The organism is Paludisphaera mucosa, assembly GCF_029589435.1.
GTDB lineage: Bacteria > Planctomycetota > Planctomycetia > Isosphaerales > Isosphaeraceae > Paludisphaera > Paludisphaera mucosa.
The window spans coordinates 4,827,428-4,942,770 of sequence record NZ_JARRAG010000002.1 but is presented as its reverse complement, the minus strand read 5'-3'; the positions used below and the strand labels follow the sequence as shown (position 1 = coordinate 4,942,770).

Sequence of the window (115,343 nt, the reverse complement as noted above, 5' to 3'; positions counted from 1 at the left end):
TCCAGGACGCCCGCCGAACGAGGCCAGGACGGAAATCCGAATTATTTCGCGGGACGGGTGACGCGCCGGGCGGATCGGCCCGTACCGTCCTCGGCGAAAATTCTCGGCCGACGGCTTCCGGATGCGTGACCTAATGTTGCGTAGGGTCGACGGACGTGGCGTCCGGGAAGCGCGACGACGCGGATTGCACGACGTCCGGATTCGGGGTAAAGAACGATCGCTCGGATGGGACGCGCCGCGACGCCTAGATGAAGGATCGGTGTTCAAGAGATACAGGCCGCGCGACAACGAGCCTCGCCGCGCGGCCTGGGGACGATTTCGGGGGAATTCCAGCCTTGCTCTAGGGACCTTGCCAACAGACGGAACGGGAGGGCAGCCAGCATGCGTCAGCTCGGTGATCTGCTGATCTGGGTGGGCATGATCGTGCTCACGGTGGGCGTCGTCTACTTCACGCCGGTCGTGGCCGAATACGTGACGGCCGAGCCCAAGCCCGCAAGCGTCTCGGTCCCGCAAAGCGGGCCCAGGATCCATCAGACGATGTTGCAGCGGCACCGCGATTTCGGCGAGGGCCGCCCGAGCCACTGAAGGCCGGGCTCCCGGACCTTCTCGAAATCTTCACGGCGTCCTCGCCGCCCCATCTTGGAGATTTGATGTGATGATGCTCGCGTCACGGGAATCGCCCTTTCCACCCGCCCGAGCATCGTCATCTTATGAACGTCCTCGATCGTCCCCGAGGCCCCCGGGCCGCCTTCACCCTGATCGAGCTGCTGGTGGTGATCGCGATCATCGCCGTCCTGATCGCCCTGCTGCTGCCGGCCGTGCAGTCGGCGCGCGAGGCCGCCCGCCGGATCCAGTGCACCAACAACATGAAGCAGCTCGGCCTGGCGTTCCACAACTATGAGAGCACCGTGGGCTCGTTCCCGCCGACGACGATCCTGACCCCGGCCCCCACCGGCAAGGCCGGGACGTGGCAGTTCGAGTCCTCGTGGAGCGCCTTCGCCCGCTCGGCCCCGTTCCTCGAGCAGGGGGCCTTCTACAACGCGATCAACTTCAGCCTGACCTACAGCGACAAGCCGAACACGACCGTCTCGAACACGCCCCTGACCGCGCTCGCCTGCCCGAGCGACCCCGGCGCTCACATCGACGACGCCTCGATGGGGAGCACCTTCTACGCCACCACCAGCTACGGCACCTGCGACGGCGACTGGTACGTCTTCTCGGTGAACTGGGGCGCGACCAACACCCTCGGCCCCAAGAACAGTTCGCTGTTCGGCCCCAACACCTCCCGCTCGATCGCCTCGGTGACCGACGGCCTGAGCAACACCCTGATGGCCTCCGAGGGGCTCGTCGGCCACGCCCAGATGCGGAGCTGCATCCCGTCGCCCACCGCCCCTTCGGACGCGACCACCGGGGCCTGGACGCCGACCAACGTCCCCGCGCCCGGCGCGGCCTCGGCCCAGGCGCTGGCCGAGGTGATCGGGTCGTGCGGGACGGCGACGGGCAAGGTCAAGGCGGGGGGCCCGATCGGCCACACCCGCTGGTGCAACGGCGGCGTGTACTACTCGGGCTTCACGACGGCCATGACGCCGAACCCGAACGTCAAGGCGGTCAGCCGGGCGACCGGCTTCTCCAACGCCGGCCAGAACGTCCAGATGGACTGGGATTCGACCGACGAGAACGACGGCGGGCCGACGTACATGTCGCTGGCCGCCACCAGCCGGCACTCGGGCGGCGTCAACGCGCTGATGGCCGACGGTTCCGTCCGGTTCGTCAAGGACTCCATCTCCGGGGTCACGTGGCGGGCCCTCGGCAGCATCGCCGGCGGCGAGGTGATCTCGTCCGACTCGTACTGATCGACGGAGCCCGAACGTCATGCGTCCACGCCCGTCCGCCGCGGCGGCCCTCGCATCCGGGCTCGCCGCGGCCCTGCTCGCCGCCGGCTGCGGGGGCTCGTCGTCCCAACCCCCGGCGGGGATCACCGTCCCCGCCAAGGGGGTGGTCACCTACAAGGGGAAGCCGCTCGCGCAGGGGACCGTCGTCTTCGAGCCCGACGCCGGCCGCGAGGCCCACGGCGCGATCCAGGCCGACGGCTCCTTCGTCCTGACGACCTTCGCCAAGGACGACGGCGCCGTCCCGGGCCTGCACCGGGTCGCCGTGACCGGCGTGCCGAAGAACATCCTCCCGCTGAAGTTCCAGAGCGCGGCCGCCTCCAAGGTCGAGATCGAGGTCGCCGACGGCAAGGCGGACTATCCCATCGACCTGAAGTGACCCCTCGGGCACTCGCCGAGATCGACCCGCCTTTCACCAGGGAATCGCCCCGATGATCCTGCCCCGAACCCGCTCGCTGCGACGACGGATCCTGGCGACGGCGCTCGCGTTCCTGGCCGCCGCCGCCACGGCCGACGAGTTCACGGCGACCCCGTCCGGCGCGCCGACGCCCTTCCTGGAGCCCGTCGAGGGCTCTACGGGGGCCTTCCAGGTCGACCGGACGATCGAGGCTTCGGCCCTGGCGACGGCCGGCGACGGCCGATACCTCGTGGTCGCCCACGACAAGCAGGCCCCCCTGCGGCTGGTGGAGACGGCGACGGCCCGCCGGGTCGGGACCCTGTCCAGCCCCCGGTTCCCCGGCGAGACCCCGAACTCGACCAAGTGGGAGGCGATGGCCGAGGACGCCGACGGCGCCTTTTACGTCGTCGGCTCGCACTCGGGCAAGACCGAGGACGAGCGGATCCAGCATCGAAAGCTGATCCGCTTCCGCCTGGCCCCCGCGAGCGGGCCCGGAGGCCTCCCCGCGATCGACGACGCGTCGGTCGTCTCCTGGGGGCTCGACGCCGGCCTCGAGCGGGCGCTCCGGGGCCTGGGGCTGCCGGACGAGGCCGTGGGCCGGCGCAAGGTCGAGGGCCTGGCGATCCGCGAGACGGCGACGGCCCCGACGCGAAGGGAGCTGGTGATCGGCCTCCGCGAGCCCGACGACCTCGTCCGCACGTTCGTGGTCGACGTGACCGCCCGCCCCGCCGACGGGGCCGAGCTGGCCCCGACGCCCTTCTTCGCCTTCGCCCCGGGCGCGATCGAAGGGGTTCGCAGCCAGCTCACGTCGCTGGAGTACGTGCCGGCGTGGAAGGGCTTCGCGATCGTCACGGCGACCGAGGACGACCGCAACGGCTTCCACGGCAACACGCTCTGGTTCGCCGCCGACGACCGGATCGCCCGCGCCGGCGGGACGCCGATCGAGCCCGAGAAGGCCTGGGCGTTCGAACCGACCATGAAGGCCGAGGGGCTCTGCATCCTCCCCGGCGCGGCCTCGTCCGGCCCCGGGTCGGTGCGGTTCGCGATCGCCTTCGACAACGACGCCCGCGTCACCGGCGCCCCCGGCCGCCTCTGGATCATCGACCTCGCCCGCCGTGCGAAGGCGGAGTGAGGAATCCGCTCCCGGCCTCGGCCCCGGCGGAAGACCTGCTGCCGTCGAAGCTCCGGGACCAGGCCGCCCCCCCGGGCCGACTATCTTCTCGACCCGGGGGCGACGGCCGTCGCGGCGACGAAGCGGCGGACGGCGTCGGCGAACCGGGCGTGGTATTCGAAGAGGCCCGCGTGCTTGGCCCCCTCGAGCTCGAGGAGCGTCGCGCCCGGGATCGCCTCGGCCATCTTCGCGCTCGCCGACGGCAGCAGCACCGGGTCGCGGCCCCCGGGCACGATCAGGGCGGGGACGGGGATCGAGGCCAGGGTGTCCGTCGCGTCGTAGCGGAGCATCCCGAACATGCCCCGCGCCAGCACGGCGGGCGGGCCCTTCGGCATGTAGCGGGCCATGAAGTCGAGCTGGCCGCGGGTCTCATTGCCTGAGAACGAGTCCTTGTGCGTCGACCGGTGCGCCGAGCCGTTCAGGTAGCTCAGCACGTTCATCGCCCGGACCAGCGGCGCCAGGGCGATCGTCAGGTGCAGGAGCGGCTCGATCAGCGGCTTCTGGACCGCTGTGTAGAAGGCCGCGTGCGACGTCGTCTTGACGGGGTTGGTGTAGGTCGTCTGGGCGAGGACCAGGCCCGAGACCCGCGTCCCGAGCGCCTCGGGGAAGAGGCGGCAGTACGTCAGGATGATCATGCCGCCGATGCTGTGCCCCAGGAGGGTGACGGGCGCGTCGCCGGCCAGGCCGACGACGGCGTCGAGGTCGCGGGCCATCTTCTCCAGGCTGTAGTCGCGGCCCGTCGGCTGCGACGAGCGGCCGAGGCCGGGGAGGTCCCAGAGGATGAGCCGGTGAGCGTCCCCCAGCTCCCGCTTGGCGTAGCACCACTCGGCGGCGTCGGCGCCCCAGCCGTGCGTCAGGACGATCGGCGGGCCGTCCTCGGGGCCGTACAGCTCGACGTAGAGGTCGGTCCCGTCCGGCCGGCGGAGGCGGCGCATCTGGCCGCGCAGCGAGTCGTCCGGCTCGTCCTCTCGCCTCCCCCTCTTCAGCAGGAGAGGATAGGCGAACGAGCCGCCGCCGATCGACAGGCCGATCAACGCCAGGCCGCCCAGGAGGGCCGCCGTCTCCCGATTGAGCCCGAAACGCCAGTCCTCGCGCCGCACGACGACCGGGGCCTCCACGTCGCGATCGAGCCGCCGCGTCTCGTCGTCGACGGGGGCGAGGACCTGCGTCCTGACCTCGACGTGGCGATGGTCATACCAGTATTTGAGGAGCAGCGGACCGGCGACGAGCATCGCCGCGGCGAGCAGCCCCCTGAGCCAGAAGCCCAGGATCTGGAAGGGCATGAACGGCATTTCCCGCTTCCTCCGCGGCGCAGCGCGCGCCGATCCTTGATGGCTCGGCGTCTCCCTCCGTATCCGTCGGGAACGACGCCGGGCCCCGGCGTCCCCGAAGGGCTCGCCGGCGGGCTAGGCAACATCGCAAGTGGCGAGCCAATCCCGCCCTTCGGGCCGGGATCCTCGCGGGAGCGGTCGCCCGGAGCGGCGACGGCGCGGCCTCACCGCAGGGCGAGGCGGCCGCAGACGAAGATCCCGGCGGAGGCCAGCATCGAGCAGGGGAAGGTCAGCAGCCAGGCGAGCGCGATGTTGCGCGCGGTGGCGAGCTGCACGCCCGAGCGGTTGGCCCACATGGTCCCGGCGACGCCCGAGGAGAGCACCTGGGTGGTGCTGACCGGCAGGCCGACCAGGTCAGCCGCGCCGATGGTGGCCATCGCGACGACCTCGGCGCTGGCGCCCTGGGCGTAGGTCAGGTGCGTCTTGCCGATCTTCTCGGCGATCGTGTGGACGATCCGCTTGTAGCCGACCGTCGTGCCGACGCCCAGGCAGAGGGCCACGCCGACGATGACCCAGCCCGGGACGTACTCGATCGCCCCGCGGAGTTGCCGCCGGGGGGCGGCGATCGCGGCGAAGCGGCCCTCGGGGACGACGTCGCGGTCGCGCTCCAGGCCGCGGTCGACCTGGTAGATCAGGTTGCGCAGGGCGATCCGGTCGTCGTGCGGGACCTCGCGGAGCGACGTCTTGGAGCCCAACCTGTCCAGGACCTCGTCGATCCGGGCGATCTCGGCCCGGTGGATCGGCGAAGGGTCGGCGAGCAGGGCGGCGCGCAGCTCGGTCGCGGCGTCGCGGGCGTGGACCGCCCCCGAGGCGCCGTCGAGGTTGAGCGCGAAGCCCGTGGGCAGCAGGCCGATCAGGACGAGCATGATCAGGCCCATGCCCTTCTGGCCGTCGTTCGAGCCGTGCGCCAGGCTCACGCCGCCGCAGGTCGCCAGCAGGGTGGCGCGGATCCAGCGCGGGGGGCGGACCGAGGGGTCCTCGGGGGGCGGCACGTAGAGTTCCGGGTCGGGGACGGCCCGCTTGGCCGCCAGCAGCAGCGCGGCCGCCGCGAGGAAGCCGATCGCCGGCGAGATCAGGAGCGCCAGGCCGACCTCGCCGGCCTTCTCCCAGTTGACCCCCGCGCCCAGGCCCCGGCCGCTCATGACGCCGTTGGCCAGGCCCACCCCGAGGATCGCGCCGATCAGCGTGTGCGAGCTGGAGACCGGGATCCCGAACCACCAGGTCAGGAGGTTCCACGAGATCCCGGCGACCAGGAGGGCCAGGACCATCACGACGGCCGACCGCGAGGCGGCGTCGATCAGGAGGTCGACGGGGAGCAGGTGGACGATGCTGAACGCGATCGTCGTCCCGCCGAGGAGCACGCCCAGGAAGTTGCAGACGCCCGAGAAGAGCACGGCGGGCGTCGCCTTGAGGGTCCGGGTGTAGATGACGGTGGTCACGGCGTTCGCCGTGTCATGGAAGCCGTTGACCACCTCGAAGCCGAACGCGATCGCCAGGGCGAAGGCGAGGACCACGGCGGACTGCGCGTCGAGGCGTCCGAAAGCGTCGAGAAAATCGGTCATGATCACCCTTCAACGCGAACTCCGGTCGCCTTGAGGGCCTCCAGTTGTGGGGAGCGGGCCGCCTCCGGCAGCGGATTGCCGTCGAGGCGGAGCCGCAGGTAGGGGGCGAACAGCTTGGCGCCGGCGGCGTCGGCCTTCGCCGCGTCGATCAGGGGCGTCAGGTCCTTGATCTGGTTGCGTTCGATCAGCAGGAGCTTGAGGTCCGGCTGCTTGGTCAGGGGCCGGACGTCCTCGATCTGGTTGTCGCGCAGGTCGAGCGTCGACAGCTTCGTCAGCTTCTCCAGCACGCCCACGTCCTTGACCTTGTTGCCGCCCAGGGCCAGCGACGCCAGCTTGATCAGCGGGGCCAGCGGGTTGACGTCCTCGACCTTGTTGCCCCCCAGGTAGAGGGCGCTCAGCTCGACCAGGCCGGCCAGGGGGGCGACGTCGCCGACCTGGTTCTTCGACAGCTCGAGATACTGCAAGCCCTTCAACCCGGCCAGCGGGGCGAGGTCGGCCACCTGGTTCTCGGCCAGGTCCAGGGACTGCAGGTTCTTGAGGTCCTTGAGCGGCTTGAGGTCCGCGACCTGGTTCTTCGAGAGCCGCAGGAGGGCCAGGTTCTTGCACTTCTCCAGGCCCGTCAGGTCCTTGATCTCCTTGCCGACCGCCTCCAGGATGTAGACGTTCTGCAACTTCTCGTCGGTCAGCTCGACGTTCGGCTCGTGCTTCAACACCGCCCGGACCGCCGTCTCCAGGTTCTTGTCCGGGAACGGCCCGTCCGCCCGCGCCGGCGTCGTCGCCAGCAATCCGACCGCGAGAATCACGCCGCGCCGCAAGATCCCCTTCGTCGTCATCGTCGATCATCCTCCGTCGGGTGGTTGGGGGGTGGGAAGGCCGTCCGCGAATCTCCAACGTAGCGGCCCGTGCGAGGATACGCGACGGATCGGGCCGGCGACAGCCCTGCGAGTCCGGCGCGGCGCGAAATTCGCACCCCGACCCGGGGCCGCGCGGGGCGGTCGCCGGGCGACGACCGCCGTTGACAAGGGGAGGTCTGCGACCGATCATGCAGGGGTCGCGACGGGGCGCGTCGGCGGGGATCGCCGAAAAGGACGGCCCGGCGAAATCTTCCAACGCGCCCCCCGTGCGGGGCGTACCATGGTTTGTGGGGAGATGACGCGATGCGGAAACGGGTCGAGATCGTCCTCCCCCCATCGCCCGACGACCCCCCGGGCGGACGAGGCGCGAGCCCGCCCGCCGGGAAGGAAACGTCGGACGCCATGAACCCCTCGCAGGCCCCCACGCCGGTCGCGGCGACGCCGGCCGACGACGAGGGGAAGCTCAACGACGCCTGGCTGGTCGAGCGGACGCGGCGCGGCGACCAGGCGGCCTTCGGCGTCCTCGTGCGGCGTTACGAGCGGAAGCTGATCCGGGTGCTGGCGCGATTGGTGCGCGATCCCGAGATCGCCCGCGACCTGGCGCAAGAGACGTTCTGGCGGGTCTTCAACCGGCTCGACCGTTTCGACACGGGGAGGCGGTTCGGACCCTGGCTGTTCCGGGTGGGCGTGAACCTGGGGCTCGACCACCTCCGTCGCGGGCGGGGCGAGCCGCCGCCGAGCTCGCTCGACCGCGGCCACGGCGACGACGGGGCCCCTTACGACCCGCCCGACCCCGACCCCCGGGTCCAGGCCGAGCTGTCGCAGGAGGTCCATTTCATCCTGGCCCAGCTCCCGGTCTCGTACCGGACGATCCTGGTCCTGCGGGACCTGGAAGGGTTCTCCTCGTCGGAGGTGGCCGCGATCGTGGGGCGACGCGAGGCGACGATCCGTTGGCGCCTTTCCAAGGCGCGCGAGAAATTCCGCCAAATCTGGGAGCGCCGTCAGGATGCGGCGCGGGAGGCAGCCACGGAAGGCTGACGACCGATCATGAAAAGAACGCCCGACGAGACAGCCTGCGCCTGGGTCCGCGACCGACTCCCGCTCTTCGCGGCGGACGAGGACGACCCCGCGCCGACCGCGGACGCGGGCCCGGCCCGCGACGAGCGGATCGCCGTCGAGGCCCACCTGGAGCGGTGCGCGGCCTGCCGCGGCCGTCGCGACGGCCTGGCCCTGGCCTTCGACGCCCTCGCGGCCGCGGCCGCCGAGTCCCCCGCCGAGCCCCACGCCCCTTCCCTCTGGCCCGCCCTGCAGGCGCGGATCGAGGCCCAGGCCGGCAGGCCGCGGACGCGTCGGGCCGGCGAGGCCGCTCCCGGAGCTCGATCGCGAGGCCCCCTGGAGCGGGCGGCGTCCCGGCTGGCGGGCGTCCGCGACGACCTGCCCCTGCAACGGGCCCGGATCGGCGACTCGGCCCGCGAGCAATCCCCCGCCCGGCTCCGCGCCTGGCTCGCCCCCGACCGCCTGCTCCGCCCCCTGGCGGGCCCCGTCGGGGCCCTCGCCGCGGCCGCCCTCGCGGCGATCGCCGTCGGCCTCCCCCTGGCCCAGCGTCTCCGGGACGATTCGCAGGGCCGGATCGACGCCGCCGCGACCCCGCTCCCGGCCCTCGAACGGGCGATCCCGCTCGTCGTGACCCCGCCCCGGGCCGACGTGATCGAGGCCCCCGTCGCCGAGCCGGGCGACCTGGCCCTCGTCAACGAGCGGAGCCTGGCGCAGAACACCGAGCCGCCGCTCCGCGACCCCGACAACCGGGGCCTCGACGTCGCCAGGCCGGCGCCCCCTCCCCCCGCGACCGCGCCCGCCGTCCGCTTCGACCTGGAACGCGGGACCCCCATGCCTCCCGACACGCTGGCCGGGAAGCCGGCCTACTGATTTTCGATCCGACGCCGCCGTCGGGAGGCCGAGGGACGACGAGGTCCCGGGTGCGTGCGGACGCAGGTGGATGAAGGCTCCCTTGAGGCGTCGAACGCCTCGATCCTCCTTCTCGGAGATCCCCCTTCTCGGCCCGGAGGAGGAAGGGGTCGGCCCCCGATTCGCCCGGAAGCTCCATCAAGGAAATCGTCGCCCGGGACGGCGCCCCGCTCCACCGCAGAGACGACAACTTCATGGACACTCGGGACGCCTCGGTCCGGAACCGCCTGATCCTCTGGTTCGCCAGCGGGCTGTTCTTCACCGCGCTCGCCCTGGCCGTGACCTCGCGACGCCCGCCCGCGCCGGCGACGACGGGGGAGTCGAAGGAGCACGCGCTGTTCGCCCGCTGGCTGAAGTCGTCGGGCGCGCTGGCGGACGGCCCCAAGATCGCCCCGGCGACCGGGGGGAAGTCGACCTCGACGGACGCGAGCGGCCCGCCCGCGTCCTCCTCGCCGCCGACCGATCCCGCCGCGGCGTCGGGATCGTCGACGCGCTCGCTCTCGTCGGCGGAGGCCTCGGCCAAGAGCGGCGTCGCGTTCGCGGGCGGCCGTCGCGAGCGCGAGGAGGAGGACGACGAGGCCCTGTTCGCGGCCATGGAGCGGCTCGAGCGGCGGATGGCCGCCGGCATGAGCCGGGCCCGGGAATCGGTGCTGGCCCTGGAGTACACGGCGGCCGGCGGCCCCGCCGACGCGCGCCGGGCGGCGGTGGGGGTCGTGGTCGACGGCCGCCGCGGCGACGTGCTCTCGGTGCGGATCGACCGCCCCCCCACGCCCCCGGGCGAGCCCGGCGGCGGCCCGTCGCCGATCGTGGCCCGCGACGCCTTCGGCCGCCGCCACCTCGCCCGCTGGGTCGCCGCCGACCCCGAGACCGGCCTGACGCTGCTGGAGATCCCCGCGGGCGTCCTGCGGTCGATCCGCACCGCCGTCGAGGGGCCCGCCCTGGGGGGCCAGGTCTTCGTCGTCGGCAACCCGTTCGGCCTGGGGCACTCGGTCAGCCGGGGCCAGGTCTCGGGCCTCAACCGCTCGCTGAAGCTTCAAGACCTCCAGCTCAACGGCCTGATCCAGGTGCAGACCCCGCTCTTCCCCGGCGACAGCGGCGCGGCGGTCGTGAACTACCGCGGCCAGTGGCTGGGCCTGATCCGCAGCGGCCTCGCCCCCCCCTCGCAGTCCGAAGACAAGGCCCCCGAGCGCGGCAACGACCTGGGCTTCGCGATCCCCGCCGACGACGCCCTCTGGATCGCCTCGCAGCTCCGCGAGCAGGGCCGGGTCGACCGCGCCTACATGGGCGTCCGCCTCGAGCCCGATCCGGGCGACGCCGCCGGGCCCGAGGGCGCCGCCCTCAGCGACGTCCTCCCCGACACGCCCGCCGCCCGGGGGGGCCTCCAGGCCGGCGAGCGCATCGTCTCGTTCGACGGCCGCCCGACCCGCTCCGCCCTCGACTTCACCGAACGCCTCAACCGCACCCCGGCCGAGAAGTTCGTCCGCCTCGAAGTCGTCCGCGGCGACGGCCCCCAGCGCCAGCAGCGCAGCGTCTGGATCCAGACCTCCCGCCGGCCCGAGGTCCCCCGCCCCGCGACGCCCCCCGCCCTGGCGACGAAGGCCGAGAAGCCGGCGACGTCCCCGTCCCCCGTCGTGATCCCGACGTCCGCCGTGGTCGCCGTGCCGACGCCGCCGGCCGCGCAGCCGGCGCCCGCCGGCCGACCCGAGCCCAAGCCCGTGGGCGACGTCGTCCCGCCCCCCCGCGCCGAGGAGCTGCAGATCACGCTCCCCCGCGCGGTCTTCGATCGCATCGACCAGCTCGAACGCCGCCTCGAACGCCTGGAACACGCCCCGGCCTCCGCCTCCCCTCCGCAACCCCCCGCGGAGCCGACGCCGGACGCCCCCTGAACGGAGCCTCTCCGGGTTCATCCGGGTCGGGCCCGGCCTCGACCGAGCCCCCGCCTCGGCGAACTACGCGTCCCCGACGGCCTCGGGGCGAGGCCTAATCGACCTCCCCTTTCGCCTCCGGCCTGAACGTCTTGCCGAGCGACTTCCAGGGCAGGTCGACGTTGAAATAGTACTTCACGGGCCCGCCCCCGCCCTTCGCCTCGATCTCGAAGACGTCGAACCGGCGGCCCTCGTGCACCGCCAGCCCCTGGCGCTCCGCCTTCAGCTCCAGCGAGCCCAGGAACAGGTATTCCTCCTCGATGAAGAGCACCTCGATCGGCTTCTCGAAACTCTTCCCGGTCCCCGGGACGAAGAGCGTGCCCGCGATGCCTTCGACGCAACGGGTGTGGAAGGCGTTCTTCTCCTCCTGGCCGGTCTTCGCGTAGTGGGAGGCCGCCAGGGCGTGGGCGTCGATCCGCATGCACCCCTCGCGCTCCATCAGCTTGTCGAGGGCCGCCTCGGCCGCCTTCGGGTCCTCGCCGTCGAGGGCGACGCCGATCTTGACGAGTTCCTCCTTCCACTCGCGGTGGTAGGGTCGGTAGCGCTTCGTCTCGGCGAAGGAGCGTCGCAGTCGCACCCAGTCCGCCTTCTCGGGATCCCGCTTCGCCGCCGCGAGCAACCCGTCGAACCGTTGTTCCACGTCCTCGTCCGGGGGGGCCTGGGCGGCGGCCGGCCAGGGGGCGAGGCCGCCGAGCAGGAGGACGTACGCGACCGAGACGAGACTTCGCGGAATCATGGCGGGAGTCCCTCATGAAGGTGCGGGATCGGCCGGAAGGTGGATTCTGAGCCATCGGTCGCCGTGATACCACCGGAATCCCGGGCCCGCGGCGGGGAAGTCTCGGGGCCGGGGGTCGACGGAATTGGGGTTCCGACCTCCGGAGGGGGCGGCTAAGATACGGCCCTCTCGTCACCCCATGCGGAGCGCGACCGGATTGTCTTCGCCGCCGCCCAGGAAGGACCCCGTGAGCACGGCATCCACGATCCCCGCGCCGGCCCAGCGCGCCCTGCCCCCCGTCCTGGGCCGCCTCTTCAACGGCACGCTCTGGCTCGCGCTGCGGGTGCCGCTCCAGATCGTCTTCTCGCTCTGGACGACCCGGCTGATCCTGGAGACCATCGGCAAGGACCAGCTCGGGGCCTACAGCTTCGCCTGGAACTTCGGCTTCCTCCAGATGCTCTTCGAGTTCGGCGTCAGCTCGGCCCTCCAGCGCCAGATCTCGCAATACTGGACGAAGGGGGACAAGGCGGGCGTCGACCGGACCGTCGCCTGCGGCCTGACCTTCTACACGGCGACGGCCTTCGTGCAGATCGTCGCCCTGCTGGCGATCGCCTACCTGGCCCTGCCGTTCTCGGAATACCGCGGCCACCCGTCGTACGACCTCATCGTCAAGCTGCTCTGGATCCAGGTCGTCACCTCGCCGTGCTACGGGTTCTCGGTCGTGGTGTCGAGCGTCCTGCAGGCCGCGAGGCGGTACGAGTTCATCCCCCGCATCGAGTTCGCGATCACGATCCTCCGCTTCCTGGCGCTGCTGATCGGGCTCAAGAGCGGCGTGCCGTTCTTCTGGGTCGTCGTGATGCAGACCGCGATCCAGGTCGGGCTCTCGCTGGGGCCGGCCGTCTGGGTGATGACCCGCGAGCTGGGCCAGTCGCTGAGCTTCCGCGGCGCGCGCTGGGAGGACTACAAGGCGCTCGGCCACGTCAGCTTCTACATGGCGCTCATGCAGGTGAGCGTGATCCTGGCCGACAAGATCGACGCCACGATCCTCGGCTTCGTGATCCCCGACCCCGGCCAGGCGAACGCGGTGTATGACGTGGTGAGCAAGCCGTTCCTGCAGCTCCGCCAGACGGGCTGGATGCTGGCCTACATGGTGATGCCCGCCGTCGCCAGCCTGGTCGCCGCCCGCGACGAGCGCAGCCTGGAGCGGGTGAAGTACGACGGCACCCGCATGCACGCCGCGTCGATCCTGCCCATCGGCCTGCTGGGCTTCCTCTACGCCTCGCCCTTCCTGACGCTCTGGGTCGGCGACCGCCTGGGCCGCCCCGCGGCCGAGGTCGCGCCCCTGATGCGGCTCTTCCTGACCGCCGCGATCCCGCTGATCCTGTCGGTGCCGGTGCAGATGGCGATCGGCTTCAACAAGATCCCGGTCATCGCCCTGGCGGCGCTCGGCGGCGCGATCGTGAACCTGCCGATCAGCTATTACCTCACGAAGCAGATCGGCGTGGCGGGCGTGATCTGGGGGACGGTCGTGACGACCTTCTTCTCGAACCTGATCATCCCCGGCGTCTACGTCTCGCGGGTCCTGGCGATCGACCCCCGCGTGTTCCTCCGCCGCACCCTGGGCCCGCCCCTCGCCGGCGCCGCGGCCCTGATCGCCGCCGTCGGCCTGCTGAACCTGGCCTTCCCCGTCACCTTCCCGGGGACGTCCCTCGCCACCCGCGCCGCCCCCCTGCTCCTGCACCTCTCCGTCGGCGCGCTCGCCTACCTCGTCGGCTACGCCCTCACCCCCACCGGCCGCGACGACCTCGCCCAGCTCCGGGCGAAGCTGAGCAGGCGGTGAGAGCCCGAAAGCCCTTCCGCTGCTGTAATCCTGGTCGAGGGGAGGTGAGGCATGGCGACCGAACGCTTCAACGACCTGAAGGCCTTCAAGGGATTCATCGACGAGAAGCTATCGTCCGAATCGGACGAGCTAACTCTCGCCGAGGCCCTCACGCACTGGGAGATCGAGAACCAGGGCGCGGAGGAGCGGAAAGAGACCCTCGAAGCGATCCAGGAAGGCTTCGCCGATATCGAAGCCGGCCGGCTCACGCCCGTGCGGGCGGCCCTGGACGAGCTTCGCAAGAAGTACGGCCTGCCGCCGCTGCCATGAACGATGAGATCGAATTGACGCGGAGGGCCGTGGCCGACCTCGATCGGCTCGCCGCATCGCTCGACGAACGACGGCCCGACGGCGTCGGCAGGCTCACGGAGCGATTTTTCGAGGCCCTCTCGCGCCTCGAATCGTTCCCGCTCTCCTGCGGCCTCGCCTACGAGGATCGCCATTTCCCCGGCGAGGTGCGACATCTCCTCTTCAGGGTCTTCAAAGGTCGCCCGTACCGCGCCCTGTTCACCATACAGGGCGACAAGGTGAGGGGCCTCGCCGTCCGCGCTCCGGGCGAAAGACCCGTCGGGCCGGAGGAACTCGAATCCTAGAAGGGGGGCCTTCCGTAGAGCCGGCTCGACGTCCCCTTGCCACTTGAAACGGCGGCGTCGCCCCGGCCTCCACGCCGACCTTCTCATCACGAAATCTTGGCCACCACCAACGTCTGGTCGTCGTGGGGGTCGAGGTGCTCGGTGAAGCCGTCGATGCCTTCCAAAATGGCGTCGACCATCTGCTTGGCGGAGAGCGAGCAGAGGCCGAGGATGGCGTCGAGGCGGTCGGGGGTGAACTGCTCGCTGCGGGCGTTCATGGCCTCGGTGATGCCGTCGGTGTAGAGGACGAGGAAGTCGCCGGGGACGAGCGTCACGGACGACTCGTCGTAGTCGAGGTCCTCGAACAGGCCCAGGGGCGGGCCCCCCACGTCTTCAAGCGAGATCACCGTCCCCTGCGAGCAGCGGCGGATGCGCGGGGGGTTGTGCCCGGCGCAGGCGTACGAGAACGTCCGGTTCGACGGGTCGTAGATGCCGTAGAAGGCGGTGACGAACACCTCGTTCTCGGCGGTGTAGGTCGAGGCCAGCCGCTGATTGACGTGCTTCAGCAGGGCCGAGGGCGGGTCGGGATGGCCCGGGTGGCCGTGCGAGAGGCTGTGGAGGATGGCCATCATGACCGCGGCAGGGGTGCCGTGGCCGCTGACGTCGGCGATCAGGAAGCCCCAGCGGCCGTCGGGCAGCTCGAAGAAGTCGTAGTAGTCGCCGCCGGCCCATTGCGAGGTCCGGTAGTACGTCGCCAGCTCGACGCCGGGGATCTCGGGAAGCTTCTTGGGCAGCAGCGAGCGCTGGATGTCGGCGACGACGCGCAGCTCGCGGTCGACCACCTCGTACGCCTGCTTGAGCCGCTCGGTCAGGACGAGGTTCTGGGTGGCGCGGCCGAAGAGGCTGCTGATCCAGTACCGCTCGGGGAACTGCTCGGGCTCCCACGCGGCGGGCTCGTCGCGGAGCGCGACGACCATGTTGAGGCCGACGCCGCGGTCGTAGTGCGGCATCGCCATGAGCGACCGCTGGCCGTCCAGGTGCTCGGCGGCCGGCTCGTCGGGCTTCACGAGGTCGCGGATGTCGTCGATGATCCGCGGCTGGTCGGCGTAGATCAGCTCGGCGAGCAGCCCCCCCTCGAAGACGGGGAGCTTCTCGGGCTGCTTCCAGGGGTTGATCTCCTCGCTCCAGAGGCTCGACCGGGTGATGCGGTACTTGGGGTACTCCAGGCCGCGGCGGCTGATGGAGATCCAGCGGTCCGAGGGCATGATCTGGCGGACCCGCCGGCCGTAGCTGCGCACCATCTCCTGGGGGTCGTCGTGCGTGCTCATCTCCCGCATCAGCTCGGCGACCTCGGCCAGCCGCGTCTGCCAGTCGCTCGACCCCCAGGGGGCGGGGGCCGGTTCGGCGGCCGGCGGGTCGATGGGGAGCGATCCCGCCGCGGAGGCCGGACTCTCGATGGAAGACATTGTGGGACCCTCGCTTCGTTCGGTCGATCCTCGAATTCGACACCATTCTACGGGGCCGGTCGAGGGGGGAAGGGCGCCGGAGCCGGCCCGCCCCGAGGCGGTCGACGCATCATCCGCCTCCCACGCGACTTCGGCGGTCCCCGGATCGGGGTGAACCGCGCCGGCGAGGTCGGATAGAATCCAGGGGAGCGGATGCGAGGTCCCGAAGACGAGGCGGGGGGTTCGGCGTGACTGCGACCATCGGCGGATCGATCCGGGCGGCGCTCCTCGCGATCCTCGCGGCCTGGCCCTGCAACGCCTGGGCCGAGGCCCCGCGGCGGCCCGAGGCGATGCTGCTCGTCGACGGCGGGGCGCGGCTGCTGGCGGCGAACCGGGGGACCGGCACGATCTCGGTGGTGGACGTCAAGGGGCGTCGCGTCGAGGGCGAATTCGCCGTCGGCCGCGGCCTCGCCGACCTCCGCGCGACGGCCGACCCGAACGCCTGGCTGGCCGTCGACCCGGAGGCGGGCGAGGTCGTGCTGGTGGAGCGTCGCGAAGGCGAGATCCGCCGCGCCGGCTCCGTCGCGGTCGCGGCCGACCCGGTCCGCGCGGCGGTCTTCGGCGATGGCCGCCGCGCCCTGGTCCTCTCGCGGTGGTCGCGGGCGGCGACGTTCGTGGCGTGGGACGGCCCCGAGGGCCTGCGCGTCGTCGCGACGCTCGACCTGCCGTTCAGCCCGCGCGAGGCGGCCGTGCTGCCGGGCGGCGGGCCGGTCTCGGCGGTCGTCGCCGACGCGTTCGGCGGCCGGCTCGCGCTCGTCGATCTGGATGCGAAAGCATGTCGACGCGTCTGGACGTTGCCCGACCACAACCTCCGCGGGCTGACGATCGCCCCCGACGGCCGCAGCCTGGCGATCCTGGCGCAGAACGCCTCGTCGACCGCCCGCACCTCGCGCCAGGACGTCGAGTGGGGACTCGTCGTGCGGAGCTGGATCCGGCTCGTCCGGATCGAGGACCTGAAATCGCCCGCGACGACCGACGAGGCGTTGTTGAAGAACGCGAAGACGGTCGGACTGAGCTTCGTCGGCCGGGGCTCGGCCGATCCCTCGGCGCTGGCGTTCGGCCCGCGGGGCGAGGCCGTCGTCGCGATGGCGGGGGCCGACGAGATCGTCTCGGCCCTGGCCCTGGGCGAGCCCTACGAGCGGTTCCACGTCGGCCGGGGGCCGTCGGCGATCGCGATCGACGCGGACGCGACGACGGCCTGGACGGCCGACGCGTTCGACGACGCGATCACGGTCGTCGACCTGGGCGCGGGGAAGGTCGCCGCGACGATCGCCCTCTCCGCCGACGCCGGGATCGACGGCCGCCGCAGGCCGGCCTCGCTCGTCGAGGAGGGCGCGGCCCTGTTTCGCGACGCGAGCCTCTCCGAGGACGGCTGGATGAGCTGCCAGACCTGCCACACCGACGGCCACGCCGCGGGCGTGACGGCCGACACCCAGGGCGACGGCTCCTACGGCGCGGCCAAGCGGACGCCCTCGCTGCTGGGGGCCGCCGAGACCGGCCCCTGGGGCTGGCTCGGGAACGTCCGCCGGCTCGAAGACCAGCTGCACAGGTCCCTGACGACCACCATGCGCGGGCCCGAGCCGACGCCCCGGCAGGTCGAGGCCCTCGTCGCCTACCTCCGCACCCTCGGTCCCCCCGCCCCCGACGAGCCGGCCGACGCCGCCGCCGTCGCGCGGGGCCGCGCGACCTTCGAGAGCCGGCGCTGCGACGCCTGCCACGCGCCCCCGCTCTACACGACCCCCATGAGCTATGACGTCGGCCTGGCCGACGCCGTCGGCAACCACGACTTCAACCCGCCCTCGCTGCGCGGCGTCGGCCGCCTCCCCGCCCTGCTCCACGACGGCTCCGTCCGCTCCCTCCCCGACCTCTTCCGTCGCGTCCGGCACCCCGACGACGCGGACCTCGACGACGACGAGATCGCCGACCTGACGGCGTTCCTGAAGTCGTTGTGACCCCGCCGCCGTGACCGGAAGCCGAATCGAGGGCTTGGCTCGTTCAGGCGTGGTGCAGCCACGCCCGGGCGGCCGAGATCCGCTCGGCCCGGCGCAGGCGGAGGGCGGCGAGCTGGGCGAGCCTCGCGGTGCGGAAGCGCAGGGCGGGCGAGTCGCCCGGGGTCGACGCGCGCCCGGCGTCGCTCGTGCGGAGCCTCGTCCCGAACCGCGTCGCGAGACCGAGGCCGACGTTTTGTGCAGGGGCCGGCGAGTCGGCCGCGGGGGCGGGGGCCGTCGGCTCCACGACGACCGGCGCGGCCGGCGGCGTCTCGACGATCGGCGCGGGGACGGCCGGCGGCGAGGCGGGCGGCGCGGGCTCGACGGCCACGGGCTCGGCGGGGGGCGGCTCGACCGTCGTCGACTCCGGCGGCGGGGCCACGACGACGGGCCGGGGATCCGCCGTGGTCTCGACGGCGAAAGCGGCCCCGGGGGGGGTCGCCGTCGTCGCCACCGCGTCGTTCGGGCTGGTGACGATCGTCAGCGACGCCAGGCCGAGGACGGGGTCGCCGGCCGCGTAGTCGACGAGGGTCGCGTGGTCGTCCTGCGTCCCGTTCGTGTCGACCGTGACGTTCGTCTTGTTCGCGACGGTCGTCGCGGCGAACGCCGGCGGCGTGGACCGCGAGGCGATCGTCAGCGTCCCGGGCGACGCCCCGGCCGAGATCGCCACGCCCGGGTCGGGCCCGCCCCGGTAGGCGAGGACGTAGTCGACCGCGGGGATCAGGTCGACGACGCCGCCCCCCGCGACGCCGCGGTAGGCGACCCGCTGAACGACCGTCGGCAGTTGGGTCCACGTCGGGGTGTATTCATAGGTCATCTCGCCGGCGTCCGGGCCCGCGGTCGCGTGGACCTCGCGGTCGTAGATGAGGGTCGAGGACGGGGCGCCGACGAGCGTGAGCCGGCTCGACGAGCCGGACCCCTCGTACGACCCGCCGTCATAGACCAGGGAGTTGGTCGCCAACCCGCCGCGTTCGCCGCCGACCGTCAGCGAATTGTCCAGGCCGCGGGGCGCCCGGTAGTCGATCCCCGCCCCGATCCAGAAAAAGAGGACGGCGCCCTCGCCGCCGAAACCTTCCAGGGCCAGGCTGTCGGCCCATAGGCCGTTCGTCGCGACGCGGAAGGTCGCATCCCGCGGGACGTCGCCCGCCGAGTCGTCCACGACGAGGTCCATGGTCCCGCCGCCGAGCTCGCGGAAGAGGATCGGGTGGCGGATCCCGGCCGTCGAGCCGTGGTCCGACAGGGTCACGGTCGAATGCCCGCCGCCGCTGGCGATGAGCATTCGCGACGGGGTGCGCCCGACCAGGATCTCGTCGGTCCCCTTGCTGCCGATGAGGCCGACTCCCCCGGTGTCCGACGAGGTCTCCGGGTCGACCGTGAAGACGCTGCGGCTGCCGGCCTGGCCGTGGGAGTGGACGTCGACCGTGCTCATCCCGGGGACGTAAGGGACGTAATAGTTCGACGTCCCCCCGGCCTCGGTGCTCGCCCCCTCGACGGTCAGCATGAAGACCCTGGAAAACGTCAGGCCGCCGAATCCGCCCGTCGCGGCGATCGAATCGCTCGCCACGACGTAGTCCGCGGCGCGGGTCGACCCGCTGTCGACGAGGCCGATGCGGCCGATGTCCGTGTCGGACGTGTAAGTGATGGGCGCGGTCAGCGCGGTGAGGCCCTCGGGGCTCGCCCCGTCCCCGAGCTGCACGTCCGTCATCGCCAGGAGGGCGTGGATCGACGTCGGGACGTTCGTGGACGCCAGCAGGACCCGGCCCGTGGAGTCGCGGGCGTCGATCGCCAGGCGGCTGATCCCCTTCACCGAGACCGTGAACGTCCCGTCGTCGACCTCCAGCCCCGCCGCGTTCTCGACCAGCTCGATGACCTGGTCGGACGCGAACGTGTAGACGTCGCCCGCGACCGAGATCCGGACCCGATCGTGGGCCCCATCTTCCTCCGTGCGATACGTGAGCCCGCCGTCGGCGTCGATGGCGATCGATGCGTTCAGGACCTCCCGGGCTTCCAGCCGTTCCAGCGTGAGGACGCGTCGCCGCCGGCGCGCGGACGCCCGGCCCCCCCCTCGCCCTTCGGTCACGGTCCGCAAACGCACCAGCGTCGTCATGATGCATGTCCTCGGCGTGTCGCGCGATCGAGGTGATCCGACAGGGAAGATCGGCCTGGGCTCGGTCGCTTCGTCGGGCGCACGACAACCATCATGATATCATCGTTGGGCCTTGCGGCAACGGTCGTGGACCCGGCCTTTCGCGGCCGACGGCGGCGGCGCGGCCCGGGGGGGGTAGAATGAAGGAGCCCGCGCTGGGGGCGCCGTCGTCCGGCGCCGTCGCGGTGGGTGCGGGGGGCGTCGATGGCCGCGTCGAACCTGCAGATTCTGCGATGCCCGGCGGGGGACCGCGGGCCGGCGCTCGAGGTGTTGTATCAGGGCCTGGAGCGGCGGGTCCGCTCGGCGCTGGTCGCCCAGGCGCTGGAGGACGACCGGACGGGGCGGGTGGACCTCTCGGGGCTCTGGATCGCCCGCAAGGCCGGCTGGGGGTCGTCGCCGCGGCTCGTGGGGGCCCTGCTGACCCAGGTCTTGCCGGGGCGGGCGGCGGCGGTCTGGGCGCCGCAGACGACGGCGGTCTGGAACCGGCCCGAGGTCGCCGCCGCCCTGGTCCGGGGCGCGCTCGACGCCCTGCGCGGGGACGGCGTCGCGATCGCCCAGGCCGTCCTCGACGAATCGGCCGACCCTCGAGGCGGGCCGGACCTGGCGCGGGGGGGCATGCCCCGGGTGACGGAGCTGGTCTACCTGCGGCGCGAGACGGCCACGCCCCTGGCGGCCCCCCGCCGGCCGGCGGCGGCCCGGCTCGCCTGGCGGGGGCTGGACGAGGTCGGCGAGCCCGCGCTGCGGGACGCGCTGGAGGCCACCTACGCCGGCAGCCTCGACATGCCCGAGATCGAGGGCGCGCGGTCGATCGACGAGGTGCTGGAGGGCCACCGCGGGGCGGCCGGCCACCACCCCGACCGCTGGCGGCTGGGGTTCGCGCCCGACGACCCCGAGGCCGTCGCCGTGCTGCTGCTGGCGGCCTCGCCCGACCGCGACGCCTGGGAGGTCGTGTACCTCGGCCTGAGGCCCCGGGCGCGGGGGCGCGGCTTCGGCGCCCAGGCGGTCGCGCACGCCCTGGAGGCGGCCCGGCCGCACGCCGAGGCGATCGAGCTGGCGGTCGACGCGCGGAACGATCCGGCCGTCCGGCTCTACCGCGCGACCGGCTTCGTCCCCTTCGACCGCCGCGCCGTACATCTCGCGGTGCTCTCGCGAGGCGGGCTCAGGGCCGACGGTCCGGGGCCGGGGCCGCCCCTTCCTTGAGGTAGAGGACGACCTCGGCGATCCGCGCGGCGTGGTCGGCGATCCGTTCGAGGTTCCGCGCCGTGCTGACGAACCGGAGCCAGGCGTCGGCGCGGGCCGGGTCGGCGACGATGTCGCGCTTCAGGCTGGCGACCACCGAGCGATAGGCGTGGTCGACGCCCCGGTCGGCGGCGATGACCTGCTGGGCGAGGACGACGTCGGCGCGGGTCAGGGCGTCGAGGCCGCGGCGGACCTGGCCGAGGGCCGCGGTCGCCAGGTTCTCCAGGGGCTGGGGGACCGGGAAGGCGCGGGGATCGGCGGCGAGCTTGCCCACCCGCTTGGCGATGTGGCGGGCGAGGTCGGCGAGGCGTTCCAGGTCGCCGTTGATCTTGAGCACGGCCGCCACCCGCCGCAGGTCGGAGGCCACCGGCTGGTGCAGCGCCAGGACGCGCACGCACTCGCGCTCCAGGGTCACCTCCCAGAGGTCGACGTCCGGCTTGTGGCTGCGGATCTCGGCGGCCAGGCCGACCGAGCCGTCGCAGAGCGCCCGGATGCTCCGCTCCAGGTCCTCCTCGACGACCGCCGCCAGCCGCAGCACGTCGGCCCACAGCCCTTCGAGGTCGCGCAGGAAGTGCCGCCCGACCGACGTCCGGGGCTCGTCCCAGGTCCACGGCGAGGGTGCGGCGGCCACCTTCGGATCGTCGTACATCCTCACCGTCCCCCCGCTGAAAGCCGCGCTGCGCATCGCCTCAATGGAAAGGGTACGGGATGACGCCACCGTCGACAACGGACGTTCCTGAAGCTTTATCAGGAATTCACAATCGAGATGATGAGCCCATGTTCCCACGGCCAAATGTGGGCCCTTTCCGGCCGCGGTTTCGAACGCGAAAGGCCCCCGAGAGCCTGGGGACTCTCGGGGGCCTGCGTTCCGTCTCCAGCCCGGGTCGACTCCCGGGGTCGGCTCAGTACCTCATGCCCTTGAGCGGCGGTCCGGTGCCGTGGAGCGGGAGGTAGTACATGTCGGTCGGGATCTTGTCGCCGGGCCGCCAGTAGCCCAGGTCGTACTGGGCCTCCCACGGGGGATCGACGATCAGGGCGTAGGGCAGCGTGAGGATCTGGAAGGCGAACATGCCGGCCGACGCGAACGGCTGGGCGATCTGGTTCCGCTGCGTGCTCTGCTTGTGGTTGTCGACCGGGTAGGCGAGGAACCGGCCGTGGGGGCCGAGGTAGTTCTCGACGCTGTGGCCGTAGCGTTCCAGCATGGGGTCCTGGAAGTACAGCGGCAGGTGGCAGGTCGCCGCGGCGGACCAGTACTTGCGCTGGGGGCTCCAGGTCCGGGCGCCGAGCGGGACCCAGTCCTCGGGGACGGGCACGGCGCTGATGGGCCGGGCCTCGGCCGGGCTGGGGGCGCGGCTGATGTCGATCTGGGTCTGGGTCCGGGTGTCGGACGACAGGTCGCGGGCGGCGTCGGGGTCGCGGTCGGGCCCGGCCGGCGACGCGGCCTGGCGGGCGATCCGGGCCTCGTCCTCCTGCTTGCGGGCGACCTCCTCGACCCGGCGTTCCAGCTCGGGGGAGAGGGTCGAGCGGGGGGCGCCGCGGCTGGGGACGAACCCCGAGCCCGACGACGAGGCCGCCGGGGCCGGCGCGAAGTCGGGGACGGGGGTCGGCGCGGCGGCCGGCTCGGGGGCGGCGGCCGGCTCGGACGCCGGGGCGGGCAGGCTCTCCTCGACCGCGGCGGCCGGGGTGGGCTCCTGGGTCGGGACGGGCTCGGCGGCCGGCGGCGGGGTCGGCGCGGCGGCCGGCGGGGCCTGGGCCTCGACGTCGGCGGGCCGCGTCGGCGCGGCGGCCGGCTCAGGCATGGCTTCGGGGACGGACGCGGCGCTGGGGGCGTCGCCGGGGAGCGGCGGCAGGTCGTCGGCGGCCTCGGCCGGCGGCGGCGCGATCGCCGCGGCGTCGTCGCGGTCGCGAAGGTCGGCCGGCAGCGCCGGGAGGTCCAGCGCCGGGTCGTCGAGCCGGCCCGCCGGGAGTTCAGGCTCGGCCGCGGGGGCGACCGGCTCGGCGGCCGGGGCGGCGGGCTGGGCCGCGGGCGTCGGCATGGCCGGCGCTTCGGTCTTCAGCGCCGGGGCCTCGGGCTCGGGCGTCGGGACCGGCACGGCGGCGGGAGCCGGCGCCGGCGCCGACGCGGGCTCGGGCTCCAGGGCGGGCAGGACCGTGGCGCTTCCGCGAGGCGCGGGGGCCATCGGGACGGCCTCGGGCGGCTTCTGGGCCGGCACGTCCTCGGGCCGTTCCAGTTGGATGGGCGCCGGGGCCGCGGCGGGCTCCTCGATCGGGGCCGGGGCGGACGCAGGGGCCGGAGCGGGCTCGTCGGCCGGGGCCGGGGCCGCGGCGGGTTCGGGCGTCGGTTCCGGGGCGGCGGGCCGGGCGTTGCGGGAGCGGGTGACGGCCGGGTCGACGCTCGGCGCGGCGTCGAGGGTCGGGAACGGCGAGGCGAGGTCGGCCTGGGCCTGGAGGGCGGCGGCCCGATCCTCGGGCGCGGGGGCCGGCGACTCGGAAACGGCCGGGGCGCTCGTCGTCGCGATCGGCTGAGGGCCGGGCGCGGCGGGCTCGATGCGGGTCACGGCCGGGGCCGCCGACGGCATCGCCGGCGGCGCGTCGTCCGCCTCCTCCGGCTTCGCCGCGGAGGCCAGGCGTGGGGCCTCGGGCCCCAGGGGGATCTCGGGCAGCGGCGCCGGGGCCGACGCGACGCGGGACCGCGTCCGTCCGCTCGGCGCCGGGACCTCGGCGCCGGCGAGCTGGATCGGCTCGGCCCGGTCGTCCCCCTCGCGGGAGGCGGCGGGGCGGCCCTTGGACCTGGACTTCGACTTCGAAGCCGACGCCATCACGGGCTCGGCGGCCTCGGCCGGGGCGAAGCCGCCGGAGCGGAGCGAGCGCCGGCTGAGCGCGTACGGCCGCTCCGAGCCGATCGCCTCGCGGGTGCCGCGCTGGGCCCGCTCGATGGCCTGCTTGAGCTTGACGCGCTCGGGCTCGTTGAGCTCGGCCTGGCGCTTCTCCGCCTCGCGGAGGTACTTCAGCGCCCGGTCGAACTCCTGGTAATCGATGTAGTCCAGGCCGTTGCGCAGGAGGTGCCGGGCGCCTCGCGCGGCGGCCATGCCGAAGCCGGAATCGGCGTCCGCGGCCGCGCCGGGGCCGGCCCCGGACGCGTTGCCCGCCGGCGGCGGGGACTGCTGAGCCGAGACCGCCGAGGCCGAGAGCACGGCCCCGAAGATCGTCGTGGTCAATGCCGAGGTTGTGCGACGCAAGCCACGCCTCCTTGCTTTCCTGGAACGCGCGGCGCACCCGAGACGGGGGGTCGCCCCCCGGCCCCGACGCGCCGGCTCGTCAACGGACCCCGGCCGACGGCGCGTCTGCCGCGCGCCGGCCCGGATCGGACACCGTCGATGCTGCTTCCCACGATTCCCTTCGGGGGAACCGGCGCCGCGGGCCGGATCGATTCCGGTCCCCGACGCCTCGCGATTCACTCGAGACCGGACCTGGACTGCGACGAACCTTGAGATCTCAAACGGACGACGTGGGCGGACGCCTTCCCGACGCCCGCGGCGGCTTTTCCGGAGGCTCGCGGCCTCAGGCCGAGACCCGGCCCCCTTCGGATTCGCCGCTGTAGCTCGAATAGTTGGGGGCTTCCTGGGTGATGGCGATGTCGTGCGGGTGGCCCTCCTGCACCGAGGCCGCGGTCACCTGGATGAACCGGCTCTTGGTGCGGAGGTCGTCGATCGTCTTCGTCCCGCAGTATCCCATCCCGGCCCGCAGGCCCCCCACCAGCTGGAACACGTAATCGGAGAGCGGCCCCTTGTACGGCACCCGGCCCTCGACCCCCTCGGGGACGAGCTTCTGGGGGGGGGCGGCCTTGGCCCCGTCGGCCGGCTTGGCCGCCTCCTGGCGGTAGCGCTCGTGCGAGCCCTTGGCCATGGCGCCCAGCGAGCCCATGCCGCGGTAGGTCTTGAAGCTCCGGCCGCGGTAGATGATGGTGTCGCCGGGGCTCTCGGCCAGGCCGGCGAACAGGCCGCCGATCATGACGCAGTGGGCGCCCGCGGCGATCGCCTTGGTGATGTCGCCCGAGTAGCGGATCCCGCCGTCGGCGATGATCGGCGTCGAGCCGCCCAGGGCCTTGGCCGCCGCGGCGATCGCCGTGAGCTGGGGGACCCCCACGCCCGAGACCACCCGCGTCGTGCAGATCGAGCCCGGGCCGATCCCCACCTTGACGGCGTCGGTCCCGGCGTCGGCCAGGGCCTTCGCCCCCTCGGCGGTGGCGACGTTCCCCGCCACGACCTGGATCTCGAACTCGCGCTTGATCCTCCGCACCGTCTCCACCACGTTCTTGCTGTGCCCGTGGGCCGAGTCCACGATCAGGACGTCGACGTCGGCCTCCAGGAGCGAGGCGATCCGCTCGTAGTCGTGGACCCCGACCGCCGCCCCGGCCCTCAGCCGCCCGCGGGCGTCCTTGCAGGCGTTGGGGTAGCGGTGCAGCTTGTCGATGTCCTTGATCGTGATGAGGCCCTTCAGTCGATACTCATCGTCAACCAGCAGCAGTTTCTCGACCTTATTCTTCGTTAAAATCCGATCGGCCTCCACCAGGCTGGTGTCGGCCGGGGCGGTGACGAGGTTCTCCTTGGTCATGACCTCTTCGATGCGGAGGTCGTTCGACTCCAGGAACCGCAGGTCGCGACGCGTCAAAATCCCCTTGAGCCGGCCGTTGACCGTGATCGGCACGCCCGAGATGTTGTGCCCGCCCATGATCTGGCGGGCCTCGCCGACCGTGGCGTCGGGCGGCAGCGTGATCGGGTCGACGATGATGCCGTTCTCCGACCGCTTCACCTTGTCGACCTCGCGCGTCTGCTGCTCGATCGACATGTTCTTGTGGATGACCCCCAGGCCCCCCTCCTGCGCCAGCGCGATCGCCAGCTCGGCCTCGGTCACCGTGTCCATGGGCGACGACAGGACCGGGATGTTGAGGGCGATCCGCGTCGTCAGGTTGGTGCGGACGTCGACCTCGCGGGGGAGGTATTCGGAGTATCCCGGCTCGAGCAGGACGTCGTCGAAGGTGATGCCTTGATAGGCGATGCGGTCGTGCATCGGGAAAAGCTCCGCTTCAAGCCCGACCCGCAGGCCGAACACGCCGCACGACGCGGCGCGCTCTTGAACGATCGACGAATGCGAACGGACGAGACGTGGATTCTGGTCGGGCCCGGGTCGTCGATCGAGGTCGGGAGGTTCTGGTGCCTTTCCTTCGACATTAAACCCGACCCGGCCCGGATCGACAAGGCCAACCGATCCGGTCGGCCCCCGCCGGCCGCCGTGGCCGGCCATCGGCGGCACCCCTTCGTTTCCATCCATAACCCTCATTTCGCCCAAACCTCTTGGACCTGGGAATCGCCAGGGTCGACGGGCGGCCAGGCGTCCCATCAAGGCGTCGGAGACGCCCCCGAACCATTCGGGCGAGATGATTTGATTTTATTTTTCTCCGTGACGCCTGTACCCTGTGATGAATCATGGTCTCATGAATTTCCGCGGAGTCGCCCGCCCGCATTTTCGGACGCGAGGCGTGTCGGGACGGTGCTCGCGAGGCCCCCGTCCCCGTGGCCGGTCCGATCGCGGAGAAGGTCGGCTTTTCCCATGAACGCACCCGCTCGACGGTGATCGATATGGAAGCGTGGACCTCGGCCCAGGGCGAGACTCAAGGACAGGGGACGCCCCGCGAGCGGCGGTCGTCCCGGGACGGGGAGCCGACGGTCGACGGCGGCCCCGCCGAGGCGCCGCTCGAAGGGACCCTCGGCCGCCCCCCCGAGGACGATCCGGCGGCGACCCTCGGCGACGACGCGACCCTGGATTCGTCCTGGTCGGCTCCGCCGTCGGGACCGACCCTGGACGCGCCCCAGGGCGGGGGGATCGGGACCTGGGTCGGCGGCGGGGGCGGAGAGGGCGACTTCACGCCCGTCGACCCGCCGGGGTATCGGATCGAGCGCGAGCTGGGGCGCGGGGGGATGGGGGTCGTCTACCTCGCACGCCAGACGCACGCCAACCGCATGGTCGCGCTCAAGATGGTCCTCGGCGGCCGGGGCCGGCCCGAGGACGTCCTGCGGTTCCGCAACGAGGGCGAGAGCCTGGCGCGGCTGCACCACCCCAACATCGTCCAGATCTACGAGGTCGGCGTCGTCGACGGCCGCCCGTTCTTCTCGATGGAGTACGTCGAGGGGGGCACCCTGGCCGAGTCGATCGCCGCGGCCCCGCGCAGCCCCGAGGACGCCGCCGACCTGGCCGAGACGCTGGCCCGGGCGGTCCACGCGGCTCACCAGTGCGGCGTGGTCCACCGCGACCTCAAGCCGGCCAACGTCCTGATCGCCGGCCCGGCGAGCGGAAGCTCCCGGCCGGCCGGGCCCAAGATCACCGACTTCGGCCTGGCCAAGCAGGTCGGGACCGACAGCGGCCTGACCCAGACCGGGCAGGTGCTGGGCACCCCCAGCTACATGGCCCCCGAGCAGGCCAAGGGGGGCGCCAGCGTCGGCGTCCCGGCCGACGTCCACGCGCTGGGGGCGATCCTCTACGAACTCCTGGCGGGCCGGCCCCCGTTCCGGGGCGCCACGGCGTGGGAGACGGTGCTCCAGGTGGTCCACGGCGAGGCCCCGCCGCCGTCGCGATGGCGGCGGGGCGTCCCCCGCGACCTGGAGGTGATCTGCCTGAAGTGCCTGGCCAAGGACCCCGCCGGCCGCTACGCCAGCGCCGACGCCCTGGCCGAGGACCTGCGGCGGTACCGGGCGGGCGAGTCGATCCTGGCCCGGCCCTCGAGCCCGGCGCGGCGGGCCTGGCTCTGGTGCCGCCGCCGGCCGGCGGTCGCGGCGCTGCTGCTGGCCCTGGCCGCGACGGCCGTCCTGGGCGGCGTCGGCGTCGTCGTCCAGTGGCGGCGGGCCGAGCGGCACCTGCTCGACGCCGACGCCCGGCTCGGGCTGGCGATGGAGGCGATCGAGCGCTACTACGTCGGGGCCGGCGGCGACGTGCTGCTCAAGCGGCCCGAGCTGGCCGAGCTGCGCAAGTCGCTCCTGCGGGCCCCGCTCGACTTCTACCGGCGGCTCGCCGACGACCTGCAGTCGGGCCGGGGCGACGACCCCGGGGCCCGCGCCGCGCTCGGCCGCTCGCTGCTGGCCCTGGCCGACGTCACCACCCAGGTCGGCACGACCGACGAGGCCGTCGCGGCCTACCGCCGCGCCTTCGACGTCGGCGACCGCCTGGCCGCCGAGCATCCCGACGACCCCGAGGGCCTGCGCATCGTCGTCGCCGGCCGGATCAAGCTCGCCCCGGTGCTCATCGAGGCCGGCCGGACCGCCGACGCCCGCGCGTCGCTCGCGGCGGCCCTCGACGCGGCGAACCGCCTGGCGCGCGACTTCCCCGCCGAGCCCCGCGACGTCGACGACCGCGCCAGCGTCTTGCACTTCCTCGGCGACATGGACTGCGACGCCGGCGACTTCGAGAAGTCCGAGGCCGACTACCGGCTCGCCATCGACGTGCGCGAGAAGGTCCTCGCCGACCACCCCGACAGCCCCGAGATCCTCGACAACCTGGCCGGCACCCGCAACAACCTGGGGTACATGTACGCCGCGTACGGCCGCCGCGACCGCGCCCTGGAGGCGTACCGGGCCTCGCTGGCCGACCGCCGCAGGCTCTGCTCGCAGCACCCCGAGGACGTCGGCTACCGCCGCAGGCTCACCTCCTCGCTCCACAACGTGGGCGGCTCGCTCTTCGACACCGGGCGGACCCGAGACGCCCTCCCCCGCTTCGAAGAGGCGTTGGCCATCCAGGAACGGCTCACCCGCGACCACGGCGCGGTCCCGCTCTACCAGCACGACCTGGCCGCGACGCTCATGAGCCTCGCCCGCTGCCGGGCCGCCCTGGGCGAGGACGCCCCGGCCGAGGCGGCGACCGCCCGGGCGATCGCGATCCTCGACCGGATCGTCGCCGAGCATCCCGAGGTCCTCTTCTATCGGGCCAGCCGCTACGACGCGGCCTCGCAGGCGGCGACGCAGGCGTACCAGGCCCGCCGCATGGGCCAGGCCCTGGCGCGCCAGGAGGAGGTCGTCGCCCTGGGGAGGGACCTGCTGGCCCGCGACGACGCCCCCTTGCGGCGGGTCCGCGTCGCGGCCGACGAGGGGCTCCTCGGCCGGATCCTCGCCGAGGCCGGCGCGACCGACCGCGCCCGCGTCTTGCTGAGGGCGGCCGTCGCGACGCTCGACCGGCTCGCCGCGGCCCAGCCCGACAACCTGGCCGCCGCCCTCGAACGCGCCAACGTGCGGCTGGCCCTCGGCGACGTCGAGGCCGAGGCCGGCCGCTGCGACGCCGCCGAGCCCCTGATCCGCGCCGCCGCCGCCGAGTTCGAGCGGCTCTCCGCCGCCCAGCCCGACGACCGCCAGGTCCCCCGAGGCGTCGCCGACGCCCGCCGACGGCTGGGCGACCTGCTCGTGCGACGGTCGTGGGCCGACCCCGAAGGCGACCGGGCGCGGGCCGGCCTCGCCGAGCTGGACCGGGCCCTGGCGACGGCCGGGCGCACGCTGGAGGCCCGCCGCGACGCGACGTCCGAGGAGGACGTGGCCGACGTCCTGGCCTCGCACGCCCGCGCCCTGGCGGCGCAGGAGCCCGCCGACCTCGCCGCCGCCCTGGCCGACTGGGATCGCGCGATCGGCCTCGCCCCCGCGCGTTCGCGCGAGGCCCTGGCGCTCGGCCGCGCCGAGGCCCTCGCCCGCGGCGGACGCGTCGCCGAGGCCCTCCAAATCGCCGACGCCGCGCGGCCGACGACCCCCGAGGACCTCGCCGCCCTGGCCCGCGTGTACGCCCGGTCCGACGCCGGCCGGGCCGACCGCGCGATCGCGGCGCTTCGCGAAGCCGCCGCCCGGCCCGAGTCCGCCGACGGCGTCCGCCTGGCGGCCGCCCTCGACGACCCCGCCTTCGCCCCCCTCCGCCATCGCCCCGATTTCCGCGCCCTCCGCGCCGAACTCGCGGCCCGCACCCTCCCGGACGACCTGTTCGCCGCGCCCTGAACCTGGGCGGATCCATCATCCTGGAATCGGCGAGGGTGCCTTGACGACGATTCCAGCATATTGGAAACTCGCCGACATGGAAGACGTCGCGTCCCACCTGAACCGGAGGATCGCCGACCGCGTGCGCGAGCTGCGCGCCGCGAGCGGCCTCTCGCTCGACGGGCTGGCCGCCAAGAGCGGCGTGAGCCGGTCGACGATCTCGCTCGTCGAGCGCGGCGAGACCAGCCCCACGGCGGTCGTGCTGGAGAAGCTGGCCGGGGGCCTGGGCGTGATGCTGGCCTCGTTGTTCGACGCACCGGCCGCCGCGGCCCGATCCTCGGGCGGGCCGCTGGCCCGGCGGGAGGACCAGCCGCAGTGGCGCGACCCGGCCTCGGGCTACCTCCGGCGCAACGTCTCGCCGCCGGGCGCGCCGCAGCCGATGCAGATCGTCGAGGTGCACTTCCCGCCCGGGGGCCGCGTGGCCTTCGAGAACGGCGGCCGCGACGCGATCGTGCACCAGCAGGTCTGGCTGCTCGAAGGCGCGATGGACGTCTCGGTCGGCGACGAGCGCTACCGCCTGCGCGAGGGCGACTGCCTGGCCATGCAGCTCGACCGCCCCACCATGTTCCACAACCCCACGCGAGAGCCCGCGCGCTACGCCGTGGTGATCGCGTCCCAGCCCCCGGCGAAGCCATGAGCACCACCGAGCCGCCCCCCCGACGCCTGCTCACGCTCGACGACGCGATGGTCGACGGGCTCGCCGACCTGCTGATCGACTGCGTCGAAGGCGACGCGTCGGTGAGCTTCATGCACCCGCTGACGCGCGACCGGGCCCTGGCGTTCTGGCGCCGCGTGGCGCGGGGCGTGGCCGCGGGCGAGCGGGCGCTGCTGGTGGCCCAGGACGAGCACGGCCCGTGCGGCACGGTGCAACTGGTGCTCGACCTGCCCGAGAACCAGCCCCACCGCGCCGACCTGGCGAAGATGCTGGTCCACCGCCGGGCGCGTCGCCGGGGCCTGGGGACGGCGCTGATGCGGGCCGCCGAGGCCGTCGCGCGCGACTGCGGCAGGACGCTCCTGGTGCTCGACGCCGTCACGGGCGGCGACGCGGCCCGGCTGTACGAACGCCTGGGCTGGGTGCGCGTGGGCGACGTCCCCGGCTACGCCCTGATGCCCCGGGGCGGGCCCTGCAGCACGACCTTCTACTACCGCGACCTCGGGGAAATTGTGGGGCCCGCGGCGCCGTGCTAGGATGCCGGTTCGTGCCGAGGCCGCGCCGGGGAGCGGCGGGCCTCCTCCCCGCCGCGTCCCGATCGGAGCCCTCGCCGTGCCCCTCTCCACGCTGGCCCTGGGTCTGTCGTTGCTGTCGGCCTGCGCCCAGCCGCCGGCCTCCGCCCCCGACGTCGTCATCGGCGAGTTCGAGGCCGCCGCGCACGCCCCGTGGGAGGCGTCGGGCACGGCCTTCGGGTCCGGCCCCGCGCTCGGGGCGAAGGCGGCGGACCTGGAGATCGCGGGCGTCCGCGGCGACGGCGTCGCCAGCAGCGAGTTCGCGGGCGACGGCCCCGTCGGGACGCTCACGTCGCCGCCCTTCCAGGTCGAGCGCCGCTTCATCGCGTTCGTGATCGGCGGCGGCTCGTTCGAGAGGGACACCTGCCTGGACCTCGTCGTCGACGGCAAGGTCGTCCGCAGCGCCACCGGCGCGAACAGCGACCTGCTCCGCCCCTGCAGCTGGGACGTGACCCCGTTCCTCGGGCGAGAGGCGAGGGTGCGGGTCGTGGACCGGGCGAGCGGGGACTGGGGCCACGTCAACGTCGACCACGTCGTCCAGACGGACCGGCCCGAGCGGCCGCCGGTCGTCGCGCAGCCCCTGTACCGCGAGAACCACCGGCCCCGATTCCACTTCACCGCGCGGCAGTGGACCGTCGATCGGCTCAACCCCGGGATGCGCGAGGAAGGCTGGCTCAACGACCTCAACGGCCTCGTCTATTACGACGGCGAATACCACCTCTTCGCCCAGCGCTGGAACAAGTGCTGGATCCACGCGGTCAGCCGCGACCTCGTCCGCTGGACCGAGCTGGAGCCGGCCTTCTGGGAGGAGGCGCTCGACGTCGGCGTGCAGTCCGGCACCTGCGTCGTCGACTACGCGAACAGCTCGGGCCTGTCGCCCGACCCGGCGACGCCGCCGATGGTGGCGTTCTGGACCCGCAACGACAACCGCAGCCACGGGATCGCGTTCAGCCTCGACCACGGCCGCACCTGGAAGTACGGCCCGCGCAACCCGGTCCTCGTGAAGCCCGAGCGCGACCCCATGGTCTTCCGCCACAAGCCCACTCAGAAATGGGTCATGATCATGTATGGCGAGGACAAGTACCACGTCCTCACGTCCGACAACCTGCTGGACTGGAAGGACGAGAAGCGGCCGATCGCGAACAGCTTCGAATGCCCCGACTTCTTCGAGCTGGCCGTCGCCGGCGACCCCGCGACGAGGAAATGGGCCCTGATCCGCGGCGACGGCCGTTACTCGCTGGGGAGCTTCGACGGCTCGGAGTTCCGCGAGGAGACGGCGCAGTTCGAGTCCGACGGCGGCCCGAACTTCTACGCGACGCAGACCTGGGGGAACGTCGAGACGGGCGACGGCCGCCGCATCCAGGCCGCCTGGATGCGGGGCGGGGCCTATCCCGACATGCCGTTCAACCAGCAGGTGACGTTCCCCCGCGAGCTGACGCTGCGGCCCACGCCGGCCGGCCTCCGCCTGTTCCGCGAGCCGGTGCGCGAGATCGCCACGCTCCATCGCGACGAGCGCAAGTTCGAGGCCCGTATCCTCCAGGCCGGCGAGCGGCTCGCGCTCGACGAGCCGGGCGACGCGCTGCATATCAAGATGGACGTCGCCGTCCCCGAGGGGGCGACCCTCACGCTGCGGATCCGCGGCGTCCCCCTGGTCCTCGGCCGTCGCTCGATCGCCTGCAAGTCCGGCCCCCAGGCCGTCGCGGGCGACCTGGAGGCCGTCGAGGTCCTGATCGACCGCACCTCGATCGAGGCCTTCGCGAACCACGGCGAGGCGTCGACGTCGACGTGCTTCCTCCCCGCCGGCGACGAGGTCGCCTTCGAGGCCGCCGGCGGCCCCGCGACGATCCGCGCCCTCTCGGTGTTCCGGCTCGAGGGCATCTGGGACGGCCGGGCTGCGAAGTAGCCCGGGTGCCGCTCACCCGATCGGGGGGCGGGGAGGCTCCGGCCTGCGGGAAATCCATGCGGCGTCGGATTCCCGGGACGCCGCCGGGATGATCGCGAGGCCGGCCAGGATCCAGGTCATGACGACCGTGCGGCCGATCCACCCGCCGCGCGGGGCGCCGAAGTCCTGCATCAGGCTCAGCACGAAGAATCCCGCCAAGACCAGCGTCGCCCCGGCGAGCGCCCGCGCCAGCATCCGCAGGGCGTCGCCGAACGACCGCGGGAGACGGAATCGCGGTCGGGGCGCCAGGTCGAAGTGGGGCGCGAGCCGCGCCTCGACCCGCGCATGCAGTTCGCGCCGCCGGGGATGCTCGATCATCGCGGGGATCGCGATACGGCCGCCACGTCCGCGCAACACGATCGCGGGGCCCCGCAGTCGGACCTGCTCCACGTCCTCCCAGCCGAGGAAGATCGGCTCTCCCTTCGGCGGCGTGTGGCCGACGCCTGCCGCTTCGATCCGCCAGGTCCCGCTCCCCCAGGAGACCGTCCGGGCCATCCAGACCAGCAACCCCGCGATGGGGAGCAGGCTCGAGAGATAGGCGGGGCCTTTCCACGGAGGCACGCCCGAGCCCCCCGGCGCGGGGAACGCCCGATCGAGCAAGCCCAGGCCGTCGACGACCGCGATCAGGGCCGTCGGCGCGAACGCCAGGCCGAGCGCCCGCCAGCTCGGGACGAACGCCCCCCAGAAGCCGGGGAACGGCCCGATCACCATCGTCTCGGGCTCGGGGACGCCCCCGGTCGTCGCCATGCCTTCGGGTCGCCCCGTCATTCCGCCTTGCCGACGAGCGGGGCCCCGCGGGTCGCGCCGAAGGCGACGTTGACCTCGGGGTCGACGGTGACGCGGTCGCCCTCGAACTTGATCCGGTAGGTGACGTTGAACGGGGACTCGACGAGGACGACCTTGGCGGTCAGGACGTCGTCGGCCGTCCAGGCGGCCGCGGCGGCGGCGGGCTGCTCGGGGAAGCCGGCGACGGCGGCGCGCGACTTCGTCCACTCGCCCCGGCCGCAGGGGATGCGGCGCTCGGCGCCGTCGACCCGGAGGACCAGGGTGATCGAGCCCTCGTTCGCCCCCCCCTGCTCCACGCGCAGGGCTTCGAGCTTCCGGGGGTTGGGCTCGAACGCGAACGTCCGGCCGACCGCCTTCACCGACGACCCGGGCGCGGCGGCCCCTTCGGGGGGCTTCATCTTGAGGTTCCTGAGCGCCTGCGCCAGGGCCTCGCGGGCGGCCGGGTCGGGGGGCAGCGCGTCCTTCTTGAGGCCGGGCAAGAGGCGGTCCCAGGCGAGGTCGAGGACCGACTGCATGTCCTTCACGGCGCTGGTGACGGCCAGCACGGCGTCCTGCTCGGGCATGACGACGCAGTACTGGCCGAAGGCGCCGTCGCCCCGGTACGCGCCGTGGCGGGCCCGCCAGAACTGGTAGCCGTAGCCCTGCTCCCAGTCGCTCTTGGGGTTGCTGCCGTTGGAGGTCTGGAGCTTCGTCGCCGCGGCGACCCAGGCCTCGGGGACGAGCTGCTTGCCGTTCCATCGACCCTTCTGCAGATAAAGCTGCCCGAATTTGGCGATGTCCTCTGTCCGCACGCTCAGGCCGTAGCCGCCCAGCGAGACGCCCTGCGGGCTCGCGCCCCATTCGGGGTCGTCGATCCCCAGGGGGTCGAACAGGCGGGGGCGGAGGTAGTCGAGCACGGTCTGGCCGGTCGCCTTCTGGACGATGGCCGAGGCCATGTACGTGCCCGACGTGTTGTAAAGGAAGTGGGTGCCGGGCTTGTTGGGCACGGGGTGGCCGAGGAAGACCTTGGTCCAGACCTGGTCGTCGGGCCGCTTGGGCTCGTCCTGGTGGCCCGTCGACATCCGCAAGAGGTCGCTGACCCGCATCGCCTTGAGGTTGGCGCTCGGCTCGGCCGGGGCGTCCTCGGGGAAGAACTTGAGCACCGGGTCGTCGACGCTCAGCTTGCCCTCGGCGGCGGCCAGGCCGACGGCCGTGGAGGTGAAGCTCTTGCTCAGCGAGAAGAGCGCGTGCCGGGTCTCGGCGTCGAAGGGCGCCCACCAGCCCTCGGCCACGACCTTGCCGTGGCGGACGAGCATCACGCTGTGGAACGAGTCGATCGCGTCCGCCCCCAGGACGAACTCCCGGATCGCCGCCGACGACACCCCCTGCGCCTCGGGCTCGCCCCGCGACAGGGGCTCCGAAGCCGAGGCCGACGCCCCCACGAACGCGCACAGGACCGCCGCCCGCCATGACCGCTTCATCTCGCCAGCCCTCCTTCGACCTCGCCCGCCTCCGCCCGTCGACGCCGCGAACCATTGGACGCGTCGACGCGAGGCCGATCAAGGGGCGGCCCGGCCCCCGGTCGCGAATCGAGGTGCCCTCGCGGGACGAGGCGGCCGCTCAGGGCTTGGCGGTCGCGGCCAGGTCGGTGGTGGCCGGGACGCCGTCGAACGGCCGCGCCACCGGCTCGACGAAGCCGTTGTCGTGGGCGATCAGGCCGATCGACCCGACGCAGAAGTTGTCGCCGCCCGAGAGCAGCAGGTTGAACACCGGCTGGACCGGCTCCTTCTCCACCGAGACGACCTCGACCGTCCCGCCGACGGTCCGCAGCCGGTCGCCGGCCTTGACCTCGCGAGCCATGATCCAGCCGCGGCCGGCCTTCCAGAAGCGGTGGATGCCCGTGGGGTGGACCGTCTCCCTGCCCAGGTCGATCTTGTAGGTCGTGTTGGGCGGGTTGTGCATCACCTGGACGACCGGCTGATAGGCCAGCTTACCCGTGGTGGTGTCCTGGCTGAGCACCAGGTCGCCCGCCCGGATCGCCTCGATCGGCCGGTCGCCCCGCAGCGTGCGGACGGGCGTCCCCCCCGCGAAGCACGACGGGCCGGCCTTCGTGAAGCCCAGGATGGCCCCGGTTTCCACGGGGAAAAAGATGGTGGGGTTGTAAGCCAGGGGGACCTCCTCGATGAAGGTCGGGACTTCCGGCTCCGGGGACCGCCAAGGCACGCCGTAGCCGTTGACGTCGAAGACCCAGTCCCGCCATTTTCGAGGATCGTACCCGTAATCCTGGCCGCTGACCGTCTTCAAGATCGTCGTGGCCCGCTCGTTGAGCGTGCGCACCGGCTCGTTGGCCGCCTCGATCCAGGCGACGTCGTCGGCCATCTGCTGCCGGGAGACGTAGACGGAATTCCTGGCATGCTCGATCATCAAGTCCACGGGGATGGTGAGGCCCGAATCGAGGATGGGCCGGAAGTTCGGGCCGCCGAGCTTCTGGATGTTCGCCGGGCTCGGGTCCCGGGTCAGCTCCTTGGTCAGGTCCGCGATCGAGATCGTCTCGGCGAAGCCGACGGCCGTGGGGATCATCCGGCCGGACTCGACCAGGGCCTGGCCGGGGGTGAGGCCCGCGGGGGCGAGGGTCGGCGCGTCTTGCCCGTACACCGGCAAGGGGGACGACTGGGGCAGAAGAGCCACCCTCCCGGGCGAGAAGTTGGTCGAACCGGGCATGGCCGCCTCGGCGACCATCTGGCTCAGCTCGGTCGACAGGCCGGCGGCATGGAGGGTCCTGGACACGGGAGGCGTCCCATCCACCTTGGAGCGCTCCGCCTCGGCCAACTGCGCGGCGAGCGACGCGCCGTTGTAGGACGCGAGGGTCGTCGTCGGGCCCAAGGGCACGCGGATCGATCGGTAGCCGCCGTGGTCGAGCGAGACGGTGATGGGGGGCGGGGGGGCCTCGAGCGAAGAGTAGATGCGCCGGACGTTCGACTCCGGGCCCATGATGAGCAGCTCGCCCTGCGAGCCGGGGCCGTCGATGGTCTTGACCTTGTACTTGATCTCGTCGCTCACGAGGCTCGCCAGGAACCCGCCGAAGTCGCGCGGGTCGCGGCCGACGAGGCGTCGCGACGCCTCCTGCCGGATCCCGGCGTGGGGGCTGAACACGGCCAGCGTCGCCAGGCCCAGGGACGCCCCCGGCCCCTCGATCCGGGCGAACGCCTCGACGGCCGTCGCCTGGCCGCGCTCGTCGCCCGCCTCGGCGAAGGCGACCCAGAGCGTCCGGACGGCGCGGGGGTCGTCGATCGCCTGCAGGGCCGCCAGGGCCTCGGCCCGCTTCGCCCCGTCCCTGCTCGCGAGGCCGGCCTTGATCGCCGCGAGCCTCGCCCGCCAGGCCTGGTCGGCCCGGGCCTGGGTCTCGCGCTCGGCCTTCGCGGCCGCCTGGATCTCCGGCTTGATCCAGCGGCCCGAGACCTTCTTGTACCCCAGCCGCCGCCAGGCGCCCTCGCGGCCGGGGTCGAGCTGGACCACCCGGTGCAGGTGCGCGACCATCGCCTGCGTCAGGCCCCGGTCCTCGCACCAGAGGGCCAGGCGATACAGGTCGTCGGCTTTGTCCCGGGTCTTCGCCCGGCGGTCCAGGTACTCGCGCAGCAGCGCCTGCCGCTCGGGCGACTCCTCGACGGCCTTCGCCACGTCGGCGGGCCGCAGCCACCGTCCCTCATGCTTCACCTGGCCGAGCAGCCCGCGGGCGCGGGCGTTCTCGGGGTCGACCAGCACGGCGCGCATCAGGTGGGTGGTGCGCTCGGCGGCCATGCCGCGGGCCTCGCACCAGAGGGCCAGCCTCACCTGCGCCTCGGCGTCGCGGCCGGCCGAGGCCCTCGCCGATTCGTACGCCGCGAGGTCGGGCCCGGCCGACCCGTCGGCCGGGCCCCCGACCATCCCCAGGACCGCGCCCAGAGCCCACGTCGTGATCATGTGCGAATCCTCCTGGGACGTCGTGCCTGCGGGCGGTTCGGTCGGCGGTCTGGGCTCAGGGCTTGCTGGTCGCGATCAGCTCGGCGGTGGCGGGGACGCCGTCGAAGGGCCGCGTGACGGGGTCGACGTAGCTGTTGTCGTGGGCGACGACGCCCGGGCCGCCGACGCAGAAGTTGTCGCCGCCGGCGAGCTGCAGGTTGAACACCGGCTGCACCCGGTCCGGCTCGACGGCCGCCACCTCGACCACGCCGCCCACGGTCCGCAGCCGGTCGCCGGCCTTCAGCTCGCGGGCCATCACCCAGCCCTTCCCCGCCTTCCAGAAGCGGTGGATGCCCGTGGCGACGACCGACTCGCCCCGGCCCAGGTCGACCTTGAACGTCTCGTTGGGCGGGTTGTGGAACGCCCGGACCACGGCCCGATACCGGAAGGCTCCGGTCGTCGTGTCCTCGGCCAGCACCTGGTCTCCCGGACGGATCGTCTCGATGGCCCGCGGCCCCTGCAGGGTGCGCACCGGCGTCCCGGCCGCGAAGCAGGAGTGGCCGGCGACGATCCGCGTCCCCACCTGCTGGGTCACGACGGCCGGCCCGGCCTGGGGTGCGAAGGCCAGGGGGACGTCCTCGACGTAGGTCGGCGGCTCGGGCCGGGGCGACGCGGAGTAGGCGTAGCCCTCGAGGTCGATCGTCCACGCGGCCCACTTCTCGCCGTCGTCGCCGAAGTCGCGGCCGCTGATCGCCTTGAGGATGTTCCCGGACCGCTCGTTGACGTCGCGGACCGGGGCGTTGCGGGCCTCGATCGCGCGGACGTCGTCCAGGAGCTGCTGCTGGGCGACCTGGGCGGAATACCGCGTCTCGGCCACCATCCAGCCGATGGGGACCTGGAGGAAGTCCTCCATCACGGGGGCCTCCTGGAACGATCGCGAATCGGGATCGGCCTGCTTCGCGGTCTGGGACATCCCGGGGGCCGGCGAGGCCGCCGCGGCCGCCAGCTGGCCCTGCACCGCTTGCAGGACGGGGGCCGCCTTGACCAGCGTCGCCACCGTCTGGGCCTGCCGCTGGGCGCGGGCGGCTTCCAGCTCCGCCAGGGTGTAGCGGGGGCCGTCGACGCCGACCTCCGGGGCCTGCCCGCCCAGCGGGATCATGATCACCTCGTTCGGGTCGACGGCCGTGCCCGGCGGCACCATGGCGGCCAGCGGCGTGTAGAGCCGGCGGACGTTGGCGTCTTCGCCCGCGACGAGCAACTCGCCCTGCGAGCCCGGGCCCTCCACCGGCTTCACCCAGTACTTGACCTCCTTGCGGATGAGCCCCGCCAGGAACCCCGCGAACTCGCGCGGGTCGCGGCGCTGGAGCAACGCCGCGGCGTTCGCGCGGATCGCCGCGTGGGGGCCGAACACGGCCAGCGTCGCCAGGGCGGTCGACGCCGCCGGGCCGTCGGTCCGGCCGAACAGGGCCACCGCCACGCGCTGGTCGGCCTCGTTCCCGCCCTGGGCGAACACCTTCCACGCGGCCGGCACGGCGCGGGGGTCGTCGATCGCCGCGAGGGCCGCCCGCGCCTCGTCGCGTTTCGCCCGGTCCCGGCCCGCCAGCGCCGCCCTCAACTTCAGCAGCCGGGGCCGCCATTCCTTGTCGGCCGCCGCCTGGGCCTCGCGCGCCGCCTTGTCGGCCGCCTCGGCCTGCGGGTCGACCCAGCGGCCCTTGACCTTCTCGAAGCCGAGGCGGCGCCAGGCGCCCACGCGGCCGGGGTCGAGCTGGACGACCCGCCGCAGGTGCGCGACCATCGGCTGCGACAGCCCCTTCTCCTCGCACCACAGGGCCAGCCTGTACTGGCCGTCGGCCGTGTCGCGGGCCTTCGTCCGGCGGTCGAGATACTCCTGGAGCAGCGCCTGCTCCGCCGGCGAGTCCTCGACGGCCCGGGCCACGTCGTCGGCGCGCAGCCACCTGCCGTCGCGCTTCACCTGGCCGAGCAGGCCGCGGGCCGCGGCGTTCTCGGGGTCGATCAGGACGGCGCGCATCAGGTGGGTCGTGCGCTCGGCGGCCATGCCGCGGGATTCGCACCAGAGGGCGAGCCTCACCTGCGCCTCGGCGTCGCGGCCGGCCGAGGCCTTCGCGGCCTCGTACGCCGCCAGGTCGGGCTTCGCCGACTCGTCGGCCGCGGCGACCACGCCGATCGCCAGGATCCAGGACCATGCCGCCATGTCGCGTCACTCCTTCGAAGTTCGGTTGCAGGCTCGAGGCCGGGACGCCCTCAGGGCTTGCTGGTCGCGACCAGCTCGGCCGTGGCCGGCACGCCGTCGAAGGGGGCCGCCACCGGGTCGACGAAGCCGTTGTCGTGCGCGATCACGCCCAGCGTCCCGACGCAGTAGTTGTCGCCGCCGGAGAGGAGCAGGTTGAACACCGGCTGGACCTCCTCCCCCTTGATGGTCGAAACGACCTCCACCGTGCCACCGATCGTCCGCAGCCGGTCGCCGGCCTTGACGTCGCGGGCCATCACCCAGCCGTGCCCCGCCTTCCAGAAGCGATGGATGCCCGTGGGGTGCACCGTCTCCTTGCCCAGGTCGATCGCGTACGTCCAGTTCGGCGGGTTGTGCATCACCTCGACCACGGGCCTGTAGGCGAGCCGGCCGGTGGTCGTGTCCTGGGTCAGCACCTGGTCGCCGGGCCGGACCTGCTCGATCGGCCGGTCGCCCTGCAGGGTGCGGACGGGCGTCCCCCCGGCGAAGCACGACGGGCCGATGCGGTAGCCGACGACGGCCGCCGAGGGGACCGGGAACGCCTGGGGCTGGAAGCCCAGCGGAACCTGCTCGACGATCTCGGCCGGGGGCGAAGTCCGCGCCTTCAACGGCTGGCCGTAGCCCTGCAGGTCGAGCACCCAGCCCATCCACTTCTCGCGGTCGTCCCCCCGGTCCTCGCCGCTGACGGCCTTGAGGATCGTCACGGCCCGCTCGTTCACCTGGCGGATGGGGGCGTTGTAGGCCTCGATGGTCGCCACGTCCCGCGCCAGCCGCTCGCGGGCGATGACGGCGGACTCCCGGGCCTCGGCCGCCATCCGCTCGACGGGCATCTGCACGGACTGCCGGAAGATCGGCCGCAGCGTGTCGCCTTGCAGGGAGTCGAGGGCGACGCCGCCCCCGTACAGGGCCAGCGCCGCCTGCCCCGCCGCGAAGGCCCGGGGATCCGAGGCCTGGCCGGCCACCGTCCGGCTCAGCCCGGACGGGACTCCCGCCTTCTCGAGGGTGGCCGCGACCGCGCCTCGGTCGATCGGGGCGTACGTCGGCACGTACACGTCGGCGTCGATCGCGCCGCCCCACCCATACGGCATCAGCAGGCCGGTCGCGGGGTCGACGGTCTCCTCGGAGCCGGCCGCGTCCGGGTCGGGCCTGCGGACCTCCACGGGGAGTCCCAGCATCCTCGCCGCGATCGCCCGGGGCGTCACGACGGGGGCCAACATGGCCGGCCCGAAGGGGCGATTCGCGACGAGCTTGCCGTCCTCATCCCTCCAGACCTCGTCGCCGGGCTGGACGGCCGCCCGATCCAGCGGCGTGTAGAGCCGGCGGACGTTCGCGGCCTCGCCCTCGACGAGCAGCTCGCCGCGCGAGCCGGGGCCCTCGACCGGCTTGACCTTGTACTTCACCTCGTCGCGGATCGAGGCGGCGAGCATCGCGGCGAACTCCCGCGGGTCGCGGCGCTGGAGCAGGACCGCGGCGTCCGAGCGGATCGCCGCGTGCGGGCTGGACAGGGCGAGCATCGCCAGCGCCGTCGCCGCTCCGGGCCCCTCGATCCGTCCGAACGCCTCCACGACGGCGGACTGACGGCGTTCGTCGCCGCCCCGGGCGAAGACCCGCCAGAGCATCGGCACGGCGCGGGGGTCGGCGACCGCCGCCACGGCCGCCCGGACCTCGTCCCGCTTCTCCCGGTTCTTGCCCCCCAGGGCGGTCCGAAGCGTCTCCAGCCTCGGCTTCCAGGCGCGGTCGGCCTTCGCCTGCACCTCGCGCTCGGCCTTGAGGGCGGCCTCGGCCTCCGGGTCGACCCAGCGGTCGCCGGCCTTCCTGAACCCCAGCCGCCGCCAGGCGCCCTCGCGGCCCGGGTCGAGCTGAACCACCCGCCGCAGGTGGGCGACCATCGGCTGGGTCAGCCCCTTCTCCTCGCACCAGAGGGCCAGCTTGTACTGGGTGTCGGCGTCGTCGCCGGCCGTCGCCCGGCGGTCCAGGTACTCGCGGAGCAAGGCCTGCTGCGCCGGCGACTCCTCGATCGCCCGGGCCACGTCGGCCGGCCGCAGCCACCTGCCGTCGTGCTTGACCTGGCCGAGCAGGCCGCGGGCGCGGGCGTTCTCGGGGTCGATCAGGACGGCGCGCATCAGGTGGGTGGTGCGCTCGGCGGCCATGCCGCGGGACTCGCACCAGAGGGCGAGCCTCACCTGCGCCTCGGCGTCGCGGCCGGCCGAGGCCTTCGCCGATTCGTACGCCGCCAGGTCGGGCTTCGCCGACTCGTCGGCCGCCCCCGCCAGACCGACCACCACGCTCAAGGCCCACGCGGACATCATGGACGGATTCTCCCGGGGACGCGTCGGAACTCGGTCGGTCGGTCGATCGTTCTCAGGGCCTGGAGGCCGTCGCCAGCTCGGCGGTGGTCGGGACGCCGTCGAACGGCTTCGACACGGGCTCGACCAGGCCGTGGTCGTGGGCGATCACGCCGACCGTCCCCACGCAGTAGTTGTCGCCGCCGGCCAGCAAGAGGTTGAAGACGGGCTGGAGCTTCTCGCGCCCGGCCGAGACCACCTCCACCACGCCGCCCGCCGTCCGCAGCCGGTCGCCCGGCTGGACGTCGCGGGCCATCACCCAGCCTTTCCCGGCCTTCCAGAAGCGGTGGATGCCGGTGGGGTGGACCGTCTCCTTGCCCAGGTCGATCGCGTACGTCCAGTCGGGCGGGTTGTGGACGGCCTCGAGGACCGGCTTGAAGGCGAGCCGGCCGCTGGTCGTGTCCTGGCTGAGGACCTGGTCGCCGGGCTGGACCTCCTCGATCGGCCGCTCCCCCTGCAGGGTGCGGACGCGCGTCCCCGCGGCGAAGCACGAGGTGAAGAAGCGGAAGCCCACCACGTCCGACGTCGGGATCGGGGCCGCCTGGGGCTGGAAGCCGATCGGCACGTCCTCGACGACCAGGTCCGTGGGCGCGGTCCGGCCCTTGAAGGGCTGGCCGTAGCCCTGCAGGTCGAGCACCCAGTTCATCCACTTGCGACGGTCGTCGCCACGGTCCTCGCCGCTCACCGCCTTGAGGATCGCCACGGCCCGCTCGTTGACCTCGCGGATCGGCGCGTTGTACGCCTCGATGCCGGCCACGTCGCTCGCCAGCTGCTGGCGCGCCACCAGCGCCGACGCCTGGGCCTCGGCCCTCATCTGCTGGATCGGGATCTGCATCGACTCCTGGATGATCGGACGGACGAAGGGCGTGGGGCGGCCGCCCATGATCGCCCCGGCCGCCGCCCATTGCGCCGACGACCAGAGGGCGTTCGACTCCGCGATCCGGCCCACGGCCGTCCGGCTCAGCGACGCGGGCACGCCCGCACGCTCCAGGGTCGCGGCCGCCGCCCCGAGGTCGTCCGGGGGGTTCCAGAGGAATCCGGGCCCCCCGAGCGAATTCACCATGGGGAGCCCGGTCAGGCCGTCCATGCCGGCCATGCCGTCCGTCGGCGGCAGGTAGCCCACCACGGGCCTGCCGGACCACAGGGCCGCCGCGGACGCGGCCGTCAACAACGGCCCCTCATACGTCGCGATCGGGCGGTTGGCGACGACGTTGCCGTTCGCGTCCGTCCCGAGCTGGTCGCCGGGCTGGATGGTCGGGCTCTGCAGCGGCCGATAGATCCGCCGCACGTTGGCGTCCTCGCCCTCGACGAGCAGCTCGCCCTGCGAGCCGGGGCCGTCGATCGGCTTGACCTTGTACTTCACCTCGTCGCGGATCGCGGCCGCCAGCATCGCGGCGAACTCCCGCGGGTCGCGACGCTGCAGCAACGCCGCCGCATCGCTCCGCACCGCCGCGTGCGGGCTGAACAGGGCCAGCGACGCCAGCGCCGTCGAGGCCGCGGGCGCGTCGAGCCGGCTGAGGACGTCGGCGGCCGCCCATTGCCGCTCCTCGACGCCCCCCTTGACGAAGACCTGCCACAGCATCGGCACTGCGCGAGGGTCCTCGATCGCCGCCAGGGCCTTCAACGCCTCGGCCCGCTTCGCCCGGTTCTTGCCCCCCAGGGCGGTCCGAAAGGTCTCCAGCTTCGGCTTCCAGGCGCGGTCGGCCTTCGCCTGCGCCTCGCGCTCCGCCTTGAAGGCGGCCTCGATCTCGGGGTTCACCCAGCGGCCCTTGACCCTGGTGAAGCCCAGCCGCCGCCAGGCCCCCTCGCGGCCGGGGTCGAGCTGGAGCGTCCGGTGCAGGTGGGCCACCATCGGCTGGGTCAGCCCCTTCTCCTCGCACCACAAGGCGAGCTTGTACTGGTCGTCGGCGTCGTCGCCGGCCTTCGCCCGGCGGTCCAGGTACTCGCGCTGCAGCGCCTGCCGCTCGGGCGACTGCTCGACCGCCTTCGCCACGTCCTCGGCGCGCAGCCACTTGCCGTCGTGCTTCACCTGGCCGAGCAGTCCGCGGGCCCGCGCGTTCTCGGGGTCGATCAGGACGGCTCGCATCAAATGCGTGGTGCGCTCGGCGGCCATGCCCCGGGCCTCGCACCAGAGCGCCAGCCTCACCTGCGCCTCGGCGTCGCGGCCGGCCGAGGCCTTCGCCGATTCGTACGCCGCGCGGTCGGGTTCGGGGGGCTTCGAACCGTCTTCCCAGGCCCCGACGGCGCACAAGGCCCCAGCCAACAGCCACGCGGCGATCATGTTCGGCGTCTCCCGGAAGCGGAGGGGGAGCCGGAACCGGCGGAGGACCCCCCAAGCCTATTTAGATCCTATACGAACCGGACCGCCGCGTCGTCAATGGATTCGACCAATTCTTTCAGAGTATTCAACCTTTCTGAGATCCAGCGGTGTCGATCGGAATTCATGATCCCGCGCCGGCGGCCGCGCCCTTCGCCGGCGGGCGGATCGGCATGGTGCGGAGGCGGACGCCCAGGGCGGCGGCGACCGCGTTGGCGACGGCCGGCGCGACGGCGATGATCGGGGTCTCGCCCGCGCCCGACGACGGCAGGTCGGGGCGGTCGAGCAGGTGGACGTCGAGCTTCGGCAGGTCGGCGAAGCGGGGGACGCGGTAGTCGCGGAACGACCCGTTCGTCACCATGCCGTCCGAGAACGCGATCGCCTCCCGGAGCGCGGGGCCGAGGCCCATCACGATCGCCCCTTCGACCTGGGTGCGGAGGTTCTCGGGGTTGAGGATCTTGCCGCACTCGTACGCCTGGCAGACGTGGTCGACCGTGACGGAGCCGTCCTCGCGGTCGACCGAGACCGCGACGCAGGCGGCGACGAAGCCCCCCTTGTCCTGCCCGCAGGCGAGGCCCACGCCCTTGCCGGGCTCCCCGGCCTTGGAGCGCGCCTCCCAGCCGAACCGCGCGGCGGCCTCGGCCAGCACGTCGCGGAGGCGGGGCTCCTGGATGTGGGCCAGGCGGAACTCCAGCGGGCCCCGGCCGGCGAGGGCGGCCAGTTCGTCCATGAAAGCCTCGCGGGCGAAGGTGTTGGCCGTGCTGGCGAGCGCGCGGTACGACCCGTGCCGCAGGGGGGCGTCGGACGGGAGGAACCGGCAGTCGGACTGGCCCACGCGGTAGGGCGTCTGCACCGAGCCGCCGCCCGAGTTCACGTTGATCTGCCGCCAGGTCGCGATCGCGCCGTCGGCGTCGAGCGAGGCCTCGACCTCGATCGCGGCGGCCGGCCGGAACTGCGCCCAGGCGAACTCCTCGGCGCGGGTCCAGACGACCCGCACGGGCTTGCCCGCCGCCTTCGAAAGCCGCGCGGCCTCGACCGCGTACTCGCCCGAGTGCTTGCCGCCGAAGCCGCCGCCGAAGTCGGGGACGATCACCCGCGCGCGGTCCTCGGGCAGTCCGAAGGCCCGCGCCAGCTCGCCGCGGACGTTGAACGGCACCTGGGTGCCGACCCAGGCCGTCACCTTGCCGTCCTCCCATTCGGCGACCGCCGCGCGGGGCTCCATCGGGCAATGCTGGATGTACGCCACGTCGTACGACGCCTTGAGCGCCTTCGCCCCCTCCTCGTACAGCGGCCGGGTCGGCAGGCCTCCTTGCGCGTGCTCGCGCAGGTGCTTCGGCAGGTCCGCGCTCGACGAGTGGGGGGGCGGCGAGGCCCACTCGACCGTCTTCGCGAGGGCGTCGAGCGCCGCCTGCGCGCGGGCCGTCGTGGGCGCGGCGACGCCCACGAACTCGCCGTCGCGCACCGCGACCACGCCCGGCAGGGCCTGCGCCGGCGCCAGGTCGACCTTCTGGATCGTCGCCCCGTAGCGCGGGCCGCGGAGCACCTTGCCGTGGAGCATGCCGGGGCGGACGACGTCGGACGGGTATTCATGCGATCCCGCGACGATCCCTCGGCCCGACGGCTTGGGGATCGACGTCCCCAGCGTCTTCCACTCGGCGACCGGCGTGAGGGCGACGTCGGGCGGCAGGGCCCCGGCCATGGCGCGGGCGGCCTCGGGGTCGCGCGCCAGGTCGGCGTAGCCCAGCGACTCGCCGGCCTTCGCCGCGCAACGCGCCGCGCCGTCGGCGAGGGCGACCGTCGCGGCGTCGACGCCCCAGCGGCGGGCGGCGGTGGCGATCAACAGCGTGCGGGCCGAGGCGCAGGCGATCCGGATCGCCGGGACGGTCGCGGGTGTCGACAGGCTGCCGTAGGTGCCGCCGTCGTCCGGGACGGCCCCGGTGTCGCCCATGACGAGGCGGACGCGGTCGAACGGCACGCGCAGCTCCTCGGCCGCGGCCTGGGCCAGCTCGGCCCGCGCGCCCTGGCCGCACTCGACCTTGCCGGTCATCACGGTGATCGCGCCGTCCTCGCCGATGTGCAGCCGCGCCGCCATCGTCGCGGCCCCGCGGCCCATGGGCCCGCCCCGGCCGCCCCCCGCCCCGCGGCGTCGCGGCGGCGGCTCCTCGCCTTTCGCCGGGGCCGCGTCGGCCGCCACGGCGATCAGGAGCCCCGCGCCCAGGGCCTTCAGCACGTCGCGGCGGCCGGGTTCGACGGCCGCGACGTCGTCGAAGCGATAGGCGACCAGGTCGACCGGCTCGTCGTAGTCGGCGGCGACGCCGGCGGCCTTCAGCGCCTCGGCCTTCCAGTCCTCGCGGGCCTTCATCGCGCGCCTCCCCCCGTCAGCTCGACGGCCCGCCGCACGGCCCGGACGATCTTGGGATAGCTGCAGCAGCGGCAGAGGTTCCGGTCCATCCCGGCGACGATCTCGACGTCGCTGGGAGCCGGGTTGGCGTCCAGCAGCGCGACGGCCGCGACGATCATGCCGGCCGTGCAGAACCCGCACTGATAGGCGCCGACTTCCAGGAAGGCCTGCTGCACCGGGTGCAGCGCCTCGCCCTTCGCGAGGCCCTCGATCGTGACGACCGAGCGCCCCGAGACCTTCGAGACGGCCGTCCGGCAGGCGTTCATCCGCCGGCCGTCGACCAGCACCGAGCACGCGCCGCACTGGCCCTCGCCGCAGCCGTACTTGGTCCCGAGCAGCCCCAGGTCCTCGCGCAGGAACTCCAGCAAGGTCCGGTCGGGGTCCGTCTCGACCGACTTCTCACGGCCGTTCACCGTGAACCGAATCGCCGCCTCCGCGCCCATCGGCCGCCCTCCCCTGGTCCCCTCGATCCGATCCCGGACCCGTCCACTCTGCACCCGCGGCGCGCGGCGGTCAAGGCGACGGCCGACCGCCCGCCCGCCCGTGGATCGATGCATTGCCCGGGCCCGCGTCTTGCGATAGAGTGCCGGGACGGCCTCGACATCGCGAGCGCGGCCGGAGCGGATCGGGAATCCTCCTCGCCGATCCTCGTGTCGTTTTCTCCCGGGTCGTCGCCCTTCGTGGACGAATGGGCGTGGGGATCCGGCTTTTCCTGGACGAGTTCCGATGGCCATCACGTTCTCGTGCGCCAGTTGCGGCAAGCGGTATTCGGTGGACGACGCCCTGGCGGGCCGGCGGGTGCGCTGCAAGGCCTGTGCTCAGACGACGACCGTCCCCCAGGCGCCGCTCGCGACGGCCCGCGACGCGGACGCGCCGCCGCCCGCGGGGTGGTATGACGACGACGACATCTCGTCTCGCCTGAAGTCGCGGCCGCACGCCGGGCCTCCGGCCCCCAGCGAGGTGGATGACGCGCCGCGGGCGCCCCGCCGGGCGGGCGTTCGGCCCACGCGGAGCCGGCCCGCGGGGCCCTCGACGAGCGAACTGCCGATCCTGGTGAAGGTCGGGCTGGGCCTGATCGGGGTCCTGGTGGCCTTCTCCTGTCTGTCGGTCATGTACTACGGGCTGAAGCAGGGCCATCCGGAGATCGTGCCGCTCGCCGGGGGCATGCTGCTGCTCGTCGCCTTCGCGGGCCTGGCCGTGGTGTGCAATTTGAAGCTGCTGTTCAGGGGATACCGCGAGGGATACGGCGGGATCCCCTGGTACATCCCGTTCCGCAGGCTCATCTGGATATCGAGGAACCTGAAGGAGACCGGCCCGCTGGTCGCGGGAAACCTCGCGGGGCTCGCGGGCGCGGCGGCGAGCGTCGTGTTCATCATCCCCGCCGGCGGGCCGAACCAGGCTCGGAGAGCGGGGCCCCCGGGCTTCGCGGCCGCGGTGGCTCCGGCCCCCGGCCCGGCCTTCGAAGCGGACTTTCCCGCCCCCGCGGCGACACCGGGCGACTTCGCCGTCGCGGATCCGGGGCCGGCACCCGCGCCCGGCGGCGACGAGGGTCCCAAGGACCCCACTTCGAAGGCCCTGGCCGGCCTGACCTCTTCCGACGCCGGGGCGCGGAAGCGGGCGGCGGGCGAGCTGGTTCGGCTGGCTCCGGAGGACGGCCGCCGCGACGAGGTCCAGCGGGCGCTCCGGCCCCTGCTCGACGACCCGGACGGATTCTTCGTGCTGGACGTGGCGCGGGCGATGGCCGCTTGGGCCACGCCCGAGACGGTCCCCGCGCTGATCGCCAAGACGAGGGACGAGCGATTCGGAGTGCGGTGGGAGGTGATCAAGATCCTGGGCGAACTCGGCGACCCGCGGGCGGCCGAGGCCGTCGCCGCACGCCTCAAGGAGGATGGGATCGCGGCCGCTCCCGCCTTGCGCAAACTGGGCGCGGGCGCCGAAGGCGCCCTGGTCGAGCTTCTGAAGAGCCCCGACCCGGACCTTCGCCGCGAGGCGTGCAATGTGCTGAAGGACGTCGGCGGATCGGACACGCTCGACTTCATGAAGACCGCCCGCCCGGACCCCGACCCGCTCGTCCGCATGACCGCTCAACAAGCGATGCAAGCCGTCGCCGCGCGCGTGGGGACGAGCGCGACCCCGTCCCGCGGGCCCGGCGCCGGCCCCCGCCCATGACGTGAGGCTCGGAAGGATCGCCCGATTACGACGCGAGGTCGTTCCGGGCGGCCGGGGCTTTCCCGCACCCTCCGGCCGAAGCCGACAAGAATGCGGGCTTCCCGACGAAAGGCTCTCGTCCGCACCGGACGGCCCTCGAAGGCGAGGGGCGCGGCGCGATCGGACCGGGAAGGGGAGCGAACCACGTGAAGAGCCTCATGACGTCGACGATGGTCGTGGCCGGCCTGCTCTGGCCGGTGCTCTGGGCGAAAGCGGCGGACGACCCGGCCGAGAAGAAGGCGACGCGCGTCGCGGTCGCCTTCTCGGGCGGGCATGAGACCGACCCCCGAGACCGCGGGCGGCCGGTGGTGCTGGTGGCGGCGGGCCTGGGGGTCTCGCCCGAGGTCTTCCGCGACGCCTTCAAGGACGTCCGCCCCGCCCCGGCGGGGGCCCGGCCGAGCCGCCGCCAGGAGCAGCGCAACAAGTCGGTGCTGCTCAAGGCGCTCGGCAAGCACGGCGTGACGAACGACCGGCTCGACGAGGTCTCCGACCGCTACCGCTACAACCCCGGTCGCGGCGAGCTTTGGCTCACGAGGCCGGCCGTCGCCTTCGCCCTGGTCCGCGAAGGCAAGGTCGTCGGCTACGAGGTCGTCGACGGCGGCTCGGGCTACAGCTCTCCGCCGACCGTGACCGTGCCGGACGTGAAAGACGCCCCCGCCCGGGTCGACCTGACGTTCGGCGAAGACCTGGAACGCAACGGCTCGATCGCCGCCATCGCGATCCCCGAGCCTCGCAAGGACTGACGCACCGCCCCGGTCCGGCACGCGATTCGCGACGGTTCTCGTCGACGCCCGCAGCGCAGTTTCGACCGTCGCGGTCGACGGCGGGTGCGACGAGGACCACGAAGGAGGAGCGTCCGAGATGAACATCATCCACGCGAAGGCCCTGGGGATCGGGGCGGCCGTGATGCTGGCCCTTGCGACGGCGGGGGCCTCGTCGGCCCAGGCGCAGGGGGTCCTTTCGAGGGGCGGCCTGTTCCGGGGCGGCGCCTATTCCAACGCCGGGGCGGCCTATCCCGGCTACGCGACGCCGCCCGGCACGTATTACACGCGCGGGTATTCGGGATACGCGGTCCAGCCGCAGGCGTACAACGGCTATGCGCCCGCCTACCCCGGGACCGTCGCGCAGCCCATGTACAACGGCTACGCCCAGCCCGGCACGACCTATTACCCGACGCAGTATCAGTATGCGCAGCCGACGGCCTCGCGGAACCCCGTCGTCAACGCGGTCCGGTCCGTCGTCCAGCCCCAGTACTCGTACGGCGTCGCGCCCGGCTACGCGCCGCAGGCCGCGCCGATGTACGTGATGCCGCGCTGACCGAGGGCGGGCGGTCCTCGCGCGGCCTCGGCCCGGCCGTCGCCGCGCGATCCGTCCCGCCGCGACGCCTTCGTCGCATCGAATCGCGAGAATCTTTTTCACGACGCCCCGAAACGGACGTAGGATGAAGGAGAGCACGCCGACGCCGCCCGATCGACCGTCGTGGTCGTCGGGTGATCTCGCGGTCGGCCCCCACGAAGGACCTACGATGCACGGGATACGAACGGCGACCCTGGGGACGGCGGCCTTCCTGCTGACGGCGATGGCCGCGACCACGCCCGCGGCCCACGCCCAGGCCGTGTTCTTCGACGGCGCCTTCGCCTCTTCCACCTTCCAGGGCTATGGCTACGGCGTGAACTCCGGGGCCTACGGCGTCACCTCCGGCGGCTACGGATACGGCCCGGGGTTCTATAATCCCGGCTACTACGCCCCCGGCGTCTACCAGCAGCAGTCGTATTACAACAACGGCTACTACCCGCAGAACGGCGGCTACTACGGCCAGTCGTATTACGGCGGGCAGGGGTATTACGGCGGACAGGCGTTTTCGCCGTACAACGGCCAGACGACGCGCGCCGGCGCCGTCGGGGGCGTGATCCCGTACATCCCCCGCCTCAACCCGGCCGTGCCGACCTTGCGCATGAGATGAGTCGGGGTCCGGGTCGGCCCCAAGCCTACCGTCGCCCGCGTCTTCAGGGCGCGGGCGGCGGAAACTTCTCGCGCACGGCGGCGAACGGACCGTCGCGGAGGAGCGGCCCGAGGTCCTCGTCGGCGTAGGCCCCGTCCGTGCTGCGGGTATCGGCGTATTCCGCCATCAAGAGGCCCAGCGCGGCCTCGTCGCCGGCCTTGGCCGCGACGATCATCCCCCACAGGGCCTGCTCCGGCCAGCGGCGGACGGCGGCCGGGGCCACCATCGCCCGGGCCTCGTCGAGCCGGCCGAGGTGGACCAGCGAGCGGAACTTGCGGTCCATCGCCGCCCTCGCGCGTTCCCGCGGCGGCTCGGCCCGGCGCAGATAATCGTCCAGCAGCGGGAGCGCCTCGGCGTATTCGCCGCGAGACCAGCGGACGGCGGCCTCCCAGAAGGCCAGCGCCGGGTCGTCCGGCGCGCGTCGCCGATGCCGGGCGGCCAGCTTCTCCACGTCATCGACGCGCCCGGCCTCTTCCAAGAGCTGGCAGAGCCGGTCGAAGGTGGCCTTCGTCGGCTCGCATTCGTCGTAGGCCTGCTCCCAGCGACCCAGCCGGAACAGGCAGTTTATGCGACGGTTCCGGATCCGGTCCCAATCCGCGTCGACGGCGGGGCCGGGGCCGCAGCCCGCGGCGACCAGGGCTCGCATCGCCTCCCCGTAGAGGCCCTGGGCGGCCTCGTCGCGGCCTTCGCCTTCGTCGGCCCGCCCGAGGTGATAGACGACCGACGGCGAGCGTCCGATCCGGGCCTCGTGCGCCGCGACCAGCGCGCGGAGCGTCGACGCCTCCTCCGGCTTGAGCCGCTCGGGCCCATAGCCCGCGCCCGGTTCGAGCCGGCCGGCGAGCAGCCGGAACACGTATTCGGCGTCGCGCGTCTCGACCGCGGCGTACGCCTCGGGAGCCCGGCCGGCGTCGGCCATCTGCCGGGTGAACTGGTCCAGCAGCCCGCGCCGGACAACCTCGTCGCTCACCTTCGCGGCGGCCTCGCGATGGATCTGCACGGCCTCGTCGACCCTCCCCTGCTTCAGCCGCGCCTCGATGGTCCAGGTGCTCAGGAAGGGCGAGTCCGGGAAGAGCCCGCGATACGCCTCCAGCATCGCGTCCGCGCCCGCCGGGTCGAGGTCGATCGTCGCGAGCAGCAGCTCCGTCGCCAGGCCCTCGCCCCCGTCCAGCTCGGCGAACCGGCGCAGCAGCTCCGGCCGCCCCGCGGGCGGGCCTTCCCGCACCAGCCGACGGATCACCGGGAGCCGCTGCTGGGGGTCGGCGTCGGCCACCTCGGCGACGCCGTCCGCCGCCCCGACCAGGCCGGCGACGCGCAACGCGAACCCTGCGGCGGCCAGCCCGACCGCCGTCAGGCCGACATTCCTCCAGCTCCGCGACCGATCCATGACGCCCCGCCTTCCTGATGCCCCCGGACCCGACTCAAGGTTCACCGCCGACGACATGCTGGTCGGCGGTCCGATCGACGTCGATCACACCACCCTGCAAGGCCCGAGCCGCTCGTTCGGACCCTTCGCGACCTCGCGAAAGTCCTGGGCCTCGCGACGACTCCCGCCGACGCCGAACGGGAGGGAGCCCGCACGGCTCGATGATCCAGATATCAACACTCATCGACCATCCTCGGTCATCCGCAAGCCGCTTGAGCATGGGCAGACATGATCGTCTGGTAGTCGGGGATCGCCACGGGTCGGCCTCGCCTCGCAGCCCAGGAGCGTTCCCCGAGGGCGAGAACGGCCGGCCCGGGATGCGTTTGGTCTGATTTTCGCTTGCGACGGCTTTACTTATATCATTTTCGATCATCCGGATCATGATCCGTGGGGATCGGCCATGAGGGGGAGCGCAAAAGGGACGGGATGAGACGTCCTGACTTGATGGTGCGTCCTCCCCCTCACCCGACCCCCCGCCATCTCCCCTCGCGAGGGGGGAAGGTCCTATTCGGCCGTCCCCAATGCGACATTCGATGGCATCTTATCCTTGGTGAGATGTGGTGGCAGATCCCTGGGCGAGGCGTGCGACGGACGTTTGAACGACTGGGAAAGGTCGAGAAAATCATCGTGCGAATCCAACGCCGCGACGACAAAATCGCTATCTAAACCAATCTATCAAAAAGACTTGCGTCCGATGGCTTCCTTGGTCGCGGCGACGAAGGAAGCCGAATCGAAGCCAGCGGCGTCGCCGGCGGGGAAGCCCCCTTGCCCGCCCGGCCGATCCGGGGTAGGTTTCATCGTCATGGTCAAATGAACAGGAGGACGTGATGATGGCGACGCGGATCTGCGGGGAGTTCGAGGTCAAGATGGCGCCCCAGCAACCGGGCGATCTCGCCCGGGAGGCGGGGGTGCACCGGATGGCGCTGGACAAGCGATATCGCGGCGACCTGGAGGCGGTCGGCAAGGGCGAGATGCTGGCGGCCCACGGCGCGGTCGAGGGCTCGGCCGGGTACGTGGCGATCGAGCGGGTGACGGGGACCTTGCAGGGGCGGTCGGGGAGCTTCGTGATCCAGCACCACGGGATCATGGACCGCGGCGCGCCCGGCCTGTCGATCACCGTCGTGCCCGACACCGGCACGGACGGGCTCGAAGGGCTGGCCGGCAAGATGGGGATCACCGTCGGCGAGGGGAAGCATTACTACGACTTCGAGTACACCCTGCCCGACGTCCCCTGACGCGGAGCGGGGGCCGGCGAACATCAAGGGACGTCGATGGATCCTGCCCGTTCGATCGATGAGCTGACCAGCAAGAACATCGCGACCGTCGCCAAGATGGAGGAGGACTCGCGGAGCGTCCGGACGACCGGCGAGCGCATGGCCGACTCGTTCGCCTCGGTGATGGGGAGCTGGACGTTCATCCTGCTGCAGACGACCCTGCTGGCGATCTGGGTGCTGCTGAACCTGATGGCCTGGGCCCGGCACTGGGATCCGTACCCGTTCATCCTGCTGAACCTGGCCCTGTCGTTCCAGTCGGCGTACGCGGCCCCGATCCTGATGATGAGCCAGAACCGCCAGTCCCGGCTCAGCGAGCGCCGGCACCACCTGGACCTGCAGATCAACATGCTCGCCGAGCAGGAGACCACCGAGATCCTCCGCCTGCTGCGGACCCTCTGCGAGCAGAACGGCGTCTCCCTCCCCGACGACCGCGAGCCCCTGTTCGAGGAGGAGACCCGCCACGAGGAGATCATCCGCCGGATCGAGGACGAGCTGGAGACCCGGATCGACCCCGACAGCAACCCCGCCGCCTCCACCGGGGCCCCGGCCTCCTGACGTCCGCCCGCCCGATCCACCCGCGATCCCGCGACGCCCCCCGCGCGCCTCGTCATGCGAAGACGATGCGCGCGGGGGGCGTGGCATGTTTGACGATGGTTCACTTGAACGTAAGTTCAAGACCGCGAATCAGGCCGCCGCCATGCGGAACGCGGTCTTCCCGGACCGACGCTCCCCAGCCCAGTGCCTGGGGGTCGATCCGCGACCCTTCGCGGACCGGCCCGGGCCTGCCGGCTTGCGCTAAAATGTGCGAATTCCACTTGACCTGGGTCTCCGGCCGCGACACACTCGCGAGGTCCGGCGACCCCGGGCCTCTGCTCGGCGAGCCCCTGCTCGATGGGCCTTCGCTGATCGCGTTCCGGGCCGGCTCATCTCCCCGGCGAGGGGGCCGCGGCCTTGATCGAGCCCGGGCCAGGGGACGTCGACGTCGCCGGGGATCCACGGCCGTCGGCCCGATCCGGGGGAGGTGAGGCATGGTCGAACGAACGGCCGACGAGGCCGGGGACGTCCCGCCGACCACCGTGGCGGACCGGGTCGTCGAGGGCCGCCGGGGCGCGGAATCGAGGGAAACGCAGACCACCTCGGCCCGGCCCCCGGACCTCGACGCGACGACCGATCCGGGGGTCGAGTCGGCGTCGGCCGTCGAGCCGCCAGGCCCGCCCGAGGGCCTCCTCGTCCGCTACTTCGGCGACTACGAGTTGGCCGGCGTCCTCGGCCGCGGGGGCATGGGCGTCGTCTATCAGGCCCGCCAGATCAGCCTCAACCGCCGGGTGGCCTTGAAGATGATCAGGGCGGACGAATTCGCCTCGGACGACGAGCGCCGGCGGTTCCAGAACGAGGCGGAGGCGGTCGCCCTGCTCGACCACCCGAACATCGTGCCGATCTACGAGGTCGGCGAGCACCAGGGGCGGCGCTACTTCAGCATGAAACTGATCGAGGGCGAGGGGCTTGATCGCCGCCTCGCCGCCTTCCGCCGCGATCCGTCGGCCGCGGCCCGGCTGGCGGCGACGGCGGCCGAGGCCGTGCATCACGCGCACCAGCGGGGCGTCCTGCACCGCGACCTGAAGCCGGCCAACATCCTGCTGGACGAACGCGGCGCCCCCTACGTCACCGACTTCGGCCTGGCCCGGCGGCTCGGGGCCGGCCCCGACCTGACGCAGTCGGGGGCGATCCTGGGCACTCCCGGCTACATGGCCCCGGAACAGGCCGGCGGCCGTCGCGCGGCGGTCACCACGGCGAGCGACGTCTACGGCCTGGGGACGGTGATCTACGCGATGCTCGCCGGGCGGGCGCCGTTCATCGGGTCGACGGCCATGGAGACGATCGAGCAGGTGCGGAATCGCCCGCCCGAGCCGCCGTCGCGGCACAACCCGGACACGCCCCGCGACCTGGAGGTCATCTGCCTGAAGTGCCTGGAGAAGGACCCGAGGCGGCGGTACGGCTCGGCGCAGGCCCTCGCGGACGACCTCCGTCGCTGGATCGCCGGCGAGCCGATCTCGGCCCGGCCGGTGGCCGCCCCCGCGCGGTTCGGGCTGTGGTGCCGACGCCAGCCGGCCCTGGCGGGACTGTCGGCGGCGTTGGCGACGGCCGTCGTCGCCGGGGTCGCGGGCGTGGCCTGGAAGTGGCGCGAGGCCGAGCGGGCCGGGGCCGAGTCGAGGCGCGCCGCCGACATCGCCCAGGCCATCAACCGCTTCCTGGTCGACGACATCCTGGCCCAGGCGGCCCCGGAGAACAACCCGCGCGACCGGAAGGTCACCGTCGAGGAGGCGCTCGACCGCTCGTCCGCGAAGATCCGGGGGGCTTTCGCCGGCAAGCTCGAGATTGAGGCGGCGGTCCGGGGGGCGATCGGCCGGACGTACCGCTCGCTCGGCGAGTACGACAAGGCCGAGCCCCACCTCCGCGAGGCCCTCGCGCTCGGCGCCCGCGCGAAGGGGGACGACGACCCCGCGACCCTGGCGGCGGTCGACGCCCTGGCCTCGCTGATGCAGGACCGGAACGACTGGGCCGGGGCCGAGCGGCTCTTCCGGTCCAACCTGGAAGCCCGGCGTCGCGTCCTGGGGGCGCGCCACCCGGACGTGCTGGAGTCGATGAACAACCTGGCCCTCTTGCTCTACTACGAGGGGAAGCCGGCCGAGGCCGCGTCGATCCTCTCCCTGGCCGTGCCGCTGAGCGAAGCGATCAAGGGGCCGGATCACGGCGACACCGCGGAGGCGATGAACAACCTCGGCGGCGTGCTCCTCTTCCAGGACCGCCTCCCCGAGGCCGAGCCGATCCTGAAACGGGGCGTCGAGCTGAGTCTCCGCGTCAAGGGCGAGGACCACCCTCACACGCTGGGCGCGATGAACTCGCTGGCGACGCTCCGCCAGAAGCGGGGCGATCTCGCCGGGGCCGAGGCCATGTTCCGGAGGATCATCGACGTCCGCACCCGCGTCCAGGGCGAGGACCACGCCGACGTCCTGGTCGCGAAGAACAACCTCGCCGTCTTGCTCCGCGACCGAAAGGACCTGGCCGGCGCGGAGGTCGTCGCCCGCCAGGTGGCGGAGGGTTTCGATCGAACGCTCGGCCCGGACGTCCCGAACACGCTCTTCGCGAAGCACAACCTGGCCGCCATCCTGCGGGCCGAAGGCCGCCGACCGGAGGCCGAGAAGCTGTTCCGAGAGGTGCTCGAAGGCCGTCGCAGACGCCTGACGAGCCGCGACCCCAACCTCGCCGACACCGTCGCCGCTCTCGGCGGGCTCCTCGCCGAAGACGGCCGGGCCGCGGAAGGCGAGCCGCTCCTGAAGGAAGCCCTGGCCATCTACCGCGAAGCCTTGCCCGCGGGGCACGCCAAGACGAAGGCCGTCGAGGAGCGACTGGAACGACCGCCCCCACCCCCGACGCCGGCCCCATGAGCCGGCGGGCCCTCCCCCCGTCCCCGGACGTCACGCGCCCAGGGTCGATTCCAGGTCGGCGAGGATGTCGACGACGCTGTCGAAGCCGGGGAGGAGCGGGCTGCGGACGTCGTCCTTGAGCCAGGCGACGACCTTCTTCTCGGCCGACATCACGGTCGAGTGGTTGCGGCCGCCGAAATAGCGGCCGATCTCGCTGTAGCTGGCCCCGGCGTGCTTGCGGGCCAGGTACATGGCGAGCATCCGGGGGTAGGCCAGGGTGCGGACGCGGCTGCCCGACTTGAGGTCGTCGGCCTCGACCTGGAAGTGGCCGCAGACCGACTTCTCGACGTCGCGGAGGGCGATCGACTGGCTCGTGCAGCGGATCGTCTCGCCGAGCGCGGCCTTGGCGACGGCCATGCCGATCGGCCGGTTCGACAGCGAGGCGTGGGCCAGCACGCTCTGCAGCGCCCCCTCCAGCTCGCGGACGCTCGCCTTGACGTTCTCGGCGATGAAGTCGACCACCGCGGCCGGGACCTCGACGCCCCGGGCCTTCGCCTTGGCCCGGACGATCGCCTTGCGGGTCTCGACGTCGGGCGCGTCGAGCTTCACGACCATCCCGCCCAGGAACCGCGTCGCCAGCTCGTCGGTCAGCTTGGCGATCCGCCGCGGGTGCTGGTCCGACGACAGGATGATCGGCACGCCCCGCTCGATCAGGGCGTTGAACGTGTGCAGGAACTCCTCCTGCGTGGCCCGCTTCGAGGCCAGGAAGTGGACGTCGTCGACGACCAAAACGTTCACGCCCCGGTGCCGGCTCCGGAACCCCGACAGCGAGGCGGTCCGCATGGCCTCCAGGAAGCCGTTGGTGAAGCCCTCGGCCGTGACGTGCACCACGTTCAGCCCCGGGTGCGCCTGCCGCATCCCCAGGACGATCCCCTCCAGCATGTGGGTCTTGCCCAGGCCCACGCCGCCGTGGAGGAACAGGGGGTTGAACGAACGGCCCGCCGAGCGGACCATCTCGCGGGCCGCCGCGTAGGCCATCTGCGTCGCGGGCCCGACCACGAAGTCGTCGAGCTTGCGCAGGACCCGGGCCGAGCCCGGCGGGGCCGAGAACCGATGCGGCTGCGCCGCCGGGTCGGCCGCCGGCCGCTCGGCGGGCGCCGTCGACGGCCGCGGAGCGCCCGGGATCGGCACCGTCACCTTGGGCCGGCGGTCGTCGCTCGTCGCCGGCCGCTCGGGGATCGCCTCGGTCTCGTGGCGGGGCTCGGCCTCGTCCTGCACCGAGTACGACACGGGCAGGGCCCGGCCGATCACCTGCTCGACCGCCGCGGCCACGCTCGCCGCGAAGCCGCCCCGGATCCGGTCGCGGAAGTAGGCGTTCGGGACCAGCACCTCGACCGCGTCGCCGTCGTCGACGACCCCCAGCCGGACCCCTTCCCCGAACCAGAGCCCGAACCGGTTCTCGCCGATCCGCTCGGCCACCGCCGTCCGCAAGGCCTCTTCCTGCGCGTGGGAGACCGCCGTCCGAACCGCCCCGGGCGCCGTCGCCGGCCGCTCGCGTCCCTTCGTCTTCCCGGTCGTCCCGACCATGATCCCGCCCCCGCCGCTAGACGTCCCTTCGGCCGCCGGGTCCCGAGTGGGCCCGGCGATTTCCCCTGTCCCTCAGCGACCGCCCAGGCACCCTCGACCCCTCAGGCGGATCAGGTTCCCACGTCGGCCACGAAGATATGCGCCCTGCGCGGGACCCTGTCAAAGACGGGGACGGGGCAATTCGGGGAAGAGGCGCGGCGATGCGCCAGGTGTGCGGGATGCGCCAGGCTGGGCCCTGCGGAGGGGGCAAGCTCGACCGGCGCGCCGACGTCAAACGGGGCGAAGTCTGACGTCGGCGACGGCCGCGCCCGGCGCGACGGGCGGGATTTGCGAGATCGGCTCAAGAAGCGCGGAATCAGTTCGCCGCGCAGCCGCCGGGGCCGCAGCCGGGCTTGCCGCAGCCGCCGCCGCCCATCGAGAGGCCGGGGGCCGAGACGGGGCTGTAGCCGAGCGTCCCGGTCGGCGAGGAGGCGGGCACGCTGAACTGCTTGGCGACCTCGACGTTGCCGCACCGGGGGCACTTGGCGACGTCGGAGCCGCCCCGGATGAGGGTCTCGAAGGTGTGCTCGCAGGGCTCGCAGCGGTATTCGTAGATCGGCATGGAGGGGCTCCTCGGGATCGTTCCGGCTTACACATCGAGGACGACTCATGTATTATTCGAAATCCGCCGCCGGCTTGTCAACGGAGAGCGCCATCATGTCCCCATCGCCGATCGAGATCCGCCCCCTGTCGCGCGAGGAGGTCCGCAGCCTGGACGCCCTCGCGGCCGACGAATTCGGCCTGTCGACCCTGGTCCTGATGGAGAACGCCGGCCGGGGGGCCGCGGCCTACTGGGCCGAGACGGCGGGCGACGCCGGGCCGCCGAAGGTGCTGGTCGTCTGCGGACCGGGGAACAACGGCGGCGACGGCGGCGTCATGGCCCGGCACCTCGACGCCTGGGGCTTCCCCGTGTCGCTCGCCTGGTTCGCCCCCCCGGAGTCGATCCGCGGCGACGCCCGCGTGCAGTGGGAGATCCTGGACCGCTCGGGGATCCCCCAGCAGGCCCGGCCCGACGCCGAGCCCGACCCGGCGGCCCTCGACGCCCTCTTCGCCGACGCCGACTGGCTCGTCGACGGCCTGCTGGGCACGGGCCTGGCGCGGCCCGTCGCCGGGGCCTTCCGCGCGGTGGTCGAGGCCATGAACCGCTCGGGCAAGCCGATCCTGGCGCTCGACGTCCCCTCCGGCCTCGACGCCGATTCGGGCGAGCCCCTGGGCGTCGCCGTCCGCGCCCGGGCCACCGTCACCTTCGCCGCCCGCAAGTTCGGCTTCGACGCCCCCGGGGCCTCCGCCTACACCGGCGAGATCGCCGTCGTCGACATCGGCCTGCCGGGGAAGCTGTTGAGGAGGTTCGCGAGATGAACACGCCCCGGAAGCGGTTCGGCGCACGATGTCCAGGGGCCGTCGCCAATCGTCCTTCTCCCCTCGTGGGAGAAGGTGGCCGGAGGCCGGATGAGGGGGAATCCGCCAGGCTCTCGGTCCCGCCCCCCTCATCCGGCCCTTCGGGCCACCTTCTCCCACGAGGGGAGAAGGACGCTCGCCACGGCCCATCCCCGAGGCTCGGAATGGCCATGGCCGTCTTTGCGGTCGCCCTGCTCGCCGCCCCCCCGCTCCGCGCCGGCGACGACGGCCCGCCGGCCGCGTTCGCCGGGGACCTGGGGACGTATCGATCCCCCTTGATGTTCGAGGACGGCCGCGTCGCCCGGACGAAGGCCGAGTGGGGCGAGCGTCGCCGCGAGATCCTCCGGGGCTGGCGGGCGCGGATCGGCGAGGAGCCGCCGCGGATCGAACGGCCGAGGCTGGAGCTGCTGGGCGAGGAGCGCCGGGGGGCGTTCCTCCAGCGCCGGGTGCGGGTGCAGGTCGCCGCCGACCGCACGGCGCCGGGATACGTGCTGATCCCGGACGGTCCGGGCCCGCATCCGGCCGTGCTGACGGTCTTCTACGAGCCCGAGACGGCCGTCGGCCTGGGCGAGAAGCCGCACCGCGACTTCGCCCGCCGGCTGGCCGAGCGGGGCTTCGTCGCGCTGTCGATCGGCTTCGATCCCCGCGTACTGGACCCGTCGAAATGGGAGCCGCCGATCCAGCCCCTGGCCTACCTGGCCCACGTCGCCTCGAACGCGCTGACCGCCTTGCAGGGGCTTCCCGAGGTCGACCCCGCGCGGGTCGGGGTCGTGGGCCATTCCTACGGCGGCAAGTGGGCCCTGTTCGCCGCCTGCCTCGACGAGCGGTTCGCCTGCGGCGTCTGGTCCGACCCGGGGATCGTCTTCGACGAGTCGCGGTCGAACGTCAACTACTGGGAGCCCTGGTACCTCGGCTGGGAGCCCGGCCGCCGCCGCGAGCCGGGGCTGGTCACGCCCGCCGACCCCCGCACCGGCGCGTACGCCCGCCTGGTCGCCGACGGCCGCGACCTCCACGAGCTGCTGGCCCTGATGCCGCCGCGGCCGTTCCTGGTCTCCGGCGGCGCGGAGGACCCTCCCGAACGCTGGCGGGCGCTCAACCACGTCCTCGCCGTCGACGCCCTGCTGGGCGTCCGCCCGGGCGTCGCCATGACCAACCGCCCGGCCCACGAGCCGACCGACGAGTCCAACGGGCGGATCGACGCCTTCCTGGAAAACGTCCTCGGGCCCGCCCGGCGGCGCTGATCGACGCGGGGCTTAGGATGGCACTTGCTTTTGCGAAATGCTTCGATAAGCTTCATCCACGACACCTCGCGCCCGCTCTTCCGCCGGGAGAAACGCCATGAAGCATCGCAAGCGTCCCCTCGTCCTGGGCTCGTGCGCGGCGGCGACGGCGGCCGCGCTCGTGGCGTCGGGCCTGACGACCGCGCCGGGCGCGGGGCTGGCCCAGGAGCCCCCGCCGCCCCCCGCCCCGCAGGCGGCCGGGGCGCTGGCGCCGATGCTGGGGGGCCGGCTGCCGACCCCGAGCCTCCCCGTGACGATCACGTGGGACGCGCGCTTCCGGCCCGTCGAGGCCAAGGCGGCGGTGGTCGGGCCGTACGTCGTCATCGAGGGCGACATGATCGTCGGGACGACCGACGACGTCGGCAACGCCCTCATGAACGGGGCGATCGCCGCCGCGCAGGACTTCGAGAAGAGCCCGAACAAGCAGGACGTCCGCCTCCCCGCCGGGCTTCGCGAGTCGGCCGACCGCCTGACGCGGCAGCTCGCCGCGCAGCCCAAGCGGAAGACCCGGCTGACCGCGCCGGCGGCGGGTCAGGCCGAATTCCAGCGCCTCTTGCAGGCGGTCCGGCGGTACGAGGCCGCCCGGCGCGTGCTCCGATCCGCCGGGCCGGCCGACGGCGGCGAGATGCCCAAGGAGTCGAGCGACGCCCTGGAGCATTTCGCGACCGCGGCCCACGCGCTCGAGCCCCAGGAAGGGGCTTCGCCGCCGCCCCCGGGCGACCCCGGGCCGTCGGTGGCCGCGGCCCTGGCGATCCTCGACACGCGGTTCTACTGGCCGGGCGGCGTGGTCCCCTACTTCATCGACCCGAGCTACGAGCCGTTCCGCCCCCGCTTCGAGGCGGCCTGCCGGCTCTGGATGGACCAGACGTCGGCCGTCGCCTTCCGCCCCTACCGGCCGGGCGACCCCAACTACCTGTACGTCCACCTGGTCACCGGCGACGCCGGCTCGTCGAGCGTCGGGATGTACTCGGGCGGCCAGTGGCTGAACCTCCTGCACCCGGACCGGTTCCCGGAATCGCACATCGCGCACGAGCTGGGCCACGCCCTGGGGCTGTTCCACGAGCAGTCCCGGCCCGACCGGCCCTCGCACCTCTCGCTCATCGAGAACAACATCCAGCAGGGCTGGATCTCGCAGTTCACCACGCCCGTGCAGGACTTCACGACGCAGGGGACCGGGTTCGACTTCTTCTCGATCATGCTGTACGACTCGCGGGCGGGGAGCGTGAATCCGAACGCGGTCGACGCCTCCTTCCGGCCGGTCTACCCGGTCTACTCGATCCCCGCGACCTGGCGGGACTACTACCGGACCAAGTACAACTTCGCCCTCACGACGGACGTGATCGGCCTGGGGAACGTCAAGAAGCCGAGCCTCTACGACGTCGTCGCGGTCAACAAGATGTACGGCCCGGCGGCGGCCGGCGCGGCGGCCGCGGCCCCCGCCCTGCCGCTCCCGCCCGCCCCGCCGGCGGGCCCCGGGGGGGCCCCGCCCCGCCCCGAGCCGCCCTTCCCGTCGCTGCCGTCGTCGCTCGGGTTCGCCCCGATGGCGGAGGTCGCGTCGGCCCCGGCCGCCGCCGCCGCGCCGGAGGCGTCCGCCGGTCCGGCCGCCGTCTCGGTCTCCCCGCGGGGCGGCCCCGCGAACGGCGTGATCACCGTCACCGTCACCATCCCCTACCCGGAAGCCGGGGCGACGACGGCCGGCGGCGGCGCGGCCGTCGCCGGCCGGGCCGACGTCGCGACGGGCGGCGGCGACGCCGTCCCCCCGGACGACGCCGCCGGGGCCGACCCGTTCGGCGGGCCGTCGCCCCCGCCCGGATACATGCCGCCTCCGGCCGCCGCGCGCCCCGCCCCGGCGGCCCCGACGAACGCCCCCGCCGCCGGCCGAGGCCCCGAAGGCGGCGGCGCCCCCCGGGTCCTGAAGCGATCTCCCGGGGCGCGCGACGAGGCGTCGGAGGACGGCGCCCATCCCCCGACGCCCACAGCCCTTCCCCCCCGGGCTTACTTGTGGGTTTCGCTCGGCGCCGGATTCGGCTTCGGAGCCTCGGGCGTCGCCGCGGCGGGGGCGGCGGTCGGCGGCGGCGGAGGCTCGCCCACTCCGCCGTCGTCGACCGGCGGCCTCTGCCCCGGACCGCCGCCGGCGGGCGGGGTCTCCTGCTGAACGCCCAGCACTTTCGCCCCGGGCGGCAGCTCGATCGTCACCACGAGCCGGACGACGTTGGGGGCCCCGCTCGTCCCGGCCGGGGGGGACGTCCCGCCGCCCGGCTGGGCGCCCGGCCGGCCGGCGATCGTGCCGAGGAACTGGCTGACGATCCGCTCGATGACCTCGCGCTCGGCGGTGGTCGGCCCGATGCCGCTGGCGTTGACGAACGCCTGGATCGCCAGCTTGATCAGGTCGTCCCGGGTCTGGCTCGGGCGCGCGAACTGGCGCAGGACCTGGAGGATGTGCGAGCCGAAGATCTGGCCGTTCCACAACGGAGCCCCCGCGGGCACGTTGTAGACGGGGGCCGCCTCGCTGTAGCCTTCCAGCAACGAGGGCCGAGGGGCGACCGCGGCCGAGGCCGAGGCCGAGGCCGCATGCCCGCCGGACCACCCGAAGTAGGGCGAATAGGACGCCGGCGCGTACATGCCCGGGTAATACAGGCCCGGGGCCATCGCGCCCGGGGGCGGCGGCGGCCCGCCGTCGGGGCCGACCGGCGCGGGCGTCCCGACCGGAGTCGGCAGCGGCACGGCCATGGGCGTCGAGTAGCCGTATCCGTAGCCGTTGCCGCCGCAGCTCGCGCACCGCACGTACCCGTGGATGCAGTTCGCCGCGGCGTCGCCCGCCAGGGCGAAGACCAGTCCCACGACGGCCGGGACCAGCCGAGGGGCCGACATACTTGTCATTGGTTCATCTCCGATGGTGATCGTCGCCGCGCCGGCCTCGGCAGCTCCGCACGCCACAGCCCGCAAGATGGTCCCAAATTCAATAAATTAACCAGACGGTCTATATTAACACGCCCGGCAATCGGCGATAGATCTCGCGGCGCAAAAAAACGCGCGCGGCGGAGTCCCGTCGCACGCGTTGGATAGTCGGCTCGACGATCGGCCTCAGCGCTGGCCCGACGCCTGGGGCGCGGGGGCCGCCGGGGCGTAGTTGGGTGCGATCGGCATGCTCACCGGGGCCGCCGGGGCCTGGAAGGCCGGGGGGGCGTAGTATGCCGGGGCCGCGGGCGCGTAATACGCGGGGGCCATCGGGGCGTACATGGGGACCGCGGGCGCGAAGTAGGCCGGGGCGTAGTACGCCGGGGCCGCGGGCGCGTAATACGCGGGGGCGTAGGCCGGCGCGGCGGGTGCGGCGACCGCGGCCGGAGGGTGGCCGTGGGTGACCGTCTTCGTCGTGGTCTTGCTGTAATACGTGTGGAAGATGCCGAGGGCGAAGCAGGGCGTCGGGGCGAACGCCGGCGCGAGCAGGGCCGCGGCGAGCAGCGCGACGGCCGGGCGGGCGAGGCGAGATCGACTCAGCATAGCGAACCTCCGTTTCGGGCCGCGAAGAGCGACGGTCCCTCTCCCCTCCCTGGGGAGGCCCTTCCTGCGGCATGGACTCCGCCGAAGTGTATCCCACGCCCCGCCCGAGGCGCGAAAGTAAGCAGGCGGCCGACCGCGCGAGGCGCGGGTTTTCGGGGTCTCTCCGAAAGCGCCTGTCTTCCCAATCGTCCGGTTCGCCGCAAGTTTGCGGGCGAGTCGGACGATTTCTTAGTTTGGGCTTTGATAACGACGGCCGTGATCGACGTCGGTCGCGTGCGAGCGGACTCGTTCGAGGGGATCGCCATGAGCTTGCGGGGCCGAACTCCGGGCCTGACGGCCCGAGCCGCCGGGGAGTCCTTGGGCCTCTCGGCGCTCCTGCTGCTGCTGGGCATGGGGGCCGCCGCCGCCGGCGACGATCGCCCCGCGGCCACGCCGGTCGCCCCCGCCCCCGCCCCCGCGGGCGTCCTGCGCTATCGCGGCACGCCCGTCCCCGGCGCCCGAGTCGCCGTCGAGCTGGAGGGCGCCCCCGACCCGGAGGCCCACTATCGCTGGATCCAGTTCGAGGGCCCGTCGATCGCGCTCGACGACCAGGCCGGCTCGAAGATCCAGTTCACCGTCCCCCCGGGCGCCCGCAGCCTGGGCTTCTTGCTCCTCTTCCGGGACGCCGCGGGCGTCGAGCGGACGGCCCGGGTCGTCGTGCCGATCGGCGAGGCGGAGACGCCCGAGGTCGCGGCGGCCCCCGCCTCCCGCGCCGCGCGGGGGACGATCCCGGCCCCGAAGGCCCCGCTGCGGGCCGACGCCGGCGACGACCAGATCGGCCTCGTGGGCCGGCGGATCACCCTGAACGGGGGTCGGTCCACGCCCCGGGGCGAGATCGCCTACCGCTGGGTCGCGATGGGCGGCCCGAAGGTCGTGCAGGCCGACCAGGAGGAAGGGTACTACTCGTTCGTCCCGGCCGCTGGGGGGATCTATCGCTTCGGCCTGATCGTGGCCTCGGTGGACGCCGACGGCGAGGTGCGGATCTCCGAGCCCGACGAGATCGCCGTGACCGTCGGCGAGGTCCCCGCCGCCGTGGGCCTGGGGTCGCCACCGGGGCCGGGATCAGGGGCGGGGGAGCCGGGGATCGCGACGGCCGCCATCGATCAGATGCTGCGCGGGCCGGGAGCCGCCGCCGGACGGGCCACGCTGGACCAGGCCGCCGGCGTGTTCGACGCCATCGCCGCCCGCGCCTCGCTGTACACGAGCTTCGGCGAGCTGAGCGCCGAGATGATGCGGCGTCTGGACGAGATCGTGCCGACCGACCCCAACTGGCGGCAGTTCTGGTCGCAGGGCATCTTCGCCCCGCTCACCCAGCATCTCGTCTCGGAGATGCTCGCCGCCGGCCTGGACCTCCGCAGCCCGCAAGGCCAGGGCCAGGCCCTCGCGCCGGCCCAGCAGGAACGACTGGAGCGGCTCTTCGCCTCGTACGCCCGCGAATTCCGATCGCGATCTCAAGCCCGTTGACCGGGACCGGGAGCGCCCGCGCGGGAGCCTCGGCGCAGGGCCGCCCCTCGCCCGGAAACAGGATGCCATAAGGAGTGATGGTTCATGGACGGACATAAGCGAGCGATTTTCGGGTGGACCCTCCCCGCGGGCGTCTGGATCGCGGCGCAGCTCGCCGCGCCCGGCTCGTGCCCGGGACAGGACGCGACGGCTCCGGTCCGCCCTTCGGCCTCGTCGATCCCGGCCCCGGCGCGTCCCAAGCGGGTCGACGCGGACGTCCAGCGGTCGCACTTCCACGAGGGCCAGGCCTCGCCGCAGCAGGCGCCGCCGGTCCCCTCGAAGTCGTACGCGCCGCCGGCCTCGCCCCCGAGCCCGCCGGCCACCCAGACGCCGAGCTACGCCCCCCCGTATCCGGGCTATCCCCCGCAGTATCCGGGCTACGCGCCGCCGCAGTATGCGCCCCAGTACATGATGGTGCCGATGATGGCCCCGCCCGCGGCCGGCCCCCCGGCCGGGAACTTCTTCCTGCCCGGCGGCCCCCCCGCGGGACCGGGCTACGCCCCCCCGGCCCCGGGCTACCCGATGATGCCGATGGCCCCCGCCGCGCCGGCGTACGGGATGATGCCGATGATGGCCCCCGCCGCGCCGGCCCTCGCGGGGGCGGTGGCCGGGTCGTCGGTGTCGGTGCCGACGTCCAGCTCCACGACCTCGGTCGAGATCCGGGGCCCGGGGATGCTCTCGGCCGCCCTCGCCCGGGTCGGCGAGCGCATGGTCCAGATGGGCCGGACCCGGGTCCGCACCGTGCACGAGACGGTCTTGCAGACCCCGGCGGCGGCCCCGGTGGGGGGGACCGCCACGATCGCGACCTCCGGCCTGGTGCCCGTCCCGCCCCCGGCGCCGCCGCAGGCCCCCCCGGAGAACGCGCCTCCGGAGTCGCCCGTCCCCTCGCCCCAGGGGTCGCACTCGCACGAGAAGTCGCACCGCTGGTTCGGCCACGACTGACCGCGAACGGATGAGCGGGGGCCCGCCGCGGTTCGAGCGGCCCCCGCGAGTCGATCGATCGGATCGTCGATTACGCGCCCAGGGTCGACGCGTTCGGGCGCCCGGCGGCCGGGTGACGCCCCAGGGGGACGCCGTTCTTGGGCATCCGCTTCAATTTCGAGGCCGGCTTCATCTCGCCCGGGGAGGGCGGGGCGACGTAGGGGGCGTCGGCCGGCATGGCCTGGAGCCCGCTCTCGCCGCAGCCGGACAGGGCCAGGGCGAACGCCGAGGCCGCCGCCAGAGTCGTCAACTGCTTGGCCGTAAGCCGTCTCATCGCTATCGTCTCCTTCGCAGGCCGTGTCGCCGAGAAGTCCATGGATCGGGGTCGCCGATCCCGCCGCCGTGAGTCGCCCCGCCGATCGATCGGCCGGAGGCGCGGCGACGAGGCGACCCGGTGAGACGAGACGGCCCCGGAGTCCCTTCGGATCCGGGGCCGATCCGCCGGTCAGTAGCTGTCGGAGGAGATGACCTCGCCGCTGTTCCGGGTGCCGAGGGCCCACCAGGTCGGGACGGAGATCGAATCCTTGATGAACTTCACCGAGCCGTCGGCCATGCCCACGTTGACGCCGCCGGAATGGTTGCTGGTGGCCGTGACGATGCCGTTCACGCCGCCGTTGTCCGGGCCGTCGCCGTTGCCCTGATTGTCGACGCACGACATCCCGTTGGGCGTGTTGAAGTGGGTGTAGGCGTTGTTGCCCACGTTCCAGGGATAGCCGAAGGTCCAGTACTGGCCGGTCGGGGCCGAGCTGAACGAGTTCGTCGTCGCCGGCGCGCTCTTGCAGGCGTTGAGGAACGTCATGGCGTCGTTCGTCGCCACGGCCGGGGGCTCGTTGAAGCTCGCGTGGGCGACCTTGAAGTAGCCCCGCCTGCCGTTGTTGCCGCCCGGGTTGACGATGGGGTTGCCGGCGAGGCCGAGCAGCTTCTCGCTGATCAGGGCCGTGTTGGACGTGCCGTCGCTGATGGACTGCAGGCCGAAGTAGGCCTGATTCTGCCCCGGCCAGCCCCAGCCGTTGGGGATCGGGAAGTTGGAGTAGTTCGGCACGATGGTCCCGGTCCAGGCCTCGATCACGCCGGGGCCGCCCATGTTGCCGTGATAGCTGAGCGGCGCCCAGGGCGCGCCGGGCCGCTGCGCCAGGTTCTCCGAGGGGCAGAGCAGGCTGGCGACGGCCGTGTAGCCGATCGTGGAGTTCGAGGCGTCGTCGGCCTGCATGTTGAAGTTGAACGCGCTGGAGAGCGTCTGCAGCTCCAGGTTGGGGGCGATGGCGATCGGCCAGCCGGCGCACCAGCCCCAGCCGGGGCCGTTCGGCTGGGGCAGATACGAGGGGCCGAGGAACGTGACCATGGCCGGCAGCACGTTGTTCGACGAGACGTAATTGTGCATCGCCAGCCCGAGCTGCTTCAGGTTGTTGACGCATTGGGCGCGGCGGGCCGCCTCGCGCGCCGCCTGGACGGCGGGGAGCAGCAGGGCGATCAGCACCGCGATGATGGCGATGACGACGAGCAGCTCGATGAGCGTGAAGCCTCGGCTTCGCTTCATGACATGAATCTCCAGCACAAGGGGGACGTCAACCCTGGGAGAAGTTGGCGCAGAGATGATGGGGCCTTGATGAAGATCCTAGGTCCTTCGGAGTCGCCCCCGCCATGCGGTTTTGGGGCTATCTCCTAATAATTTGGGTCTTTCGCGGTCCGGCCTTTTTATGGAAGACGCCTCTGTCTATCATGGGCCCACCGGCGGGCCCCTCCATGGTGACGGGACGGCCGCCGGCGGACGAAATCGTGCGCGTCCTCCTCCCGATCCCGCCTCGCCTTTCGCGACGTCGAATTCCGAAAGGGGCGCCCTCCCATGACCTCATCCAGGCGATGCGCGAGGCCGCCCCACGTGGCGGTCCTCGTCGAGACGTCGATGGCCTACGGCCGCGAGATGATCCACGGCGTCGCCCAGTACCTCCAGGAGAACGAGCCCTGGACGATCTTCTTCGAGCACCGCTCGCTGCAGGATCCGGCCCCGCCGTGGCTGGCCGACTGGCGAGGCGACGGGATCATCACCCGGATGGCCCCCCAGCTCTCCGAGGTCGTCCTGAAGTCCGGCATCCCCACGGTGGACGTCGACGACCAGGGGCCCAAGTCGCCCATGCCGAACATCCAGAGCGACCATGAGGCCATCGGCGCGCTGGCCCTGGCGCACCTCCGGCAGCAGGGTTGCGAGCGGTTCGCGTTCGTCGGCCATCCCCACTTCGGCTGGTCCGTCCGCCGCCGCGACGGCTTCGTCGCCGCGGCCCGCGCGGCGGGCCGCCGGTGCGACGAATACTATTCCGAGAACCCCGTCTCCTGGGGGCACCAGCAGGCGTCGTGGGAGGCGGAGACCGAGAAGCTGGCGAGCTGGCTCGGGGGCCTGCCGAAGCCGCTGGGCGTGATGGCCTGCAACGACTTCGTGGGCGTCCAGGCGCTCGACGCGTGCCGCCGGGCGGGCCTCGCCGTGCCCGACGACGTGGCGATCATCGGCGTCGACAACGACGTCCTCGCCTGCGAGCTGGCCTATCCGCCGCTCACCAGCATCATCCCCGCCTGCCGGCGGATCGGCTACGAGGCCGCCGCCCTGCTCGACGTGCTGATGAAGCGCGGGCGGCCGTGTCGCGAGCGGCTGGACGTCCCGCCCCTGGGCGTCGCCGTCCGGCACTCGACCGACATCACCAAGAAGGTCGGCGACCCGCTCGTGGCCAAGGCCCTGCGGCTCATCCGCGAGCGCGCCTGCGACAACCTCTGCGTCGAGGACGTGCTGGCCCACGTCGGGGTGTCGCGAAGCGCCCTGCAGAGGCGGTTCCGGGCGACCCTGAACCGGACCGTCCACGACGCGATCGCCGAGGCCCGCCTTCGGCTCGCCAAGCAACTGCTGGTCGAGACCGACCTCCCCCTGCCCGACGTCGCGCACCGTTCCGGGTTCGCGCACGCCGAATACATGAGCGCCGCGTTCCGCCTGGCCACCGGCTCGGCCCCGGGGGCCTTCCGCCGCGAGAACCGCAAGCCGCACGCCCAGGCCTGACGCGACGGCCCGCACCCCGCCGAGGCCGGCCTTGCATCGCCGACCGGCCTCCCCGACGATGGGACCCTTCCATCACCCACCGGGAGACGACCGCGCGATGCCCCTACAGGATTCGACCTTGCCGACCGGACCGGCCGCCGCTCGCCGGTTCCTGCCCTTGCTCCTGATCTTGTTCGTCGGCAGCGGCTGCGCCGCGATGATCTACGAGGTCGTCTGGCTCCAGCTTTTGCAACTGGTGATCGGCTCGACGGCCGTCTCGCTGGGCGTGCTGCTGGGGACGTTCATGGGCGGCATGGGGGCGGGCGGCCTGCTCCTGCCGCGGCTGGTCTCGGCCCGTCGGAACCCCCTGCGGGTCTACGCCCTGCTCGAGCTGGGGATCGGCGTCATCGGGTTGGCGGTGCTGTTCGGCATGCCGTACGTCGAGCGGGTGTATGTGCTCTACGCCGGCCGCGGGACGCCCGACGTGCTGCTGCGCGGGATCGTCGCCGCGATCTGCCTGCTGCCCCCCACGCTGCTGATGGGGGCGACCCTGCCGGCGATCGCGCGGCGGGTCGAGACCGACCCCGAGGGGGTGTCGTGGCTGGGCTTCTTCTACGGCGGCAACATCGCCGGGGCCGTCTTCGGCTGCCTGCTGGCCGGCTTCTACCTGCTGCGCGTCCACGACATGGCCACGGCCACCTACGTCGCCGTCGCCCTCAACGCGACCGTGGCCGTCGTCGCCCTGGCGCTCTCGACCCGCCCGGGGGCCTCCGAGGCGGCCGCCGAGCCGGGTCCCTACGAGGGCGCGGCGCGGGGCGACCGGGCCGTGTACCTGGCGATCGGCCTTTCGGGGGCGTCGGCGCTGGGGGCCGAGGTGGTCTGGACCCGCCTGCTCTCGCTGATGCTGGGCGGGACCGTGTACACGTTCTCGCTGATCCTGGCCGTCTTCCTGATCGGCCTGGGGATCGGCAGCAGCCTGGGGGCGGCCCTGGCGCGGCGGGCGGCGTCGGCCCGGACGGCGCTGGGGGTCTGCCAGTGGCTGCTCACCGCGGCGATCGCCTGGACGGCGGTCATGATCTCGCAGTCGCTCCCCTACTGGCCGATCCTGCCCGAGCTGGCGCCCAGCCCCTGGTTCACCTTCCAGCTCGACCTGGCGCGCTGCCTGTGGGCCGTCCTGCCGCCGGCCTGCCTGTGGGGGGCGAGCTTCCCGCTGGCGCTGGCGGCGGTCGCCGCGCGCGGCGAGGACCCCGGCCGGCTGGTCGGGCGGGTCTACGCGGCCAACACGCTCGGCGCCCTCGCCGGGGCCCTGATTTTCAGCCTCTTGCTGGTCCCCGCCCTCGGGACGGCCGGCGCGGAGCGGGTGCTGATCGGCCTCGCCGCGGCGGCCGCGCTGGCGGCCCTGGCCCCCCTGATCCGGCCGGCGCCCGGGACGCTGCATCGCGGCGGCGCGGTCGCGCTGGCCGCCGCGATGGGGGTCGCCGGCTGGCTGGCCTGGAGCCTGACGCCCGTCCCCTGGACGGTCGTGGCGTTCGGCCGGCAGACGGTGAACCTGCTGCCGCAGGCGTACCCCGACGTCGTCAAGGAGGTCCCCGCCGATCGCGGCGAGAAGGACTTCTTCTGCACCTACGTCGGCGAGGGCGAGAACGTCTCGGTGGCCGTGACCGAGTCGCCCGACGGCGTGCGCAGCTTCCACGGCGCGGGCAAGGTGCAGGCGTCGACCCGGACGGCCGACATGCGGCTCCAGCGGATGCTGGGGCACATCCCGGCGCTCGTCCATCCCAAGCCCGCGTCGGTGCTGGTCGTGGCCTGCGGCGCGGGCGTCACCGCCGGCTCGTTCGTCCCCCACCCCGACGTCGAGCGCATCGTCATCTGCGACATCGAGCCCCTGGTGCCGACCGTCGTCACGCCCATGTTCGGCGAGGCCAACTACCACGTGGTCGACGGCATCGCCGAGGAGAACCCCCACACGGTCGACGGCAAGCAGGTCGAGGTGGTCTACGACGACGGCCGGCACTTCCTCCGCACCACGCGCGAGAAGTTCGACGTCATCACCTCCGACCCGATCGACCCCTGGGTCAAGGGCTGCGCCGCGCTCAACACGGTGGAGTACTACCGGATGTGCCGCGACCACCTGAACCCGGGCGGGATCGTCTGCCTCTGGATCCCCCTCTACGAGAGCAACCTGGAGACGGCCAAGAGCGTCATCGCCACCTTCTTCGAGGTCTTCCCGAACGGGATCCTGTGGAGCAACGACCGCGAGGGCGTCACCTACGACGCCGTGCTGTTCGGCCAGGTCGACCCCACGGTGATCGACGTCGACGCGCTGCAACGGAAGCTCGACCGTCCCGACCACGCCCGCGTGAAGCTGTCGCTGCGCGAGGTGGGCTTCGGCGAGGGCCGCGAGCCGGGCCTCGAAGAAGGCGTCGACCTGCTCAACACCTACGCCGGCCAGGCGTCCCTGCTGAAGGAGTGGACGCAGGGCGCCCAGATCAACACCGATCGCAACCTGCGGCTCCAGTACCTGGCCGGCATGTGGCTGAACTCCAGCCTGGACGAGCGGATCCTCGCCGGCATCCGCGCCCAGTACCGCTTCCCCGACCGGACGTTCGTCGGCTCGCCGGAACGCATCGGCGTCCTGAAGAAGCTCCGCCATCGGCCGACCCGGTGGCAATGACGCCGTGGCCGCGGCCGGACGGGAGGCGCCGACTCACGCCGAGGCGGCGGGCGGGGCGTGCGGCCTGACGACGGCGGCCCCGTCGAGGGGGGCCGCCGCGGTCCCCAGCAGGCGGTCGACGGCCGTGGCCAGCTCGCTCGCGAGGAAACCCCGGGGGGCGGACCCCGCCCGTCCGTGCTCGCGGCCCCATCCGTCGATCTCGTCTCGGGGGCCGTCAAGGCCTCGAGGGCCGTCGAGGCTTGATACGTGCACGCGCCCCTCCCCCCCAGGCCGCAACCTCTCGGAGACTCGATGGCGGCGGAGCAGCTTGGACCAATCCTCTCGATCCGCGGAGATCCCCGGGGAACCGCGGGCCCCTCGGGGCTGAAAACGGGCGGAATCCCACGATTTACGAGGTCGACGACGGCGTCGCATGAGCCCGGACGCAGACCGGCTACCTCTTGATCGCATCGACCTCCCGCAGGAGTTGGTCGATGTTCATGTACGGTGCGTCCGACACTTCGCGCCATCGGACCTGCCCCGTCTTGTCGAGGAGGAACATCCCGTGGAGCGCCGCCTTGTGGCGCGGCACATAGCAGCCGTAAGCCTTGAATTGCCCCAGGTCCTTATCATACACCGCCGTGTACGGGAAGGCGGGGTCCGGCTGGAACGCGGCCTTCTCGCCGGGCGCGACGAAGACGACGTCGACCTTCTTCAAGTCGGGGAACTTCGATACAGCGTCGCGGAACGCCCTGATCTGGGCGTTGCAGGCGGGGCAGTCCTGCCGCTGGAGGAAGACCAGCACGGTGGCGTCCGAACCCAGCAAGTCGTCGAGCTTCCTGGCCGCGTCCGCGGCGTCGGGCAGCGACCAGCGCGGCGCGGGGTGAGGATTGGCCAGCTTGGCGCCGACTTCGTATGTCGTATTCTTGATCGATACGCCCATCATCATCCCCTGATCCTCGTGATCGAGGATGTGGCAGTGCAGGACGAAGTCTCCGATGTAGCGCTTGTAGTGGGTCCGTATCGTCTGGGTCCGGCCCGCCGTGACCAGGAGCGTGTCCTTCCAGACCCCGATCGGCGTGACGACGCCGTCTTGAGAGGTCTCGGAGACGACGTAGAACGGGTTCACATGGATGTGGAAGGGGTGGGCGGCGGCATTCGTCGTCAGCCTCCATTCGTCGGTCCGCCCGAGCTTGACGGCGAGCGGGGCCGCGTCGGGGTCGTATGATCGGCCGTTGACGGACGGATGGGCGGGGGCCGGGTTGAGTTCCAGATTGATCGTCTGGAGCCCCACCACGTCCTGGGGCGCGATCGGGATCGGACGCCTGACCTTGGAGAAATCGTGGAGGGTGGGCCAGGCCTCTTCGTCGCCGGGCTCGCCGGGCAGGACCTCGACGATCGCCAAGATCCCGGCCTCCTTGGTGGAATCCTGGGCCGCGGGATCCAGGCTCACGGTGCTCGGGCCGTCCCACATCAGGTAGTGCTGGACCCGTCCCGTGGTGTTCGTGAGCCGCACCAAGGCCTCGCTGCGGTAGCCGGGCTGGAGTTCGATCGCCTTCGTCCTGCGGATCTCCGGGAGCGGGATGCCGTCGAGTGCGAACTCGCGCATGCCCTCGTCGTTGATCGCGTCGACGTCGTAGCGGATCTCGTCCGCCCGTCCGGCCTGGAGCAGATCCTCGGGGATCGGGGCGAACTGCACGACGATCGGGTCTCGGATGCCGCCGTGAATGAACCGGAATCGCTGGAGCTTGCCCGACGCGACGCGGATCACGGGCTGGAGCTGGCCGTTGACGGTGGTCCGCCATCCCTGGGACTTCTTGCCGTCGATCCACCTGCGGGGCCCGAAGGCCCGGTTGAAGTCCTCGAGCACATACGTGACGAGGCCGGCGAGGGACCGGACGGCGGCGACCAATTCGACGCGCTGCTCCGGGGTGGGCGAAGGGGGCCAGTCCATCGCCTCAAGCCGCTCTCTGAAACGGGTCAGCTCGCTCTCCTTGCCGATGAGCTTGGTCTCGTCGGTATCCACGGTCCGGACGCCCTTCGCGTCGAAGATGCGGAAGTGCAGCGTCGCGCCGACGCGACCGACGACGATCTCGTCCTGGCCCGACTGGGGAAGTCCGCCGACCTCGGTGAGCATCGGCAGGAGCTTCAGCCCCGGGGCCGACTGGGCTTCGGGGTGGTAGGCGATCTGCTGGAACAGGCAAATCCGCTCCTCGGCCGTCGCGATGCCGGGCACGTTGTCGACCGCGCCGGCGTGGTCCTCGGGCGCGTCGATGATCAGGGCCCCGGCCATGCCGCTGGAGACCTGCATCGCGGTCGAGCCGTGGAGGTGGGCGTGATACCAGAACGTGCCGGCGACGTGGTCCTCGGGCACGGGGATCTCGTTGATGAATTCCTCTCCCGGATTGATGGTCAGCAGGACGTTGTCGCCGTTGCCCACGGGGGTGACGTGGAGGCCGTGGGTGTGGAGATTCGTACGGTTGAAGCCGTGCGGGACGTTGACGTCCGGCTGGTGATCGTCGGGATTCTCAGGCGGCAGCTGGTTCTTCATCTTCACCCGGAGGATCTCGCCGGGCTTGACGCGGAGCGTGGGCCCCACGGCGAGGCCCTCATACGAACGCAGGCGCACGCCGATCACGCCCTGGTCGACGAGCACGACGGGCTCCTCGCCTTCGGGGAGCGGCTGACCCGCGGCGTTGAGAAGTCCACCCCGACCGTCCGTCTTCAGCGTGTCGGGACGCCAGAGCTTGCGTTCGCCGTAGACGATCGACAGCGAGGTGTCGAGCACGCCGTCGCTGGACCTTCGCTCCTCGCCGGACCGGAAGTACGGGTTTCGATATCGGGCCCGTTCGAGTTCCGCCGCGGCGGCCGCCGCCGAGGGGGCGGCCTGGAACCGCTCCTTCTCGTCGACGCTCCGGATGAAACTCCTGAGATCCCGGCGAAACTGCTGAGCCGCCGGCGGGATGGCTTCTTGAATCTTCTGCGCCGAGGCCTCCCGCGCCGTCCTCGATTTGTCGTCCTGAGCCCGGGCCGGGCCGCAAACGATCGGCAGGACCAGCGGGATCAACCACAGGCTGCGTCTTCGAGGTGACGTCGACATGCTCGGTGCCTCGGTGAGACCGACGATTTGATTTGGCCGCCGCGGGCAGCATGCCAGGACGCCGAACGAAATGCAAAAAATAATTCGTTATGATTACAAAAAATACACGACCAGCCGTCGCAAGATTCTCGTCTCGCTGTTCGTGGCCAGTATGAGTAACGGACGAGGCGACGCCCGCCCTCCCCGTCCCGTGGATCCGCCGCCCATGAACAGGGGTCGGCAGGCGGCGGGAAGACGCTCGGAAGCCGCGGCGCCGAGCGTCTCCGCGACCTCGGCGGCGAGGCTCGGGAGTTTCTCCGGCCGCCGCCTCCAGGTCGTCGACGGCCGAAGATAAGCCCGATGATCTCCATCCGATTCCTCGCGAGCGCCGAGAGCCGCCGAGCCCGGACGAGGCTCGCGGAGTGAACGAGCGGCGGACGGGTGGAGGGGGTGCCTCTGCCCTCAGGGGTCGCCTCGGAGTCGAGCGGGCACCCCGGACGGGTCCGTCAATACTTCGGCACGTACTGGCTGCGCTCGCCGTACTTGGGGCTGTGCTCCCACTGGTTGAGGACGACGCTGAAGCCGCGGCCGAGCGTGTCCTTGGCGAGGTCGGACCAGGGGGTGTCGGGGTATTCGGCGACGACGTCGTCGAGCAGGCGGCGGGCGTCGGCGTACTTCTTGGCGGTCACGGACTCGGGGGCCAGGGGCTTGGACGAGTGGTCGACGACGAAGACGATCGTCACGTCGGGCGTCGACTGCTTGGTCGGCGGCTGGGGCTTCGCGGCCAGGTTCTCCATCAGGGCGCGATACTCGAACGTCTTGACCTGGAAGGCGACCGTCTGGGCGAGCATCAGGTCGTAGTGGGCGCGCCAGCGCCGCTCGGGCTCGCGCTCGCGGTGCTTCTTGAGGGACTCCAGCCGCTTCTGGATGTCGAGCAGCCGGGTGAGCCGCTCGGAGGCGATGGGGATCTGCTCGAGGGCCGCCTCGCGCAGGCCGTCGGGGTCGATGGGGAACTCGCGGCGGTAGGAGACGTCGCGGGTCTCGGCGACCAGCCCGAACAGGTTGCGGCGCAGGTCCGACTCGTCCCGGCGCAGGAGGTACGTGGCGCGGGGGACGTACTCGGGCATGTACTCCTTGAGCACCTCGATGGTGTACGTCTTCTCGCGCTGGCGGATCCGCATGAACTCCTCGGAGGGGAGGAGGAAGTAGATCCCGCCCGACTCCTTGGTGAGCCGCGCCAGCTCCCAGGGGCCGAAGCCGGAGGGCTGCTCGTCCCAGCGGCCGTAGAGGCCGTCCCACTGGTAGCACTCGACGTCGGCCGACTCGGGCCCGCGGCGGATCGTCGGGTAGTAGACGTCCTTGGTCACCGGGTCGACGTACTTGTGGTGGGCGTAGGCGTGCCCGAAGACCGCCTGGCGGCCGATGACGTAGAGGGCCGTCTTCGTCTTCTTGAGCGCCTCGAGCGCCGGCTCCACGTCGTCGCCGTCGTCGCCCGACTCGTCGGTGACCAGCACGAGGATCAGCTTGCGGTCCTTGGCGACGAGGCCCGAATAGTGGTTGACGGAGTTGAGGATCGCCGCCATCGTCGCCTCCTCGCCCGAGGAGTCGACGGGGAGCCGCTTGATGGCCCGGCGGACCTCCTCGACGTCGAGGGTGGGCTTGTCCAGGATGAGGTCGAGCTTCTTGCCGAAGCCGACGATGGCGTGGTTGAGCGCGCCGCCGGCCTTCTTGTCCGGGTCGACGACCTTGGCCAGCTCGGAGGAGACGCGGTCGAACTTCTCGAGGATGACGCGCTGGTCGTCGCGCATGCTGGCCGACTCGTCGAACAGCCAGACGACGGTGAGCTTGTGGTCGTTGAGGTGGCGGAGGATCTCGCGGGTGAGTTGGTTCAGGGCCTCGCCGATCTCGGTGACCCCGAAGGTCGGGTCGCCGCCGACCTGGCCGGAGACGGAGACGTCGAGCCCGAGGGCGGGGGGGACGTTGCTGAACGACGAGATGTTCCGGCCCTTCAGCCCCTCGACGGCCAGGAACCGGCCCTCCGCGCCGCCCTTCGCGGCCGAGGCCCGGACGGAGGGCGTGGCCGAGGGGGCCGCCCCGCCGCCCATGACGACGCTGCCGATGTCGGGCCGCTCGTCGGCGGCGAGGGTCTCGGCCGCCGGGGCGGTGGCGGCGACCTGCAGCCGATCCTCCAGGCGGTCGGGCCGCGCGTCGGTCGGGTCGTCGAGGATCGGCAGCTCCTCGACCGCGCGGTCGGCGCCCCCGAGCGCCGAGTCGAAGTCGATCGGCCTGGCCTCGGGCGGCCCGCCGCTGAACGTCGCCGCGCCGAGGGCCGTGAAGATCACCAGGTGGACGACCAGCGAGACGCTCCAGGCCGGCAGGATGTGCTTCAGGCGGACCCGCCGGCGGCGCCTGGGCTGCAACTTCCGGACCCGGGGCGCGGCCTCGGCGGGGGCGGAAGTCGAGCCCGGGTCGGCAGGGGGCGGGGCGTCGAGCAGGGGCTCCTCGACGACGAGCGTCTTCTGCATGTCCGACGGGACGAGCGTGGGCCCGTCCGCTTCGCCGGGCCCATGCTCGGGCCGCGGGCCCGGCGGCGCCAGGTCGTCCGAGGAGGGTGCCGAGAAGCGACGTTCCATGATGCGAGAATCCCCCGCAAGCCAGGTCCCTTCGGTCGACCGCCCCGCGCCGCCCCTATCACCTTACTATTGTGCGCCGAAGCCCGGATCGGAACTACCGGCAGCCTGGGCCCGGATCGCGATTTCGACGTGGATCCGCACCCTTTGCGAACACGACCGCCCGCCGGCCTCGGGGGGCCGCCGTCGCCGAGGTCCCCACCTATAAAGACGATACGAACGCCGGGGCGATTTTGTCGAGCGGTTCCGCCGACTTCGGGCCGCAACCGCCTTGGATCGGCGTCCGGAAACGGCCATGATCGGGGGATGGACCTGGATCGTCGCCGATTCCTGCAGACCGTCGCGATCGCCGCGACGGCCCGCCCGCCGGACCTGGACGGGCTTCCCGAGCTGGCGCCCGGCCTCCGCGCCCGGCTCGACGCCTGCCGGCCCTCGCGGCTCGAAAAACTGCCGGCGGGCTTCCGCGACCGCGTCGGCGCATCGCACGTCAAGGGGCTCTACCACCTGACCGACAGGCCCTTCCTGGTCGAGGGGGCCGAGCGGCTGATCGCCCTGGGGACCCGGCTGGGGAAGTTCTGGTTCTCGCCCGGCATCATCGCCGAGTCCTACCCCTGGAACTCGCGCTGGCCGGCCTGCGGGGATTACGTCGAGCTGGCCCGCAGCGACGACTTCCGGGCGGCCTTCGACCTCCCCTTCCGCACGATCATCCTGGAGGCGCTCATGCCCCACGACGAGGCCTGGCGGAGCGTCGACCCGGCCGCGCCCGAGCGGCTGGAGGAGTCGGAACGGGCGATCCACGACCTCACGGCGCACCTCTACCGGACCTACCGCGACCGCGACCTGACGTTCATCCTCCAGAACTGGGAGGGGGACTGGCGGCTCCGCGGCGGCTATTCCGAGGACTTCCGCCCGCCCCCCGCCGAGCTGGAGACCCTGGCCTCGCGGATGGCGCGCTGGCTGGCCGCGCGGCAGCGGGGCGTCGAGCGGGCGCGGGCGGCGTTCGCCGCGGGGGCGCGCTGCCGGGTGGCCCACGCCGCCGAGGTCAACCGGGTGCTCGACGCCTTCCGGGGCGTGCCGACCGTCGTCCGCGACGTCCTGCCCCGGGTGACGGTCGACCTGGCTTCTTATTCCAGCTACGACGCCCTGGGCTCGCCCGAGGAGCTGGCGCGGGCCATCCTGGAGATCCGCCGCTGCGCGCGCACCGGCCCCATGTTCGGCCCCGGCGCGGTGATGCTCGGCGAGATCGGCGTGCCCGAGAACGATCGGCCCGACCGGGTCGCCGAACATTGGGACGGCTGGTTGGGGGCGACGATCGCGCTCGACGTGACCCACGTCGTCCAGTGGGAACTCTACTGCAACGAGCCGAAGCCCGGCGCGGCGGCGGGCGGCGGCCCCCTGAAGGCCGTCGACGGCTGCCGGGGCTTCTTCCTCGTCCGCCCCGACGGCGAGCTCAGCGCGACCGGTCGCGTCTTCGCCGACCTCTGGCGCCGCGCGGGGGCCTGAAGGTCGAGGCCGGAGGCCCGCGGAAATCATCCTACTCCCCTCGGGAGAAGGTGCCGCGCAGCGGCGGATGAGGGTCGTCGGAGTTCGGAGGGCGTGACGGTTTCATGAGGGCGTCGGCGAAGCGCCATGACCCTCATCCGGCCCTCCGGGCCACCTTCTCCCGGCGGGAGAAGGAGAGACGCCGCCGGCCTTCGTCCCGGCCCTTCGGCTCAGAGCTTGGGGGGCTCGGGGGGCTTCATCTCCTCGGCCTTCTTCATCTTGCGGCGGGGGTTGGCCGGGTCGTCGTCGCGCGGGCGGGGGGGCGGGACGTAGGCCTCGACCCACCTGAAGCCGAGGGGGTTCTTCAGCTCGCGTTCGGCCAGGAGGGCCCAGGGGGTCTCGGGGTGGTCCGCGACGACCTTCCGCAGGAGCGCCTCGGCCTCCTTCGCGGCGAGGGCGGCCTTCTCGCTGAAGCGGATCTCCGCATCGGGGACCAGCCGCCAGGCGTTGGACTTGGGGTCCTGGAACCGGGGCGGATCCTTGACGAGCAGGGCGCAGGCCCAGTTGTACTCGACGCAGCGGACCTTCATGGCCAGCAGGCGGCCGCGGATCAGGTCGTAGTGGGCCTGCCAGCGGCGGGAGGTCTCGCGGTCGCGGCGCTTGGCGGCGGCCGTGATGGGGGGCAGCGCCTCGTCGATCGTGTAGGTGGTCCGCTCGGCGATGACCTGGTTGTTCTGGAGGACGTCCTTGAACTCGGGGGCGTCCATCGAGGGGAACTGGAGCGTCGGCATCCCGGGCAGGTTCTGCTGGGTGACGAGCGCGGCGTTGACGACGGCCTGCCGCAGCGGCGACCGGGCGACGTCGGCCTCGTACTCGCGGCGGGTGCCCCAGTCGGGCCGGTACTCCTTCATCCGCGAGGCGTCGAAGCCCATCTTCGCGCCGTCGAGCCGGGCGACGAAGTAGACGCCGCCGGTGGCGCTGGCGAGCCGGCTGAGGGCGTAGGGTCCGAAGCCCGACTCCAGCTCGTCGTACTGGGGGCCGCCGTACCAGAAGGGGAGGCGGATCTGCTCGATCATCGCGCTCTCGGGCCCGGCGTCGACCTTCAGGTTCTTGTGCAGGAACTTGGTCTTGGGGTCGTAATAGTCCATGAGCCGCTCGGCGCGGCCGAAGAGGGCCTGCGAGCCCAGCACGTAGATCGGCGCGTCCCGCTTCTTGGCGGCGTCGATGGTGGACTCCAGCCGGTCCTGGTCGTCGCCGACCTCGTCGGTCACGACGATCACCATCAGGTTGTAGGGGTCGCCGCCGGGGCCCTTGAACTTGCCGTACTTGTTGACGATCTCGGCGACGGTCGAGAAGGTGGCCTCGACGCCCGACTCGTCGGCCGGGATCGAGGCGATGGCGTCGCGGACCGCGGCGACGTCGGCGGTCGGCTTGGGGGTCATCGCCTTGCGGAACTCGCCGAAGGCGACGACCATCGTCAGCAGGCCGCCGTCGGTCGAGAGCCGGTTCTCGTCGATCTGGCCGATGTGGGCGTAGATCGTCTCGATGTGCTTGCTGAGCCGCTTGCGCTCGGCCTCCAGGCTGCGGGAGGCGTCGAACGCCCAGACGACGAGCGTCCGGCCCCGTTCCAGCCGCCGGACGATCTCGACCGCCACCCGGTCGACGGCCCCTTCCACCCCCTGCACGTGCTCGGCCCCGTTCCCCTCGATGGCGAACGTCTTGCCCAGCGTCGACGCCGTCGGGGCGACCGCGTCGACCACCCGCTGGACGTCGCGACGGCCGAAGTCCATCGCCGCCAGGGCGTCGTCCACCGTCGCGGGCGAAGGCCCGGCCGAGGGGGGCGCGGCCGTGTTGGTCGCCGCCAAGATCGGCGCGAACGAGCCCGACGCCTCCATGACCGGCTCGTCGTCCTTCTGGTCGAGGTCCTGGAGCGTCGAGTCGGTCGCGAGCGGCTCGAGCGCCCGCGGGGGGGCCTCGGCGACCTCCGACGAGAACTCGCTCTGGACGACCTCCTGGACGTGATGCCCCGCGAAGGCCAGGCTGACGAGGACCAGGGCGTGGATCGACAAGCTGATCAGGCCGGCCGCCAGCGACGCCGTCGGCCTCCCCGTCGCGGGGACGCCGACCCGGTCCGCCCAGGCCCCCAGGATCTTCCCGGCCTTGTCGAGCATGCCCGCGAACTCCGCCGATCGGGGGGATTCCCAAGGTCCGGAACGCCGGCCGGCGCGATCTCGGCCGGGGCGCACGACCTCACTACATTATTCGGCGCAACGGCCCCTTCGTGACGATCGGACCGGGATTTCGCCTTACTGCATCATTCCTCCCAATCATAAGCCCGTTTTCGTCGCGAGACAATGCGGCGAGCCGGCGTGTTTCGCAGCCGCGACGTCCGGGGGGATCGTCCAGGGTGCCAGGCGCCGGGAAGGTCCGACGCCCGGGTGCCCGGGCCGGATCATTCCTCGACGGGGACGTCCTCGGGATCGAGCTTGGCATGCTGTTGATAGGTGTCGCCGGGCGCGTCGTTCTGCACCAGGGTCGGCTTGCGGCCCGGCTGCGGAGTCTCGCTGGCGTCCGGGACGGCCTCCTCGCCGTGCCGCTTCTTCTCTTCCTGGACCTTCTTGTCGTGCGCCACGTTTCGGGGATCCGACATCGCCGTCACCTGTTTCTTCGAAGCCGCCGGCCCGGACCTCGAAGTTGAGGAGGGGCCGACGTTTGAACTCGAGAGGGCAAGCATCTTATGTGCCGCCCCGGATTCGCCGATGCGCCGGGAGGGCGTGGGTGCCCGGCCGTCCGTCGTTGCGACCCCTCGCCGGATGGGGGTAGATTGATGTCGTGAGCATCCCAAGCCCGATTAGCGCCGCCGAGGCAGGTCCATCATGCCCGAAGACCCTTTCCTCAAGATCCCGAGCATCGGCCGCTGCCGGCTGATCTCCCGGCTCGGCGAGGGGGGGATGGGGGTGGTCTATCGGGGCTGGCACGACGACCTGGACCTGCCGGTCGCGGTCAAGTTCCTGCACCCCGACCGGGTCGCGGACGGCCGGGGCGCCGAGCGGTTCCTGCGCGAGGCCCGCCTGGCGGCGCGGCTGAACCACCCCGGGATCGTGCGGGTCTTCGACTGCGGCGAGGCCGACGGCCGCTTCTACATCATCATGGAGTTCGTCGACGGCCAGAGCCTGGAGGCCCACGTCGCCGAGCGCCAGGCGATGGGGGTCGACCGCTCGCTGCAGGTCGTCGAGGAGGTCGCCCGCGCCCTCGGCGAGGCCTGGAGCCAGGTCGGGGTGATCCACCGCGACGTCAAGCCGGCGAACATCCTGCTGACCTCCAGCGGCCAGGTGAAGCTCGCCGACCTGGGGCTGGCGAAGGTCGCCGCGGCCGATCCGGCGTCGACCGACGCGACGGTCGACTTCGCGGGCCGCACCGAGGCCGGCACGTCGCTGGGGACGCCCGCCTACATGCCGCCGGAGCAGTTCCTCGACGCCTCCACGGTCGACCTCCGGGCCGACGTCTACTCGCTGGGGGCGACCCTCTACCACATGCTCGCCGGCCGCGCCCCGTTCCAGGCCGACTCCGTCTTCAGCCTGCTCCGGCTCATCGAGCGCGAGGACCCGGCCCCCCTGCCCCCGCACGTCCCGCTGGCCGTCGAGCAGCTCATCGCGAAGATGATGGCGAAGAAGCCCGGCGACCGCTTCCAGGCCCACGCCGAGCTGATCGAGGCCGTCCGCGCCGCCCAGCAGCCGAGCGGCGGGTCCGCCTCGTTGGTGGCCTCGATGCTGCGGTCGTCGTCGCGGATCACGACCTCGGGCGTCATCCCCGCGGCGAGGACGGCCGGCCGGGCCGTGCACTCGGCCTCCCCGCGCGAGAACCGGGTGCTGCTGGTGGTGGACGTGCAGAACGACTTCTGCCCCGAGGGCGCGCTGGCGGTCCCCGGCGGCCACGAGCTGCCGGCGATCATCAACAAGCTCTCCCGCCGCTTCGCCCACGTCGTCCTGACCCAGGACTGGCACCCCGAGGACCACCTCTCGTTCGCCTCGTCGCACCCCGGCGAGAAGCCGTTTTCGGCGATCGAGCTCCCCTACGGCCCGCAGATCCTCTGGCCCGACCACTGCGTCCAGGACACGCGCGGGGCCGAGTTCCACCCCGACCTCCGGCTGGAGCACTGCGAGCTGATCATCCGCAAGGGCTACCTCCGCGAGATCGACAGCTACTCGGCCTTCTTCGAGAACGACCGCACGACCCCCACGGGCCTCGCCGGCTACCTCCGCGAGCGCGGCCTCAACCGCCTCTTCCTCGTGGGCCTGGCCACCGACTTCTGCGTCGCCTACTCGGCGCTCGACGCCCGCCGCCTGGGCTTCGAGGTCACCGTCATCGAGTCCGCGTGCCGCGGCATCGACCTCGAAGGCTCGCTCGAAGCCGCCTGGAAGCAGATGGAGGAGGCCGGCGTCGTCCGGGCGTGATATGATGGCCCGGACCGAGGAGGATGTCCCCATGTCGCGGAAAGACGTCGCGGGCCTGCGAGAGCAGGTCGAGAAACTCGAACGGCGGACCAGGAGGCGGGCGACGCCCCCCGTCGCGGTCCCCATCTCGACCTTCGCGCCGCGCCCTTTCGAACCGCGACGTCCGATCGGCGTCGTGATCGGCCCCTGCCGCGGCGGCTTCACTGCCTCGTTCCTCGACGCCAACCTGAGCACCTCCGGCGAAACGGAGGCGGAGGCCCTCGACAACCTCAAGGACCTGCTGCTCATGGCGTACGAGGACTTCGAGCAATCCGACGACTCCGCCCTCGGCCCGGCCATGCTCAAGCAGAAGAGCGTGCTCTTCGACGTGATCCAGAGGAAGCCGTAGGCGCGATGGCCAGGATCACGAAGGCGGAAGCCCTGAAGATCGCCAAGAAGCTCGAAGCCGTGATCAAGCCGGGAGGGGCGCACGACCTCGCCCAGATCCACCACGAGGGCAAGCGGATCGCGCAGTTCGGCATCCGCCGCGGCTCGAACCAGGACGCCCCCCACGAGTACATCGCCGGCCAGATCAACCTTTCGAAGCCCGAATGCGACAAGATGGCCCGCTGCCTGGTCAGTCGCGACGACTGGATCGCGCAGATGAAGGCGAAAGGCCATATCGCGGACGACCCGCCCGCCGCCGAGCCGCCGCCTTCGCAACCGGAGCCTCCGCAAAAGTCGCCGAGACGGCGCCGGAAGCCTCGTTGAGAGTCGTGCGGTCTCCCCGCCCGCCCGCGGCGACGAGTCCAATCCGCCTGAAGCTCCCCTGCGGAGACCCCGCGGTCGCCGTCGGCGTCCTAGAGTGGCCTTCAGGGGGGCGAATCCCGGCGACCCCGGCCGTCCGGTCGCGGGTGCCCGGGGCCGGAAGTCGAGGTTCGGCCCCCGAACGGACTTAAGGCTCGCCGCCGGCATTGCTTGTGCGAGGGCGAGGACGGCGGCATAATCGGTCCATCAATCGGCCCGACGGACTCGTCTCTCCGTCAACCGGGCGTCGGCGCCGGCTCCTCACTCTTTCCAGACGGTCGAAAAGGCATCATGGCGAACACACGACGTTGGATCGTCCCGACGGCCCTCTCGGCCGCCGCCGGGCTGGCGCTGGGGCTGCCGACCCCCGCCTCTGCGAGCGAGGCCGACCTGATCCTGCCCGACCTGAGCTCCCGGACCTACTTCGGCGGGGCCGTCGACGGCTGGACGCTGCTGCTGGGGGGCCTGGTCGTCTGCGCGATGGGCCTGGCCTTCGGCCTGATCTTCTACCGGCAGCTCGAGCGGCTCCCGGTCCACCGCACGATGCGCGAGGTCAGCGAGCTGATCTACGCCACCTGCAAGACGTACCTGCTGAGCCAGGGCCGGTTCATCCTGGTCCTCTGGGCGTTCATCGCGGCGGTGATCGTCGCCTATTTCGGCTTCCTGTCGGAAGGCCACGCCGCCGCGGCCGCCGCGGGGGTGCGCGACTTCCCGCGGATCGTCAAGGTGCCCGTGATCCTGGCGTTCAGCCTGGTGGGCATCGCCGGCAGCTACCTGGTCGCCTGGTTCGGCATCCGGATCAACACGTTCGCCAACAGCCGCACGAGCATGGCCAGCCTGCGGGGCCGGCCCTTCCTCTGCTATTCGATCCCGCTGAAGGCGGGGATGTCGATCGGCATGGTGCTGATCAGCGTCGAGCTGCTGATCATGCTGTGCATCCTGCTGTTCGTCCCCCGCGAGCTGGCCGGGCCCTGCTTCATCGGCTTCGCCATCGGCGAGTCGCTGGGCGCGGCGGCCTTGCGGGTGGCGGGCGGCATCTTCACCAAGATCGCCGACATCGGCGCCGACCTGATGAAGATCGTCTTCGGCGTCAAGGAGGACGACGCCCGCAATCCCGGCGTCATCGCCGACTGCACGGGCGACAACGCCGGCGACTCGGTCGGCCCCACGGCCGACGGCTTCGAGACCTACGGCGTCACCGGCGTGGCCCTGATCACCTTCATCCTGCTGGCGGTGGCCCGGCCCGAGGTGCAGGTCGACCTGCTGGTCTGGATCTTCGCGATGCGGGTGATGATGGTGGCGGTCAGCGGCGTCTCCTACTTCGTCAACGAGGCGATCGCCCGCCGCCGATTCGTCCACGTCCGCCACTTCGACTTCGAGGTGCCGCTCACCGGCCTGATCTGGGTCGCCAGCGTGCTGTCGATCCTCGCCACCTACGCGGCCAGCTACGCCCTGATCCCGAACATCGGCGGCGACCCCTCGCTCTGGTGGAAGCTGGCGTCGATCATCACCTGCGGCACGCTGGCCGGGGCCCTCGTGCCCGAGGTCACCAAGGTCTTCACGTCGACCGGCTCGGCGCACGTCCAGGAGGTCGTGACGGCCAGCCGCGAGGGGGGGGCCTCGCTGAACGTGCTCTCGGGCCTGACGGCCGGCAACTTCTCGGCCTTCTGGGTCGGCGGCGTCGTGATCACCGGGCTGATGGCCGCGGCCTACGGCGTCAGCCTGCTCTTCCCCGAGGGCCTCATGCTGGCGCCGGCGGTCTTCGCCTTCGGCCTGGTCGCCTTCGGCTTCCTCGGCATGGGCCCGGTGACGATCGCCGTCGACAGCTACGGCCCGGTCACCGACAACGCCCAGAGCGTGTATGAACTCTCGCTGATCGAGCAGGAGCCGGGTATCGCCGACGAGATCCGCCGCGAATACGGCTTCGAGCCCGACTTCGAGCACGCCAAGCTGCTCCTGGAGGAGAACGACGGCGCGGGCAACACGTTCAAGGCCACGGCCAAGCCCGTTTTGATCGGCACGGCCGTGGTGGGCGCCACCACGATGATCTTCTCGATCGTCGTGCAGCTCGCCGGCGGGATCGACCCGGCCACGGGCCTGCAGATCCTGCGGCCCGAGCAGGTCGAGAAGCTCTCGATCCTGCACCCGCCCTTCCTGCTGGGCATGATCTTCGGCATGTCGGTGATCTACTGGTTCACCGGCGCGAGCATCCAGGCGGTGATCACCGGCGCCTACCGCGCCGTGGCGTTCATCAAGCGGCACATGAAGCTCGACGGCTCGTCGCGGGCCAGCATGGAAGACTCCAAGCGGGTCGTGGCGATCTGCACCCGCTACGCCCAGCTCGGCATGTTCAACATCTTCCTGACGATCTTCTTCGTCACCCTGGCGGCTTCGTTCGTCGAGCCCTTCTTCTTCGTCGGCTTCCTGATCGGCCTGGCGCTCAGCGGGCTCTTCCAGGCGATCTTCATGGCCAACGCCGGCGGCGCCTGGGACAACGCCAAGAAGATCGTCGAGACCGACCTCCGCGAGAAGGGGACCGCGCTGCACGAGGCCACGGTGGTCGGCGACACGGTCGGCGACCCGTTCAAGGACACGAGCAGCGTGGCCATGAACCCGATCATCAAGTTCGCCACCCTGTTCGGCCTCCTGGCCGTCGAGCTGGCCCAGAGCATCCCGACCACGATGCGGCTGGTGCTGGCCGCCCTCTTCTTCGCGGTCGCCCTGGCGTTCATCCACCGCAGCTTCTACGGCATGCGGATCGACGTGAACGAGACCGGCGACCCTTCCAACGACGAGGCCGGCAAGCTCGTCGAGGCGACCCCCGGCTGAGCCGAGCGGCCTCCCGCTTTTCATCCCCCCACCACGACGCCCGCGGCCCCGGCCTGCGGGCGTCGTGCGTTTGCGGGGCGACGGCTCCCGGTCGCCTCGAAGCGAAGCGAAACGCGACCGCGTCCGCCGGGGGTTCCTTGCCGGCCCGTGGGGACGCCGGATAAGCTTCAGGGCGCCTGCCGGAGCCGCGGCTCCGGCCCTCTCGCGGGACGATCCGACTCCATTTCCTCGCGAATCGAAGGGTGCAGGTCGCACATGAAACCATGTTCCCGGCATGGCCGTCCGGCGTTCGTCGTCCTGCTGGCCGCGGCCTTTCTGCAGCCGGCGGCGGCCGACATCCTCTTCCGGGGCGACTTCGAGACCGGCGACTTCCGGCAGTTCTCCGGCAGGAGCCGGAACGCCAGGCCGGGGGACGTCGAGGTCGCCGCCGACGTCGTCCACTCCGGGAAGTACGCCGGCCGCTTCACGATCCACGAGGACGACGTCTTCAACGCGAGGCAGTTGCGCGCCCAGGCGAACGGCCCCAAGGTCACGGTGCAGGAAGGGACCGACACCTTCGTCTCGTTTTACATGTACATGAAAGAGCCCCCCCAGGACCGCGACAACTTCTTCTACTGGGAAGGGAGCCCGCCGCCGGGCTGGAACAACGTGATGACCTGGTGGGTCGAGCCCAAAAAGGACCGCGCCGGCGCGGTCGTCAAGTTCGGCACCGGCAACCTGGGCCGGAAGGGCGTCCACTGGGAGGCGGATTTCGAGGTCGGCCGATGGCACCAGCTCGGCATGCACATCCACTGGTCGGAAGACCCCGCCAAGGGCCGCGTCAAGCTCTGGTGGGACGGCGAGCCGGTGCTCGACAAGCCGGTTCAGACGAAGGGTCCGCAGACCGCCTACTTCTCGCAGCCGGGGATCCATCGCGACCCCCACTCCAGGTCGGTCGACACCATCTACTTCGACGACATCCTCTGCGCCACGACGCTCGAAGAGATCGAGATCCGCAAGCCGGGGCCGGCGAAGCCGGAATGACGGCCGGCGATCGCGCGGCGTCGGGCTTGCGGCCCCGCGCGGGGGCGTTTAGCATTCGATGCACCTCCTCTCCACGACGATCGAACCGGCCTACGACGACGGGCGGGGGCGCACGTGATCACCCAGAAGGATCTCGCGGTCAAATCGCTCGGGGAGTGCCGGGTCGATTCGCCGCTGCTGCCGCTCCTGGAGCGGCGCGAGCGGAGCTATTACAACGTCGACGAGTCCGACCGGGTGCTGTTCGACGACACGGCCTCGGCGCTGGTCGCGCGGGGGGCGCCGATCGACGAGATCCCCGGGTTCGAGCCGGCGGGGCCGCGGCGCAAGATCTACTTCGACCCGTCCAAGGCCCGCGCGGGGATCGTGACGTGCGGCGGGCTCTGCCCGGGGTTCAACGACGTCATCCGGGCGCTGGTGATGGAGCTGCACTTCGCCTACGGGGTGCGGCGGATCCACGGGTTCTGCAACGGCTACCAGGGGTTCATCCCCAAGTACAAGAGGCCCGTGCTGGAGCTGACGCCGCAGTCGGTGAGCCGGATCAACGAGCTGGGTGGGACGATCCTGGGGACCTCGCGGGGCCAGCAGGACCCGGCCGAGATCGTCGACTGCCTGGAGCGGATGGGGATCAACCTGCTGTTCGTGATCGGCGGCGACGGCACGCTCCGCGGGGCCCAGACGATCAGCCGCGAGGTCGAGTCGCGGGGGTCGAGGATCGCGGTCGTCGGGATCCCCAAGACGATCGACAACGACATCATGTTCATCGACCAGAGCTTCGGCTTCCAGACGGCCTTCTCGGTCGCCGCCGACGTGATCCGGACGGCCCACGCCGAGGCCAAGGCGTCGCCCAACGGGGTCGGCCTGGTCAAGGTGATGGGCCGGCACTCGGGGTTCATCGCCTGCTACGCCTCGCTCGCCCACAACGACGCCAACTTCGTCCTCATCCCCGAGGTCCCCTTCGCCCTCGCCGGCGCGGGGGGCTTCCTGGAGGCCATCAAGGACCGGGTGCGGTCGACGGGGCACTCGGTCGTCGTGATCGCCGAGGGCGCGGGCCAGGACCTGATGGGGGCGCACGCCGGGGCCGACGCCTCGGGCAACGCCAAGCTCGGCGACGTGGGCGTCTTCCTGAAGGACCGCATCACCGAGTCGTTCGCCGCCGACGGCCTGGAGCTGAACCTCAAGTACTTCGACCCCAGCTACCTCGTCCGCAGCGTGAAGGCCAACCCGTTCGACGCCGTCTACTGCCTGCGCCTGGCCCACAACGCCGTCCACGCGGCGATGGCCGGCCGCACCGAGGTCGTCGTCAGCCGCTGGCACGGCCGGTTCGTCCTGCTCCCCATCCCCCTCGCCGTCCGCGACCGCCACACCGTCGACCCCAACGGCGACCTCTGGATGTCCGTCCTGGAATCCACCGGCCAGCCCCAGGTCTTCGGCTGACCGCCGGCGGTCGACCTCGGATTTTCATCCCCTTGCGCGCATCCGGGCGCATCGTCGTATTGGGGGCCTTCGCGCCCGGCGGCCGCGGGAGGGACGGTGGGGGAGTTGCGGCGCAAAAAAATATCGACGACCGAACCCAAAATCAAATCACGCAAGTCCCATAAAACAAAGAAGATACAGCGAAACCGCCGAAAACCCCTAGGGCGAACGGACCCGATTCGAAGCCGAACGGCGAGGGTTCGAAAAGGCGGACGGGGCGCACCGGTTCCTTGGCGCCCCGCCCGCCCGGGGGAGTGTTTCGAGATGGGGACCGCGAGGGCCGGGACGGCGTCGAGGGATGAAGACTTGTGGGGGTGTGGCGGGAGGCTTCCCGTCCGGCCGTCCTCTGCGATCGGCTGTATTATGCCACCCCGGGCGGGGAACGCAAATCGGCCCGGGGGATTCGCGGCGGATTCGGCGCGGGGGCCGCGGGGGCGTCGGGGCGGGCCGTTGATTCGAGCGGCCGGATGGGCGAAACTGCGACCTGGACGGGCCCCTCGGCCGACCTCTCCCCCCTCCCCCGGATGGATGAAGACATCGCCATGAGACGCACGCGCACCACGTTCGCGGGAATCGTCGCGATCGCCGCAATCGCCCTCGCCGGCACGCCCTCCCGGGGCGACGACGGCCCCTGGCCGGTCGCCCGGGCCAAAGCCTGGGGCGAGGCCCACCCCTGGCTCGTCGGCTGCAACTACTGCACCAGTTCGGCCATCAACCAGCTCGAGATGTGGCAGGCCGAGACCTTCGACCTCCCCGCCGTCGACCGCGAGCTGGGCTGGGCCCATGAGCTGGGCTTCAACAGCATGCGCGTCTTCCTGCACGACATCCCCTACAAGCAGGATCCCGAGGGCTTCTTGAAGCGGATCGACGCGTTCCTCGCGGTCGCCGACCGCCACGAGATCGGCGTCATGCTCGTCCTCTTCGACGGGGTCTGGGACACCGACCCGAAGCCCGGCAAGCAGCGCGAGCCGAAGCCCGGCCTGCACAACTCGGGGTGGGTCCAGAGCCCCGGCCGGGCGATCCTCGGCGACCCCGCGCGGCACGACGAGCTTAGGCCCTACGTCGTCGGCGTCGTCGGCCGCTTCAAGGACGACCCCCGCGTCCACGCCTGGGACCTCTTCAACGAGCTGGACAACCCCAACGCCAACAGCTACGGCTCGACCGAGCTGAAGGACAAGGCCGACCGGGCGCTCGACCTCCTCAAGAAGGAACTCGCCTGGATCCGCCCGCTGAACCCCAGCCAGCCCCTGACCATGGGCGTCTGGAAGAACGACCTGACCGACCCGGCGAAGCTGACGCCCATCAACAAGTTCCAGATCGACCAGTCCGACGTGATCAGCTTCCACAACTACAACCCGCCCGACCGGATGAAGGCCGACGTCGACGCCCTCAAGAAGTACGGCCGCCCCGTCCTCTGCACCGAGTACATGGCCCGGCCCAACGGCAGCCGGTTCGACCCGATCCTCGGCTACCTCAAGAAGGAGGGCGTGGGGGCGTATAACTGGGGCTTCATCGACGGCAAGAGCCAGACCATCTACCCCTGGGACTCGTGGAAGAAGCCCTACGCCGCCGAGCCCCCCGTCTGGTTCCACGACGTCCTCCGCCGCGACGGCAAGCCCTACGACCCGGCCGAGGTCGGCTACATCAAGTCGGTCACCGGCGCCGCGAAGTGAACGCCCGATGGAAGCCCGAGGCCCCGCATGACCGTCTCGATCCGTCCCCTGGCCGCCGGCGACCTGGAGGCCCTGGGGCGGTTCCTGACCTCGGGGTTCCAGACGCCGGCCGACGCCGAGTTCGCGGCGGTCGACGTCCTGCGCTGGAAGTACCTGGAGTCGCAGGGGGACGTCGCCGAGCCGGCCCCGCGGAGCCTGGTGGCGGTCGACGAGGCGGGCGCGATCGTGGGGCACGTGGGGTTCGTGCCGACGGCCTTCGCGGGCCCGGGGCTTCCCGCCCCCGTCCCGGCGCTGCACATGATCGACTGGCTGGGCTCGCGCGAGCACCGCTCGCTCGGCGCCAGCCTGATGCGGCGGGCGCACGAGGCGGCCCCGGTCCAGTTCGGCCTGGGGGGGAGCGACGCCGGCCGCTCGGTCATCCGCCGCGGGGGGTATGACTCGATGCCGTCGGTGACGGTCCACGAGCGCATCCTCAACCCGCTCCGCTGGCTCCGCGCCGGCGGCCGATCGCCGGGGAAGGCCGCGCGGGCCTCGCGCGACCTCGCCCGCCGCCTCATCCACCAGCCTCGCACGGCGGACGCCCGCCTGGAGCTGGAGCCGGTCTCGTCGTTCGGGCCCGAGGTCGTCGAGGTCGTCCGGGCCGCCTCGCGATTCGCCGTCGTCGCCGCCCGCACGCCCGAGCGGCTGAATTACGCATTGCGGTACCCCCGGCAGGCGCCCGCGGGCCTCCTCGTCCGCGACGCGGATCGACGCGTGCGCGGGTTCGCCCTGGTGAATTCGATCCCACGCGACGGCGGCCGGATCGTCCTCGGCCGGGTGGTCGACCTGCTCCTCGACGACGACGACCCCGACGCCTGGCACGCCGCCCTGCTCCTCCTCTCCCGCGAGCTGGCCCGCCGCGGCGCCGACGTGGCCCAGGCGTTCGCCGCCCCGCCCTGGACCGTCGAGGCCCTCCGCCGCGCCGGGTTCATCTCCCGCCATCCGCTCGACTTCCGCCTCCGCGACCGCCAGGCCCTCCTGCCCCGCGACCGGCCGTTCTACCTGACGCCGATCGAGGCGGATTACGCCTACACCTGATCGCCTCCTGGAATCGCCCCCTGGCGTGGAGGATACTCGAAAGGGTCGACCGCCCCCGGCCGGGATCCGCCCGGATCCGCGGGCGACCTCAGAGATCGACCTCTCCGAACCGAAGGAACCCTGCCATCATGAACGCCCATACGACGGCCCTGGCCCTGCTGGCCGCGGCCTTGCTCGCCCCCGCGTTGAGCTTCGCCCAGGACGCGAACCTCCAGAAGCCCGCCCTGGCGAAGGACGACGGCGAGAAGCGGATTTTGGAGACGATCGTCGAGGCCCGCAAGGGGCAGCGGTATGCGAACGTCTCGGAGGCCGACGGCCGGCTGATGCGGCAGCTCGTCGAGGCGGTGAACGCCAAGCGGGTCGTCGAACTGGGCACGTCGACGGGCGAGTCGGGGCTGTACTTCTCGCTGGCCCTGCGCAAGACCGGCGGCAAGCTCTACACCCACGACATCGACCCCGGCCGGGTCGAGGTCGCCAAGGCGAACTTCAAGAAGGCGGGCGTCGAGGACCTGATCGTCATCACCATGGGCGACGCCCACGAGACGGCCCCCAAGAACACCGAGCCCATCGACGTCCTGTTCATCGACGCCGAGAAGCCGGGCTACGACGCCTACCTCCGCGAGCTGCTCCCGCTCGTCCGCCCCGGCGGCCTGATCCTCGCCCACAACATGCACACCCCGGCCCCCAACCCGAAGTACGTCGAGGCCATCACCACCAACCCCGACCTGGACACCTCGTTCCTCCTCATGGACGGCGCCGGGCTCGGCGTCACCCTCAAGAAGCGCTGAGACGCTCCGCCGGGGACGCCCCCAAACCGGGCGTCCCCGCCCATTCCGCCGGGTCCGCCTTCCCCGATCCCCGATTCGTCGTATAATCCAGTGAGACGCCCCCGATCCGTTTCGAAGGAACAGGCCAGGCCATGACCACCCGCCGGACCAGCCCGCTCGCGATGATCGCCCTCACGGCGGTCGCGGCGATGCTGTCGACCGCGGGAGCCGCCTCGGCCTGCTCGACCGCCGCCCAGGCCCCGGCCGCAGCCCGCGGTTGCTGCGCGACTCGCGTCCAGACGGCCTGCGGCTGCTGCAGCCCCTCGCGGTCGATCGCCCCGAACACGTCAACCGCCTCCATCGGCGTCGAAGTCCGCACCGCGGTCCTGACGCCCGCCGTCCCCACCTCGTCCTGCGAGTGCCGGGCCGACGAGCCGGCCGCCCCTTCGGACCGCCCCCAGGCCCCGAAGCCCGTCGAATCCACCGACGCCCCCTTCGCCACGTCGTCGTCCCGGACCTCGGCCGTCACGGCCGTCGCCGTTTCGACGCGGTCCTCGGATCCCGACCCCAGCCCTCGCCCTCTCTACATGCGCACCTCGCGACTGCTGATCTGACGACTTCCCGCGCCGTCCTTCTCGCCGCGCGAGACGGACGAACCGCCCCCATCCAAGTCGACGGAACTCCGCATCGTATCCCGCGCAGGTAGGGAGATTTTCGACATGTCCGCCCCCGCCCCCGATCCCGTCGAGCCCCCGCTCGGCGGGTGGACGAAGTTCCGGATGGTGATGAAGGTCGTCGAGCTGCGGCTGCGATTCGTGGCCCTGATGGCCGTCACCGGGCTGGTCTTCGCATACTGGGATACGCTCTGGAACCACTACGAGAAGTGGAGCCGGCCGCCCGGCCACGCGCACGCGGCGGCCTCGGACTCCGAGTTCTACTGCCCGATGCACCCGACGGTGGTCCAGGCCGATCCGGGGTCGTGCCCGATCTGCGGGATGCCGCTTTCGAAGCGGAAGAAGGGCGAGGAGACGACCCTGCCGGCCGGCGTGCTGTCGCGGCTGGCGCTCACGCCCGACCGGATCGCCCAGGCGGGCGTGCGGACCGTGGCGGCGAGCTACGCCCCCCTGACCGAGACCGTGACGACCGTCGGCGCCGTCGAGATCGACGAACGTCGGCTGCGGCGGATCTCGTCCAAGACCAAGGGCATGGCCCGGGTCGAGAAGCTCCACGTCGACTTCACCGGCACGAGGGTCGAGGCCGGCCGGCCGCTGGCGGAGATCTACAGCCCCGAGCTGTACCAGGCGATCCAGGAGATGCTGCTGCACCACCGCTCGGCCCAGGCCGGGGCGGGCGCGAACCGCGTGCTCGGCGACCCGCGCGACCTGGTCAGGCTGGCGGCCGACCGGCTCAAGCTCTGGGGGATCACCCAGGAGCAGGTCGACAAGATCCTCAAGGACGGCAAGGCCGAGTCCCGCCTGGCGATCCTCGCGCCGATCGGCGGCGTGGTGATCCGCAAGGGGGTCGTCGAGGGGGACTACGTCGCCGAGGGCCAGACCCTCTTCGAGGTCGCCGACCTCTCGCGGATCTGGGTCAAGGCGCAGATCTACGAGAATCAGCTCGCGCTCGTGCACGAGGGCCAGGCGGTGCACGCGACCGTCGAGGCGTTCCCCGGCGAGGTCTTCTCGGGCTCGGTGGCGTTCATCGACCCGGTTCTCAACCCCCAGACCCGGACGGCCGTGGTCCGCTACGACCTGGCGAACGACGACCTCCGCCTGCGGCCCGGCATGTTCGCCACGGTCACCCTGGAGACCCCCGTCGCCGACGCCCCCGCCTTCCGCTCCCGGCTGGCCGCGAAGCCCGACCGCAGCCGCCTGCACAAGGCCGTCCTGACGGTCGAGGAGCAGGAGAAGTGCCTGGTCACCGACGCCAGGCTCGGCTCGATGGGCGACCCGCTTCCCGTCGAGGTCGACGGCCGCAAGCTCTGGATCTGCTGCGCCGGCTGCGAGGCGAAGCTCAAGGGGACGCCCGCCCGGTACCTCGCCCGGCTGGAGCCGGTCCCGAGCGGCTCGGTCCTCACGGTTCCCGAGTCGGCCGTCGTCGACGCGGGCTCGCGGAAGATCGTCTACGTCGAGGCCGAGCCGGGCGTCTTCGAGGGCCGCGAGGTCGTCGTCGGCGCCGTCTCCGGGGGCCGCTACCCCGTGCTGGAGGGGCTCGCCCCCGGCGAGGTCGTCGCCGCCGCCGGCTCGTTCCTCATCGACGCCGAGACCCGCCTCAACCCCAAGGCCGCCGGCAAGCCCCGCAAGCCCGAACGCGCCGCCGCGGCCGACGCCCCGACGCTCCGCCGTTGAACGGCCCCGTCGGCGCGAAGGAGTTCCGTCCGTGATCGAGGGCGTCGTCGAGTGGTCCATCCGCAACCGGTTCCTCGTGATCGCGGCCGCGATCGCGGTGGCGGTGGCGGGCCTGCGCGCGCTGGCGACGATGCCGGTGGACGCGGTGCCGGACCAGTCGGAGAACCAGGTGATCGTCTTCACCGACTGGATGGGCCGCAGCCCCCAGGAGATCGAGGACCAGGTCACGTATCCGCTGACGACGAAGCTCCAGGGGCTCGCCGGCGTGAAGGTCGTGCGGTCGTCGAGCGAGTTCAACTTCTCGATGATCAACGTGATCTTCGACGACTCGGTCGACTACTACTTCGCCCGCGAGCGGGTGCTCGAACGGCTGGCGACCGTCGCACCCGAGATGCCCGAGGGGGTCACGCCCTACATGGCCCCCGACGCCACGGCCGTCGGCCAGATCTTCTGGTACACGGTCGAGGGCGACCGCGTCGACCTCGACGAGCTGCGCGCGATCCAGGACTGGTACGTCCGCTACCAGCTCAGCGCCGTGCCCGGCGTGGCCGAGGTCGCCACCGTCGGCGGAGCCCCCCGCGAGTATCAGATCGACCTCGACCCCAACAAGCTGCGGGCCTACGGCGTGAGCCTGGGCGAGGTCTACTCGGCCGTCCAGAGGTCGAACTCGGCCGTCGGCGGCCGGGTGATCCACAAGGGGAACGCCGAGTACCTGATCCGCTCGGTCGGCTGGATCCGCGGCGTCGACGACCTCAAGCGGAGCGTCGTCGCCCAGCGCGGGGGGACGCCGATCTACCTGGAGACGATCGCCGCCGTCCAGATGGGCCCCGGCTTCAAGCGCAGCGTCCTGGAGAAGGACGGCCGCGAGGTCGTCGGCGGCGTGGTCATGATGCGGTTCGGCGAGAACCCCCTGGAGGTCACCCGGCTCGTCAAGGAGAAGATCGCCGCCCTCTCCCCCGGCCTGCCCGAGGGGGTCCGCATCGTCCCCTTCTACGACCGCACGCCGCTGATCGGCAAGGCGCTCGAGACCGTCTCCGACACGGTCCTGGAGGAGATCTTCATCTCCACGGTCATGATCGTCCTGATCATGGGCCACCTGGGCGGGGCGTTCATCGTCTCGCTGACGCTGCCGCTGGCCATCCTCGTCAGCTTCCTGATGATGCGGATCTTCGGCATCCCGTCGAACATCATGAGCCTGGCGGGCATCGCGATCTCGGTCGGCATCCTGGAGGACCAGGCCGTCGTGATGACCGAGAACGCGGCGCACCACCTGACGCGGCGGTTCGGCAACCGGCCCGTCCGGGGCGACGCGCTCGACGTCATCATCCCGGCCTGCCGCACGGTCGGCCGGCCCATCTTCTTCTCGGTCCTGATCACGATCCTGTCGTTCCTCCCCGTCTTCGCCCTGACCGGCCGCTCGGGGAAGATGTTCCACCCCCTCGCCTGGACCAAGACGTTCGCGCTGATCGGCGTCGCCGTGCTGGCGATCACGCTGGTCCCGGCGCTCATCCCGATCTTCCTGAGGGGGCGGATCAAGTCCGAGGACGACTCGTGGCTGGTGCGGACGATGATCACCATCTTCAAGCCGATGCTCTCGTGGCTGATGGACCGGACGACGCTGGTCTGCTGGCTGTTCGTGGTGATCCTCGGCCTGGGCTGGCTGTCGGCGACGCGGCTCGGCAGCGAGTTCATGCCGCCGCTCGACGAGGGCTCGATCCTCGACATGCCGACGAGCGTGCCGCGGATCTCCGTGACCCAGGCGACCGAGGACCTGAAGGCCCGCGACGCCGTCCTGCGCGGGTTCCCCGAGGTCGCCCAGGTCGTCGGCAAGGCCGGCCGCGCCGACACCGCCACCGACCCCTCGCCGCTCGACATGGTCGAGACGATCATCAACCTCCATGACAAGGAGCTGTGGACCAAGCGCAAGCTCAAGTTCGACGACGCCCTCTGGCAGGCCGACGCCGCCCTCCGGGCGCTGGAGGCCCGGGGCCTCGTCAATCCCCCCGCCCCCGACGCCCGCAAGACGATCCTGAACGACGCGGCGATGCGGGTCTCGGCCCGGGTCGACGCCGTGCTCCGCGAGCTGGCGCTGCGGCGATTGCGCGAGCATCGCCCCGCGCTCGGCCTGGCCCTGGCGGGAGCCGCCGTCGACGCCCTGGTCGATCGCGCCGACCCGAGGCGGATCAGGAGGCGGCCGACCGCCGCCGAGCGCGAGGCGCTGGCGAAGGACCTCGCCGCGACGTTCGGCGAGCGGCTGGCGGCCGGTGCGGCGGTCGAGGACGTGGCGGCGGTCGCGGGCGTCGCGACCGGCCGGCTCGTCGCCCTGGGCGTCTTCCAGGACGCGCCCGACCTCTTCACGGGCCCCCCTTCCCCGTGGGAGCGGGCCCGCGACCTCGCCGCCGCGGCGATCGGCGGCCGGGCCCCGTCGACCTTCGAGCGGATCGCCGCCCGGCTCGTCGAGGCGCGCGACGCGAACCTCAAGGCCCGGATCCGGGACCTCAATTGGGAGCTGTTCGACCGGGCCGTGGTCGCGGCCGGCGACGCCGCGATCGACGAGCTGGCGAAGGGGACGAAGGCCGACGACCGCGAAGCCCTGGCCGCCGCGCTCGCGAAGCCGTTCGCCGACCGGCTGTTCCTGTGGCGGAAGACCAAGCAGGACCTGGTCGACGAGATGGACACGGCGCTCCAGGTTCCGGGCTGGGGGAACATCTTCACGCAGCCGATCATCAACCGCATCGAGATGCTGGCGACGGGCGTCCGCACCCCGGTCGGCGTGAAGGTCTTCGGCGACGACCTGGACGAGATCCAGCGCGTGAGCGGCCAGGTCGCCGACGCGCTGCGCACCGTCCGGGGGGCCGGCGGGGTCGTGCCCGACCAGATCGTGGGCAAGGGCTACGTCGAGATCGACATCGACCGCGAGAAGGCCGCGCGCTACGGCGTGCAGGTGGGCGACGTGCAGGACGTCGTCGAGGTCGCCATGGGGGGCCGGCCGCTGACCACGACCGTCGAGGGCCGCCGCCGCTTCCCCGTCCGCGTCCGCTACGCCCGCGACTTCCGGGCCGACGAGGAGTCGCTCAAGAACATCCTCGTGACGGCCCGGGGCTCGACCGGCGAAGCCTCCGGCGGCATGGGGATGGGCGCCGCGAAGCCGCCCTCCGACGCCGCCCCCGCCGCGGCCGCGACGGTGCCGCTGTCGGAGGTGGCGACGGTGAAGATCGTCGAGGGTCCGTCGATGATCAAGAGCGAGAACGGCCTGCTCCGGGCGTACGTCCAGCTCACCGTGACCGGCCGCGACGAGGTCGGCTTCGTCGAGGAGGCCCGCCGGGTCGTGGCCGACAAGGTCAAGCTGCCCAAGGGCATGTACCTGGAATGGTCGGGCCAATTCGAGAACGAGCTGAAGACCCGCCAGACGCTGCAGGTCGTCTTCCCCGCCGTCCTTTTGGTGATCATCCTGATCCTCTACCTGACCTACAAGAGCTGGATCGACGCGGCCCTGATGATGACGAGCGTCCTGGGCGCGCTGGCCGGCGGGGCGATGTTCCAGTGGCTCTTCGGGTTCAACTTCTCGGTGGCCGTGTGGGTCGGCTACATCGCCTGCTTCGGCATGGCGACCGAGACGGGGATCGTCATGCTGGTCTACCTGCGCGAGGCCCTCGCGGAACGCGGCGGGCTGGCGGCGATCGCCTCGGTCGACGAGCTGAAGGAGGCGATCCTGGAAGGCGCGATCCACCGCCTGCGGCCGAAGCTGCTGACCGAGGGGACGACGATCATCTCGATCGCCCCGATGCTCTGGGCCTCGGGCGTCGGCGCCGAGGTCATCCGGCCGATGGCCGCGCCGGTGCTCGGCGGCCTGCTCATCGCCGACGAGGTCATCGACGTCTTCCTCCCCGTCCTCTACTTCGCGGTCAAGAAGTGGGAATGGCGGCGGCTGCACGGCCTGGGCCCGTTCGACGTCCGACGTCCGGAAGTCGCGTGAACAACGACGTCGGAGGCGATCGCAAACGCCATGGCCCGTGATCCCGACCTCGCGCGACCGTCGGCCGCGATGCTGCTGATCCTCGACCTGGACGAGACGCTGATCCACGCGGCCAAGGGGCCGCCGCCGCGGCCGGCGGATTTCGTCGTGGGGGCGTATTCCGTGTGGAAGCGGCCGCACCTCGACGCGTTCCTCACGTCGTGCGCGGGCTGGGCCACGCCGGCGTTCTGGTCGTCGGCCACCGACGCGTACGTCCGGCACGTCGTCGACGCGATCCTGCCCGCGGGCCTCGCGCCGGCCTTCGCCTGGGGACGGGGGCGGTGCACGCGGCGGCAAGACCCCGAGACGCGTGAAGACGTGCTCCTCAAGGACCTGGCGAAGGTCCGCAGGCGCGGCTTCGACCTGCGGCGGACGCTGATCGTGGACGACACGCCCGGCAAGGTCGCCCGGCACTACGGCAACGCCGTCTACGTCCCCCCCTACTTCGGCGACCCCGACGACGACGTCCTGCCCCGGCTGGCCGATTACCTGGCGACCCTGCGCGACGCGGCCGACGTGCGGGTCCTCGAGAAGCGCGGTTGGCTGCCGGCCGGTCGCGGTTGACGAGCCCCGGTCACTTCGCCTTCGACGGGCCGAGGGAGCCGTCGAGCCGCTCCATGAAGCGGGGCCGGTTGCGGTACTTCTCGCGGATCGAGGCGACCAGGGCCGTCCACTCGGGGGTCCGGCCGAGGGCCTGGTAGATCGGCCTGAGCCGGTCGAGGTAGTTCGCGCAGGCCTCGTAGGCCGCGGCGTCGGCCTGGGGGAGGCGGGCGTCGAGGGCGTCCTTGTAGATGGCGAGCGAACGCTCGGGATGCGACCCGGCGACGGCCTCGGCGATCCGGTCGGCGTAGTAGCCGACCCCGTATTCGGAACGGCCCTCGCCGGCCCGCATCCGATCGTAGTAGGCCAGGGCCTCGTCGGGCTTCCCCTCGGCGAGGGCCAGGTCGATCAAGACGTTCCAGCGCGGGGCCGCCGAGGTGCCCCCCCAGGGCCGCTCCAGGAAGGCGACCAGCTCGTCGGGCAGGGGCAGCGGCCAGGCCGGGTCGACCTTCACGCGGGGGCCCGACGGTTCGACGGCCGGCTCGGGCTGCGGTTTCCCGGCCTTGCCCCGGGCGCTGGTCCGCGAGGCCCTGGGTTTGGCCTTGGCGCCGACGACCTCGTAGGGCGTGACGCCCGTCTTGAGGAACCGCAGCGCCCCGGCGCGGACCGTCGACTCGACGCCGGCCTTCGCGGCGGCCTTCATCAGGGCCTGGAACGTGTCGACGTGGGGTTGGTCGAAGAAGGCCCGCGCGGCGTGCGCGGCGACGACGTCCCAGCGGCCTTGCTTCGCCGCGAGGTCGGCGAGGATCTTCGCCAGGTGCGACGCGGTCCCGGGCTCGGAGGCGATCTTGGCGGCCACGCCCTCGCGCGCCCAGTGCTCGGCCTCGACCAGCCGGCCCTCCTCGATCAGGAAGGCGATGAACCACTCGTAGTCGCCCGCGAGCCGGGCCTCGGCCTCGTAGAGCGCCGGCAGCTCGGCCCGGCGGCCGGCCTTCTCCAGCGCCTCGGCGAGCCAGCGGGCGAGCTGCCGGCGATCGTAGCGGGCGCCGTAGTCTTCGGACGTCGGGGCGGGGAGGGCCTTGCGGCGGGCGGCCAGGACGTCGGCGACGGCCGACCAGTCCTCGGCCTCGTACGGCGCCTCGAAGACCGCGTCGGCCGCCTCGCCCACGACGTCGCTCGGGTCGGCCATCGCGGCGTCGATCGCGAACAGCAGGCGGTCGGGCGCGGCGAGCTTCGATCGCGAGACGGCCTCGAAGACGACGGGGAGGCAGCGGTGGAGCCGCTCGATGGTCTCGCCGTCGTCGTCGGCCTTCCCGACCTGGTCGATCCCCTTGCGGATCAGGTCGCGGCCCAGGGCCACGACGTCGTCGGCCCGGCCCAGGTCCAGCAGCCGCTGGAGCAGGCGCTGGGTGGGGCGGTAGTCGGGCAGCTCGCCGGCGCCGTCCCAGTGGTTCCGCCAGGCCTGGATCGAGGTCGTCGCCTTGATCTCGCGGCGGGCCTCGGCGATCAGCCCGCCGGGGTCCAACTCCTGGAGCGCGAGCCGCTCGCGAAGGGCCTCGTAGTCCCTGGCGGACTTCTTGACCAGAGTCCACGCGAGGTCCGCCAGCTCTTCCTGGGGCATCGTCCGCAGATGCTTGCGGATCTTCTCGTCCCACTCCTTCGACGCCTTCTCCGACTTCCTGGGTCGGGCTTCCGGCTCGTCGTCGTAGCCGTCGTCCTCGGGGGCGTCCAGCTCATACCACCGGGGGTCGTCCTCCGAGGCGGCGGGGACCTCGCGCTTGTCGGCCAGGGCCTTGAGGTACTCGACGACCGCGGCCACGGCGTGCTTGCAGGCGTAGCCGACCGGGCAGGTGCACTCCGACTCCGGCAGCCGCCGGTCGCCGGCCCGCTCCAGCCAGACGTGGGTCGCGTAGTCCTCGTTCCCCTCGACGGTCGCCAGCAGGTCGCCGCCCTGAGCGACGCTCAGGTCCTGGACGCGGCCCTCCTCCTGGTACGCCTTGCCGCGCGCGACCGCCTTCTCGCCGGCCCAGCCCTCCAGGTCGGACCATTGCAGCTCGCGCCAGCCGGCCTCGGCCTTCTCGGCGTCTTTCGACCGGGGCGTCGCGGACTTCGATCGCGGCATGATCAGGCTCCTCGCGGATCGCCCGCCCTCATCGCCCCGCGTCGCACGAGGCGCACGCCTCGTCCTTGACGGCCGCCCGCGCGGACGGCTTCGCCTCTTCGGCGGGCTTCGGGGCGTCGTCCTTCCCGGGGAGGTTGGGGACGAGGCTCGGGTCGTACGTGGAGCCGGCCGAGACCTGGACCATGGTGATCCGCATCTTCGTCGGGAAGAACTTCTCGTGGTCGGCCCGCTTGTGGGCGTGGCCCCGGCCGCCGCTGTCGTCCTTGATGACGAGGTCCATCTGCTTGATCCCCTCGGTCCAGACGATCGAGCCGTTCTCCCAGAACTCGGTCATGCGGACGTCCTTCTCGTAGACGCCCTTCTCGGTGTAGATCTGGGTCCCGGTGCAGCCGTAGCCGTTCCCCCGCCCCTTGTTGGGGATGTAGCAGAGCGTCCACGTCGTCGGGGCCCCGCCGGCGGGCTTCTCGATGACCTCGGCCCGGATGTGCACGGTCCCGTTGCGGTAGTCGACGGGCGCGGTCCAGTCCTTGGGGCGATCCTGGTTGATCTTCGTCCCGGTCACGTAGTAGTGCGACTTGCTCGGCTTCGAATTGTCGGCGTCTTCCTTGGTGAAGGTGAACGTCTCGTCGAACAGCACGAACTGGTCCGCGAAGGCCGCGCCCTGCCCCGCGGCCAGCAGCGAGGCCGCCACGAACACCGAGGCGCGGAACCAGGGGCGTAAATTCATGATGCTTCGACTCCCGGATGAACGACGTCCCCGCCGGCCGATTACGCGATTGGAATCGGCCGGAAGTCGCGAGTCCAGGGAATAATCGAAGTTCCGCTTCGCCGGCCTCAGGCCTCGGGTTCGGCCTCGTCGGCGTCGATGTGGTCCTGGGCGTCGGCCTCGGCGACCCCGTCGTCGAGGATGTGGGGCCCCTTGGACAGGCCGTCGGCGGGCGTGTCCAGGGGCTCGCCGTCGGCGGCCTCGAGGACCAGGGCGGTCTCGGGGTCGCCGCCCAGTTCCTCCTCGGGGAGCTTGGCGAGGCTGCTGACGGCGTCGCCCTCGTCGAGGCGGATCAGGCGGACGCCCTGGGTGTTGCGGCCGATGGGGCGGGTGTCGCCGACGCGGGTGCGGATCAGGATGCCGCCGGTGGTCGTGATCATGACCTCGTCGGCGTCGGTCACCTTGGCGATCGCCACGACCCGGCCGTTGCGGTCGCTGGTCTTGATGTCGATCAGGCCCTTGCCGCCCCGATTCTGCGAGCGGTACTCGGAGAGCAGGGTCCGCTTGCCGTAGCCGTTCTCGCAGACGGTCAGCAGGCTGGCCGGGTCCTCCTGGCCGTTGGCGACGATCATGCCGATCACCTCGTCGCCCTCTTCCAGGTTGATGCCCCGTACGCCGTGCGCGGGGCGGCCCATCGAGCGGACGTCGGACTCGTCGAAGCGGACGGCCATGCCCTCGCGGGTGCTCAGGACGACGTGGTCGCCGGCCCTGGTGCGGGCGACGCCGATGAGCTGGTCGCCCTCGTCGAGGCCCAGGGCGATGATGCCGCGGCCCAGGGGCCGCTTGAAGGCGGTCAGGTCGGTCTTCTTCACGGTCCCCCGGCGGGTGACCATCATCAGGCTCTCGTCCTCGCGGAACTTGCGGACGGGGACGATGCCGGTGATCTTCTCGCCGTCGGAGACCTGCAGCAGGTTGACGATCGCGCGGCCGCCCGAGGTCCGCGTGGCCATCGGCAGGTCGTAGACCTTCAGCCAGAAGACCTTGCCGTGGTCGGTGAAGAAGAGCAGGTAGTCGTGCGTGAGCGCGACGAACATGTGCTCCAGGAAGTCGCCGTCGCGGGTGTTGGCGGCGGTGATCCCGCGGCCGCCGCGGCCCTGGGCGCGGTAGGTCGAGGGGGGCTGGCGCTTGATGTAGCCGTCGTGGGTGACGGTGACGACCATGTACTCTTCGCGGATCAGGGCTTCCTTGTCGTAGTCGCCCAGCTCCTCGTCGGAGATCTGGCTCCGGCGGGGGTTGGCGTACTTCGACTTCAGCTCCAGCAGGTCGTCGCGGATGAGGCCGAGGATCACCTGCTCGTCGCCCAGGATGACCTCGTAGCGGTCGATGTCGGTCTTGAGGGCGAGGTACTCCTGCGCCAGCTTGTCGGCCTCCAGGCCCGTCAGGCGCTGGAGCTGCATCGCCAGGATCGCGTCGGCCTGCATGCGGGTCAGGCTGGTGGACGCCTTGGCGTCGGGGTCGTTCAGGGCCCGCTGGAGGATCTGGGCGGAGACCTCGATCGACATCAGGCGGACGCGGGCCTCGGCCGGGTTGGCCGACGACCGGATGACGCGGATGATCTCGTCGATGTGGTGCAGCGCGATCAAGAGGCCTTCGACGATGTGCGCCCGCTGCTTCGCCTGGCGGAGCAGGAACCGGGTGCGTCGGCGGATGACGTTGATCCGGTGCTCGACGAAGAGCCGGAGGAACTCCTTGATCGGCAGCGTCTTGGGCCGGCCGTCGACCAGGGCCAGCATGATGACGCTGAACGTGTCCTGCAGCGGCGAGAACTCGTAGAGCTGGTTGAGGATGACGTTGGGATCCTCGGCCTTCTTCAGCTTCACGACGATCCGCACGGGCTGCTTGCGGTCGCTCTCGTCGACGATGTCGGAGACGCCGGTGATCCGGCCGTTGTTGACCAGCTCGGCCAGCTTCTTGAAGAGCGGCTCCTTGGTGAGCTGGTAGGGGATGTCGCTGAAGACGATCTGCGAGCGGCCGTCCTTCAGCTCCTCGATCGACGACGTGGCGCGCAGGACCACCCGGCCCCGGCCGCTGCGGTACGCCTCCTTCACGCCCATCCGGCCGCAGATGACGCCCCCGGTGGGGAAGTCGGGCGCGGGCAGGACGTCCATGATGTCGTCGAGCTCGATCGCCGGGTCGTCGATGTAGGCGACCAGGGCGTCGCAGACCTCGCCGAGGTTGTGGGGCGGGATCGACGTCGCCATGCCGACGGCGATACCCCCCGAGCCGTTGACGAGCAGGTTCGGGAACTTGCCCGGCAGGACGCGGGGCTCCTGATATTTCTCGTCGTAGTTGGGCTGGAAGTCGACCGTGTCGTAGCCGATGTCCTCCAGCATCTCGGCGGCGACCGGGCTGAGCTTGGCCTCGGTGTACCGCATGGCGGCCGGCGGCAGGCCGTGGATGCTGCCGAAGTTCCCCTGGCCGGTGATCAGCAGGTGCCGCATGTTCCACCACTGGGCCATGCGGGCCAGGGTGGGGTAGATCGAGTTGTCGCCGTGGGGGTGGTACCGCTTCATCGTCTCGCCGACGATGCCCGCGCACTTGCTGGTGGAGGAGCCCGGGTTCAGCCCGAGGTCGCGCATGGCGACCAGGATCCGCCGCTGCGAGGGCTTCAGCCCGTCCCGGACGTCCGGCAGCGCCCGGCTGATGATGACCGACATCGCGTAGTTGAGGTAACTCTCTTTGAGCTCCTCCTCGATGTCCAGCGGCTGGGGGGCGAGCGGCGCGTTGGTCGGCAGTTCGGCGGTACTCACGGCGGTTTCGTTCCCTCGTCAAAGCCCGATCGACGCACCCACGCGCGCACGTCGTCGCAAGGGCCGTTCCATAACCTGGATTTTACCCGAAACGGCCCCTCCCCCGCAACCGCGAGAGGCCGCTCCCGAACGCCTTTAAGTGCCAATCGGGCAAGACGTTTTCGACGACGCCGCGAACGCCCGCGAGGCCCCGCCGACCCGCCTCCCGGAGGGCGGCCCGGGAGGCCGAAGCCGGCCCCGCGCGGCGCGTCGGTCCCGCGCCGGCCCGCCTCGAAAACCCCATAAGCAAAAGCTTGATAACTCAAGGAATTGCTGTTAGTAGTGTTGGATGATTTCATCGACCGTCGGCGCGGACGGTGCGAGCGCGGGCGACCTGCGGAGCCGAGCCACGGCCTGGTCCCCTCATCCCCAACACGGACGCGTCGAGGATGATGCGGCCCGGCGCTCCGGAGCGGCCGTCGCGGTCGTGAGCCTCCGAACGCGCCGGCTCGCCGAAACCGTCCCCGCCATACCGTCGCGGCAGGGGTCATCGAACCGGGCGGCGCGCATCCTTGGCCTCGTACCCCAAGACGCGGCCGCCTCCATCTCGCCTGGGAGTTTCGCCATGCTTCGTCATCTGGGTCGGGTCGCATTTCTGGCCGCGGCGTTCGCCTGCCTCGGGGGGCCCGCACAGGCCCAGTACCGCTATCCGGGCGGATACGGCGGCTGGGGCGGCTGGGGCGGGGGATCGACGGTGGGCGGCGACGCGGCCCGCGGGATGGGCGTGTACGCCGCCGGCGCGGGGGCCTACAACGAGCAGACGGCCGAGGCCCGCTCGATCAACGCCAACACCGCGATGCAGGTCAACGAGTACATGTATCAGGTCAACAAGAACAACGCCCGCGAGTACTACGGCCGCTCCCAGCGGGAGCAGAAGGAGGCCAGCGCGTCCGGCGAGACGACCTACCGCCGGATCCACGACAATCCCAGCCAGCACGACATCCAGACGGGCGACGCCCTGAACGCGGTCCTCGACGACCTGCTGAACCCCGCGGTCCCCTACCAGGCGGTCATGGGGGCCCCCCAGCCCGTGGACAGCCGCCTCGTGAAGAACATCGTCTTCCGATACGCCGCCAACATGATCGCGATCAGCCTGGAAGACCTCAGCGCCAACGGCGTGCCCGACGTCCTGCTGACGAACCCGGCCTTCCAGGTCGAGCGCGACGCGCTCCGCGCCCAGGTCGCGAAGGCCCGCAAGGAGGCGAAGGAAAGCGACGAGATCTCGCCCCAGACGCTCGCGGACGCCCGCGTGAAGATCCAGGCCCTCCAACAGAAGGTCGCCCTGGTGCTCGCCGAAGGGTCGAAGGATCGCAAGGAGGCCGACAACTTCCTGAAGGCCCTCTACGGGATCACCAAGATGCTCAAGACGCCCTCGGTCGACCAGTTCCTCAAGGGCCTGGACCGCTACCCCACGACGACGCTGGGCCGCGTGTTGAGCTTCATGAGCAGCTTCAACCTGCGGTTCGGCGTGGCCCAGACGCCCGATCAGCAGGTGGCCTACACGCAACTCTTCCCGATGCTGGCCCAGCTTCGCGACCAGGTGCAGGCCCCGGACTCGAACCCGTACGCCGCTCAGGCCGCCAAGCCGGACCCCAAGAAGGTGACGGCCTACTTCTCGGGGATGAGCTTCAACCACTTCGGCCCCCAGCCCGACCCCCACGCCGCGCCCGTGCCCCCCGCGCCCCAGCCGGCGCAGCCCTGATCTCGCCGCAGCCCGGCGCGTCCGCCCCGCGGCGAGCGCGCCGGGCGGCCCTTCAGGGCCTCGGCGCGGTCAACTCGTCGAGGATGGTCGGCATCCCCTTGCGGTTGGCGAACGTCCCGTGGCACTCCACCGCCTGGGTCGCGTACGCCGCATGACTCGCCTTCAGCAGCCCGTGCAGCTGCGGGAGCCGGTAATGCGGCACGCCCGGGAACAGGTGGTGCGGCAGGTGCATGTCCTGGCCGTAGACGAAGACCGCCCAGCGCGTGAACGGGTCGACGACGAAGACGCGCGTGTTCGTCAGCCGGCCGTCGTCGGCGTTCGTGTGCTGATAGACGTCGCGCAGGAGCATGAAGTAGAAGAACGACGTCGACATCGGCAGCATCCACAGCAGGATGAAATAGGTCGTCGACCGCCCGTCCGTCGCCCCATGGAGCAGGCCCAGGGCCGCGAGGCACCAGGTGTAGTGGACGAGCCTCAACATCCCTTCGTGACGAGCGGAAATCGGCTGCCGCAGCGAAGAGGCCAGGAACGCCCGCTCGGGCAGCGCCGCACCGACCGCGAGGACGAGGAACGTGCCCGCGAGGCCCAGATAAATGTTCCAAATGGGCCGATCCGCCGCGGCGACAGCCCCCCATGCGGCGAAGGTGGCGACGACGTAGGCCCAGCCGAGGGTCGTCCCGAGCCGAGAGGGGTGGCGACCCGGTTCGGCCGTTCCCGCGGCGGGTCGGTCCTCCGGCCGGCCCAGGACGGTGACGTCGACGTAGTCGTGCTGGTACTTCAGGAAGGCCAGCGGGTCGGTGAGCGGCCGCAGGTAGAACTCCCGGATGAAGCGGCCCCGGGTCATCGGGAACTGGTCGACCCGCTTGCTCTCGCCCAGCAGCACGAGGTCGGGATCCCGCTCCGGGTCGTTGGTGTAGCGGTGGTGCGCCAGGTGGAAGGCCCGGTAGAGCCGGACCGTCGCCAGGATCGGGAACATGCAGAAGAGGTCGCCGACCAGGTCGTTCCAGGTCTTGTTCTTCAAGAGCGTGTAATGCGAGGCCTCGTGTCCCAGGCCGGCCAGGCGATGCTGGAGGCCGCCGATCAGCACGATGGCCGCCGCCACGACCGGGACGTCCCACGCCCAGGCCAGCCCCCAGCCCTCGCGCCGCTCGCAGAAGAGGACCGCCGCGCCCGCCACGACCGCGACGCCGAGGTATTCCTTCGCGAGGAACGCCAGGTTCGTCACGTTGTCGAGCGACCGAAGACGCATGATCCGGGCGTTGAGCCCCGGGTCGTTGAAGGCGGCGCCGTGTGAAACTTCGTCGTTCATCCTGCGGTCCTTGCGCCCGAGCCGCCTGCGGCCGGGTCGCTGAGAAGCCGCCGACGGGGTCGTCCCGCCGGCGTCGAGGGGGATGGGACCAGCGGCGCTGATCGCGTCGGGTGGCGTCGCGCCGGACGGAGCCGACCCGCATCGCGGGGATGCGGGCCGGCCGGGGACGTCCGGGGGTGTACGGCGGATCGGCTCGACATGGGGCCGGTCGTCAATTCCTCGGGGAGTCGTCCGGCCTCACGCCGTAGAGCAGCGAGAGGCTCGGGAAGGTCGGGTTCGACTCCACCGCCGTCTGGAAGCCGCGGCGATGCAGGGAGCGTCTCATGTCGCGGATCGCCTCGTCGCCGCCGTGGACCTCGATGACGACCTGGCGGATCTTCGGCCAGTCCTCGTCGTCGAGACCCGCCAGGATGGACTGCTCGCTCTGCTCCGCGTCGACCTTCAGCAGGTCCACGCGGCAGATGCCGTGCTTGCGCAGGACGCCCGACAGGGTGGTCAGCCCGCAGGTCACCTTGTGCTTCTTCAGATAATACTTCCGGACCCGCTCCGCAAGGGCGACGCGGATCCACGAAGGGCACAGCGACAGCAAGGCGGCCCAGGGGCGCGGGAGCGTGCGAAAGCGCTGGAGGATGTAATCCCGGCCCATGAGCGCCGCCCGCGACGATTCGTCCGGGAACATGGTCGAGGCGTTGGACATCCGCGGGTAATACGTGAAGGCCGCCCTCCCCGCGCTCTGCGAGAGGCCGACGTTGAACAGGCTGACGGTCAGGTGATTGTGCCGCTCGATGTTGCGGCTCAGCACCTGGAAGGTGGCCGGCAGGGGCTCGAACGCATACACGCGGGCGTCGGCGAGGATGGAGTTCAGGTAGAGGATGAACAGGCCCGTATTGGCCCCCACGTCGAGGATGCAGTCGCCGTCGTGGATCGCGACGCCGCCCCGGCGGTAGCAGTCGTCCTCGAAGATGTCGCGGTAGACCATGAGCGTGTCGTCGACGCCGAGGCTGTCGACGGCCATCCCGTTGGGGAGGCGGACCGAGCAGTGTGCAGCTTGCCTCGGCGAGACCGCGACGGAATCCGACATGGGGACCTGATCCTCGGAAGGCGGCGATGGAGAGAGTGTGCTTTGATGGGACATGCCCTCGGTCCGATGCAAATCTGAAACCAATCGTCCCGGGCACCCCCGAACTCTCCCGAAGCGGGATCGTCGGAGTATGCGTCAATCCGCGTGCGGGGACGGGGCGCTCTGGGGGATCTTCCTGCTCTTCCATGGCAGCCGACCTCGAGGATCTGGCTGATCAGCCGCGCCAGGCGGCGTACTCGACGGCCGTCTCGTAAGCGGCGTTGAGCCGGACCATCGCCATGTGGTCCCCGCCCCGGTCCGGGTGCATCTGGACGGCCATCCGGCGGTAGGCGGCCTTGATCTCGGCCATCGAGGCGGCGCTGGGGAGGCCGAGCGTGGCGAACGCGGAGGACGAGCCGCCCGAGTTCCAGAAGGCCGCGCGCGCCCTCTCCCTGGCCTGCTCCTCCTCCCGGGCGTGCCGGCGCAGGGCCTCGTCGGCGTACTCCGCGACGCCGCCGGTGGACGCGCCGAACCGGAAGAACTTGGCCCGCGCCTTGCGATCCTTCAGCACGTCTTCCGCGTGGACCGCCCACGACTCGACGTGCTCGCGGAGCCGGGGGTCGGTCGCGATCCGCGCCAGGAAGGCGGCCTCGGCTTCTTCCCGGGACCCGAACTCCCCGAGGTGGAGGATGATCCGGCTGCGGATCCGTTGCTTCGGCCGGTGCAGCTCCACGACGACCCAGATGACCCGGTCGTCCTGGTTCTCGGCCATCAGCAACATCGCCACGATCCCCTGCGGTGAATGAACGCCCCCGGAAAAGCCTAACGCAAGGCGTCCGGGACGGGGAAGCGGAGATCGCGCCCGCCGCCGACTCCCTGGGAGCCGAGGACCCGAAGACCGGCCTCCGCTCGGCGGGGCGGAGCGGGTATCCTGGGGCTTCGGCGTGCAGGAACGCCGTGACCCGCGACGAAGGAAGGGATGACTTGGGACTCCTCGATCGACTCAGGCAGTGGTCCGAGATTCAGAAGGTTCGACCCGCCGAGGAGTCGGCGGGCGTGACGGGCGGGCGGGACGGCGAGCTCCTGGTGAGGGAGCTGGTCGGGTCGTCAGGCCGGTTCAAGGACGCCCACCTCCTGGCCGGCCGTCGCATCCCCTCGAAGCGGCAGGGCCGGCGGCGCGAGATCGACCTGATCGTCTGCACGCCCGCGATGATCCAGCTCATCGAGGTGAAGAACTGGTCGGGGCGGTTGACCATCCGGGACGGGACCTGGCTCCAGACCCGGCGCGGCGGGGACGTCGTCGATCACGGCGACATGATCCGCGAGAACGGGCTCCGGCGGGACGCCGTGGTCGAGTACCTGCGCGATCGCGGGCTCGTCCTCGACGAGCAGGTCGTCCGGGACCACATCGCCGCGAAGGTCGTCTTCACGAACCCGAACCTCGAACTCGCCCCGGAGGTCGAGGCCCGTCCGGACGTGGTCTCCCGGCGGGAACTCGACGGCGAACTCGGGCCGCCGGGCCGGAAAGGGCTCGCCGAGCGGATGTTCTCGTCGCTGGTCGAATTCTGCCTGAATTCGGTGGCGAGGTCCGGCGACGCGGCCGGGCGGATCCCCTCCGACCTCTATGAAAAGATCGTCTCCCACCTCGCGGAGGTCCAGACCTGGGACGAGCTTGGCTATTACGGCTCGCAGGTGGTCACCGGCGACGTGGTGGCGCTGAACATCGGCAAGGAGAAGTACCGGAAGCCGCAACTGACCGAGATGGCGGGCGGCTCGCCGATCCAGCTGCGGTGGACGCGAGGCCGGTTCTGGGGGCTGGTGAAGGCCGTGACCGGGCTCGGCTCCCTCGGGAGCGTTACTCTTGGGAAGCACCGCCTGGAGGTGTCGACCGCCGACACGGTCATGTTCCACGCCGTCGGCGACGTCGAGCCCAGGCCTCGCAGGTTGGTCGATCTGAGCCGGATCGTCCTGGGGTAGCGGCGGGGACGTCGTCGAGGCATCCGGGTCACGGGCTGCACGAAGGCCCCGCCGCGTCGACGCGGCCCCCGAGCAGCTTCCGGTTCAACGTCCCGCCGCTGAAGAGCAGCTCGTCGAGCGCGGATTCGACGTCCTCGAGCCCGATCCGGCTCGACCCGCCCCGCTCCAGGTGGAACTGGGCCGTGCGTCGCATCAACTCCTTGATGAACGAGGCGCTCACGCCCTCGGTCCGCTTCACGATCGCGTCCACGACCTCGTCGGGCGTCTCCATGCCCCGGGCGTAGAGCCGGACCAGCTTGGCGCGACCGTCGTCGTCGGGCAGCGGGAACTCGATCGCCTGGTCGACGCGGCCCGGCCGCGACGCCAGCGCGGCCTCCAGCGCCTCGGGGCGGTTCGTCGTCAGGATGAAGAGGATCTCCGAGTCGGGCTTCAGGCCGTCCATCTCGTTGAGCAGCTTGTTCAGCATCACCTCTTCGCACGGGCTGTTCATCGTGGTGCGGTCCCTGGCGATGAGGTCCACGTCCTCGATCACCACGATGCTGGGCTGGAGCAGCCGGGCGAGCGCCATGTACTCGTCGAGCAGGCCGACCTGCTCGGCGGTGATCATGAGTGTGGTGTGGCCCGCCAGCGACCCGGCCAGGTAGTGGATCGTGTGCGTCTTCCCGGTCCCCGGCGGCCCGTAGAACAGCAGGCCCTTCTTCGTCGCCAGCCCCAGGGCCGAGAGCCGCGAGCGGAGGCCGACGAACCGCGTCACGTTCCGCTCCAGGAGGTCGAGGGTGCTGGGCGGCAGGATGACCTGGTCCCGGTCCACCGAGGCCAGCTTGTGGACCAGGATGCCCGACGTCCGGCCCGAGTACCGTTCGCCCGCCTCCAGCGAGAGGATCTTGCCCCGGTACGACTCGGCCCGCTGGACGGCGTCTTCCAGCCGCTTGAGGAAGCCCTGCGAGGCCCGGAAGCCCTGCGGGTCGTTGGGCGTGGCGACCTGGATCCGCAGCGTCTGGACCCGGTGGAACTGGGTGCTCTGCTCCAGGAAGACGGCGAACCTCGCGCCTTCGGCTTCGAGCAGCCACAGGCCGTTCTTCAGGCAGCGGACGGGATGCTCCTCGCCGACGTCGACCTCCTCGTAGAGCGGCGGGACCGACTGGACGGGGTTGTTGCGGTCGCGGATCAGCAGCTCCGAGAAGCTGATCCCCTCGAAGGCGTGGGGCTTCCTGACCCCGCAGAAGAACGAGACGACCGCGCCGTCCCGCAAGACCTGATCGACGGCCCGCTGCAAGTCGGCCCGGACCCGGAGGGGGAACGGCCTTTCCGTGATGGTGAGGTCTTCCACCGCCGTCGGGTCGAAGTGGGACTGGAGCAGGGCGTGGATCTGGGGCTTACGCTCGGTCACGCTCATCGTCGATCCTCCGGTGGGTTCCTCGTCGCCGAGCCGCTCCGCCGCGTCGTGGTCGGCCTCCGCCAGGTCGTCCCGGCCCAGCGCCTCCCGGGCTGCGGCGCGGCCCTGGTACGCCCTTGCATGGTTCGGGTCGAGGCGGATCACCTCGCCGAAATCGGCGGCGGCCCCCTCGTAATCCTCGGCCGCCAGCCGGACCTCGCCGCGATGGAGGTGGGACGAGGCGTCGGCCGGGCCGAGCCGGACGACCTCGGTGTAATCGGCGATCGCGGCCTCGAGGTCGCCCTCGGCGTAGCGCGCGTGGCCCCGGTTCCGGTAAGCCTCCGCGAAGGCCGGATC

The 115,343-nt window shown here is 72.0% G+C and carries 81 protein-coding genes and 1 pseudogene (1 of these 82 cut by a window edge); 47 read left to right on the top strand and 35 right to left on the bottom strand.

What is annotated here, in order from left to right:
- The first annotated feature begins 381 nt into the window (after positions 1-381).
- The 4 genes from PZE19_RS29070 to PZE19_RS29055 all read left to right on the top strand — a co-directional run bounded on the left by PZE19_RS29070 (position 382) and on the right by PZE19_RS29055 (position 3,418).
- Positions 382-585 carry a hypothetical protein gene (locus tag PZE19_RS29070; protein WP_277864107.1) on the top strand — a complete coding sequence of 68 codons (204 nt, stop codon included), beginning with the start codon at positions 382-384 and terminating at the stop codon, positions 583-585.
- A 125-nt stretch (positions 586-710) separates the two neighbouring features.
- Entirely contained in the window at positions 711-1,853 is a 1,143-nt protein-coding gene (locus PZE19_RS29065; RefSeq protein ID WP_277864106.1) for a DUF1559 family PulG-like putative transporter, read from the top strand.
- 19 nt (positions 1,854-1,872) lie between these two features.
- On the top strand, positions 1,873-2,268 hold the full coding sequence (locus PZE19_RS29060) for a hypothetical protein (RefSeq protein WP_277864105.1): 396 nt from the start codon (positions 1,873-1,875) through the stop codon (positions 2,266-2,268).
- 52 nt (positions 2,269-2,320) lie between these two features.
- Positions 2,321-3,418 carry a hypothetical protein gene (locus PZE19_RS29055; protein ID WP_277864104.1) on the top strand — a complete coding sequence of 366 codons (1,098 nt, stop codon included), beginning with the start codon at positions 2,321-2,323 and terminating at the stop codon, positions 3,416-3,418.
- 80 nt (positions 3,419-3,498) lie between these two features.
- Here the strand turns inward: PZE19_RS29055 and PZE19_RS29050 are convergent, their stop codons facing one another.
- From PZE19_RS29050 to PZE19_RS29040, 3 genes are all read right to left on the bottom strand, one after another.
- The gene (locus tag PZE19_RS29050) at positions 3,499-4,749 is read right to left on the bottom strand and encodes an alpha/beta fold hydrolase (RefSeq protein WP_277864103.1); all 1,251 of its coding nucleotides are present in this window, start codon (positions 4,747-4,749) and stop codon (positions 3,499-3,501) included.
- Between the two features lie 203 nt (positions 4,750-4,952).
- Positions 4,953-6,350, bottom strand: coding sequence for an inorganic phosphate transporter (locus PZE19_RS29045; RefSeq protein WP_277864102.1), 1,398 nt, complete (start codon positions 6,348-6,350; stop codon positions 4,953-4,955).
- Between the two features lie 2 nt (positions 6,351-6,352).
- Complete coding sequence (locus PZE19_RS29040; RefSeq protein ID WP_277864101.1) at positions 6,353-7,183, bottom strand: leucine-rich repeat domain-containing protein; 831 nt, start codon at positions 7,181-7,183, stop codon at positions 6,353-6,355.
- Positions 7,184-7,606: 423 nt separating this feature from the next.
- Here PZE19_RS29040 and PZE19_RS29035 point away from each other — a divergent pair, with 423 nt between their 5' ends.
- From PZE19_RS29035 to PZE19_RS29025, 3 genes are all read left to right on the top strand, one after another.
- A complete protein-coding gene (locus tag PZE19_RS29035) occupies positions 7,607-8,242 on the top strand; it encodes an RNA polymerase sigma factor (RefSeq protein WP_277864100.1) in 636 nt (211 codons plus the stop codon).
- A gap of 9 nt (positions 8,243-8,251) precedes the next feature.
- Positions 8,252-9,130 (top strand): zf-HC2 domain-containing protein, encoded by an 879-nt coding sequence (locus PZE19_RS29030; RefSeq protein ID WP_277864099.1) that lies wholly within the window; start codon positions 8,252-8,254, stop codon positions 9,128-9,130.
- 233 nt (positions 9,131-9,363) lie between these two features.
- A complete protein-coding gene (locus tag PZE19_RS29025) occupies positions 9,364-11,055 on the top strand; it encodes a trypsin-like peptidase domain-containing protein (RefSeq protein ID WP_277864098.1) in 1,692 nt (563 codons plus the stop codon).
- Positions 11,056-11,149: 94 nt separating this feature from the next.
- Here PZE19_RS29025 and PZE19_RS29020 read toward each other — a convergent pair whose 3' ends face one another.
- A complete protein-coding gene (locus PZE19_RS29020) occupies positions 11,150-11,830 on the bottom strand; it encodes a hypothetical protein (protein WP_277864097.1) in 681 nt (226 codons plus the stop codon).
- Between the two features lie 226 nt (positions 11,831-12,056).
- On the opposite strand from PZE19_RS29020, the gene PZE19_RS29015 reads away from it, so the two are divergent.
- Genes PZE19_RS29015 through PZE19_RS29005 form a run of 3 tightly spaced genes read left to right on the top strand, consistent with a single transcriptional unit; the run spans position 12,057 to position 14,281 of the window.
- On the top strand, positions 12,057-13,649 hold the full coding sequence (locus tag PZE19_RS29015; RefSeq protein WP_277864096.1) for an MATE family efflux transporter: 1,593 nt from the start codon (positions 12,057-12,059) through the stop codon (positions 13,647-13,649).
- A gap of 51 nt (positions 13,650-13,700) precedes the next feature.
- Positions 13,701-13,958: a hypothetical protein gene (locus PZE19_RS29010; RefSeq protein ID WP_277864095.1), complete on the top strand. Its 258-nt coding sequence runs from the start codon at positions 13,701-13,703 to the stop codon at positions 13,956-13,958.
- Positions 13,955-14,281, top strand: coding sequence for a type II toxin-antitoxin system RelE/ParE family toxin (locus PZE19_RS29005; RefSeq protein ID WP_277864094.1), 327 nt, complete (start codon positions 13,955-13,957; stop codon positions 14,279-14,281). The genes PZE19_RS29010 and PZE19_RS29005 overlap by 4 nt, the downstream gene beginning before the upstream one ends.
- Before the next feature lie 86 nt (positions 14,282-14,367).
- Here the strand turns inward: PZE19_RS29005 and PZE19_RS29000 are convergent, their stop codons facing one another.
- Positions 14,368-15,726 (bottom strand): PP2C family protein-serine/threonine phosphatase, encoded by a 1,359-nt coding sequence (locus PZE19_RS29000; protein ID WP_277864093.1) that lies wholly within the window; start codon positions 15,724-15,726, stop codon positions 14,368-14,370.
- 227 nt (positions 15,727-15,953) lie between these two features.
- On the opposite strand from PZE19_RS29000, the gene PZE19_RS33290 reads away from it, so the two are divergent.
- On the top strand, positions 15,954-17,717 hold the full coding sequence (locus PZE19_RS33290; RefSeq protein ID WP_277864092.1) for a cytochrome c peroxidase: 1,764 nt from the start codon (positions 15,954-15,956) through the stop codon (positions 17,715-17,717).
- Between the two features lie 43 nt (positions 17,718-17,760).
- Here PZE19_RS33290 and PZE19_RS28990 read toward each other — a convergent pair whose 3' ends face one another.
- Entirely contained in the window at positions 17,761-19,860 is a 2,100-nt protein-coding gene (locus PZE19_RS28990) for a hypothetical protein (RefSeq protein ID WP_277864091.1), read from the bottom strand.
- A gap of 243 nt (positions 19,861-20,103) precedes the next feature.
- Between PZE19_RS28990 and PZE19_RS28985 the strand changes: the two genes are divergently transcribed.
- A complete protein-coding gene (locus tag PZE19_RS28985) occupies positions 20,104-21,099 on the top strand; it encodes a GNAT family N-acetyltransferase (protein WP_277864090.1) in 996 nt (331 codons plus the stop codon).
- Here the strand turns inward: PZE19_RS28985 and phoU are convergent.
- The 3 genes from phoU to guaB all read right to left on the bottom strand — a co-directional run bounded on the left by phoU (position 21,059) and on the right by guaB (position 26,208).
- Positions 21,059-21,787 (bottom strand): phosphate signaling complex protein PhoU, encoded by a 729-nt coding sequence (gene phoU, locus PZE19_RS28980; RefSeq protein WP_277864089.1) that lies wholly within the window; start codon positions 21,785-21,787, stop codon positions 21,059-21,061. The genes PZE19_RS28985 and phoU overlap by 41 nt on opposite strands.
- 253 nt (positions 21,788-22,040) lie before the next feature.
- The gene (locus PZE19_RS28975; protein WP_277864088.1) at positions 22,041-24,377 is read right to left on the bottom strand and encodes a hypothetical protein; all 2,337 of its coding nucleotides are present in this window, start codon (positions 24,375-24,377) and stop codon (positions 22,041-22,043) included.
- A 322-nt stretch (positions 24,378-24,699) separates the two neighbouring features.
- The gene (gene guaB / locus PZE19_RS28970) at positions 24,700-26,208 is read right to left on the bottom strand and encodes an IMP dehydrogenase (protein WP_277864087.1); all 1,509 of its coding nucleotides are present in this window, start codon (positions 26,206-26,208) and stop codon (positions 24,700-24,702) included.
- 503 nt (positions 26,209-26,711) lie between these two features.
- On the opposite strand from guaB, the gene PZE19_RS28965 reads away from it, so the two are divergent.
- The 4 genes from PZE19_RS28965 (at position 26,712) to PZE19_RS28950 (ending at position 33,324) form a co-directional block, all read left to right on the top strand.
- A complete protein-coding gene (locus PZE19_RS28965; RefSeq protein WP_277864086.1) occupies positions 26,712-30,158 on the top strand; it encodes a serine/threonine-protein kinase in 3,447 nt (1,148 codons plus the stop codon).
- A gap of 76 nt (positions 30,159-30,234) precedes the next feature.
- Positions 30,235-30,834, top strand: coding sequence for a helix-turn-helix domain-containing protein (locus PZE19_RS28960; protein ID WP_277864085.1), 600 nt, complete (start codon positions 30,235-30,237; stop codon positions 30,832-30,834).
- A complete protein-coding gene (locus tag PZE19_RS28955; protein WP_277864084.1) occupies positions 30,831-31,385 on the top strand; it encodes a GNAT family N-acetyltransferase in 555 nt (184 codons plus the stop codon). Before PZE19_RS28960 ends, PZE19_RS28955 begins: the two co-directional genes overlap by 4 nt.
- Before the next feature lie 76 nt (positions 31,386-31,461).
- Positions 31,462-33,324 carry a glycoside hydrolase family 32 protein gene (locus PZE19_RS28950; RefSeq protein WP_277864083.1) on the top strand — a complete coding sequence of 621 codons (1,863 nt, stop codon included), beginning with the start codon at positions 31,462-31,464 and terminating at the stop codon, positions 33,322-33,324.
- Positions 33,325-33,336: 12 nt separating this feature from the next.
- Here the strand turns inward: PZE19_RS28950 and PZE19_RS28945 are convergent, their stop codons facing one another.
- From PZE19_RS28945 to PZE19_RS28910, 8 genes are all read right to left on the bottom strand, one after another.
- Entirely contained in the window at positions 33,337-34,110 is a 774-nt protein-coding gene (locus PZE19_RS28945) for a hypothetical protein (protein ID WP_277864082.1), read from the bottom strand.
- 17 nt (positions 34,111-34,127) lie between these two features.
- Positions 34,128-35,609 (bottom strand): serine hydrolase domain-containing protein, encoded by a 1,482-nt coding sequence (locus tag PZE19_RS28940; RefSeq protein ID WP_277864081.1) that lies wholly within the window; start codon positions 35,607-35,609, stop codon positions 34,128-34,130.
- Between the two features lie 139 nt (positions 35,610-35,748).
- Entirely contained in the window at positions 35,749-38,088 is a 2,340-nt protein-coding gene (locus PZE19_RS28935) for a polymorphic toxin-type HINT domain-containing protein (RefSeq protein WP_277864080.1), read from the bottom strand.
- A gap of 55 nt (positions 38,089-38,143) precedes the next feature.
- Positions 38,144-40,279, bottom strand: coding sequence for a polymorphic toxin-type HINT domain-containing protein (locus PZE19_RS28930; RefSeq protein WP_277864079.1), 2,136 nt, complete (start codon positions 40,277-40,279; stop codon positions 38,144-38,146).
- A 50-nt stretch (positions 40,280-40,329) separates the two neighbouring features.
- Positions 40,330-42,624, bottom strand: coding sequence for a polymorphic toxin-type HINT domain-containing protein (locus PZE19_RS28925; RefSeq protein WP_277864078.1), 2,295 nt, complete (start codon positions 42,622-42,624; stop codon positions 40,330-40,332).
- Between the two features lie 52 nt (positions 42,625-42,676).
- A complete protein-coding gene (locus PZE19_RS28920) occupies positions 42,677-44,941 on the bottom strand; it encodes a polymorphic toxin-type HINT domain-containing protein (protein WP_277864077.1) in 2,265 nt (754 codons plus the stop codon).
- A 160-nt stretch (positions 44,942-45,101) separates the two neighbouring features.
- Entirely contained in the window at positions 45,102-47,339 is a 2,238-nt protein-coding gene (locus PZE19_RS28915) for a xanthine dehydrogenase family protein molybdopterin-binding subunit (RefSeq protein WP_277864076.1), read from the bottom strand.
- Complete coding sequence (locus PZE19_RS28910; RefSeq protein WP_277864075.1) at positions 47,336-47,821, bottom strand: (2Fe-2S)-binding protein; 486 nt, start codon at positions 47,819-47,821, stop codon at positions 47,336-47,338. Before PZE19_RS28910 ends, PZE19_RS28915 begins: the two co-directional genes overlap by 4 nt.
- Before the next feature lie 283 nt (positions 47,822-48,104).
- Between PZE19_RS28910 and PZE19_RS28905 the strand changes: the two genes are divergently transcribed.
- The 4 genes from PZE19_RS28905 to PZE19_RS28890 all read left to right on the top strand — a co-directional run bounded on the left by PZE19_RS28905 (position 48,105) and on the right by PZE19_RS28890 (position 51,549).
- Entirely contained in the window at positions 48,105-49,547 is a 1,443-nt protein-coding gene (locus PZE19_RS28905) for a HEAT repeat domain-containing protein (protein WP_277864074.1), read from the top strand.
- Between the two features lie 185 nt (positions 49,548-49,732).
- Positions 49,733-50,329 (top strand): hypothetical protein, encoded by a 597-nt coding sequence (locus PZE19_RS28900; RefSeq protein ID WP_277864073.1) that lies wholly within the window; start codon positions 49,733-49,735, stop codon positions 50,327-50,329.
- 118 nt (positions 50,330-50,447) lie between these two features.
- On the top strand, positions 50,448-50,903 hold the full coding sequence (locus PZE19_RS28895; protein ID WP_277864072.1) for a hypothetical protein: 456 nt from the start codon (positions 50,448-50,450) through the stop codon (positions 50,901-50,903).
- A gap of 208 nt (positions 50,904-51,111) precedes the next feature.
- The gene (locus PZE19_RS28890; protein ID WP_277864071.1) at positions 51,112-51,549 is read left to right on the top strand and encodes a hypothetical protein; all 438 of its coding nucleotides are present in this window, start codon (positions 51,112-51,114) and stop codon (positions 51,547-51,549) included.
- A gap of 43 nt (positions 51,550-51,592) precedes the next feature.
- Here the strand turns inward: PZE19_RS28890 and PZE19_RS28885 are convergent, their stop codons facing one another.
- On the bottom strand, positions 51,593-52,972 hold the full coding sequence (locus tag PZE19_RS28885) for a tetratricopeptide repeat protein (RefSeq protein ID WP_277864070.1): 1,380 nt from the start codon (positions 52,970-52,972) through the stop codon (positions 51,593-51,595).
- Positions 52,973-53,841: 869 nt separating this feature from the next.
- On the opposite strand from PZE19_RS28885, the gene PZE19_RS28880 reads away from it, so the two are divergent.
- The 3 genes from PZE19_RS28880 to PZE19_RS28870 all read left to right on the top strand — a co-directional run bounded on the left by PZE19_RS28880 (position 53,842) and on the right by PZE19_RS28870 (position 57,731).
- The gene (locus tag PZE19_RS28880; protein WP_368411394.1) at positions 53,842-54,246 is read left to right on the top strand and encodes a DUF3224 domain-containing protein; all 405 of its coding nucleotides are present in this window, start codon (positions 53,842-53,844) and stop codon (positions 54,244-54,246) included.
- 36 nt (positions 54,247-54,282) lie between these two features.
- A complete protein-coding gene (locus PZE19_RS28875) occupies positions 54,283-54,840 on the top strand; it encodes a DUF1003 domain-containing protein (protein ID WP_277864068.1) in 558 nt (185 codons plus the stop codon).
- Between the two features lie 473 nt (positions 54,841-55,313).
- Positions 55,314-57,731, top strand: coding sequence for a serine/threonine-protein kinase (locus tag PZE19_RS28870; RefSeq protein ID WP_277864067.1), 2,418 nt, complete (start codon positions 55,314-55,316; stop codon positions 57,729-57,731).
- A 30-nt stretch (positions 57,732-57,761) separates the two neighbouring features.
- On the opposite strand, the gene dnaA is transcribed toward PZE19_RS28870, so the two are convergent.
- Both dnaA and PZE19_RS28860 read right to left on the bottom strand, forming a co-directional pair.
- Positions 57,762-59,297 (bottom strand): chromosomal replication initiator protein DnaA, encoded by a 1,536-nt coding sequence (dnaA, locus tag PZE19_RS28865; RefSeq protein WP_277864066.1) that lies wholly within the window; start codon positions 59,295-59,297, stop codon positions 57,762-57,764.
- A 355-nt stretch (positions 59,298-59,652) separates the two neighbouring features.
- Positions 59,653-59,898 (bottom strand): FmdB family zinc ribbon protein, encoded by a 246-nt coding sequence (locus PZE19_RS28860; protein WP_277864065.1) that lies wholly within the window; start codon positions 59,896-59,898, stop codon positions 59,653-59,655.
- Between the two features lie 95 nt (positions 59,899-59,993).
- Here PZE19_RS28860 and PZE19_RS28855 point away from each other — a divergent pair, with 95 nt between their 5' ends.
- The 3 genes from PZE19_RS28855 (at position 59,994) to PZE19_RS28845 (ending at position 64,169) form a co-directional block, all read left to right on the top strand.
- Positions 59,994-60,695 carry an NAD(P)H-hydrate epimerase gene (locus PZE19_RS28855; RefSeq protein WP_277864064.1) on the top strand — a complete coding sequence of 234 codons (702 nt, stop codon included), beginning with the start codon at positions 59,994-59,996 and terminating at the stop codon, positions 60,693-60,695.
- A 209-nt stretch (positions 60,696-60,904) separates the two neighbouring features.
- A complete protein-coding gene (locus PZE19_RS28850; RefSeq protein ID WP_277864063.1) occupies positions 60,905-61,975 on the top strand; it encodes a dienelactone hydrolase family protein in 1,071 nt (356 codons plus the stop codon).
- Between the two features lie 97 nt (positions 61,976-62,072).
- Positions 62,073-64,169: a M12 family metallopeptidase gene (locus PZE19_RS28845; protein WP_277864062.1), complete on the top strand. Its 2,097-nt coding sequence runs from the start codon at positions 62,073-62,075 to the stop codon at positions 64,167-64,169.
- 929 nt (positions 64,170-65,098) lie between these two features.
- Here the strand turns inward: PZE19_RS28845 and PZE19_RS28840 are convergent.
- On the bottom strand, positions 65,099-65,515 hold the full coding sequence (locus PZE19_RS28840) for a hypothetical protein (protein ID WP_277864061.1): 417 nt from the start codon (positions 65,513-65,515) through the stop codon (positions 65,099-65,101).
- A gap of 273 nt (positions 65,516-65,788) precedes the next feature.
- Here PZE19_RS28840 and PZE19_RS28835 point away from each other — a divergent pair, with 273 nt between their 5' ends.
- Both PZE19_RS28835 and PZE19_RS28830 read left to right on the top strand, forming a co-directional pair.
- Entirely contained in the window at positions 65,789-67,018 is a 1,230-nt protein-coding gene (locus tag PZE19_RS28835) for a hypothetical protein (protein WP_277864060.1), read from the top strand.
- Positions 67,019-67,102: 84 nt separating this feature from the next.
- Positions 67,103-67,999, top strand: coding sequence for a hypothetical protein (locus PZE19_RS28830; RefSeq protein WP_277864059.1), 897 nt, complete (start codon positions 67,103-67,105; stop codon positions 67,997-67,999).
- Between the two features lie 70 nt (positions 68,000-68,069).
- On the opposite strand, the gene PZE19_RS28825 is transcribed toward PZE19_RS28830, so the two are convergent.
- Both PZE19_RS28825 and PZE19_RS28820 read right to left on the bottom strand, forming a co-directional pair.
- Positions 68,070-68,312, bottom strand: a complete 243-nt coding sequence (locus tag PZE19_RS28825; protein ID WP_277864058.1) for a hypothetical protein — start codon at positions 68,310-68,312, stop codon at positions 68,070-68,072.
- 171 nt (positions 68,313-68,483) lie between these two features.
- Positions 68,484-69,575 (bottom strand): DUF1559 family PulG-like putative transporter, encoded by a 1,092-nt coding sequence (locus tag PZE19_RS28820; protein WP_277864057.1) that lies wholly within the window; start codon positions 69,573-69,575, stop codon positions 68,484-68,486.
- A 342-nt stretch (positions 69,576-69,917) separates the two neighbouring features.
- On the opposite strand from PZE19_RS28820, the gene PZE19_RS28815 reads away from it, so the two are divergent.
- On the top strand, positions 69,918-71,078 hold the full coding sequence (locus tag PZE19_RS28815; protein ID WP_277864056.1) for a XylR family transcriptional regulator: 1,161 nt from the start codon (positions 69,918-69,920) through the stop codon (positions 71,076-71,078).
- Between the two features lie 118 nt (positions 71,079-71,196).
- A complete protein-coding gene (locus PZE19_RS28810) occupies positions 71,197-73,731 on the top strand; it encodes a fused MFS/spermidine synthase (RefSeq protein WP_277864055.1) in 2,535 nt (844 codons plus the stop codon).
- Positions 73,732-73,764: 33 nt separating this feature from the next.
- Here PZE19_RS28810 and PZE19_RS28805 read toward each other — a convergent pair whose 3' ends face one another.
- From PZE19_RS28805 to PZE19_RS28795, 3 genes are all read right to left on the bottom strand, one after another.
- Positions 73,765-73,983 (bottom strand): hypothetical protein, encoded by a 219-nt coding sequence (locus tag PZE19_RS28805; protein WP_277864054.1) that lies wholly within the window; start codon positions 73,981-73,983, stop codon positions 73,765-73,767.
- 181 nt (positions 73,984-74,164) lie between these two features.
- Positions 74,165-76,810: a multicopper oxidase domain-containing protein gene (locus PZE19_RS28800; protein WP_277864053.1), complete on the bottom strand. Its 2,646-nt coding sequence runs from the start codon at positions 76,808-76,810 to the stop codon at positions 74,165-74,167.
- A 485-nt stretch (positions 76,811-77,295) separates the two neighbouring features.
- Positions 77,296-79,422, bottom strand: a complete 2,127-nt coding sequence (locus tag PZE19_RS28795) for a VWA domain-containing protein (protein ID WP_277864052.1) — start codon at positions 79,420-79,422, stop codon at positions 77,296-77,298.
- Between the two features lie 303 nt (positions 79,423-79,725).
- Between PZE19_RS28795 and PZE19_RS28790 the strand changes: the two genes are divergently transcribed.
- Positions 79,726-80,922 carry a hypothetical protein gene (locus PZE19_RS28790; RefSeq protein ID WP_277864051.1) on the top strand — a complete coding sequence of 399 codons (1,197 nt, stop codon included), beginning with the start codon at positions 79,726-79,728 and terminating at the stop codon, positions 80,920-80,922.
- A gap of 209 nt (positions 80,923-81,131) precedes the next feature.
- Here the strand turns inward: PZE19_RS28790 and PZE19_RS28785 are convergent, their stop codons facing one another.
- Together PZE19_RS28785 and PZE19_RS28780 are read right to left on the bottom strand one after the other, a co-directional pair.
- Positions 81,132-83,072 carry a vWA domain-containing protein gene (locus tag PZE19_RS28785; RefSeq protein ID WP_277864050.1) on the bottom strand — a complete coding sequence of 647 codons (1,941 nt, stop codon included), beginning with the start codon at positions 83,070-83,072 and terminating at the stop codon, positions 81,132-81,134.
- 281 nt (positions 83,073-83,353) lie between these two features.
- The gene (locus tag PZE19_RS28780) at positions 83,354-83,551 is read right to left on the bottom strand and encodes a hypothetical protein (protein ID WP_277864049.1); all 198 of its coding nucleotides are present in this window, start codon (positions 83,549-83,551) and stop codon (positions 83,354-83,356) included.
- A gap of 226 nt (positions 83,552-83,777) precedes the next feature.
- Here PZE19_RS28780 and PZE19_RS33285 point away from each other — a divergent pair.
- From PZE19_RS33285 to PZE19_RS28715, 14 genes and pseudogenes are all read left to right on the top strand, one after another.
- A pseudogene (locus PZE19_RS33285) lies at positions 83,778-84,587 on the top strand (serine/threonine-protein kinase); the annotation flags it as partial.
- Positions 84,588-84,737: 150 nt separating this feature from the next.
- Positions 84,738-85,355, top strand: a complete 618-nt coding sequence (gene pncA / locus PZE19_RS33280) for a bifunctional nicotinamidase/pyrazinamidase (protein ID WP_368411393.1) — start codon at positions 84,738-84,740, stop codon at positions 85,353-85,355.
- Positions 85,356-85,386: 31 nt separating this feature from the next.
- Positions 85,387-85,743 (top strand): type II toxin-antitoxin system HicB family antitoxin, encoded by a 357-nt coding sequence (locus tag PZE19_RS28770; protein ID WP_277864047.1) that lies wholly within the window; start codon positions 85,387-85,389, stop codon positions 85,741-85,743.
- Between the two features lie 5 nt (positions 85,744-85,748).
- Positions 85,749-86,105 carry a hypothetical protein gene (locus PZE19_RS28765; RefSeq protein WP_277864046.1) on the top strand — a complete coding sequence of 119 codons (357 nt, stop codon included), beginning with the start codon at positions 85,749-85,751 and terminating at the stop codon, positions 86,103-86,105.
- A 327-nt stretch (positions 86,106-86,432) separates the two neighbouring features.
- On the top strand, positions 86,433-88,970 hold the full coding sequence (locus tag PZE19_RS28760; protein WP_277864045.1) for a sodium-translocating pyrophosphatase: 2,538 nt from the start codon (positions 86,433-86,435) through the stop codon (positions 88,968-88,970).
- A 255-nt stretch (positions 88,971-89,225) separates the two neighbouring features.
- On the top strand, positions 89,226-89,993 hold the full coding sequence (locus PZE19_RS28755) for a heparin lyase I family protein (RefSeq protein ID WP_277864044.1): 768 nt from the start codon (positions 89,226-89,228) through the stop codon (positions 89,991-89,993).
- A gap of 117 nt (positions 89,994-90,110) precedes the next feature.
- Entirely contained in the window at positions 90,111-91,427 is a 1,317-nt protein-coding gene (locus PZE19_RS28750; RefSeq protein ID WP_438270002.1) for an ATP-dependent 6-phosphofructokinase, read from the top strand.
- Between the two features lie 581 nt (positions 91,428-92,008).
- Complete coding sequence (locus PZE19_RS28745) at positions 92,009-93,139, top strand: cellulase family glycosylhydrolase (protein WP_277864042.1); 1,131 nt, start codon at positions 92,009-92,011, stop codon at positions 93,137-93,139.
- Between the two features lie 27 nt (positions 93,140-93,166).
- Entirely contained in the window at positions 93,167-94,216 is a 1,050-nt protein-coding gene (locus tag PZE19_RS28740; protein ID WP_277864041.1) for an acetyltransferase, read from the top strand.
- Positions 94,217-94,344: 128 nt separating this feature from the next.
- Entirely contained in the window at positions 94,345-95,004 is a 660-nt protein-coding gene (locus PZE19_RS28735) for an O-methyltransferase (RefSeq protein WP_277864040.1), read from the top strand.
- 131 nt (positions 95,005-95,135) lie between these two features.
- Positions 95,136-95,597 (top strand): hypothetical protein, encoded by a 462-nt coding sequence (locus PZE19_RS28730; protein ID WP_277864039.1) that lies wholly within the window; start codon positions 95,136-95,138, stop codon positions 95,595-95,597.
- Positions 95,598-95,702: 105 nt separating this feature from the next.
- Positions 95,703-97,331, top strand: a complete 1,629-nt coding sequence (locus PZE19_RS28725) for a heavy metal-binding domain-containing protein (protein ID WP_277864038.1) — start codon at positions 95,703-95,705, stop codon at positions 97,329-97,331.
- Between the two features lie 31 nt (positions 97,332-97,362).
- Positions 97,363-101,307: an efflux RND transporter permease subunit gene (locus tag PZE19_RS33275; RefSeq protein ID WP_277864037.1), complete on the top strand. Its 3,945-nt coding sequence runs from the start codon at positions 97,363-97,365 to the stop codon at positions 101,305-101,307.
- Between the two features lie 30 nt (positions 101,308-101,337).
- Positions 101,338-101,910 (top strand): HAD family hydrolase, encoded by a 573-nt coding sequence (locus PZE19_RS28715; RefSeq protein ID WP_277864036.1) that lies wholly within the window; start codon positions 101,338-101,340, stop codon positions 101,908-101,910.
- A gap of 10 nt (positions 101,911-101,920) precedes the next feature.
- Here PZE19_RS28715 and PZE19_RS28710 read toward each other — a convergent pair whose 3' ends face one another.
- From PZE19_RS28710 to gyrA, 3 genes are all read right to left on the bottom strand, one after another.
- Positions 101,921-104,008: an SWIM zinc finger family protein gene (locus PZE19_RS28710; protein WP_277864035.1), complete on the bottom strand. Its 2,088-nt coding sequence runs from the start codon at positions 104,006-104,008 to the stop codon at positions 101,921-101,923.
- Between the two features lie 28 nt (positions 104,009-104,036).
- The gene (locus tag PZE19_RS28705; RefSeq protein WP_277864034.1) at positions 104,037-104,735 is read right to left on the bottom strand and encodes a hypothetical protein; all 699 of its coding nucleotides are present in this window, start codon (positions 104,733-104,735) and stop codon (positions 104,037-104,039) included.
- Positions 104,736-104,842: 107 nt separating this feature from the next.
- The gene (gyrA, locus tag PZE19_RS28700; RefSeq protein ID WP_277864033.1) at positions 104,843-107,524 is read right to left on the bottom strand and encodes a DNA gyrase subunit A; all 2,682 of its coding nucleotides are present in this window, start codon (positions 107,522-107,524) and stop codon (positions 104,843-104,845) included.
- Between the two features lie 604 nt (positions 107,525-108,128).
- Between gyrA and PZE19_RS28695 the strand changes: the two genes are divergently transcribed.
- The gene (locus PZE19_RS28695) at positions 108,129-109,265 is read left to right on the top strand and encodes a hypothetical protein (RefSeq protein WP_277864032.1); all 1,137 of its coding nucleotides are present in this window, start codon (positions 108,129-108,131) and stop codon (positions 109,263-109,265) included.
- Positions 109,266-109,317: 52 nt separating this feature from the next.
- Here the strand turns inward: PZE19_RS28695 and PZE19_RS28690 are convergent, their stop codons facing one another.
- From PZE19_RS28690 to PZE19_RS28680, 3 genes are all read right to left on the bottom strand, one after another.
- Positions 109,318-110,574, bottom strand: a complete 1,257-nt coding sequence (locus PZE19_RS28690; protein ID WP_277864031.1) for a fatty acid desaturase family protein — start codon at positions 110,572-110,574, stop codon at positions 109,318-109,320.
- 211 nt (positions 110,575-110,785) lie between these two features.
- Positions 110,786-111,655 carry an FkbM family methyltransferase gene (locus PZE19_RS28685; protein ID WP_277864030.1) on the bottom strand — a complete coding sequence of 290 codons (870 nt, stop codon included), beginning with the start codon at positions 111,653-111,655 and terminating at the stop codon, positions 110,786-110,788.
- A 214-nt stretch (positions 111,656-111,869) separates the two neighbouring features.
- A complete protein-coding gene (locus PZE19_RS28680; protein WP_277864029.1) occupies positions 111,870-112,415 on the bottom strand; it encodes a J domain-containing protein in 546 nt (181 codons plus the stop codon).
- Between the two features lie 203 nt (positions 112,416-112,618).
- Here PZE19_RS28680 and PZE19_RS28675 point away from each other — a divergent pair, with 203 nt between their 5' ends.
- On the top strand, positions 112,619-113,611 hold the full coding sequence (locus PZE19_RS28675) for a nuclease-related domain-containing protein (RefSeq protein WP_277864028.1): 993 nt from the start codon (positions 112,619-112,621) through the stop codon (positions 113,609-113,611).
- 28 nt (positions 113,612-113,639) lie between these two features.
- Here the strand turns inward: PZE19_RS28675 and PZE19_RS28670 are convergent, their stop codons facing one another.
- Positions 113,640-115,343: the 3' portion of a tetratricopeptide repeat protein gene (locus PZE19_RS28670; RefSeq protein ID WP_277864027.1), read on the bottom strand. Its footprint extends 333 nt past the window's final position; only the last 1,704 of its 2,037 coding nucleotides appear in the window; the start codon falls outside the window, past its right edge — the gene reads right to left on this strand; the stop codon is at positions 113,640-113,642.

What these genes read in the sequence shown, in the direction of transcription:
- PZE19_RS29020 (WP_277864097.1), bottom strand. Translation starts at nt 11,830, where the DNA reads ATGATTCCGCGAAGTCTCGTCTCGGTCGCGTACGTCCTCCTGCTCGGC.
- PZE19_RS28875 (WP_277864068.1), top strand. Translation starts at nt 54,283, where the DNA reads ATGGATCCTGCCCGTTCGATCGATGAGCTGACCAGCAAGAACATCGCG.
- PZE19_RS28695 (WP_277864032.1), top strand. Translation starts at nt 108,129, where the DNA reads ATGCTTCGTCATCTGGGTCGGGTCGCATTTCTGGCCGCGGCGTTCGCC.
- PZE19_RS28760 (WP_277864045.1), top strand. Translation starts at nt 86,433, where the DNA reads ATGGCGAACACACGACGTTGGATCGTCCCGACGGCCCTCTCGGCCGCC.
- PZE19_RS28780 (WP_277864049.1), bottom strand. Translation starts at nt 83,551, where the DNA reads ATGTCGGATCCCCGAAACGTGGCGCACGACAAGAAGGTCCAGGAAGAG.
- PZE19_RS29070 (WP_277864107.1), top strand. Translation starts at nt 382, where the DNA reads ATGCGTCAGCTCGGTGATCTGCTGATCTGGGTGGGCATGATCGTGCTC.
- PZE19_RS28895 (WP_277864072.1), top strand. Translation starts at nt 50,448, where the DNA reads ATGAACATCATCCACGCGAAGGCCCTGGGGATCGGGGCGGCCGTGATG.
- PZE19_RS29060 (WP_277864105.1), top strand. Translation starts at nt 1,873, where the DNA reads ATGCGTCCACGCCCGTCCGCCGCGGCGGCCCTCGCATCCGGGCTCGCC.
- PZE19_RS28845 (WP_277864062.1), top strand. Translation starts at nt 62,073, where the DNA reads ATGAAGCATCGCAAGCGTCCCCTCGTCCTGGGCTCGTGCGCGGCGGCG.
- PZE19_RS28985 (WP_277864090.1), top strand. Translation starts at nt 20,104, where the DNA reads ATGGCCGCGTCGAACCTGCAGATTCTGCGATGCCCGGCGGGGGACCGC.
- PZE19_RS28785 (WP_277864050.1), bottom strand. Translation starts at nt 83,072, where the DNA reads ATGCTCGACAAGGCCGGGAAGATCCTGGGGGCCTGGGCGGACCGGGTC.
- PZE19_RS28840 (WP_277864061.1), bottom strand. Translation starts at nt 65,515, where the DNA reads ATGCTGAGTCGATCTCGCCTCGCCCGCCCGGCCGTCGCGCTGCTCGCC.
- PZE19_RS29045 (WP_277864102.1), bottom strand. Translation starts at nt 6,350, where the DNA reads ATGACCGATTTTCTCGACGCTTTCGGACGCCTCGACGCGCAGTCCGCC.
- PZE19_RS28825 (WP_277864058.1), bottom strand. Translation starts at nt 68,312, where the DNA reads ATGAGACGGCTTACGGCCAAGCAGTTGACGACTCTGGCGGCGGCCTCG.
- guaB (WP_277864087.1), bottom strand. Translation starts at nt 26,208, where the DNA reads ATGCACGACCGCATCGCCTATCAAGGCATCACCTTCGACGACGTCCTG.
- dnaA (WP_277864066.1), bottom strand. Translation starts at nt 59,297, where the DNA reads ATGGTCGGGACGACCGGGAAGACGAAGGGACGCGAGCGGCCGGCGACG.
- PZE19_RS28990 (WP_277864091.1), bottom strand. Translation starts at nt 19,860, where the DNA reads ATGACGACGCTGGTGCGTTTGCGGACCGTGACCGAAGGGCGAGGGGGG.
- PZE19_RS28940 (WP_277864081.1), bottom strand. Translation starts at nt 35,609, where the DNA reads ATGAAGCGGTCATGGCGGGCGGCGGTCCTGTGCGCGTTCGTGGGGGCG.
- PZE19_RS28745 (WP_277864042.1), top strand. Translation starts at nt 92,009, where the DNA reads ATGAGACGCACGCGCACCACGTTCGCGGGAATCGTCGCGATCGCCGCA.
- PZE19_RS29055 (WP_277864104.1), top strand. Translation starts at nt 2,321, where the DNA reads ATGATCCTGCCCCGAACCCGCTCGCTGCGACGACGGATCCTGGCGACG.
- PZE19_RS28705 (WP_277864034.1), bottom strand. Translation starts at nt 104,735, where the DNA reads ATGAATTTACGCCCCTGGTTCCGCGCCTCGGTGTTCGTGGCGGCCTCG.
- PZE19_RS28765 (WP_277864046.1), top strand. Translation starts at nt 85,749, where the DNA reads ATGGCCAGGATCACGAAGGCGGAAGCCCTGAAGATCGCCAAGAAGCTC.
- PZE19_RS28770 (WP_277864047.1), top strand. Translation starts at nt 85,387, where the DNA reads ATGTCGCGGAAAGACGTCGCGGGCCTGCGAGAGCAGGTCGAGAAACTC.
- PZE19_RS28715 (WP_277864036.1), top strand. Translation starts at nt 101,338, where the DNA reads ATGGCCCGTGATCCCGACCTCGCGCGACCGTCGGCCGCGATGCTGCTG.
- PZE19_RS29035 (WP_277864100.1), top strand. Translation starts at nt 7,607, where the DNA reads ATGAACCCCTCGCAGGCCCCCACGCCGGTCGCGGCGACGCCGGCCGAC.
- PZE19_RS28885 (WP_277864070.1), bottom strand. Translation starts at nt 52,972, where the DNA reads ATGGATCGGTCGCGGAGCTGGAGGAATGTCGGCCTGACGGCGGTCGGG.
- PZE19_RS28735 (WP_277864040.1), top strand. Translation starts at nt 94,345, where the DNA reads ATGAACGCCCATACGACGGCCCTGGCCCTGCTGGCCGCGGCCTTGCTC.
- PZE19_RS29005 (WP_277864094.1), top strand. Translation starts at nt 13,955, where the DNA reads ATGAACGATGAGATCGAATTGACGCGGAGGGCCGTGGCCGACCTCGAT.
- PZE19_RS28850 (WP_277864063.1), top strand. Translation starts at nt 60,905, where the DNA reads ATGGCCGTCTTTGCGGTCGCCCTGCTCGCCGCCCCCCCGCTCCGCGCC.
- PZE19_RS28945 (WP_277864082.1), bottom strand. Translation starts at nt 34,110, where the DNA reads ATGGCGACGACCGGGGGCGTCCCCGAGCCCGAGACGATGGTGATCGGG.
- PZE19_RS28920 (WP_277864077.1), bottom strand. Translation starts at nt 44,941, where the DNA reads ATGATCGCCGCGTGGCTGTTGGCTGGGGCCTTGTGCGCCGTCGGGGCC.
- PZE19_RS28710 (WP_277864035.1), bottom strand. Translation starts at nt 104,008, where the DNA reads ATGCCGCGATCGAAGTCCGCGACGCCCCGGTCGAAAGACGCCGAGAAG.
- PZE19_RS29030 (WP_277864099.1), top strand. Translation starts at nt 8,252, where the DNA reads ATGAAAAGAACGCCCGACGAGACAGCCTGCGCCTGGGTCCGCGACCGA.
- PZE19_RS28955 (WP_277864084.1), top strand. Translation starts at nt 30,831, where the DNA reads ATGAGCACCACCGAGCCGCCCCCCCGACGCCTGCTCACGCTCGACGAC.
- PZE19_RS28870 (WP_277864067.1), top strand. Translation starts at nt 55,314, where the DNA reads ATGGTCGAACGAACGGCCGACGAGGCCGGGGACGTCCCGCCGACCACC.
- PZE19_RS28790 (WP_277864051.1), top strand. Translation starts at nt 79,726, where the DNA reads ATGGACCTGGATCGTCGCCGATTCCTGCAGACCGTCGCGATCGCCGCG.
- PZE19_RS28685 (WP_277864030.1), bottom strand. Translation starts at nt 111,655, where the DNA reads ATGTCGGATTCCGTCGCGGTCTCGCCGAGGCAAGCTGCACACTGCTCG.
- PZE19_RS29025 (WP_277864098.1), top strand. Translation starts at nt 9,364, where the DNA reads ATGGACACTCGGGACGCCTCGGTCCGGAACCGCCTGATCCTCTGGTTC.
- PZE19_RS28860 (WP_277864065.1), bottom strand. Translation starts at nt 59,898, where the DNA reads ATGCCGATCTACGAATACCGCTGCGAGCCCTGCGAGCACACCTTCGAG.
- PZE19_RS28740 (WP_277864041.1), top strand. Translation starts at nt 93,167, where the DNA reads ATGACCGTCTCGATCCGTCCCCTGGCCGCCGGCGACCTGGAGGCCCTG.
- PZE19_RS29040 (WP_277864101.1), bottom strand. Translation starts at nt 7,183, where the DNA reads ATGACGACGAAGGGGATCTTGCGGCGCGGCGTGATTCTCGCGGTCGGA.
- PZE19_RS28960 (WP_277864085.1), top strand. Translation starts at nt 30,235, where the DNA reads ATGGAAGACGTCGCGTCCCACCTGAACCGGAGGATCGCCGACCGCGTG.
- PZE19_RS28935 (WP_277864080.1), bottom strand. Translation starts at nt 38,088, where the DNA reads ATGATCACGACGTGGGCTCTGGGCGCGGTCCTGGGGATGGTCGGGGGC.
- PZE19_RS28795 (WP_277864052.1), bottom strand. Translation starts at nt 79,422, where the DNA reads ATGGAACGTCGCTTCTCGGCACCCTCCTCGGACGACCTGGCGCCGCCG.
- PZE19_RS28925 (WP_277864078.1), bottom strand. Translation starts at nt 42,624, where the DNA reads ATGATGTCCGCGTGGGCCTTGAGCGTGGTGGTCGGTCTGGCGGGGGCG.
- PZE19_RS28725 (WP_277864038.1), top strand. Translation starts at nt 95,703, where the DNA reads ATGTCCGCCCCCGCCCCCGATCCCGTCGAGCCCCCGCTCGGCGGGTGG.
- PZE19_RS28910 (WP_277864075.1), bottom strand. Translation starts at nt 47,821, where the DNA reads ATGGGCGCGGAGGCGGCGATTCGGTTCACGGTGAACGGCCGTGAGAAG.
- phoU (WP_277864089.1), bottom strand. Translation starts at nt 21,787, where the DNA reads ATGTACGACGATCCGAAGGTGGCCGCCGCACCCTCGCCGTGGACCTGG.
- PZE19_RS28730 (WP_277864039.1), top strand. Translation starts at nt 95,136, where the DNA reads ATGACCACCCGCCGGACCAGCCCGCTCGCGATGATCGCCCTCACGGCG.
- PZE19_RS28820 (WP_277864057.1), bottom strand. Translation starts at nt 69,575, where the DNA reads ATGAAGCGAAGCCGAGGCTTCACGCTCATCGAGCTGCTCGTCGTCATC.
- PZE19_RS29050 (WP_277864103.1), bottom strand. Translation starts at nt 4,749, where the DNA reads ATGCCGTTCATGCCCTTCCAGATCCTGGGCTTCTGGCTCAGGGGGCTG.
- PZE19_RS28690 (WP_277864031.1), bottom strand. Translation starts at nt 110,574, where the DNA reads ATGAACGACGAAGTTTCACACGGCGCCGCCTTCAACGACCCGGGGCTC.
- PZE19_RS28880 (WP_368411394.1), top strand. Translation starts at nt 53,842, where the DNA reads ATGGCGACGCGGATCTGCGGGGAGTTCGAGGTCAAGATGGCGCCCCAG.
- PZE19_RS28800 (WP_277864053.1), bottom strand. Translation starts at nt 76,810, where the DNA reads ATGTCGACGTCACCTCGAAGACGCAGCCTGTGGTTGATCCCGCTGGTC.
- PZE19_RS29000 (WP_277864093.1), bottom strand. Translation starts at nt 15,726, where the DNA reads ATGTCTTCCATCGAGAGTCCGGCCTCCGCGGCGGGATCGCTCCCCATC.
- PZE19_RS28890 (WP_277864071.1), top strand. Translation starts at nt 51,112, where the DNA reads ATGCACGGGATACGAACGGCGACCCTGGGGACGGCGGCCTTCCTGCTG.
- PZE19_RS28930 (WP_277864079.1), bottom strand. Translation starts at nt 40,279, where the DNA reads ATGGCGGCATGGTCCTGGATCCTGGCGATCGGCGTGGTCGCCGCGGCC.
- PZE19_RS28905 (WP_277864074.1), top strand. Translation starts at nt 48,105, where the DNA reads ATGGCCATCACGTTCTCGTGCGCCAGTTGCGGCAAGCGGTATTCGGTG.
- PZE19_RS28855 (WP_277864064.1), top strand. Translation starts at nt 59,994, where the DNA reads ATGTCCCCATCGCCGATCGAGATCCGCCCCCTGTCGCGCGAGGAGGTC.
- PZE19_RS28915 (WP_277864076.1), bottom strand. Translation starts at nt 47,339, where the DNA reads ATGAAGGCCCGCGAGGACTGGAAGGCCGAGGCGCTGAAGGCCGCCGGC.
- PZE19_RS29065 (WP_277864106.1), top strand. Translation starts at nt 711, where the DNA reads ATGAACGTCCTCGATCGTCCCCGAGGCCCCCGGGCCGCCTTCACCCTG.
- PZE19_RS28830 (WP_277864059.1), top strand. Translation starts at nt 67,103, where the DNA reads ATGGACGGACATAAGCGAGCGATTTTCGGGTGGACCCTCCCCGCGGGC.
- PZE19_RS29010 (WP_277864095.1), top strand. Translation starts at nt 13,701, where the DNA reads ATGGCGACCGAACGCTTCAACGACCTGAAGGCCTTCAAGGGATTCATC.
- PZE19_RS28680 (WP_277864029.1), bottom strand. Translation starts at nt 112,415, where the DNA reads ATGTTGCTGATGGCCGAGAACCAGGACGACCGGGTCATCTGGGTCGTC.
- PZE19_RS28755 (WP_277864044.1), top strand. Translation starts at nt 89,226, where the DNA reads ATGAAACCATGTTCCCGGCATGGCCGTCCGGCGTTCGTCGTCCTGCTG.